Source organism: Modestobacter lacusdianchii (assembly GCF_054177765.1).
In genome coordinates this window covers 1-92123 of the sequence record NZ_JBJJTJ010000015.1, presented here as the reverse complement: position 1 = coordinate 92123, position 92123 = coordinate 1, and the positions used below count along the sequence as shown (strand labels likewise).

94 protein-coding genes, 1 tRNA gene and 1 pseudogene are annotated in these 92123 nt (G+C 74.0%); 37 read left to right on the top strand and 59 right to left on the bottom strand.

From position 1 onward, the window contains the following. Positions 1-90 precede the first annotated feature (90 nt). The 3 genes from ACJTNH_RS12825 (at position 91) to ACJTNH_RS12815 (ending at position 2239) form a co-directional block, all read left to right on the top strand. The gene (locus ACJTNH_RS12825; protein ID WP_458176221.1) at positions 91-639 is read left to right on the top strand and encodes a septum formation initiator family protein; all 549 of its coding nucleotides are present in this window, start codon (positions 91-93) and stop codon (positions 637-639) included. 89 nt (positions 640-728) lie between these two features. Continuing rightward, a complete protein-coding gene (locus tag ACJTNH_RS12820) occupies positions 729-1292 on the top strand; it encodes a DUF501 domain-containing protein (protein ID WP_458176219.1) in 564 nt (187 codons plus the stop codon). Continuing rightward, on the top strand, positions 1289-2239 hold the full coding sequence (locus tag ACJTNH_RS12815) for a Ppx/GppA phosphatase family protein (protein WP_458176218.1): 951 nt from the start codon (positions 1289-1291) through the stop codon (positions 2237-2239). The genes ACJTNH_RS12820 and ACJTNH_RS12815 overlap by 4 nt, the downstream gene beginning before the upstream one ends. Positions 2240-2326: 87 nt before the next feature. Here ACJTNH_RS12815 and ACJTNH_RS12810 read toward each other — a convergent pair whose 3' ends face one another. Continuing rightward, on the bottom strand, positions 2327-2632 hold the full coding sequence (locus ACJTNH_RS12810; RefSeq protein WP_458176216.1) for a DUF4235 domain-containing protein: 306 nt from the start codon (positions 2630-2632) through the stop codon (positions 2327-2329). A gap of 59 nt (positions 2633-2691) precedes the next feature. On the opposite strand from ACJTNH_RS12810, the gene ACJTNH_RS12805 reads away from it, so the two are divergent. The 3 genes from ACJTNH_RS12805 to ACJTNH_RS12795 all read left to right on the top strand — a co-directional run bounded on the left by ACJTNH_RS12805 (position 2692) and on the right by ACJTNH_RS12795 (position 4475). After that, a complete protein-coding gene (locus tag ACJTNH_RS12805) occupies positions 2692-3453 on the top strand; it encodes a uracil-DNA glycosylase (RefSeq protein WP_458176214.1) in 762 nt (253 codons plus the stop codon). A 9-nt stretch (positions 3454-3462) separates the two neighbouring features. After that, a tRNA-Leu gene (locus ACJTNH_RS12800) sits at positions 3463-3536 on the top strand. Between the two features lie 117 nt (positions 3537-3653). Then, entirely contained in the window at positions 3654-4475 is an 822-nt protein-coding gene (locus tag ACJTNH_RS12795) for a Bax inhibitor-1/YccA family protein (RefSeq protein ID WP_458176212.1), read from the top strand. 150 nt (positions 4476-4625) lie between these two features. Here ACJTNH_RS12795 and ACJTNH_RS12790 read toward each other — a convergent pair whose 3' ends face one another. Together ACJTNH_RS12790 and ACJTNH_RS12785 are read right to left on the bottom strand one after the other, a co-directional pair. Continuing rightward, the gene (locus ACJTNH_RS12790) at positions 4626-5846 is read right to left on the bottom strand and encodes an acetyl-CoA C-acetyltransferase (RefSeq protein ID WP_458176210.1); all 1221 of its coding nucleotides are present in this window, start codon (positions 5844-5846) and stop codon (positions 4626-4628) included. A gap of 93 nt (positions 5847-5939) precedes the next feature. Next, the gene (locus tag ACJTNH_RS12785; protein ID WP_458176208.1) at positions 5940-6959 is read right to left on the bottom strand and encodes an SGNH/GDSL hydrolase family protein; all 1020 of its coding nucleotides are present in this window, start codon (positions 6957-6959) and stop codon (positions 5940-5942) included. A gap of 87 nt (positions 6960-7046) precedes the next feature. Between ACJTNH_RS12785 and ACJTNH_RS12780 the strand changes: the two genes are divergently transcribed. After that, on the top strand, positions 7047-8399 hold the full coding sequence (locus ACJTNH_RS12780) for a DUF2252 domain-containing protein (RefSeq protein WP_458176206.1): 1353 nt from the start codon (positions 7047-7049) through the stop codon (positions 8397-8399). 7 nt (positions 8400-8406) lie between these two features. On the opposite strand, the gene ACJTNH_RS12775 is transcribed toward ACJTNH_RS12780, so the two are convergent. The 3 genes from ACJTNH_RS12775 to ACJTNH_RS12765 form a co-directional block, all read right to left on the bottom strand. Further along, positions 8407-8877 carry a GNAT family N-acetyltransferase gene (locus tag ACJTNH_RS12775; RefSeq protein WP_458176204.1) on the bottom strand — a complete coding sequence of 157 codons (471 nt, stop codon included), beginning with the start codon at positions 8875-8877 and terminating at the stop codon, positions 8407-8409. Between the two features lie 68 nt (positions 8878-8945). Further along, complete coding sequence (locus ACJTNH_RS12770; protein WP_458176202.1) at positions 8946-10940, bottom strand: vWA domain-containing protein; 1995 nt, start codon at positions 10938-10940, stop codon at positions 8946-8948. Position 10941: 1 nt separating this feature from the next. Further along, positions 10942-12429: a sigma 54-interacting transcriptional regulator gene (locus ACJTNH_RS12765; RefSeq protein ID WP_458176200.1), complete on the bottom strand. Its 1488-nt coding sequence runs from the start codon at positions 12427-12429 to the stop codon at positions 10942-10944. A 78-nt stretch (positions 12430-12507) separates the two neighbouring features. Between ACJTNH_RS12765 and ilvA the strand changes: the two genes are divergently transcribed. The 4 genes from ilvA (at position 12508) to ACJTNH_RS12745 (ending at position 18038) form a co-directional block, all read left to right on the top strand. Then, a complete protein-coding gene (gene ilvA / locus ACJTNH_RS12760; RefSeq protein ID WP_458176198.1) occupies positions 12508-13734 on the top strand; it encodes a threonine ammonia-lyase in 1227 nt (408 codons plus the stop codon). 316 nt (positions 13735-14050) lie between these two features. Further along, a complete protein-coding gene (locus ACJTNH_RS12755) occupies positions 14051-15055 on the top strand; it encodes an ATP-binding cassette domain-containing protein (protein WP_458176196.1) in 1005 nt (334 codons plus the stop codon). Next, positions 15052-15861 carry an ABC transporter permease gene (locus tag ACJTNH_RS12750; RefSeq protein ID WP_458176194.1) on the top strand — a complete coding sequence of 270 codons (810 nt, stop codon included), beginning with the start codon at positions 15052-15054 and terminating at the stop codon, positions 15859-15861. The genes ACJTNH_RS12755 and ACJTNH_RS12750 overlap by 4 nt, the downstream gene beginning before the upstream one ends. A 95-nt stretch (positions 15862-15956) precedes the next feature. Further along, positions 15957-18038 carry a M3 family metallopeptidase gene (locus ACJTNH_RS12745; RefSeq protein ID WP_458176192.1) on the top strand — a complete coding sequence of 694 codons (2082 nt, stop codon included), beginning with the start codon at positions 15957-15959 and terminating at the stop codon, positions 18036-18038. Between the two features lie 81 nt (positions 18039-18119). Here the strand turns inward: ACJTNH_RS12745 and ACJTNH_RS12740 are convergent, their stop codons facing one another. Then, a complete protein-coding gene (locus ACJTNH_RS12740) occupies positions 18120-18464 on the bottom strand; it encodes an RNHCP domain-containing protein (protein WP_458176190.1) in 345 nt (114 codons plus the stop codon). A gap of 8 nt (positions 18465-18472) precedes the next feature. Continuing rightward, entirely contained in the window at positions 18473-18979 is a 507-nt protein-coding gene (gene greA / locus ACJTNH_RS12735) for a transcription elongation factor GreA (RefSeq protein WP_458176188.1), read from the bottom strand. 282 nt (positions 18980-19261) lie between these two features. Here greA and mca point away from each other — a divergent pair, with 282 nt between their 5' ends. From mca to ACJTNH_RS12720, 3 genes are read left to right on the top strand one after another with little or no spacing between them, the layout of a single operon-like run. Next, entirely contained in the window at positions 19262-20149 is an 888-nt protein-coding gene (gene mca / locus ACJTNH_RS12730; RefSeq protein ID WP_458176186.1) for a mycothiol conjugate amidase Mca, read from the top strand. Then, positions 20146-20466 carry a hypothetical protein gene (locus tag ACJTNH_RS12725; protein WP_458176184.1) on the top strand — a complete coding sequence of 107 codons (321 nt, stop codon included), beginning with the start codon at positions 20146-20148 and terminating at the stop codon, positions 20464-20466. The genes mca and ACJTNH_RS12725 overlap by 4 nt, the downstream gene beginning before the upstream one ends. A 34-nt stretch (positions 20467-20500) precedes the next feature. Then, the gene (locus tag ACJTNH_RS12720; RefSeq protein ID WP_458176182.1) at positions 20501-21016 is read left to right on the top strand and encodes a phosphate-starvation-inducible PsiE family protein; all 516 of its coding nucleotides are present in this window, start codon (positions 20501-20503) and stop codon (positions 21014-21016) included. 15 nt (positions 21017-21031) lie between these two features. Here ACJTNH_RS12720 and ACJTNH_RS12715 read toward each other — a convergent pair. Beyond that, positions 21032-21211: pseudogene (locus ACJTNH_RS12715) on the bottom strand (AMIN-like domain-containing (lipo)protein); the annotation flags it as partial. A gap of 94 nt (positions 21212-21305) precedes the next feature. After that, positions 21306-22223: a transglycosylase domain-containing protein gene (locus ACJTNH_RS12710; protein ID WP_458176180.1), complete on the bottom strand. Its 918-nt coding sequence runs from the start codon at positions 22221-22223 to the stop codon at positions 21306-21308. A 494-nt stretch (positions 22224-22717) separates the two neighbouring features. Between ACJTNH_RS12710 and ACJTNH_RS12705 the strand changes: the two genes are divergently transcribed. After that, positions 22718-23218, top strand: coding sequence for a hypothetical protein (locus ACJTNH_RS12705; protein ID WP_458176178.1), 501 nt, complete (start codon positions 22718-22720; stop codon positions 23216-23218). A 23-nt stretch (positions 23219-23241) separates the two neighbouring features. Next, on the top strand, positions 23242-24492 hold the full coding sequence (locus ACJTNH_RS12700) for a geranylgeranyl reductase family protein (RefSeq protein ID WP_458176176.1): 1251 nt from the start codon (positions 23242-23244) through the stop codon (positions 24490-24492). Positions 24493-24695: 203 nt separating this feature from the next. Here the strand turns inward: ACJTNH_RS12700 and trhA are convergent, their stop codons facing one another. Further along, positions 24696-25526 (bottom strand): PAQR family membrane homeostasis protein TrhA, encoded by an 831-nt coding sequence (trhA, locus tag ACJTNH_RS12695; protein WP_458176174.1) that lies wholly within the window; start codon positions 25524-25526, stop codon positions 24696-24698. A 125-nt stretch (positions 25527-25651) separates the two neighbouring features. Between trhA and ACJTNH_RS12690 the strand changes: the two genes are divergently transcribed. The 4 genes from ACJTNH_RS12690 (at position 25652) to ACJTNH_RS12675 (ending at position 29597) form a co-directional block, all read left to right on the top strand. Continuing rightward, on the top strand, positions 25652-26431 hold the full coding sequence (locus ACJTNH_RS12690) for an isoprenyl transferase (protein ID WP_458176172.1): 780 nt from the start codon (positions 25652-25654) through the stop codon (positions 26429-26431). An 89-nt stretch (positions 26432-26520) separates the two neighbouring features. Continuing rightward, positions 26521-27738: a DUF885 domain-containing protein gene (locus ACJTNH_RS12685; protein ID WP_458176170.1), complete on the top strand. Its 1218-nt coding sequence runs from the start codon at positions 26521-26523 to the stop codon at positions 27736-27738. A gap of 3 nt (positions 27739-27741) precedes the next feature. After that, positions 27742-27939, top strand: coding sequence for a hypothetical protein (locus tag ACJTNH_RS12680; protein WP_458176169.1), 198 nt, complete (start codon positions 27742-27744; stop codon positions 27937-27939). Between the two features lie 362 nt (positions 27940-28301). Then, on the top strand, positions 28302-29597 hold the full coding sequence (locus ACJTNH_RS12675) for a PhoH family protein (RefSeq protein ID WP_458176167.1): 1296 nt from the start codon (positions 28302-28304) through the stop codon (positions 29595-29597). 86 nt (positions 29598-29683) lie between these two features. Here the strand turns inward: ACJTNH_RS12675 and ACJTNH_RS12670 are convergent, their stop codons facing one another. The 31 genes from ACJTNH_RS12670 to ACJTNH_RS12520 all read right to left on the bottom strand — a co-directional run bounded on the left by ACJTNH_RS12670 (position 29684) and on the right by ACJTNH_RS12520 (position 58537). After that, positions 29684-29938 carry a hypothetical protein gene (locus tag ACJTNH_RS12670; RefSeq protein ID WP_458176165.1) on the bottom strand — a complete coding sequence of 85 codons (255 nt, stop codon included), beginning with the start codon at positions 29936-29938 and terminating at the stop codon, positions 29684-29686. Beyond that, on the bottom strand, positions 29935-33054 hold the full coding sequence (locus ACJTNH_RS12665; protein WP_458176163.1) for a hypothetical protein: 3120 nt from the start codon (positions 33052-33054) through the stop codon (positions 29935-29937). Before ACJTNH_RS12665 ends, ACJTNH_RS12670 begins: the two co-directional genes overlap by 4 nt. Further along, the gene (gene flhA, locus ACJTNH_RS12660; RefSeq protein WP_458176161.1) at positions 33035-35080 is read right to left on the bottom strand and encodes a flagellar biosynthesis protein FlhA; all 2046 of its coding nucleotides are present in this window, start codon (positions 35078-35080) and stop codon (positions 33035-33037) included. Before flhA ends, ACJTNH_RS12665 begins: the two co-directional genes overlap by 20 nt. A 198-nt stretch (positions 35081-35278) precedes the next feature. Beyond that, positions 35279-36412 (bottom strand): EscU/YscU/HrcU family type III secretion system export apparatus switch protein, encoded by a 1134-nt coding sequence (locus tag ACJTNH_RS12655; protein ID WP_458176159.1) that lies wholly within the window; start codon positions 36410-36412, stop codon positions 35279-35281. Positions 36413-36436: 24 nt separating this feature from the next. Further along, positions 36437-37201, bottom strand: coding sequence for a flagellar biosynthetic protein FliR (fliR, locus tag ACJTNH_RS12650; RefSeq protein WP_458176157.1), 765 nt, complete (start codon positions 37199-37201; stop codon positions 36437-36439). A gap of 6 nt (positions 37202-37207) precedes the next feature. Further along, the gene (gene fliQ / locus ACJTNH_RS12645; RefSeq protein WP_299953731.1) at positions 37208-37483 is read right to left on the bottom strand and encodes a flagellar biosynthesis protein FliQ; all 276 of its coding nucleotides are present in this window, start codon (positions 37481-37483) and stop codon (positions 37208-37210) included. 76 nt (positions 37484-37559) lie between these two features. After that, positions 37560-38393 (bottom strand): flagellar type III secretion system pore protein FliP, encoded by an 834-nt coding sequence (gene fliP, locus ACJTNH_RS12640; RefSeq protein ID WP_458176155.1) that lies wholly within the window; start codon positions 38391-38393, stop codon positions 37560-37562. Beyond that, positions 38390-38824, bottom strand: coding sequence for a FliO/MopB family protein (locus ACJTNH_RS12635; protein WP_458176153.1), 435 nt, complete (start codon positions 38822-38824; stop codon positions 38390-38392). Before ACJTNH_RS12635 ends, fliP begins: the two co-directional genes overlap by 4 nt. Next, on the bottom strand, positions 38821-39558 hold the full coding sequence (gene fliN / locus ACJTNH_RS12630) for a flagellar motor switch protein FliN (protein WP_458176151.1): 738 nt from the start codon (positions 39556-39558) through the stop codon (positions 38821-38823). The genes ACJTNH_RS12635 and fliN overlap by 4 nt, the downstream gene beginning before the upstream one ends. Beyond that, complete coding sequence (locus tag ACJTNH_RS12625) at positions 39555-40532, bottom strand: flagellar motor switch protein FliM (RefSeq protein ID WP_458176149.1); 978 nt, start codon at positions 40530-40532, stop codon at positions 39555-39557. Before ACJTNH_RS12625 ends, fliN begins: the two co-directional genes overlap by 4 nt. Positions 40533-40724: 192 nt before the next feature. Further along, complete coding sequence (locus tag ACJTNH_RS12620; protein ID WP_458176147.1) at positions 40725-41207, bottom strand: flagellar basal body-associated FliL family protein; 483 nt, start codon at positions 41205-41207, stop codon at positions 40725-40727. An 83-nt stretch (positions 41208-41290) separates the two neighbouring features. Further along, the gene (locus ACJTNH_RS12615) at positions 41291-42205 is read right to left on the bottom strand and encodes a flagellar motor protein MotB (RefSeq protein ID WP_458176145.1); all 915 of its coding nucleotides are present in this window, start codon (positions 42203-42205) and stop codon (positions 41291-41293) included. Then, complete coding sequence (locus ACJTNH_RS12610) at positions 42202-42972, bottom strand: motility protein A (protein WP_458176143.1); 771 nt, start codon at positions 42970-42972, stop codon at positions 42202-42204. The genes ACJTNH_RS12615 and ACJTNH_RS12610 overlap by 4 nt, the downstream gene beginning before the upstream one ends. Positions 42973-42975: 3 nt before the next feature. Further along, entirely contained in the window at positions 42976-43263 is a 288-nt protein-coding gene (locus ACJTNH_RS12605) for a flagellar FlbD family protein (RefSeq protein ID WP_458176141.1), read from the bottom strand. A gap of 185 nt (positions 43264-43448) precedes the next feature. Further along, entirely contained in the window at positions 43449-44750 is a 1302-nt protein-coding gene (locus ACJTNH_RS12600) for a flagellar hook protein FlgE (protein WP_458176140.1), read from the bottom strand. A gap of 50 nt (positions 44751-44800) precedes the next feature. Beyond that, a complete protein-coding gene (locus tag ACJTNH_RS12595; protein WP_458176138.1) occupies positions 44801-45265 on the bottom strand; it encodes a flagellar hook assembly protein FlgD in 465 nt (154 codons plus the stop codon). A 15-nt stretch (positions 45266-45280) separates the two neighbouring features. After that, positions 45281-46540, bottom strand: a complete 1260-nt coding sequence (locus tag ACJTNH_RS12590; RefSeq protein WP_458176136.1) for a flagellar hook-length control protein FliK — start codon at positions 46538-46540, stop codon at positions 45281-45283. Then, the gene (locus tag ACJTNH_RS12585) at positions 46537-47484 is read right to left on the bottom strand and encodes a transglycosylase SLT domain-containing protein (RefSeq protein WP_458176134.1); all 948 of its coding nucleotides are present in this window, start codon (positions 47482-47484) and stop codon (positions 46537-46539) included. The genes ACJTNH_RS12590 and ACJTNH_RS12585 overlap by 4 nt, the downstream gene beginning before the upstream one ends. After that, positions 47472-47921 (bottom strand): flagellar export protein FliJ, encoded by a 450-nt coding sequence (locus tag ACJTNH_RS12580; RefSeq protein WP_458176132.1) that lies wholly within the window; start codon positions 47919-47921, stop codon positions 47472-47474. The genes ACJTNH_RS12585 and ACJTNH_RS12580 overlap by 13 nt, the downstream gene beginning before the upstream one ends. Positions 47922-47961: 40 nt before the next feature. After that, the gene (locus ACJTNH_RS12575; protein WP_458176130.1) at positions 47962-49284 is read right to left on the bottom strand and encodes a FliI/YscN family ATPase; all 1323 of its coding nucleotides are present in this window, start codon (positions 49282-49284) and stop codon (positions 47962-47964) included. Further along, positions 49281-50024 (bottom strand): FliH/SctL family protein, encoded by a 744-nt coding sequence (locus ACJTNH_RS12570; protein ID WP_458176128.1) that lies wholly within the window; start codon positions 50022-50024, stop codon positions 49281-49283. The genes ACJTNH_RS12575 and ACJTNH_RS12570 overlap by 4 nt, the downstream gene beginning before the upstream one ends. 205 nt (positions 50025-50229) lie before the next feature. Next, positions 50230-51306: a flagellar motor switch protein FliG gene (gene fliG / locus ACJTNH_RS12565; protein WP_458176126.1), complete on the bottom strand. Its 1077-nt coding sequence runs from the start codon at positions 51304-51306 to the stop codon at positions 50230-50232. Between the two features lie 160 nt (positions 51307-51466). Continuing rightward, positions 51467-53020, bottom strand: coding sequence for a flagellar basal-body MS-ring/collar protein FliF (fliF, locus tag ACJTNH_RS12560; RefSeq protein WP_458176124.1), 1554 nt, complete (start codon positions 53018-53020; stop codon positions 51467-51469). Next, a complete protein-coding gene (fliE, locus tag ACJTNH_RS12555; protein ID WP_458176122.1) occupies positions 53020-53346 on the bottom strand; it encodes a flagellar hook-basal body complex protein FliE in 327 nt (108 codons plus the stop codon). Before fliE ends, fliF begins: the two co-directional genes overlap by 1 nt. A gap of 2 nt (positions 53347-53348) precedes the next feature. Then, positions 53349-53753, bottom strand: coding sequence for a flagellar basal body rod protein FlgC (locus tag ACJTNH_RS12550; protein WP_458176120.1), 405 nt, complete (start codon positions 53751-53753; stop codon positions 53349-53351). Then, positions 53753-54082, bottom strand: a complete 330-nt coding sequence (flgB, locus tag ACJTNH_RS12545) for a flagellar basal body rod protein FlgB (protein ID WP_458176118.1) — start codon at positions 54080-54082, stop codon at positions 53753-53755. The genes ACJTNH_RS12550 and flgB overlap by 1 nt, the downstream gene beginning before the upstream one ends. Positions 54083-54366: 284 nt before the next feature. Further along, positions 54367-54753: a hypothetical protein gene (locus ACJTNH_RS12540; protein WP_222192272.1), complete on the bottom strand. Its 387-nt coding sequence runs from the start codon at positions 54751-54753 to the stop codon at positions 54367-54369. Continuing rightward, a complete protein-coding gene (fliS, locus tag ACJTNH_RS12535; RefSeq protein WP_458176116.1) occupies positions 54750-55136 on the bottom strand; it encodes a flagellar export chaperone FliS in 387 nt (128 codons plus the stop codon). Before fliS ends, ACJTNH_RS12540 begins: the two co-directional genes overlap by 4 nt. Before the next feature lie 28 nt (positions 55137-55164). Further along, positions 55165-56577: a flagellar filament capping protein FliD gene (gene fliD / locus ACJTNH_RS12530; protein ID WP_458176114.1), complete on the bottom strand. Its 1413-nt coding sequence runs from the start codon at positions 56575-56577 to the stop codon at positions 55165-55167. Positions 56578-56687: 110 nt separating this feature from the next. Next, on the bottom strand, positions 56688-57506 hold the full coding sequence (locus ACJTNH_RS12525) for a flagellin N-terminal helical domain-containing protein (protein ID WP_458176112.1): 819 nt from the start codon (positions 57504-57506) through the stop codon (positions 56688-56690). Between the two features lie 128 nt (positions 57507-57634). Beyond that, positions 57635-58537 (bottom strand): sigma-70 family RNA polymerase sigma factor, encoded by a 903-nt coding sequence (locus ACJTNH_RS12520; protein WP_458176110.1) that lies wholly within the window; start codon positions 58535-58537, stop codon positions 57635-57637. A 205-nt stretch (positions 58538-58742) separates the two neighbouring features. Here ACJTNH_RS12520 and ACJTNH_RS12515 point away from each other — a divergent pair, with 205 nt between their 5' ends. From ACJTNH_RS12515 to ACJTNH_RS12480, 8 genes are all read left to right on the top strand, one after another. After that, the gene (locus ACJTNH_RS12515; RefSeq protein WP_458176108.1) at positions 58743-59234 is read left to right on the top strand and encodes a flagellar protein FlgN; all 492 of its coding nucleotides are present in this window, start codon (positions 58743-58745) and stop codon (positions 59232-59234) included. After that, positions 59231-60649: a flagellar hook-associated protein FlgK gene (flgK, locus tag ACJTNH_RS12510; protein WP_458176106.1), complete on the top strand. Its 1419-nt coding sequence runs from the start codon at positions 59231-59233 to the stop codon at positions 60647-60649. The genes ACJTNH_RS12515 and flgK overlap by 4 nt, the downstream gene beginning before the upstream one ends. 4 nt (positions 60650-60653) lie before the next feature. Next, the gene (gene flgL / locus ACJTNH_RS12505) at positions 60654-61565 is read left to right on the top strand and encodes a flagellar hook-associated protein FlgL (RefSeq protein WP_458176104.1); all 912 of its coding nucleotides are present in this window, start codon (positions 60654-60656) and stop codon (positions 61563-61565) included. A gap of 144 nt (positions 61566-61709) precedes the next feature. Next, on the top strand, positions 61710-61961 hold the full coding sequence (gene csrA / locus ACJTNH_RS12500) for a carbon storage regulator CsrA (RefSeq protein ID WP_458176102.1): 252 nt from the start codon (positions 61710-61712) through the stop codon (positions 61959-61961). A gap of 139 nt (positions 61962-62100) precedes the next feature. After that, entirely contained in the window at positions 62101-62670 is a 570-nt protein-coding gene (locus ACJTNH_RS12495) for a hypothetical protein (RefSeq protein ID WP_458176100.1), read from the top strand. 119 nt (positions 62671-62789) lie between these two features. Further along, positions 62790-63935 (top strand): flagellar biosynthesis protein FliA, encoded by a 1146-nt coding sequence (locus ACJTNH_RS12490; RefSeq protein ID WP_458176098.1) that lies wholly within the window; start codon positions 62790-62792, stop codon positions 63933-63935. A 182-nt stretch (positions 63936-64117) separates the two neighbouring features. Next, on the top strand, positions 64118-64465 hold the full coding sequence (locus ACJTNH_RS12485; RefSeq protein ID WP_458176097.1) for a hypothetical protein: 348 nt from the start codon (positions 64118-64120) through the stop codon (positions 64463-64465). Next, entirely contained in the window at positions 64462-65223 is a 762-nt protein-coding gene (locus tag ACJTNH_RS12480; protein ID WP_458176095.1) for a hypothetical protein, read from the top strand. Before ACJTNH_RS12485 ends, ACJTNH_RS12480 begins: the two co-directional genes overlap by 4 nt. An 18-nt stretch (positions 65224-65241) precedes the next feature. On the opposite strand, the gene ACJTNH_RS12475 is transcribed toward ACJTNH_RS12480, so the two are convergent. The 3 genes from ACJTNH_RS12475 to ACJTNH_RS12465 all read right to left on the bottom strand — a co-directional run bounded on the left by ACJTNH_RS12475 (position 65242) and on the right by ACJTNH_RS12465 (position 70243). Next, complete coding sequence (locus tag ACJTNH_RS12475) at positions 65242-66861, bottom strand: NlpC/P60 family protein (RefSeq protein WP_458176093.1); 1620 nt, start codon at positions 66859-66861, stop codon at positions 65242-65244. Between the two features lie 604 nt (positions 66862-67465). Next, on the bottom strand, positions 67466-68767 hold the full coding sequence (locus ACJTNH_RS12470) for a citrate synthase (protein ID WP_458176091.1): 1302 nt from the start codon (positions 68765-68767) through the stop codon (positions 67466-67468). Positions 68768-68848: 81 nt separating this feature from the next. Then, entirely contained in the window at positions 68849-70243 is a 1395-nt protein-coding gene (locus ACJTNH_RS12465; RefSeq protein WP_458176089.1) for a class II fumarate hydratase, read from the bottom strand. 155 nt (positions 70244-70398) lie between these two features. On the opposite strand from ACJTNH_RS12465, the gene ACJTNH_RS12460 reads away from it, so the two are divergent. Both ACJTNH_RS12460 and ACJTNH_RS12455 read left to right on the top strand, forming a co-directional pair. Continuing rightward, positions 70399-71019, top strand: coding sequence for a hypothetical protein (locus ACJTNH_RS12460; RefSeq protein WP_458176087.1), 621 nt, complete (start codon positions 70399-70401; stop codon positions 71017-71019). A gap of 22 nt (positions 71020-71041) precedes the next feature. Next, positions 71042-71686: a DUF1707 domain-containing protein gene (locus tag ACJTNH_RS12455; protein ID WP_458176085.1), complete on the top strand. Its 645-nt coding sequence runs from the start codon at positions 71042-71044 to the stop codon at positions 71684-71686. Between the two features lie 48 nt (positions 71687-71734). Here ACJTNH_RS12455 and glpX read toward each other — a convergent pair whose 3' ends face one another. Further along, positions 71735-72784, bottom strand: a complete 1050-nt coding sequence (glpX, locus tag ACJTNH_RS12450) for a class II fructose-bisphosphatase (RefSeq protein ID WP_458176084.1) — start codon at positions 72782-72784, stop codon at positions 71735-71737. Positions 72785-72890: 106 nt separating this feature from the next. Between glpX and ACJTNH_RS12445 the strand changes: the two genes are divergently transcribed. Continuing rightward, positions 72891-73571 (top strand): DUF4245 domain-containing protein, encoded by a 681-nt coding sequence (locus tag ACJTNH_RS12445; RefSeq protein ID WP_458176083.1) that lies wholly within the window; start codon positions 72891-72893, stop codon positions 73569-73571. A 19-nt stretch (positions 73572-73590) separates the two neighbouring features. Here the strand turns inward: ACJTNH_RS12445 and ACJTNH_RS12440 are convergent, their stop codons facing one another. The 4 genes from ACJTNH_RS12440 to ACJTNH_RS12425 form a co-directional block, all read right to left on the bottom strand. Beyond that, a complete protein-coding gene (locus ACJTNH_RS12440) occupies positions 73591-73803 on the bottom strand; it encodes an exodeoxyribonuclease VII small subunit (RefSeq protein ID WP_458176081.1) in 213 nt (70 codons plus the stop codon). After that, positions 73800-75140, bottom strand: coding sequence for an exodeoxyribonuclease VII large subunit (gene xseA, locus ACJTNH_RS12435; RefSeq protein ID WP_458176079.1), 1341 nt, complete (start codon positions 75138-75140; stop codon positions 73800-73802). Before xseA ends, ACJTNH_RS12440 begins: the two co-directional genes overlap by 4 nt. A 27-nt stretch (positions 75141-75167) precedes the next feature. Continuing rightward, complete coding sequence (locus tag ACJTNH_RS12430; protein ID WP_458176077.1) at positions 75168-75929, bottom strand: M15 family metallopeptidase; 762 nt, start codon at positions 75927-75929, stop codon at positions 75168-75170. Between the two features lie 115 nt (positions 75930-76044). After that, the gene (locus ACJTNH_RS12425; RefSeq protein ID WP_458176075.1) at positions 76045-77331 is read right to left on the bottom strand and encodes a hypothetical protein; all 1287 of its coding nucleotides are present in this window, start codon (positions 77329-77331) and stop codon (positions 76045-76047) included. A gap of 155 nt (positions 77332-77486) precedes the next feature. Here ACJTNH_RS12425 and ACJTNH_RS12420 point away from each other — a divergent pair, with 155 nt between their 5' ends. Continuing rightward, positions 77487-78458, top strand: a complete 972-nt coding sequence (locus ACJTNH_RS12420; RefSeq protein WP_458176073.1) for a 4-hydroxy-3-methylbut-2-enyl diphosphate reductase — start codon at positions 77487-77489, stop codon at positions 78456-78458. A gap of 109 nt (positions 78459-78567) precedes the next feature. Here ACJTNH_RS12420 and ACJTNH_RS12415 read toward each other — a convergent pair whose 3' ends face one another. From ACJTNH_RS12415 to ACJTNH_RS12400, 4 genes are all read right to left on the bottom strand, one after another. Then, a complete protein-coding gene (locus tag ACJTNH_RS12415) occupies positions 78568-79197 on the bottom strand; it encodes a DUF6542 domain-containing protein (protein ID WP_458176071.1) in 630 nt (209 codons plus the stop codon). 304 nt (positions 79198-79501) lie between these two features. Then, positions 79502-80743, bottom strand: a complete 1242-nt coding sequence (locus ACJTNH_RS12410; protein WP_458176069.1) for a DNA recombination protein RmuC — start codon at positions 80741-80743, stop codon at positions 79502-79504. 51 nt (positions 80744-80794) lie between these two features. Next, entirely contained in the window at positions 80795-81331 is a 537-nt protein-coding gene (locus tag ACJTNH_RS12405; protein ID WP_458176067.1) for a methylated-DNA--[protein]-cysteine S-methyltransferase, read from the bottom strand. After that, the gene (locus ACJTNH_RS12400) at positions 81328-82830 is read right to left on the bottom strand and encodes an AlkA N-terminal domain-containing protein (protein WP_458176065.1); all 1503 of its coding nucleotides are present in this window, start codon (positions 82828-82830) and stop codon (positions 81328-81330) included. Before ACJTNH_RS12400 ends, ACJTNH_RS12405 begins: the two co-directional genes overlap by 4 nt. A gap of 142 nt (positions 82831-82972) precedes the next feature. Here ACJTNH_RS12400 and ACJTNH_RS12395 point away from each other — a divergent pair, with 142 nt between their 5' ends. The 5 genes from ACJTNH_RS12395 (at position 82973) to ychF (ending at position 87812) form a co-directional block, all read left to right on the top strand. After that, positions 82973-83866 (top strand): ABC transporter ATP-binding protein, encoded by an 894-nt coding sequence (locus ACJTNH_RS12395; protein WP_458176063.1) that lies wholly within the window; start codon positions 82973-82975, stop codon positions 83864-83866. Beyond that, positions 83863-84693: an ABC transporter permease gene (locus ACJTNH_RS12390; RefSeq protein ID WP_458176061.1), complete on the top strand. Its 831-nt coding sequence runs from the start codon at positions 83863-83865 to the stop codon at positions 84691-84693. The genes ACJTNH_RS12395 and ACJTNH_RS12390 overlap by 4 nt, the downstream gene beginning before the upstream one ends. 47 nt (positions 84694-84740) lie before the next feature. Next, the gene (locus ACJTNH_RS12385) at positions 84741-85985 is read left to right on the top strand and encodes a sensor histidine kinase (RefSeq protein ID WP_458176059.1); all 1245 of its coding nucleotides are present in this window, start codon (positions 84741-84743) and stop codon (positions 85983-85985) included. Further along, positions 85982-86623 carry a response regulator gene (locus ACJTNH_RS12380; protein ID WP_458176057.1) on the top strand — a complete coding sequence of 214 codons (642 nt, stop codon included), beginning with the start codon at positions 85982-85984 and terminating at the stop codon, positions 86621-86623. The genes ACJTNH_RS12385 and ACJTNH_RS12380 overlap by 4 nt, the downstream gene beginning before the upstream one ends. Before the next feature lie 115 nt (positions 86624-86738). Then, complete coding sequence (gene ychF, locus ACJTNH_RS12375) at positions 86739-87812, top strand: redox-regulated ATPase YchF (protein ID WP_458176055.1); 1074 nt, start codon at positions 86739-86741, stop codon at positions 87810-87812. Between the two features lie 30 nt (positions 87813-87842). Here ychF and ACJTNH_RS12370 read toward each other — a convergent pair whose 3' ends face one another. The 5 genes from ACJTNH_RS12370 to ACJTNH_RS12350 form a co-directional block, all read right to left on the bottom strand. After that, complete coding sequence (locus tag ACJTNH_RS12370; protein ID WP_458176053.1) at positions 87843-88952, bottom strand: tyrosine-type recombinase/integrase; 1110 nt, start codon at positions 88950-88952, stop codon at positions 87843-87845. 90 nt (positions 88953-89042) lie between these two features. Then, positions 89043-89240 carry a helix-turn-helix transcriptional regulator gene (locus ACJTNH_RS12365; RefSeq protein ID WP_458176051.1) on the bottom strand — a complete coding sequence of 66 codons (198 nt, stop codon included), beginning with the start codon at positions 89238-89240 and terminating at the stop codon, positions 89043-89045. A 145-nt stretch (positions 89241-89385) separates the two neighbouring features. Next, positions 89386-89508 carry a hypothetical protein gene (locus ACJTNH_RS12360; protein WP_458176049.1) on the bottom strand — a complete coding sequence of 41 codons (123 nt, stop codon included), beginning with the start codon at positions 89506-89508 and terminating at the stop codon, positions 89386-89388. Between the two features lie 794 nt (positions 89509-90302). Then, entirely contained in the window at positions 90303-90875 is a 573-nt protein-coding gene (locus tag ACJTNH_RS12355; protein ID WP_458176047.1) for a DinB family protein, read from the bottom strand. A 52-nt stretch (positions 90876-90927) separates the two neighbouring features. Then, the gene (locus ACJTNH_RS12350) at positions 90928-91752 is read right to left on the bottom strand and encodes a recombinase family protein (RefSeq protein WP_458176045.1); all 825 of its coding nucleotides are present in this window, start codon (positions 91750-91752) and stop codon (positions 90928-90930) included. Positions 91753-92123 lie beyond the last annotated feature (371 nt).

The window sequence follows — 92123 nt, the reverse complement described above, 5'->3', positions numbered from 1 at the left end:
CCCCCCCCCCCCCCCCCCCCCCCCCCCCCCCCCCCCCCCCCCCCCCCCCCCCCGCCCCCCCCGTTCGTGCAGGAACAGCGAGGAGAACCAGTGAGCACCGGTCCCACCCGCCGTGGCCGCTCCGGGGGCGCCCGCCGCCGGACCCCGTCGCGGCCCGTGCGGGCCGGTGCCCGCGGCGCGGCGGACAGCCGGCCGGGTCGCCGCACCACCCGCCGGCCGACCCGGGGGACCGCGCCGCGGCGCGGCCCGCGGTTCACCGGCCGCGCGGTGCTGCTCACCGCCCTCGTGCTGCTGCTGGCGCTCACCCTCGCTGGGCCGGTGCGCCAGTACGTCGCCGGCCGGCAGCAGCTCGCCCAGCTGGCGGCCGAGGAGGCCGCCCTCTCCCAGCGGGCCGCCGAGCTGCAGGCCAGGCTGGACCAGCAGGCCGACCCGGCCTACGTCGAGCAGCAGGCCCGCGAGCGGCTGATCTTGGTCCCGCCGGGCAGCCGGCTGGTCATCGTGGGCGACGCCGGCGACCCCGGAGACACCGCCGACGCGCCGGCCGGGGCGACCGACCCCCGCGCGCCGCTGCCCTGGTACGAGGGGCTGCTCAGCTCGATCGCCGACGCCGACGGCGACCCCGCCACGGACGGCGACTGAGGCCCACCCCGACCCCCGCCGCGAGCTCAGCGCGGTGCCCGGGAGGGGGCCGTGACGGCGCAGCGGAGGCGCTGCCGCAGACTTCTGGGGTGTCCAGTCCCGACCCCACCCAGGTCTCGCCGCCGGTCACGCCGGACGAGCGCGCCGTCATCGCCCGCCAGCTCGGCCGCCCACCCCGTGCGCTGGTCGGTGTCGCGCACCGGTGCCCGTGCGGGCAGCCCGACGTCGTCGAGACCTCGCCGCGGCTGGAGGACGGGACCCCGTTCCCGACGCTGTACTACCTGACCTGCCCGCGGGCGACGGCGGCGGCGAGCCGACTGGAGTCGGCCGGCCGGATGCGGGAGTGGCAGGACGAGCTGGCCACCGACCCCGAGCTGGCCGCGGCCTACCTCGAGGCGCACGAGGCCTTCCTGGCCACCCGCGACGCCCGGGACGTGCTGCCGACCCGGGCCACCGCCGGCGGCATGCCCGACCGGGTGAAGTGCCTGCACGCCCTGGCCGCGCACGCCCTGGCCGCCGGCCCCGGTGTGAACCCGATCGGCGGCCGGGCGGTGGCCGAGATGGGGGAGTGGTGGGCAGCCGGGCCGTGCGCCCAGCCGTCTCCCCAGGACCCGGCGGACGTGCGCTCCCCGGACGCGGAGGGACGGGCGTGACCCGGGTCGCCGCCATCGACTGCGGCACCAACTCGATCCGGCTGCTGGTGGCCGACGTCCCGGCGGTGGGGGCGCACACCGACCTGCTGCGCCGGATGGAGGTCGTCCGGCTGGGCCAGGGGGTGGACGCCACGGGCCGGCTGGCCCCCGAGGCGATCGAGCGCACCCGCGTGGTGCTGGCCGAGTACGCCGCCCAGGCCCGCGAGCTGGGCGCCGAGCGGGTGCGGATGGTCGCGACCAGCGCCAGCCGGGACGCCGCCAACCGGGACGACTTCGAGGCGATGGTGGTCGCCACCCTCGGTCAGCTGCCCGACGTGGTGCCGGGCGTGGAGGAGGCCGAGCTCTCCTTCCTCGGGGCGACGGCGTCCCTGGCCGCGGCGGCGCAGGCGCACGGGTCCCCGGCGCCCCGCCCGCCGTACCTGGTCGTCGACATCGGCGGCGGCTCGACGGAGTTCGTGCTCGGCGACGCGGGCGGGGTGCGCGCGGCCCGGTCGGTGGACGTCGGGTGCGTGCGGCTCACCGAGCGGCACCTGCGCAGCGACCCCCCGCCGCCGGACGAGGTGCAGGCCGCCGAGGCCGACGTGCGTGCCGCGCTCGAGCTGGTCGCCGCCGAGGTGCCGGTGGGGGAGGCCGCCACGCTGGTGGGGCTGGCCGGCTCGGTGACGACGGTGGCCGCCCTGGCGCTGGGCCTCACCGCCTACGACCCGGCCGCCATCCACGGCTCCCGCATCCCGGTCGGCGCCGTCCGCTCGGTCACCGCCGGCCTGCTCACCGCCACCCGGGCCCGGCGGGCGGCCTCACCGGTCATGCACCCGGGCCGGGTCGACGTCATCGGCGCGGGCGCCCTCGTGCTCCGGGTGATCATGGACGCCTTCGAACTCGAGGACGTCGTGGTCAGCGAGCACGACATCCTCGACGGCATCGCCCTCCGCCTCGCGCGCCCGTGACGCCGCGACCCTGACGCCGCCCGCGGCCCGAAGGACCCCCTCCTCCCCACCCCTCGCAAGCTCGGGGCGGTGCCCTGGAGGGGGCCGTCAGGCGGCGCTGTCGGCGTTGACGCCGGGCGGCAGGTTGCCGGTGATCTTCCGGTAGACGGTCGCGGCCGCGTTGGCCGCGACCAGCCGGCCGGCGGCGTACAGAGTGCCGGAGACCGCCGCCCAGGCCAGCGCGTCGGGCCAGGTGACCCCGGGGGCGATGGGGTTCTTCGGCGGCGGGTAGCCGCGCACCTTCTCCCAGGTCGTGTCCGCGACCTTCTTGACCACGATCCCGGCCGGGATCGCCATGGCCGGGCCGAGCAGCTTGTACAGCAACGGGGTCTTCACCTTCTGCTTCTTCGCCACCCCCCGATCATGCCGGGGGTGGCTGCGGTGCGCTCCCGGAGCAGTGCTGTGCTGTCGGCATGGCACGTGACGCCGACGGCTTCCCCGTCACCCGCAGCGCCGCCGGCGTCCGGCGCGGCGCGGCCGCCAGCCGGGACCTGGTGGTGCTGGACGAGCGGGTCTCCGGCTGCCGGGCCTGCCCTCGGCTGGTGGCCTGGCGCGAGGAGGTCGCCCGGGTGAAGCGGGCGTCGTTCCGGGACGAGGACTACTGGGGCCGGCCGGTGCCCGGTCTCGGGCCGGCGGACGCGCGGATCGCCGTGGTCGGGCTGGCCCCGGCGGCCCACGGGGGCAACCGCACCGGCCGGGTGTTCACCGGCGATCGCAGCGGTGACTGGATCTTCGCCGCGCTCTGGCGCGCCGGGCTGGCGAACCAGCCGACCTCGGTGCACGCCGACGACGGCCTCGAGCTCACCGACGTCCGGGTGTGCGCCGCGGTCCGCTGCGCCCCGCCGGCGAACGCCCCGACGCCCGAGGAGCGGGACACCTGCTCGCCGTGGCTGGCCCGCGAGCTCGAGCTGCTGCCGCGGCTGCGGGTGGTCGTCGTCCTGGGCGGGTTCGGCTGGACGGCGCTGTGGCCGGTGCTCGCCGGTGCCGGCGTGACGCTGCCCCGCCCTCGGCCGGCCTTCGGGCACGGGGTCGAGGTCACCCTGGCCGGGCCACACGGCCCGCTGACCCTGCTGGGCAGCTACCACGTCAGCCAGCAGAACACCTTCACCGGCAAGCTCACCGAACCGATGCTGGACGCCGTGCTCGCCCGTGCGACGGAGCTGGCAAGCTCCTGAGCGCTGAACGCCCTCGTAGCCCAATCGGCAGAGGCAGGCCCCTTAAAAGGGTCCCAGTGTCGGTTCGAACCCGACCGGGGGCACCCGTCGGCAGTGGGCCGGCAGAGTGGGAACTCGCCGGGCTGACCTGGCGTTGGAACAGGCAGCGTGGGGTGCACCGACTGCCTCACGGTCCGACCAGTCACCTCGAGGAGATGACGATGCCCAGCAGCAACCCGGCCTTCAGCCGGGGGTTCCCCGCGGCCGGCAACGGCCAGTACGCCGGCTGGGGCACGACCCCGCAGCAGACCTACGGCGGGGTGCCCACCCAGCAGGACCCGTACGCCGCACCGTCGCCGTACGCGGCCACCGGCCGCGCCTACCTGACGATGGACGACGTCGTCACCAAGACCGGCATCACCTTCCTGGTGACCGTCCTGGCCGCCGCCGCCACCTGGGCGCTGCCCGGCACCACCGCCGCCGCCTTCGCGCTGCCGGCGGTGCTGATCGCCTTCGTGATCGCGATGGTGATCTCGTTCAAGCAGATCGCCAACCCCGGTGCCACGCTGGCCTTCGCGGCCCTCGAGGGCATCGCGCTGGGTGCGATCAGCGAGCTCTACGCCACCCAGTTCGGCGGCAACATCATCATGCAGGCGGTGATCGGCACCTTCGGTGTCTTCGTCGGCATGCTGGTGGTCTACAAGACCGGTGCCATCCGGGTCACCCCGAAGCTGACCCGCTGGATCGTCGGCGCGATGTTCGGTGTGCTGGCCCTGGTGCTGGTCAACCTGGTCGCCAGCTTCTTCACCCCCGGCGGCCTCGGCCTGCGTGACGGTGGCCCGCTGGCCATCGTGTTCAGCCTGGTCGTCATCGGTGTCGCGGCGTTCTCGCTGCTGCTCGACTTCGACATGGCTGACGAGGCGATCCGCCGCGGTGCCGAGCCGAAGTTCGCCTGGTACATCGCCTTCGGCCTCCTGGTGACGGTCGTCTGGCTGTACCTGGAGATCCTGCGGCTGCTCAGCTACCTGCAGTCCAGCGACTGATGAAGGGCCCCCTTCTCCTCACCCCTCGCACGCTCGGGGCGAGCCTCTGAAGGGGGCCTGACAACGACGAAGGCCCGGTCCCCCTGGGGGCCGGGCCTTCGTCGTGTGACCGGGGCGGCCGTGTTGGCGAACACGGCCGCCCCCTGGGGGTCAGCTGAGGCGCTCGAGCACCATCGCCATGCCCTGGCCGCCACCGACGCACATGGTCTCCAGGCCGAACTGTCCGTCCCGGGCGCGCAGGCCGTTGAGCAGGGTGCCGGTGATCCGGGCACCGGTCATGCCGAACGGGTGCCCGACGGCGATGGCGCCGCCGTGCACGTTCAGCTTGTCGATGTCGATGCCCAGGTCGCGGTAGCTGGGGATGACCTGCGCGGCGAACGCCTCGTTGATCTCCACCAGGTCCATGTCCGAGATGGACATCCCGGCGCGGGCCAGCGCCTGCTGGGAGGCGGCGACCGGGCCGTAGCCCATGATCTCCGGGGAGAGCCCGGTGACGCCGGTGGAGACGATCCGGGCCAGCGGGGTGATGCCCAGCTCTGCGGCCTTGGTGTCGCTCATGACCACCAGTGCTGCGGCGCCGTCGTTGAGCGGGCAGGCGTTGCCGGCGGTGACCCGGCCCTCGGGACGGAAGACCGGCTTCAGGCCGGAGATGCCCTCGATCGTGGTGCCGGCGCGCGGGCCGTCGTCCTTGGTCACCACGGTGCCGTCAGGGGTGGTGACCGGGGTGATCTCCCGCTCCCAGAAGCCGTCGGCGATCGCCTGCTCGGCCAGGTTCTGGCTGCGCACGGCGAACTCGTCCATCTCCTGGCGGGAGACGTCCTTGAGCAGCGCCAGGTTCTCCGCCGTCTGGCCCATGGCGATGTAGGCGTCGGGCAGGTCGCCGTCCTCGCGCGGGTCGTGCCAGGAGTCGGCGCCGCTCTCGGCGGCCTTGGCGACCTTGGCCTGGGCGGCCTCGAACCGCGGGTTCTGGGTGTCCGGGATGGCGTCGGAGTTGCCCTTGACGAAGCGGGACACCATCTCCACGCCCGCCGAGATGAACACGTCGCCCTCGCCGGCCTTGATCGCGTGCAGCGCCATCCGGGTGGTCTGCAGCGAGGAGGAGCAGTAGCGGGTGATCGTCGTCCCGGGCAGGTGGTCCATGCCCATCAGGACGGCGACGACGCGGCCCATGTTGAAGCCCTGCTCACCGCCGGGCAGGCCGCAGCCCAGCATCAGGTCGTCGATGTCGGTGGGGTCGAGCTGCGGCACCTGGTCGAGTGCGGCCCGGGTGATCGTGGCGGCCAGGTCGTCGGGCCGGAGGTCCTTGAGCGACCCCTTGAACGCGCGGCCGATGGGGGAGCGGGCGGCGGCGACGATGACGGCTTCGGGCATGGGTCCTCCACGATGAGGCGCGCCGCCTCGGTGGGCGGCGACGGACGTCGGTCGCCTGCGAACCTACTCCCGGGTACGGAGCGGTACGCGACCTCAGGACGACGCGGTGGCGGAGACGGCCTCGTCGGCCCGCTCGGCGGTGGGGATGTCCGGCGGGCGCCGGCGGCGCAACCGGGCCCAGGGGCCCCGTGGCCCGGTCTCCTGGCCGCGGACGGCGGTCGGCTGGACCTCGGTGCCGGGGCGCCCGGCAGCGCGGGCCGCGGCCTGGGCGACCGGCCGCACGGTGTCCCGGCGCAGCCGCAGGCCGCGGTCGGCGGCGGCCGGCCAGACGCCGAGTGCGTCGGCGACCGAGGGCAGCAGCGACGCCGCGGCCGCCGCGTAACCGGCGGCCGAGGGGTGGAACTCGTCGTTGCTGAACAGCCCGCGGTCGGTGGCGAAGGACGGGCCCAGCACGGAGCCCAGCGAGACGGTGCGCCCGCCCTCGGCGACCACCGCGATCGTCTGCGCCGCGGCGAGCTGGCGGCTCCAGCGCCGGGCGAGCAGGCGCAGCGGCTGGCTGATCGGCCGGATCGTGCCGAGGTCGGGGCAGGTGCCGACGACCACCTGGCAGTCGGCGGCGATCAGCCGGCGGACCGCCTCGGCCAGCGCCCGCACCGAGTCGGCGGGCCGGGCCCGGCTGGTCACGTCGTTGGCGCCGATCATGATCACGGCGACGTCCGGGTGCTCGTCGAGCGCCAGGTCGACCTGGGCGGCGAGGTCCTTGGACACGGCGCCGGACCGGGCGAACTTGGCCAGCCGGACCGGCCGCTCGGCGAGCTCGGTGAGGGCGGCGGCGATGAGCACGCCCGGGGTCTCGCCGGGCTCCTCCACGCCGAGCCCGACGGCGCTGGAGTCACCCAGCACGGTGAGGACCAGCGGCTTGCCGCGGCCCCGGCCGTAGACGCCGTTGCCGGTCGGTGGGTCGGCCTTGGCGGTGCGGGCGACGACCTTGCGGCGGGCCGCGCGGGCCTCCTCGCGGAGCAGCGTCACCAGGGCAGCGCCGGCCAGGCCGACCCCGCCACCGCCGTACACGGCGCCGGTCGCCAGTCGCCGCGCCCTGCTCGCTCGCGTCACCCGGCCCGTCCTCTCTCCCGGCCCCCACGCCGCGTCCTGCGGTCGGGAGCGCTGATCACCAGGCTATCCACCACCTACGGTGGGGCCGTGGCCGACCACGCTCACCTCACCCCTCCGGACGACGACCGTCAGCAGCAGATCGTCGACGTCCTCGTCGATGCCTTCGCCGACCTGATGGCCGCCGACGCGGACGCCTTCCGGACCAAGTTCCGCAAGATGGCCGCCGACCCGTTCGCCTTCTACCGCGGCTCGGCGTGCCTGTTCTACGCCGACATGGCGACGATCTCCGATCGCTGGTGCGACGAGCGGACGTCGCGGGTGTGGATCCACGGTGACCTGCACGCGGAGAAATTCGGCACCTACATGGACGGCCAGGGGCGGATCGTCTTCGACGTCAACGACTTCGACGAGGCCTACCTCGGCCACGTCAGCTGGGACCTGCGCCGGTTCGCCGCCAGCTTCGCGCTGCTGGCCTGGCGCAAGGCACTCGGCGACGACGCGATCGACGCCGTGCTGCGCCGCTACCTGGAGGCCTACCTGGACCAGGTGCACGCCTTCGTGGCCGCCGACGACGACCGCTCCTTCGCCCTCCGCCGGGAGAACACCGAGGGCGCCGTGCACGAGCTGGTGCTCGCCACCACCGAGCGCACCCGGATCGGCCTGCTGCAGCGGATGACGGTGATCGAGGCCCACCAGCGGCGCTTCGCCGAGGGCCCCCGCACCCGCCGGCTGGACGACGCGGAGCACGCGGTGGTGCTCGCCGCCGTCCAGCGGTACCGGGAGACGCTGCCGGCGGGCACGCGCCGCCGCGAGGTCACCTACGACGTGAAGGACGTCGTGGCCACCGGCGGCTTCGGCATCGGCAGCGCCGGGCTGCCGGCCTACAACGTGCTCATCGAGGGCTACGACCAGGCGCTGGAGAACGACGTCGTCCTGTCGATCAAGCAGGGCGGGGTGCCCGCGGTCAGCCGGATCGTGACCGACCCGGCGATCCGCCGGCACTTCGAGCACGAGGGCCACCGGACGGCGATGAGCCAGCGGGCGCTGCAGTCCCACGCCTCCCCGTTCCTGGGGCACACCGAGATCGACGGGGTCGGGTTCGTGGTCGCGGAGCTGTCGCCCTACGAGCTGGACCTGGACTGGGACGAGCTGACCGAGCCCGAGGAGATCCTCCCGGTGGTCGCCCAGCTGGGCCGGGCCACGGCGAAGATGCACTGCGTCGGGGACGCCGACAGCGACCACGAGCTCGTCGACTTCCAGACCGAGGACGCGATCACCGAGATGGTGGGCGACCGGCGCGAGGAGCTGATCGCCGACCTGACCGCCTTCGCCCACTCCTACGCCCAGCGCACCCGGGACGACCACCGGCTGTTCGTGGACGCCTTCCGTGCCGGGCAGGTCCCGGGGATCAGCTCGAGCGGGGAGCACCCGCTGCGCTGACGCCGGGTCAGCGGATCGGCAGCTCGATCAGCATGCCGCGGTGCGGGCCGACCGGGCGCAGGTCGTACTCGTCGGTGACGATCGTGAAGCCGATCCGCCGGTAGAAGCCGACGGCCGTCGCCCGGGCGTCGCACCAGACCAGCTGCCCGCCGCGCGCCGCGACCCGGGTGAGCCCGGCGGCGACCAGCGCCCGCCCCGCGCCGAGGCCCCGTACCCGGGGGTCGGTGGCCATGCCGCGCAGCTGCCAGGAGCCCTCGCCCTCCCGCCACGGGCAGTCCCGCGGGTGGAACCGGACCACGCCGACCACCTCGCCGCCGTCGATCCGGGCGGCCAGGTGGAGGGTGTAGGGGGCGTCGTCCTCGTCGATCTCCAGCGGCCGGCCCTGGCGGAGCTCCTGGGCCCGCAGCGGGTAGGTGGTCGCGGCGTCGACCTGCTCGATGGTGATCGTGCCGGTTCCGACGTCGGACTCGCTGCTCACCCGTTCAGTGTCCCCGACCCCACGACGTGCCGTTGCGGCCCCGCCGCAGGGGACGGCGGGGCCGCTCGTCAGCGGCGGCCGCGCCCCCGGCGGGCCCGGAGGTAGTCGGCGACGACGTACTCGCCGAGCCGCTCGCTGTCGGGCTGGAAGACCCGGCCGCCGGCCCGCGCGGTGATGTCGTGCACGAACTCCACCAGCCCGGGCTCCGGGTCGAGGGCGAACACGTTGAGGGTCGCCCCCGAGCGGGCCACCCGCTCGACCTCGGCGACCGTGCGGGCGATCGTCTCGGGCATCGGCGGCCAGCAGAAGTACGGCGTCCCGTCGTCCTCCAGGTGCGCGGTCGGCTCGCCGTCGGTGACCACCAGGACCACGGGCTCGGCGTCCCGGTGCCGGGCCAGGAAGCGGCGGGCCAGCATGAGGCCGTGCTGCAGGTTGGTGCCCTGCAGGGTGTCCACGCTCAGCTCGGCCAGCGTCTCCGGGCGCAGCACCTGCGCCGTGGACGAGAAGCCGATGATCTCGATGGCGTCCTGCGGGAACTGGGTGGTGACCAGCGAGTGCAGGGCCATCGCCGTCGACTTGGCCGCGCCCCAGGTGCCGCGCAGCGCCATCGAGTAGGAGAGGTCGACCAGCAGCGCCACGGCGGCGCCGGTGCGCCGCTCGGTCTCGACCACCTCGAAGTCCTCGACGGCGATCTGCACCCGGCGCTCGCCCTCGCCCCGGGGGCTGCCGGCACTGCGCAGCACCGCGTTGCGCACGGTGCGGACGACGTCCAGCGGCTGCTCGTCGCCGAACCGCCACTCCCGTGACGCCCCGGTCAGCTCGCCGGCGGCCCCGGCGTCGGCGACGTCGTGCTCGCCGCGGCCGGTCGCCGACAGCTGGGCGAACACCCGGCGCAGCGCGGTGGCGCCCAGCCGGCGCACCGCCTTGGGAGACAGCTGCAGCGCCCCCTCGGAGCGGTTCAGCCAGCCCTGCCGCTCGAGCTCCCGTTCCAGCCGGCGCAGCGCCGCCAGGTCGTCGACGGCCGAGCGGCCCAGCGCCTGCTCCAGCAGCTCCTCGTCGACGTCGGCCAGCGAGGCGCCGGCGTACCCCTGGGACAGCTGCTGGGACAGCGACTCCAGGTCGGCCAGCTCGGCGACCGCGGTCGTCGCGTCGCCCAGGCCGAGGCCCTGCTCGCCGTCCGGGACCGGCCCGCGCTGCCCCCACGGCAGGTCGGGGCGGGCCTGGCGCAGCGCGTCGGACAGGTGGGCCATCTCGCTCTGCAGGCCGAGGTCGCCCATGGCCTGGCCCATCAGGTCCTGCAGCTCGGCCCGCTGCTCGGGGGAGAGCCCGGCCAGCATCCGCTCCTGGGCGGCGGCCCGGCGGGCGAGGGAGTCGATCAGCTCCTCCACCGACTGCGGGTCGTCGGGGAAGAACTGCCCGTGCCGCGCCATGAAGTCGGCGAACCGGGAGTCGGTGTCCTCGCCGCGGTTGTGCGCGTCGACCAGGGCGGAGAGGTCGGCGACCATGTCCTTGACCGCCTGCATCGCCGTGCCGTCGCCGTCGGCCATCTGCTGCAGGGCCTGCTTCATCCCCTGGAACGAGCTGTCCAGCACCTCCTGCCGGAGCAGGTCCTCGATCTCCCGGTAGGCCTGCGCGGCCTCCGGTGAGCGCCAGGCGCGGTCCTTGAGCGCCCGGACGGCGCCGGCGGTGTCCTGCGGCAGCGCGTCCAGCTCGGCCTCGGCCAGCCGGGCGGCGTCGTCCGGGTCGGGGAACAGCGCCGTCCGCTCGGCCTCCACGGCGCGGTCCAGGAGCTCGCGGACCTGCTCCAGCGTGCCGTCGAGACGCCCGGCCTGCCGGGCCTTGCGGAGCCGGTCGCGGACGTCGCGGCGCAGCTGGTCGAGCCCGCGCCGGCCGTCGATGCCGCGGCGCAGCAGGTCGCGCATCGCCTCGCGGACGCCGCTGCCCGCCAGCACCTGGTCGCCGATCTCGTCGACCGCCGCGGCGACGTCGTAGGGCGGCGCGAGCGGGTCGGGCCCGCCGCGCCACTTGCCGTACCGGTACCCGCCGTGCCGTCGCTGGGGCACGTCAGGCCCCGTAGACCGTGCGGGAGCCGTCGGTGTCCTTGGCCAGCCGGCGGGTGAGCCAGAGCCCCTCGAGCGCGAACTCCACCGCGGCGGCGGCCTGCTCGGCCGACTGCTCGCCCTCGGGCACCCCGAGCCGGCCCAGCAGCTGGGCCAGGTGCGGGATGGTGCCCAGCTGCCCGAGCAGGGCCGCGGCCGGCACGAGGTCACCGGACTCCACGGTGTCGCCGCTGGTGAAGTGCTCCTGCAGACCGGTGAGGTCCAGGCCGCCGCAGCGGGCCCGGAAGGTCTGCGCGGTGGCCTGCCGGAGCAGGTGCTCCAGCACCTCCAGGTCGCGATCGTCGTCGGAGTCGCTGCCGGCGTCGGCGAACTCGACCTTGCCGCGGCTGGCCGGGACGATGCTGGGCAGGTCGACGACCCGGGCGACCGGCCGCGACTCCCCGGCCACGGCGGCCCGGCGGACGGCGGAGGCGGCGACGGTCTCCAGCCCGGCGATGGCGAACCGGGCGCTGACCCCGGAGCGCTGGTCGACGTGGCTGGACTCGCGCACCAGGCGGGTGAACCGGGCGACGATCTCCACCAGGTGCTCGGGCACCAGCGGGGCGTCCAGCGCAGTCGCCCGTTCCCCGCCCGGCCCGCCCATGAGCCAGCCGGTCTGCGCCTCCTGGTGCAGCAGCCGGATCTCGTCGGCGAGCTCGATCGGGTAGTGGGTGCGCACCTCCGCGCCGAACCGGTCCTTGAGCGGGGTGATGATCCGGCCGCGGTTGGTGTAGTCCTCGGGGTTGGCGCTGGCCACCAGCAGCAGGTCCAGCGGCAGCCGCACCCGGTAGCCGCGGATCTGGATGTCCCGCTCCTCCAGCACGTTGAGCAGCGCGACCTGGATGCGCTCGGCCAGGTCGGGCAGCTCGTTGACGCTGAAGATGCCGCGGTTGGTACGCGGCACCAGCCCGTAGTGCACCGTCTCCGGGTCGCCCAGCGTGCGGCCCTCGGCGACCTTGATCGGGTCGACGTCGCCGATCAGGTCGCCGACGCTGGTGTCGGGGGTGGCCAGCTTCTCGCCGAAGCGCTCGCTGCGGTGCAGCCAGCCGACCGGGGTGGCGTCGCCGTGCTCGGCGATCTGCCGGTGCGCCCAGACGCTGATCGGCTCCAGCGGGTGCTCGTTCAGCTCGCTGCCGACCAGCACCGGCGTCCACTCGTCGAGCAGGCCGACCAGGGTGCGGATCAGCCGGGTCTTGCCCTGGCCGCGCTCGCCGAGCAGCACGAGGTCGTGGCCGGCGATGAGGGCGCGCTCGACCTCGGGGACGACGGTCTCCTCGAAGCCGACGATGCCGGGCAGGGAGGGCTCGCCGGCGGCCAGCCGGGCGAGCAGGTTGTCGCGGATCTCGGCCTTGACCGGCCGGGGGGTGGCGCCGCTGGCGCGGAGTTCGCCCAGGGTCGTGGGAGCAGGTGGGGTGGGGGACTGCGAGGTCCCCAGCGGTGCGGCGTCCGTCACCTCGACCACGGTACGACGCACCGGTGACACCCGGGTGTCCGTCGCTCCGCCGACCTGCGGGCTGGGAGGATCGGTGGCGTGTCCGTCCCCGGTGCAGTCCCCATGGTCAGCGGCGCCGACGTCGAGGCGGCTGCCCGGCTGCTGGAGGGCGTCGTGCGGCGTACGCCGCTGGAGCACTCCCGCGCCCTGGCCGGGCGGGTCGGCGGACCGGTCTGGCTCAAGTGCGAGAACCTGCAGCGCACCGGCTCGTTCAAGATCCGCGGCGCGTACACCCGGATCGCCCGGCTGACCGACGAGGAGCGGGCCCGCGGTGTGGTCGCGGCCAGCGCCGGCAACCACGCGCAGGGTGTCGCGCTGGCCGCGCGCGAGCTCGGCGCGGCCGCCACCGTCTTCATGCCGGAGAGCGCTCCGCTGCCCAAGGTCGCGGCCACCCGCGGCTACGGCGCCGACGCCCGGCTCGGCGGGGCCACCCTCACCGAGGCGCTGGTGTCGGCCGTGGAGTTCGCGGCCGAGACCGGGTCGGTGTTCATCCACCCCTTCGACCACCCGGACGTGATCGCCGGTCAGGGCACGGTCGGGCTCGAGGTGCTCGAGCAGTGCCCCGACGTGGCCACCGTCGTGGTCTGCACCGGCGGCGGGGGCCTGGTCTCCGGCATCGCCGCGGCGGTGAAGGCCCGCCGCCCCGACGTCCGGGTGGTCGCCGTGCAGGCGGCCGCGGCCGCGGCGTTCCCGGCCTCGCTGGCCGCCGGCCGGCCGGTGCCGCTGACCGCGATGAGCACGATGGCCGACGGGATCGCGGTGGCCGCGCCGGGCGACCTGACCCTGGCGCACGTGGCCGGGCTGGTCGACGAGGTGGTCACCGTGACCGAGGGCGACCTCTCCCGGGCGCTGCTGTTCTGCGTGGAGCGGGCGAAGCTGGTCGTCGAGCCGGCCGGGGTCGCCGCGGTCGCCGCGCTGCTGGCCGACCCGGCCGCCTTCGCACCGCCCGTGGTGGCGGTGGTCTCCGGCGGCAACATCGACCCGGTGCTGATGATGAAGGTCGTGCAGCACGGCATGGCCGCAGCCGGGCGGTACCTGTCGCTGCGGGTGACCGCCCCCGACCGGCCCGGCTCGCTGGCCCGGCTGCTGCACGAGCTGGCCGGGCTGTCGGCCAACGTGCTCTCGGTCGAGCACGAGCGGACGACGCCGCGGCTGGACCTCGGTGAGGTCGAGATCGGCGTGCACCTGGAGACCCGCGGCCCCGACCACGCCCGTGACGTGGTGGCGGCGCTGGCCGCCGCCGGTTACGCCCCGCAGGTCGACTGAGCCCGGCCCCGCAGGTCGACTGGGCCCGGCCCGGCAGGTCGGCTGAGCCGGCCCGGCAGGTCGGCTGAGCCGGCCCGGCAGGTCGGCTGAGCCGGCCCGGCAGGTCGGCTGAGCCGGCCCGGCAGGTCGACCGGGCGTCGCCCGACGGCCTCGGCACCGATGAGTTCCCCGGCGGACGCCGGTCTGCACCCGTGAGCCGCTGGGTCCCGGCGGCCGGGAGACCACGCGTCGTCGGAGGAGTGCTCATGGAACGGACCCGCCGGGTGCCCGGGGAAGTCGTTCGGAACTGTCGGCGGTCGGGCCTAGCGTGCGCGGCATGACCGATGCCGTCGTCGTCGAGGGGCTCGTGAAGCGCTTCGGGGAGAACACCGCGCTCGGTGGGGTCGACCTCACCGTGTCCGAGGGCACCGTCCTCGGGCTGCTCGGCCCGAACGGGGCCGGCAAGACCACCGTCGTCCGGATCCTCAGCACGCTGCTGCAGCCCGACGCCGGGCGCGCCGAGGTCGCCGGGCTCGACGTCGCCACCCAGGCCGACCAGGTGCGCGCCGCGATCGGGCTGACCGGCCAGTACGCCGCGGTCGACGAGTACCTGACCGGCACGGAGAACCTGGAGATGGTCGGCCGGCTGTACCGGCTGGGCAAGAGGGAGGCCCGGTCGCGTGCCGGGCAGCTGCTCGAGCGGTTCGACCTCACCGACGCGGCCAACCGGCCGGCGAAGACCTACTCCGGCGGCATGCGCCGGCGCCTCGACATCGCCGCCTCGCTGATCGCCCGGCCGCGGGTGCTCTTCCTCGACGAGCCGACGACCGGGCTCGACCCGCGCAGCCGGCTGGGCATGTGGGAGTTCATCGCCGACCTGGTCAGCGACGGCACGACCATCCTGCTCACCACCCAGTACCTGGAGGAGGCCGACCGCCTCGCCGACCGGATGGTGGTCATCGACCGCGGCAGGGTGATCGCCCGCGGCACCGCCGACGAGCTCAAGGCCCAGGTCGGCGGTGAGCGGCTCGAGCTGACCGTGGGCACGGCCGAGCAGCTGGCCGTGGTCACCGACGCACTGCGGCCGCTGGCGCACGGTGAGCTGCACGCCGACCAGCAGACGAGGCGCCTCTCCCTGCCGGTCACCGGCGGCACCGACACGCTGGCCGAGGCGCTGCGCCGGCTGTCCGGCGTGCGCGCCGACGTGCTCGACATCGGGTTGCGCCGCCCCGACCTGGACGACGTCTTCCTCACCCTCACCGGGCGTTCGGCCGAGGACGCCGACGCCGACTCCGCCGCCGACGAGCCGGCCACCACCGTCAGTGCAGGAGCGCAGTCATGAGCACCCTGGCCGAGACCGTCTCCGACAGCGTCGTCATCACCCGGCGCAACCTGATCAAGGTCAAGCGGGTGCCCGACCTGATCGTCTTCGCCACGCTCTCGCCGATCATGTTCGTGGTGCTGTTCCGCTACGTGTTCGGCGGAGCCATCCAGGGGCTCCCCCCAGGGGTCACCTACGCGGAGTTCCTGCTGCCGGGGATCTTCGCCCAGACGGTGGTCTTCGGGTCCACCGTCACCGGGGCGAGCATCGCCGAGGACCTGCAGAAGGGCCTGATCGACCGGTTCCGGTCGCTGCCGATGTCCCGTTCGGCGGTGCTGATCGGCCGCACGGTCGCCGACCTCGGGCTGAACGTCATCTCCATCGTGGTGATGGCGCTGACCGGCCTCGTGGTCGGCTGGCGGATCAACAGCTCCATCGCCGAGGCGATCGCCGGGTTCCTGGTCCTGCTGGTGTTCGCGTTCGCCATCTCCTGGCTGATGGCGATGGTCGGGCTGCTGGTCCGCACGCCCGAGGTGGTCAACAACGCGAGCTTCATCGTGATCTTCCCGCTGACGTTCATCGCCGACACCTTCGTGCCGCTGGAGACCTTCCCGACGGTGCTGCGGCACTTCGCCGAGTGGAACCCGGTCTCGGCGGTCGTGCGAGCGGCGCGCGAGCTGTTCGGCAACATGCCGGCCGGGCTGCCGGAGCCGGACGCCTGGTCGCTGCAGAACCCGGTGCTCTACACCCTGCTGTGGGCGGTGGCGATCCTCGCGGTGTTCGTGCCGCTGTCGGTGCGGGCCTACCTGCGCACCTCCAGCCGCTGATCGAGTCGGCCGGCGGCGACTGACCGCAGCACGACCACGACCCGGCCGGTCGTCCAGGTGACGGCCGGCCGGGCCGCGGGGTGAAGATGGGGGCGATGAGCACCGCTGAACCGGCCGCGACGCCGGCACCTGAGCCCCTGTCCCCGGCCAACCCGTTCGCGGCCGCCTCGACGCTGCCCTACGAGCTGCCGCCGTTCGCCGACATCTCGCTGGAGCACTGCCGGGAGGCGCTGCTGGCCGGCATGGCCGAGCAGCGGGCGGAGGTCGCCGCGCTGCTGGCCGACCCGGCCGAGCCGACCTTCGACAACACCGTCGTCGCACTGGAGCGGTCGGGCCAGCTGCTGGGCCGGGCCGAGGCGGTGTTCTGGAACCTGGCCTCCTCGATGGCCAGCGACCGGCTGCGGGAGATCGAGCGGGAGGTGGCCCCGCTGTCGGCGGCCCACTCCGACGCCCTGCGGCTCGACCCGGCGCTGTTCGCCCGGATCGACGCCGTGCACGCCGGCCGGCACGAGGCCGGCCTGGACGCCGAGTCGCTGCGGCTCGTGGAGCGCTACCACCTGGACTTCGTGCTCGCCGGCGCCGGTCTGGACGACGCCGGCCGCGAGCAGCTCCGCGACCTCAACCAGCGGCTGTCGGAGCTGTCGACGACCTTCGGGCAGAACCTGGTCGTGGCCACCGAGGCCGCGGCCGTGCTGGTCACCGACGAGGCCGAGCTCGACGGGCTGAGCGCCGCCGAGGTGCAGGCCGCTGCCGGCGCCGCCGCCGAGCGTGGGCACGAGGGCGGGTACCTGCTCACCCTGGTGCTGCCCAGCGGTCAGCCGGCGATGGCGAAGCTGCGCAACCGCGGGCTGCGCCGTCGGCTGCACGAGGCGTCGCTGACCCGCGCGTCGGCCGGGGAGCACGACAACGGCCCGATCGCCGCGGAGATGGCCCACCTGCGCGCGGTGCGCGCCCGGCTGCTCGGCTTCGACACCCACGCCGACCTGATCGCCGCCGACCAGACCGCGCAGACCTCCGCCGCCGTCGACGAGCTGCTCGGTGCCCTCGTGCCGCCGGCGATGGCCAACGCCCGGGCCGAGGCGGCGGTGCTCGCCGAGGTGGCCGCCGCCGACGGGGTGGAGCTGGCCGCCTGGGACTGGGCGTACTACTCCGAGCGGGTGCGCGCCGAGCGCTACGCCGTCGACAGCGCGGCGCTGCGCCCGTGGTTCGAGCTCGACCGGGTGCTCGTCGACGGCGTCTTCCGCGCCGCCGAGCTGCTCTACGGCCTCACCTTCACCCCGCGCCCGGACCTGCAGGGCTACCACCCCGACGTCCGGGTGTGGGAGGTCTTCGCCGACGAGCAGCCGGTCGGGCTCTACCTGGGTGACTTCTTCGCCCGCGAGGGCAAGCGCGGTGGGGCGTGGATGAGCTCCTTCGTGCACCAGTCGGGCCTGCTCGGCACCCGGCCGGTCGTGTTCAACTGCCTCAACGTCACCCGGGCGGCGGCCGGCCAGCCGACCCTGCTGACCCTGGACGAGGTCACCACGCTGTTCCACGAGTTCGGGCACGCGCTGCACGGGCTGTCCTCGGCGGTCACCTACCCGCGCTTCTCCGGCACCAGCGTCCCGCGGGACTTCGTCGAGTTCCCCAGTCAGGTCAACGAGATGTGGGCGCTGTGGCCGGAGGTGCTGGCCCACTACGCCAGGCACGTCGAGACCGGTGAACCGCTGGCCCAGGAGACCGTCGACGCGATCGAGGCCGCTGCCCTGTGGGGCGAGGGGTTCGCCACCGTCGAGTACCTGGGCGCCACGCTGCTCGACCAGGCCTGGCACCGGATCGGGCCGGACACGCGGGTGACCGACCCGCAGGCCTTCGAGGTGAAGGCCCTCGCCGACGCCGGCGTCGCGTTCGACCTGGTGCCGCCGCGGTACCGGACGACGTACTTCCAGCACGTCTTCGCCGGGGGCTACTCGGCCGGTTACTACTCCTACATCTGGTCGGAGGTCCTCGACGCCGACACCGTGGAGTGGTTCAAGGAGAACGGCGGGCTGCGCCGGGCCAACGGCGACGTGTTCCGCGAGCGGCTGCTCTCCCGCGGGGGCTCGGTCGACCCGCTGGGCGCCTTCGCCGCCGTCCGCGGCCGCGCCGCCGACACCGGCCCGCTGCTCCGCCGCCGCGGGCTCGCTCCCGCCGCCTGACCCCGCGACGCGGAACGGCCCCACGGACAGTGTCCGTGGGGCCGTTCGGTCTCCGCCCGTCGCCGCGGTGGGCGGATCAGGTCAGAGCCAGGGGAGCTGCAGCACCAGGTCCAGGTCGTCGGGAGCCGCGCCGTCGCGCACCAGCCGGTTGGGCTGCCGGTGGCCACAGGTGGTGCACCGGTGCACCACCTGCCAGCCCTTCCCCGACTTCTCCACCAGGCCGATGGGCTCCATCAGCGCCCGGCACTCGCTCGCCCGGTCGCCGGGCAGCTCGTCGACGTGCAGCGACCACAGGCACCACGGGCAGTGGTTGCGGTAGTGCCCGTCGGTGTTGGCCGGCACGAGGGTCTCGCAGTGCCCGCAGACGAAGGTGGTGTTCTCCGCCCGCCGGCCCCGGGTGTGCCCGCCGTCCACCGCGCTGGTCATCCGGTCGATCAGGGGACGAACGGCTCGACGGCGAGGACCTTCACGGAGATGTCCTTGCCGTTGGGTGCCTGGTAGGTGACCGTCGACCCCGGCTCGGCGCCGACGATCGCCGAACCCAGCGCCGACTCGGGGGAGTAGACGGTGAGCTCGGTCGTGCCGGCGATCTCGCGGGAGCCGAGGAGGAACTTCTCGGTGTCGTCCTCGTCGCCGTCGAAGGCGATGGTGATGACCGTGCCGAGGGCCGCGTGGGTGGCCGTGGTGGGGGCGTCGCCGACCCGGGCCTTGCGCAGCAGGTCGGTCAGCTGGCGGATCCGGCCCTCCTGCTTGCCCTGCTCCTCGCGAGCAGCGTGGTAGCCGCCGTTCTCCTTGAGGTCACCCTCCTCGCGGCGGTCGTTGATCTCCTTGGCCATGGCCGGACGGTTCGCCACCAGCTGGTCGAGCTCGGCGCGCAGCCGGTCGTGGGCCTCCTGCGTCAGCCAGACGCCCTGGTCCTGCTCGTCAGTGGGGGTGGACACGTAGTGCTCCCGGTGCTCGATTGGTGACCCTCCGCTCCGAGGGCCACCGGTGGTCAATCCGAGCAACCTAACACCGCGACCTCCCCTCGTGCAGGGCTCGACGGAACTGGTCCGGCCGCCGGCCGAGGTCGGGGAGGAGTGGTGCGGCGCACACCCGGTGCTCTCCGGGGGGCGTGCCAGGACCGCGCCCCGAGTGGGACCATGGCCGGTGGGGCCGAGTGGGCCAGGCCATGCAGGCAGCACCGTCGGGCACGGGTTCGACGAGCGGAGCGAGGAGAGACCGTGACCGAACCGGACCAGCTGCGGCTGCTCGCGGTGCACGCGCACCCGGACGACGAGTCGAGCAAGGGCGCAGCGACGATGGCGAAGTACGTCGCCGAGGGCGCCCGCGTGCTGGTGGCGACCTGCACCGGGGGCGAGCGCGGCTCGGTGCTGAACCCGGCCATGGACCGCCCCGACGTCTGGGAGCGGATGGCGGAGATCCGCACCGAGGAGATGGACCGCGCCCGCGAGATCCTGGGCGTGGAGCAGGAGTTCCTCGGCTTCGTGGACTCCGGGCTGCCCGAGGGCGACCCGCTGCCGCCGCTGCCGGAGGGCTGCTTCGCGCTGGTCCCGGTCGAGGAGGCCGCAGCACCGCTGGTCGCGCTGATCCGGCGGTTCAAGCCGCAGGTGATGACCACCTACGACGAGCGTGGTGGCTACCCGCACCCCGACCACATCAAGACCCACGACATCTCCGTGCACGCGTTCGAGGCGGCCGGCGACCCGGACCGGTACCCCGAGCTCGGTGAGCCCTGGCAGGTGAGCAAGCTCTACTACCACATGGGCTTCACGCTGCCGCGGACGAAGGCGCTGCACGAGGCGATGCTGGCCACTGGCGCCGAGTCGCCCTACACGGAGTGGCTGGCGAACTGGGACCCGGCCAACGACATCTCCCACCGGGTGACCACCCGGGTGCCCTGCGCCGAGTACTTCCCGGTGCGTGACGCGGCGCTGATCGCCCACGCCACCCAGATCGACCCGACCGGCCGCTGGTTCTCCGTCCCGCTGGACCTGCAGACCCGCACCTGGCCGACCGAGGACTACGAGCTGGCCCGCTCGCTGGTCGACTCGACCACCCCGGAGGACGACCTGTTCGCCGGCATCCGGACCTCCGCGGACGTCGCGTGAACGCCGCCCTGACGCTGCTGGCCGTCGAGCAGCAGCAGCTCCCCGAGGACGTCGGCAAGGCCGGCCCGGTCGGGCTGTTCCTGATCGTGGTCCTGCTGGTCGCGGTGATCCTGCTCGGCCGGTCGATGGGCCGGCACCTGAAGCGGGTGCCGCGCAGCTTCGACCCGGCCGACCGGGTGCCCGACAGCCCCGCCGAGCTGGTCGACGAGCCGGCCCCGGGGCAGGAGCTGCTGGACACCCTGCGCCGGGCGCCGCTGGCGATCGAGCCGCCGCGCCGCAGCGCTGACCCGCAGGAGGGACGCCCGCCGGCGTCCTGACCCGTGCGAGGCCCGGGTCGGCCATGATCGCCGGATGGCGACCCAGCGGACCCGGCGCGACCCCGAGCAGCAGGACGACGAACGACCCGGTCTGGGCCGTTTCGGCACCCGTGCGCTGGAGGTCGGCGAGAACCTCGTCTACGCCGGCATCGCGCTGTTCCTGGTGGTCAGCGCCTTCCTGCTGCTCATCGTGGCAGGGAAGACCACCTGGGGGATGGTCGGGGACTTCTCCCAGACCCCGGTCCTGGAGCTGCTCGACGTCCTGCTGCTGGTCTTCATCGTCGTGGAGCTGCTGTTCGCGGTCCGCACCACGGTCGAGCGCCGCGAACTGATCGCCGAGCCGTTCCTGCTGGTCGGGATCATCGCCTCGATCAAGGAGATCGTCGTGCTCTCGGTCGAGGCGGCGAGCGCCCTGGGCAAGGGTGCGGCGTTCGACGACCGGATCACCGAGATCGCCGTCCTCGGGGTGCTCGTCGTGCTGCTCGGGGCGACGGCCTGGATGCTGCGCCGCAAGGAGCGCGAGCCCGACGAGGGCAACGTCCCGGACTGACCGACCCGCCGGCCGTCACCAGCGGTGGGCGACGTCCAGCACGACCCGCGTGCCGTCGGAGGTGCCGGGGGCGCCGTCGAGCACGAACACCCGGAACGGCAGCCGGGCACGGGTGCCGACCGCGAGGGACGTCCGCCCTTCGGAGGAACCGGCCCAGGCGACCTGCCGGAGGGTGCGCGCGCCGGTGACGTCGACGACCTCGGTCGGGCGACCTCCTCGGTCTCGTCAAGGGGGTGCCCGGGGCAGGCCGGGTGAACGTGACGATCGGGTGACGGGCGGGTCGCCGTCCTCAGGCGGTGCCCTCCGCGGCGATCAGGTCGGCGACCTCCGCCGGTCGCTCGCTGCAGTCGTCGCTGCTGTCCGGCTCGTCGGCGGCCAGCCCGGTGACGCCGAGGTCCTCGATCGGCTGGAAGCCCAGCCGATCGAGGTGGGCGGGCAGTCGCTGCTGCGCGTTGAGCACGTGCGACCGGGACAGCCAGCCGAGGCCGTCCTCGACCTGGAAGTCCAGCCCGCCGCCGGGGGCGCGGCGGACGTGCCCGGGCGAGGGCAGCAGGCCGGCGAGCTGGATGGCCTGGTCCTGGTACAGCGTGTCGGGCGGGGTGTCGAAGTAGTACCAGCTGGCGGCGCAGACGCCGTAGACCGTGGGGCCGAACTGGGCGTGGTTGACGTACAGCTCGATCATCCGCCGGTCGTCCAGGGCGATCGCCAGTTCCGCGGCGAGGCCGGCCTCGACCGCCTTGCGCCAGGCGCTCAGCTCCTGGTTGAGGAAGAGGTTCTTGGCCACCTGCTGCGGGATGGTCGAGCCCGATGGGTCGTCCTCACCGCGGAGGTGGGCCTGGGCGCGCGCGACGAGCTCGTCCCAGTCGAAGGCCCCGGAGCGGTAGGGCAGTGGGGCGTCCTCGTGCGCGACCACCGCGGCGAGGAGGTTGCGGGAGACGTGCTCGACCGGCACGAACTGCTGCACCGCGCCGTCGGGGTTGGCGGCCATGAAGGCCGTCGTCGGCGGGTCCACCCACCGCAGCGACGCCAGCACCAGCGCCTGCAGCAGGAACGCCGCCACCAGCAGCCGGCCGAGGGCGCGCAGGACGCCGCGGCGCCGGGTGCGGCACTCCCGCCGCCACGGGCGTCGTGCTGCGCGCCCGGGCTCGGCGGGTGGGTGCCGGTCGGCGCGACCGCGGGGCCGCCACGGCCACCGGCGACCGGCCACCGGCTCCTCGGCCGCCGGTGGCGGGGCCCAGCCGGCCGGGTCGTACGAAGGCCCGGGGTGGTCGGCGTGGGCGGGGGGAGTCCGGCCGTGCGGAGGGCCGGGTGGGCTGCCCGGCTGCGGGGGTGGGCCGGACCGGCGGGGGAACCGGGCGGTGGGCCGGCGGTCCGGCGGTACGTGGGCCACGCGGCGTGCCTCCCCTGGGTGGACGCGGACCGTCATCGTACGGACGGCGGTCGGCCCGGCCCGGGCACGACGACCGGCGCCGGGGTCGGGGGTGCGCCCCGGCACGGCGGCTGTCCGCCGTCCTCCTGGTGCCGTGGACGTCCGCTCTCGGCGCAACGATCGGTCGTCCCGCACATAGATTACACGATTACAGTGCTGGGCGTCCGTCTGATCGAGGAGGCCCCGTGTTCACCCACCACCACCGATTCCCGCCCGACGGCCCCTCCGGCCGAGGTCGTGCCCGCGGCCGCGCAGCCGAGGCCAGCCCACCCGTGGAGCGTGCCGAGGTCGCCGGCTGGTTCGCCGGGCGGTTGCCCGACGAGTGGTTCACCGGCCCGGTCGAGCTGGTCATCGACCGCGACGAGATCACCGTCGTCGGCACCGTTCCCGAGCCCGACGCGGGGGAGGGGGACCCGGCGGCTGCCCGGGCCGGGCGGATCGCCCGCTTCCGGGAGCAGACCCGGGGACAGCGGATGGCGATCGCCGACGCCGCACAGGAGCGCTACGGCCGCTCGGTCGCCTGGGGTGCGGCCTGCGGCGACGTCCGGGAGCTGTTCACCACGCTCTCCGTGCCGGTGATGACGCGGCTGCGGCAGCCCGAGCGCCTGGTGCTCGACACCCTGGTCGACGCCGGGGTGGCCCGGTCCCGGTCGGAGGCGCTGGTCTGGGCGGTGCGGCTGGTCGGGCAGCACACCGACGACTGGCTGGCCGAGCTGCGCGCGGCGATGGCCGGGGTGGAGGAGGTCCGCTCCCGGGGCCCGAACGTCGGCTGAGCCGCGGCGAGGACACTGGTGCGGTGACCACGAGCGTCGAGCCGACCGAGACCGACGTCCTGGTGGTCGGGGCCGGCCCTGCGGGGTCGGCCGCCGCGGCCTGGGCAGCCCGGGGCGGCGCCGACGTCGTCCTCGCCGACGCCGCCGTCTTCCCCCGCGACAAGACCTGTGGCGACGGGCTCACCCCCCGCGCGATCGCCGAGCTCGAGCACCTCGGGTTGGGCGACTGGGTGCGGTCGCACGGGCGCAACCGTGGGCTGCGGGCCGCCGGGTTCGGGCAGGAGCTGCTGCTGCCGTGGCCCGGTGGCTCGCTGCCCGACCACGGTGGTGCCGTCCCGCGCACGGAGCTGGACGCCCGGATCCGGCAGGTCGCCCTCGACGCCGGGGCCACCCCCGTCGAGGGTGCACGTGCCGTGGACGTGGAACGGGACGGCGACCGGGTGGCCGCGGTGGTGTTCCGCCGTCCCGACGACTCGACGACGACGGTGCTGTGCCGCCGGCTGGTGGTCGCCGACGGCGTCCGGTCATCGCTGGGGCGGGTGCTGGGCCGGGAGTGGCACAAGGACACCGCCTACGGCGTGGCCGCGCGGGGCTACGTGCGCTCCGGCCGCAGCGACGACGAGTGGATCTCCTCGCACCTGGAGCTCCGGGGCGCCGACGGTGACCTGCTGTCGGGCTACGGCTGGGTCTTCCCGCTGGGTGCCGCGGCCGGCGAGGTCAACATCGGGGTCGGGACGCTGGCCACCGAGCGCCGTCCGGCCGACGTCCGGCTGCGCAGCCTGCTGGAGCTCTACACCGACCAGCGGCGGGAGGAGTGGCAGATCGAGGGCGCCGTCCGGGCACCGGCGAGCGCGTTGCTGCCGATGGGCGGGGCGGTGTCGGGGGTCGCGGGCCGCAACTGGGCTCTGGTCGGCGACGCCGCCGGCTGCGTGAACCCGTTGAACGGCGAGGGCATCGACTACGGCCTGGAGACCGGCCGCAGCGTGGTGGAGCTGTTCGCCGACGACGACTGGTCGCAGGCCTGGCCGGCCATGCTGCGCCGGCACTACGGCGAGGCGTTCTCCATCGCCCGCCGGCTGGCCGGCCTGCTCACCGTGCCCCGCCTGCTCCCCGCCGCCGGCCCGGTCGGCATGCGCTCCCGCGCCCTGATGACCGTCGCCCTCCGCGTCATGGGCAACCTGGTCACCGACGCCGACCGTGACGTCACAGCCCGCGCCTGGCGCCTGGCCGGCCGAGCCTCCCTCAAGCTCGACCACCGCACACCCTTCAGCTGAGCCGCACCGGCCGCAGGCCGTCCGCCCGAGCGGGGGCCCGCAGGGCCCCCCGAGGGCGGACTCGACCGCCACCCGACATGAACGGACCGCGGCCGTAGGCCGCAGTGGGATGCCGGCGCGGGGCCGGAGGCTCCCGCCGTCAGCCCACGAAACGGCTCAACGCCCCCGGGGCACGGCACCTGGCCGCGGTGTGATCCGGAGGATCACGATGTGAACGGCGAGTTGTACAGCGCGAAGTACACCCCGATGTAGTGGCAGGTGGCGGCCACGATGGTCATCGCGTGGAACACCTCGTGGTAGCCGAAGGTGCCGGGCCACGGGTTGGGGCGCTTGCTGGCGTAGGCGATGGCGCCGACGCTGTAGAGCACCCCGCCGGCGGCCATGAGCACCAGCACGGTGACCCCGACCAGTTGCAGGATGTCGACCAGCACGAACACCGCGGCCCAGCCGAGCGCCAGGTAGATCGGCACGCCGAGCCAACGCGGCGCGGTGGGCCAGACCATCTTCAGGGCGACGCCGAGGGCGGCGCCCAGCCAGACCGTGCCCAGCAGCCACCAGCCGGTCGGCTCCGGCACGGCCAGCAGGGCGAACGGCGTGTAGGTGCCGGCGATGAAGACGAAGATCATCGAGTGGTCGGCGCGCTTCATCAGCTTCCAGCCGCGCGGTGACCACCGGCGGCGGTGGTAGGCCGCGCTGATCCCGAACAGGCCGAGGATGGTCAGGCAGTAGACGGTGACCGACCAGCCGGCCCGCGGGCTCTCGACGAAGGCCAGCGGGATGAGCACGGCGGCGGCCGCGATCGAGCCGAAGAAGGCGAACAGGTGCAGCCAGCCGCGCATCCGCGGCCGGGTGTCGGGGTGGGTGAAGTCGGAGTCGCCGTAGTCGGCGACGGTCCAGCGCCCGTCGCGTTCCACCGCCTGGACGCGCTCGCCCTCGGCGTGGACGGTGTCGATCCCCGGGCCGGCCGGCGCCTCCAGTTCGGCGCCGTCGGCGGTGATCCGGACGTGGTCCTCGCGGTCTGAGGAGACGCTCATGGACCGAGGTTACGGAGGCGTAGGTACCGCCGTCACCCGGAACGGGCTGTGAGGTTGCCGCCGGGCGCGTGACGCGGTCGGCACCGCAGCCAGCCGGTCAGCCGCTCGGCACCTAGGGTGACGGCGTGGGGGTGCGCGCACGGGTCCGGGACGCACTGACCGTCGTCTACGAGCGCCGGCTGGCCCGGGGCCTGGTGGGCGCCGACACCCCGCGCCACGTGGGCGTGATCATCGACGGCAACCGGCGCTGGGCGAAGGCGATCGGCCTGGAGGACGTCAGCGAGGGGCACCGGCGCGGAGCCGACAAGATCGCCGACCTGCTGTCCTGGTGCGACGAGGCCGGGGTGGAGGTGGTCACGCTCTTCCTGCTGTCCACCGACAACCTGACCCGGCCCGAGCCGGAGCTGACCCCGCTGCTGCGGATCATCGAGGGCGTGGCCTGTGACCTGGCCGGCCCGGACCGTCGCTGGCACCTGCGGGCGGTGGGCGCGCTGGAGCTACTGCCCGAGGAGACGGTCGCCGTGCTGACCCGCGCCGAGCGCGACACCCGGGACCGTCCCGGCGCGACGGTGAACCTGGCGGTCGGTTACGGCGGGCGGCGGGAGATCGCCGACGCCGTGCGGTCGCTGCTGGCCGAGCACGCCGAGCGGGGGACGACGCTGCCCGAGTTGATCGAGGTGCTGGACGTCGAGCACATCGCCGAGCACCTGTACACCCGCGGGCAGCCCGATCCCGACCTGGTGATCCGCACCAGCGGCGAGCAGCGGCTGTCGGGGTTCCTGACCTGGCAGACGGCGCACTCGGAGTTCTACTTCACCGACGTGTACTGGCCGGAGTTCCGCCGGGTCGACTTCCTGCGGGCGCTGCGTGCCTACGCCGCCCGGCACCGCCGCTTCGGCAGCTGACCGCCGACCGGGGGGCCAGCGGGACGGCGGCCAAGTCGGCGGACATGGCCGCTGGGGGGCGCCGGGACGGCGGCTGGGAGACTGCGGGCATGGCAGCCGGCGCGGTCGACGTCCCCCTGGAGTACGTGCGGCTGGGGCTGCGCTTCGACCGGCTGGAGCCCGGTTTCGTCGATGCCTACACCGGTGACCCGCGGCTGCGGGCCCAGGTCGCCGACGAGCCCGCGCCCAGCCCGCAGCAGCTGCGTGACCAGGCGCGGGGCCTGCTGGCCGAGCTCGACTCCGCCGCGCTGCCGGACGATCGGACGGCGTACCTGCGCGGGCAGCTGACCGGCCTGGAGTGCAGCGCCCGCAAGCTGGGCGGGGAGCCGGTCGGGTTCATCGCCGAGGTGGAGGCCTACTTCCAGGTCTCGGTCACCCTGGGCGACCCGGCCGAGTACGCCGCCGCGCACGCGGAGCTGGAGCGGCTGCTGCCCGGCAGCGGCACGCTGTCCGAGCGCTACGCGGTGCACCGGCGGCGGGAGGAGTGCCCGCCGCAGCGGCTCGAGGCGGCGGTGCACGCGCTGTCCTCGGCGCTGCGCGACCGGGTGCGCGGGCAGTACGGCCTGCCGGAGGTCGAGACGGTGCGCTACGAGGTGGTCACCGACAAGCCGTGGTCGGGGTTCAACTACTACGAGGGCGACTACCGGTCGCGGGTGGCGATCAACGCCGACCTGCCGCACCGGCTCGGTCAGCTACCGCACCTGGTGGCGCACGAGTCCTACCCGGGGCACCACACCGAGCACTGCCGCAAGGAGCGCGGCCTGGTCGAGCGCGACCAGCACCTGGAGCACACCGTCTTCCTGGTGAACACCCCGGAGTGCCTGATGGCCGAGGGGCTGGCCGACCTCGGCGTGGAGGCGTCCATCGGCGCCGGGTGGGGGCCGTGGGCCGCCGACGTCCTCGGTGACCTCGGGCTGCGCTTCGACGGGCACCTGGCCGAGCGGATCGCCGCGGCCGCGGCACCGCTGAACCGGGTGCGCCAGGACGCCGCGATCCTGCTGCACGACCGCGGTGCCGATCCCGACGTGGTGATCGCCCACCTGCAGCGCTGGGGGCTGGTCAGCCACGACCGGGCGGTGCAGCAGCTGCGCTTCCTCACCGACCCGCTGTGGCGGGCCTACATCTCCACCTACGTCGAGGGCTTCGACCTGCTGTCGGCGTGGCTCGCCGCCCGGCCGGCCGGGCAGCCGGTGGCCGACCGCTTCCTCCGCCTGCTCGACGAGCCGCTGACCCCGGCGGTGGTCACCGCCGAGCTCGCCGGCGCCTGAGCCGTGCCGGACGACGGGACGCCGGGGGAGCGGCGGCTGCTGGGCCTGTGGACGGCGGGCTGGCTGGCGGCGCTGCTGCTGGTCGGGCTGCTGTGGCTGGGTGACCTGTCGCTGCAGTGGCCCGTGCTCCTCGTGCCGGTCGTCTGGGCGCTGGCCGCGGTCCGCCGCCACCCGGACGACCGGTCGTCTGCCCGGAGCTGATCCCGCGACCCGTTCCCCGCCGACCCGTTGCCCGGCGACCCGTTGCCCGGCGACCCGTTGCCCGGCGATTGGGCCCCGGCGGCCGCTGGGAACCGGGCGCGCGACGTTTCCGGCAGGAGTCCAGCGGACGAACGGAGTCCCACACGTCACCCGTTGGCGTGTCAGGAGAGTGCTCCTGTCGGTGGGAGGGCCTAGCGTCCGGGGTGGAGGACGAGCTCACCTCGCCCTCCACGGGAGGCCCGGTTGGTGCGACGGAGATCGTTCACCAAGGGGGCCGTGTCCCGGCCCCAGCGCCGGGGCCCGGCCACCTTCGAGCCGGGGTGCGCCCTGCCAGCAGGGTGTCGCCCCTTGGGAGCCGACTCGTGAGCACTCGCCGCACCTACGTCCTCGACACCTCCGTGCTCCTCTCCGACCCGGGCGCGCTGCTGCGCTTCGACGAGCACGACGTGGTCGTCCCGCTCGTCGTCATCGGCGAGCTCGAGGACAAGCGCGACCACCCGGAACTGGGCTGGTTCGCCCGGCAGACCCTGCGCAAGCTCGACGACCTGCGGGTCGAGCACGGCCGGCTGGACGCCCCGGTGCCGGTCGGCGACCAGGGCGGCACGCTGCACGTCGAGCTGAACCACAGCGACCCGTCGGTGCTCCCGGCCGGCTTCCGCAACGACAGCAACGACAGCCGGATCATGGTGGTCGCGCTGAACCTGCGCTCGGAGGGGCGCGACGTCTGCCTGGTCACCAAGGACGTGCCGCTGCGGGTGAAGGCGGCGGCGATCGGCCTGGCGACCGAGGAGTACCGGGGCCTGGGCGTGGTCGACGCCGGCTGGACCGGGATGACCGAGCTGTCGCTGGAGGACGAGGAGATCCGCGAGCTCTACGAGAGCGGCACGGCGTTCCTGCCCTCGGCCGCCGAGCTGCCCACGCACACCGGGCTGGTGCTGCTGTCCTCCCGAGGGTCGGCGCTGGGCCGGGTGACGCCGGACAAGCAGGTGCGGCTGGTCCGCGGCGACCGGGACGCCTTCGGCCTGCACGGCCGCTCCGCCGAGCAGCGCATCGCCCTGGACCTGCTGCTCGACCCCGAGATCGGCATCGTCTCGATGGGCGGCCGGGCCGGCACCGGCAAGTCGGCGCTGGCACTGTGCGCCGGGCTGGAGTCGGTGATGGAGCGCCGCGCGCACAAGAAGGTCGTGATCTTCCGGCCGCTGTACGCCGTCGGCGGTCAGGAGCTCGGCTACCTGCCCGGCAGCGAGGGCGAGAAGATGGCGCCCTGGGCGCAGGCGGTCTTCGACACCCTCGGCGCCCTGGTCTCCTCCGACGTGCTGGAGGAGGTCATCGCCCGCGGGCTCATCGAGGTGCTGCCACTGACCCACATCCGCGGGCGCTCGCTGCACGACTCGTTCGTCATCGTCGACGAGGCGCAGTCGTTGGAGCGGGGCGTCCTGCTCACCGTGCTCTCGCGGCTGGGCACCAACTCCCGCGTCGTCCTGACCCACGACGTCGCGCAGCGCGACAACCTGCGGGTGGGCCGGCACGACGGGGTGACCGCGGTGATCGAGGCGCTCAAGGGCCACCCGCTGTTCGCCCACGTCACGCTCACCCGCTCCGAGCGCTCCCCGATCGCGGCGCTGGTCACCGAGATGCTGGAGGACCTGCCCCTCTGAGCCGCTGCGCGGGGCGCACGCACCGGGACGACCAGGGCCCCGCCGTCCGGCTGGACGGCGGGGCCCTGTCGGTCCGGCGTGGTCGGTCAGGAGCTGCTGGTCTGGCCCGCGGGCTCCGCCGGGTCCGTCGTCGCCGCGGCGGTCGCCGCGGTCTTCTGCGGCTTCGGGGGCGTGCTCGCCCAGCGGATCAGCGCGACCGCCGCCCAGCCGGCGGCCAGGCACCACGGCAGCCGGGTGACGACCTCGTCGACGGTGAGGTCACCGCGCAGTGCCAGCAGGAGCAGCGGCACCGCCAGCACGAAGGCGGTCAGCACGACGTCCCGGCGGAACGGACTGGTCACGCGTCCATCTCCTCCAGGCGCTCACAGAGCAGCGACGCCCAGCGGTGCGCGGTGGCCCGGGCGCCGTCGACCAGCGCGACGGGCACCGACACGTGACCGAGCACGGCGGCCGGGTCGGCGGTGGCATCGGTGTCCTGCACGACGACCGCGTCCAGCCGGGGGAGCGCGTCCAGCCACGGGACCAGGTCCTCGGGCTTGCGGGTGGAGTCCATGACCGCCCACACGGCCGCCGGCGTCCAGACCGAGAGCATGTGCTCCAGCCACGGCCCACCGGCGGTCCGCAGGGGTGCGTCGACGGCGACGATCGTGGTCGTGCCGCGCGAGCCGCTGGCGCGGCGACGCTCGATCGCGGTCTCCAGCGAGGTGATCCGGCTGCTCTCCGGGGCCATCCCGGCCAGTGCGCCGGAGGCGGCCCACTGCACGTCCTCGGGCTCCAGCCGGAGCGAGAACGCCAGCGACCGGGCGGCGGCCAGGGTCTCGGCACCGGGGCCGACGACCATGAGCACCTCGCCGCTCCCGGCGGGCACCTCCGGCGCCGCCGGCAGACGCTCGGCCAGCGTCCGGGTCAGGGCTGCGTAGACCCCCCGGGTGGCGGCGTCCACGGCGAAGTCGGCGTCCAGCAGGGAGTGCGGGAGACCCAGGGTGAGCAGCTGGCCGACGAGCTCCTCGGGACCGGGCACCGTGTAGGGCGCGAGCTCGGTGGACGGCGCCGGGACCAGCCGGGTGACCGTGGCCAGCCGGGTGCCGGTCTCGGCGCCGGACGGCAGCGCACTGGGCGTGGGGGCAGCGGCCACCGGCAGCGGGGCGACCCGCGGGCGGCCGGTCACCGAGGGACGGCTGGCCGGCACCGGCGGGCGCGACCGCCGGACCGGCGGCACACCCGGGCGCGAGGCCAGCAGCGGCGGCAGGCCGTTCGAGGTGCCGAACCGCTGCGGCGGCATCAGCGACAGCGGCGGCAGGATGGTCGTGGCGTCCATCGGCAGCGGCGCGGGGTCGCTGGCGGTGCGGGCCAGGGCGGGCGCCACCGGCATGGGCAGCACGAAGCGCTCGGAGGGTGCCTCCACCGGGCGGGGGGCCACCCGCCGGACCTCCTCGGCGGGAGCCTCGTCCACGACGACGGCGTCCACCACGAGGTCCTGTGCGGCAGCGACCTGCGCCGCGCGCTGGGCCACCCGCGCGTCGTCGCCCAGGGCGTCGATGCGGTGGGCGCCGGTGTCGTACGCGCTCGGCTGCGCCCCGGTGGCCGCGTAGGCCCAGGGGCGGGGGACGTCGCGGACCTGGGGGGCGACGGAGGGGATGGTGGGTGCCGCGGGCCCGGCGGCAGCTGCACCGACGACCGCACCGGCGTCCACCGCGGCGACGACGTCCTGGTCGTCCTGCGCGGCGACCTCGGGGAAGCGGTGCCGGCCACGCCCGGTGCCGTTGGCCGCCAGCACCTCCTCCAGCAGCTCGGCGAGCTCCTCGTCGGCGGACCGGACCGACTCGACCATCGACAGCGCGGGCACCTCGTCGCCCGGCACCTCGTCGCCCGGCTGCGCGGCGACCGCCGCGGCGGCTGCCGCTTCGGCGGTGATCCGCTCGGCCTCGGCGGTGATCCGCTGGGCCTCCCGGCGCTCGGCCTCGGCGCGCGCCGCCGCGACCCGGGCGGCCTCGGCGGCCGCGGCCTCGGCGGCGAGCCGCTCGGCGGCTGCAGCGATGCGCTCAGCCTCCAGCCGCTCGGCCTCCAGCCGCTCAGCCTCCAGCCGCTCAGCCTGGATCCGCGCAGCCTCGGCGGCGACGCGCGCAGCCTCGGCGGCAGCGGCCTCGGCGGCGATGCGCTCGGCCTCGATCCGGGCGGCCTCGGCGGCGATGCGCTCGGCCTCGATCCGGGCGGCCTCGGCGGCGATGCGCTCGGCCTCGATCCGGGCGGCCTCGGCGGCGACCCGCTCGGCCTCAAGGCGCTTGGCCTCACGGCGCTCGGCCTCAAGGCGCTCAGCCTCGATGCGGGCGGCCTCGATGCGGGCGGCCTCGGCGGCAGCGGCCTCGGCGGCGATGCGCTCGGCCTCGATCCGGGCGGCCTCGGCGGCGATGCGCTCGGCCTCAAGGCGCTCGGCCTCAAGGCGCTCAGCCTCGATGCGCTCAGCCTCGATGCGGGCGGCCTCGGCAGCAGCGGCCTCGGCGGCGATGCGCTCGGCCTCGATCCGGGCGGCTTCCGCGGCAGCGGCGGCCTCGGCGGCGGCCTGGATCCGGGCGGCCTGCGTGCGCGCCGCCTCCGCGGCGGCGGCGTCGATCCGCGCCGCGGCGAGCCGGGCGGCGTCGGCAGCGGCGGCCTCCACCGCAGCAGCCTGGGCGGCAGCGACGTCCGCGGCGGCCGCCTCGGCAGCAGCGGCGGCGGCGGCAGCGTCCTCGGCCGCGGCGTCGGCGGCGGCCTGGACCGGGCTGGAGCTGACCATGCGGGTGAGCGCAGCGGCGAACGGCGACGGGGTGGCCGGTTCGTCGACGGCCGGCTCGTCCGCGGTGGTGCGGGTGGCGCGCAGCTCCTCCGCCGACAGCATCAGCGTGTGCCGGGCCGGGGTGAACGGCTTGGCCGCGGCGGTCCGCTGACCGGCCGGGGCGGCCGCCACCCGCGAGGCCGGACGTGGGGTCCGGGGGGCGGCGGCGATCCGCGCGGCCGCGGCGGCGGCGGAGTGGGTGGGCATCGAGTCGCGGCCCACGGCGCCCGAGCGCGCCGGCGCAGCGGCCGAGCGCGCGGGGGCCGAGCCGCGCCCGGGCGCCTCGTCGTCGGCGCGGAGGGACCGGCCGGGCACGGCCCGGCTGTACGTCTCCACGTCCGGGGTCTGCTGGCCGGCGGCGCCGAGCAGGTCGGCGAGCTCCTGCATGCGGTCGTCGAGCGACAGGGCGGCGGGCGCGGCAGCCGCGGCGCCCTCCAGCACGGCACCGCCGGTGCTGCCGGCCGGGCTCGCGCCGCCGGCCGGCACCTCGACCTCGGCGATGAACCGCTCGTTGGTGAAGAACCCGAACATCCCACCCGACCGGATGCGGCGGACCCCGACGACCCGGGCGGTCGGGCCGAACTGCTCGCGTGCGGCGGCGATGGCCTCGTCACGCGTGGCGGCCTCAACGGATTGCGACGGCACCGCTCACCACTCCCAGGGACTCGATCTGTGCCGTACGGGACACCTCGTTGTAGGAGATGACCGGCAGGCGGGGCAGGACCTGGCGGACCAGGCGGGACAGGGCGGCTCGCACCTGGGGCGAGCAGACGAGCACGGGGGAGAGGTTCAGCCGCTCGGCGTCCTCGAGGATGTCGGTGCAGCCACGGACCAGGAGGTCGACGGTGTGCCCGTCGAGGGCCAGCACCTGGCCGCCCTCGGTCTGCCGGACGGACTCCAGCAGCCGCTGCTCGAACGAGGGCTCGAGGGTGATGACGTGCAGGCGCTCGTCCTCGGTGACGTGCGGGTGGCTGATCGCGGCACCGAGGGCGGCACGGGCGGCCTCCACCAGGCCGTCGAGGTCGGTGGAGACCTTGGCGCGCAGCGAGAGGGCCTCGAAGATGCGCACCAGGTCGCGGATCGAGACGCCCTCGTCCAGCAGGGCCTGCAGCACCTGCTGCACCTGGCCGAGGCTGAGCAGGGTCGGGGTGAGCTCCTCGACCACGGCCGGGTGCGAGCGCCGGACCATCTCGACCAGCACCTTGACGTCCTCCCGGCCCAGCAGGGCGGAGGCGTTCTGCCGGACGACCTCGGCCAGGTGCGTGGTGATCACCGAGGAGCGGTCGACCACGGTCGCGCCGGCCATCTCGGCCTGCCGCTGCAGCTCGGCGGGCACCCACTTGGCGGCCAGGCCGAACACCGGCTCGCGGGTGGCCTTGCCCGGCAGCCCGTCGAGGTGGTCGCCGATCGCCAGCACGGTCCCGGCCGGCGAGGTGCCCCTGGCGGCGGGGACGCCGTTGAGCCAGATGACGTACTGGGATGCCGGCAGGTCGAGGTTGTCGCGGGTGCGGACCAGCGGGATGACCAGTCCGGTCTCCATGGCGACCTTGCGGCGCAGGGCCTTCACCCGGTCCAGCAGGTCACCGCCGCGGGCGGTGTCGACCAGCTCGACCAGGTCGAAGGCGACCTCGAGCTCCAGCGGGTCGACCCGCATGCGGTCGGCGATCGCCTCCGGGGAGTCCGGCTGCGGCTCGGCGGCGGCGAGCTGCGCGGCGGGGCTGTCGTCGTCGTCCTCCTCGACCCGGTCGGTGAGCTTGGTGGAGAGGAACAGGAAGACGCCGCCCATCACCAGGAACGGCAGCTTGGGCAGGCCGGGGATCAGGCAGAGCGCCAGCGCGGCGATGCCGGCGATCCGCACCGGCTGCTTGTTGCGGGACAGCTGGCTGATCAGGTCCGAGCCCATGTCGCCCTGAGAGGCGGAGCGGGTCACGATGAGGCCGGTGGCGGTGGAGATCAGCAGCGCCGGGATCTGCGAGACCAGGCCGTCGCCGACCGACAGCAGCGAGTAGGTGGAGACCGCCTCGCCCGGGGCCATGCCGCGCTGCATGACCCCGATCGCCATGCCACCGATCAGGTTGATCAGCGTGACGATGATCGCGGCGATGGCGTCGCCCTTGACGAACTTGCTGGCGCCGTCCATCGAGCCGTAGAAGTCGGCCTCGGCAGTGACCTCGCTGCGCCGCTTGCGGGCCTGCTTCTCGTTGATCAGGCCGGCGTTCAGGTCGGCGTCGATCGCCATCTGCTTGCCCGGCATGGCGTCGAGGGTGAAGCGGGCGCCGACCTCGGCGACGCGGCCGGCACCGTTGGTGATGACGACGAACTGGATGATCGTGAGGATCACGAAGATCACCAGGCCGACGATCAGCGAACCGCCGATGACGAAGTGCCCGAAGGCCTCGATGACCTTGCCCGCGTAGCCGTCGGTGAGCACCAGCCGGGTCGAGGAGACGTTGAGCGCGAGCCGCATCAGGGTCGCGATGAGCACCAGCGACGGGAAGATGGCGAAGTCCAGCGGCCGCTTGATGTTCATCGCCACCAGCAGGATGAGCAGCGAGCCGACGATGTTGAGGGCCAGCAGCAGGTCCAGCACGGGCGCCGGCAGCGGCACGACGAGCATCAGGACGATCGAGACGACCCCGATGGGGACGGCGGCCTTCGTCAGCTTTCCCACGGGCCCTCGTTCCTGTGCGGTCGTCCTCCGGCGGTGCGCCGGGGCGCTCCCTCAGGGACCTTCTCGGCAGCCCGGGGAACGGTCCGTACCGCGGCGGGGACGACGGCAGCCCGCCAGCCCCGTCCGTCACAACAGCTCCGCACCGCCCCGTTCAGCGGGGGGTCGGAGTGGACGGCGGGGTCGGTGGGGGAGCAGGGGTCAGCGGCGCCGACCCGCCTTGGGCAGCCCGTCGAGGGCGGGGGCCTCGAAGCCCGGCCGGTGCATGCCGCCGCGGACCCCGCGGGCGGACAGGTGCATGACGAAGGCCAGCACCCGGGCGACGGCGGTGAACAGCTGGGCGGGCACCTCCTGGCCGATCTCGCAGGAGCCGTGCAGGGCTCGGGCCAGCGGGATGTCCTGGACCATCGGGACCCGGCACTCCTCGGCCCGGGAGCGCAGCTTCGCCGCCACCTCGCCGGCGCCCTTGGCGACCACCCGGGGAGCGCCCTTCATCGGGTCGTACTTGAGCGCCACGGCGACGTGGGTGGGGTTGACCAGCAGGACGTCGGCGTCGGCGATCTCGGACATCATCCGGTTGCGCGACATCGCCATCTGGGTGGCCCGTCGCTGGGCCTTCACGTGCGGGTCGCCCTCGGACTGCTTGTGCTCCTGCTTGATCTCGTACTGGCTCATCTTGAGCTGCTTCATCATCTTGTGCCGGACCACCAGGTAGTCGGCGATCGCGATGACCAGTCCGGTGATGCCGACGACCCGGAACATCAGCACCGCGGAGTCGGCGAAGGCGCGGGTCACCTCGCCCAAGGGCATGGCGCCGGACGCGGCGACCAGTTCCTGGGCCTTGGAGGAGGTGGCGATGATGACCGCGGCGAGCGCGACGGTCTTGATGATCGCCTTGGTCGCCTCCCACATGCCCTGGGTGCCGAACATCCGCTTGACCCCGGGGAAGGGGTTCAGCTTCTTCAGCGTCGGCTTCATCGCCTTCGTGGCGAGGGTGACCCCGCCCTGGCCGGCCGAGGCGAGCGTGCCGATCAGCATCATCGCCAGGGCCATGGGCAGCAGCGAGGTCATGAACAGGGTCAGCGCCTGACCGAGCAGCAGCGACAGCGCGGCCGGTTCGGGCTGCCGCGCCACGCTGCCGATCTGGACGAAGAGCTCCTGGGCGGAGTCGAAGGCGTTGCCGACCAGCATCGGCAGCAGCACGCTGGCCGCAGCCGCGCCCAGCCAGGTGCCCAGCTCCTGCGTCCGCGGGATCTGGCCTTCCTTGCGGGCCTTCTTGAGCCTCTGCGGTGTCGGCTTCTCGGTCTTCTCCCCGCCGGGACCGTCCTTCGCCATCAGTCACCTCCTCCCCGGGGCACGTCAGCCGCTCCGCAACGAGGTGATCGCGTCGAGCGCGGTGTCCATCAGCGAGTCCACCGCCGCCGGCAGCAGCGGGAAGGTCAGGCCCAGCAGGGTGAGCGTGATCATGATCTTGACCGGGAAGCCGATCGCGAAGATGTTCAGCGCCGGCGCGGCCTTCGACAGCAGGGCCAGGGCCACGTCGGCCAGCAGCAGCACGGCCACCATCGGCCCGGCGATCTGGATCGCGGCCAGGAACATCATCGAGAAGGCCGTCATGAGGGTCGCCGCCAGCTGGTCGGTCGGCAGCGCGCCGCCGACCGGGAGCCCCTGGTAGGAGGTGACGAACCCCCGCACCAGCAGCAGGTGCCCGCCGCTGGTGAACAGCAGGGTGGTGGCCAGCAGGTAGTGCAGCTTGCCGATCACGCCGCTGGTGGTCAGCGACATCGGGTCGTAGGCCGGCTGCAGCGAGAAGCCGCCGGCCAGGTCGATGACGTCGCCGGCCAGCTGGACGGCGGCGAACAGCACCTGGACGATGAACCCCAGCGCGGCGCCGATGACCGCCTCGGTGACCGCCCCGACGATCAGGAACCCCGCGGTGATCTCCGGCATCAGACCGGTGATGTGCGGGAAGGCGACCAGTGCGAGGGCGAGCGCCAGCGCGCCCTTGACCGCCCGCGGGATGCCGTTGGAGTTGAACGGCGGCGCGAGGACGATGAACCCGGTGGCCCGCGTGCTGGCCAGCAGCAGGGCCGCCAGCGTCGCCGAGGGGACCTCGAGGTCCATGCCGGCTCAGGCCTTGCCGAGCAATCGCGGCAGCGACGCGAACAACTGGTCGGTGAAGGAGACGAGCTCCGAGAGCACCCAGTTGCCGGTCACGAGCAGCGCGATCGCCACCGCGATCATCTTCGGCACGAAGGACAGGGTGGGTTCCTGGATCTGGGTGGCGGCCTGGAACAGCGAGATCATGAAGCCGACCAGCAGGGCGGTCAGCAGGATCGGGGCGGCCACCTTGGCGCCCACGATCATCGTCTGGGTCGCGATGTCGGTGACGTCTGCGTCGCTCATTGCGCGCCTCCGAGCTCGTTCCGCTCCTCGGTCGCTGGCGCTCCCTGCGATGCTCGCTCGCCCGTCGTCACGCGGCTCATCCGTACGACCCCACCAGCGCCGTGGTGATCAGCGCCCAGCCGTCGACGATCACGAAGAGCAGCAGCTTGAAGGGCAGCGACACGACGGTCGGCGGCACCATCATCATGCCCATCGCCATCAGCGCCGCGCTGACCAGCATGTCCAGCACCAGGAACGGGATGAACACGACCAGCCCGATGATGAAGGCGCTCTTGAGCTCCGAGAGCACGAACGCCGGCACCAGGGTCAGCATGCTCACCGACTGCGCGTCGGCCGGGCGCTCCTCTCCCGACAGCCCGATCATCAGCTTCAGCTCGTCGTCCCGGGTGTTGTCCAGCAGGAACGTCTTGAGCGGCTCGACGCCGGAGTCGTAGGCCGCCGAGGCGGTGATCGCGCCGTCCAGGTAGGGCTGGACGGCGACCTCGTTGATGTCACCGAACACCGGCCCCATCACGAAGATGGTCAGGAACAGCGCGATGCCGGTGAGCACCTGGTTCGGCGGTGAGGTGGGCAGGCCCAGCGCGTTCCGGGTCAGCGCCAGGACCACCAGGATCTTGGTGAACGAGGTCACCAGCAGCAGCGCGGACGGCGCGATCGAGAGCACGGTGATCGCCAGGATCAGCGTGACCGCGGTGCTCGGGCTGTCCCCGCCGATGGAGATGTCCAGCCCGCCGTCGTCCACGACCGGGGAGGTCGGGGCGGTCGGCGCGGTGGGGGCGGTCGGCGCGGCCGAGGCCGGCCCGGCCAGCAGCACCATCGCGACGACGGCGCCGAGCAGCACGAGCAGCAGCAGGGCCGACCGCTGCGCGATCGACCGGCCGCGGGGGGCCGGCGCGGGCAGCGTGGTCACGACCGCCGCACCGTCCGCTCGCGCAGCTCCTGAACGACCGACGTCCAGGTGCCGCGGTCGAGCACGGACCCGGCCAGGGCAGGGGAGCCGACGCGGGCCGGCAGGCGGGGGGTGGGCACCCCGTCCAGGTCACCGGCGGCGCCGGTGGCGGACGGGCGCACCTGGGCCGCGGCCAGCGCGGTCTGCAGCTCGTCGTCCTCCACCTCGGCGAGCAGGGTGACCTGCTCCTCGGTGGAGCCGACGACCAGCACGCGCCCGGCGACCCGCAGCACCGAGACGCTGCTCGCCCGGCCCATGCGCTGGCGGGCGACGACCTCGATCACCCCGGTCGTGCCGCCGAGCCCGCGCTTGGCGGCCAGCCGGCTGGCGAACAGCAGCACCGCCGCGATGAAGCCCAGGCAGAGCACCAGGCGGATGATCATCCAGGTCATGCGCCGGCCACCCCGGTGTCGGCGTCCGTCACGATCTCGCTGATCCGCAGGCCGAAGTCCTCGTCGACGACGACGATCTCGCCGCGGGCGATCAGGGTGCCGTTGACCAGCAGGTCCGCCGGCGCGCCGGCGGCCCGGTCGAGCTCGACGACCTCACCGGGGTGCAGGGAGAGCAGCTCGGAGACCGTCATCCGGGTCCGGCCGATCTCGACGGTGACCTCCATGGCCACGTTGCGCAGCAGGTCCAGGCTGCCGCGGCGCTCACGCCGCTGCGGCAGGGTGACCTGCAGGGCGAGGGTCGCGGCGATCTCGCTGCCGTTGACCAGCGGGACGGCGAGGAAGACGCCCTTGTCGCGCAGGCCGTCCAGCGCGGGGACGACCTCCTCGACGCGCTCGGCGGCCACCCGGACCCGGCCCAGGGCCGAGGCGGCAGCCTCCAGCGCGGGGCGCAGCGCGGTGGCGACGTCCATCGGGCCGACCGGGGAGTTGGTCAGCGCGCTGACGATCTCCTCGGAGAGGACCAGCACGATGTCGCCGCTGACCTCGCCGCCGAGGGCGGCGGTGACGGCCGCCCCGGGGGTGGCGGGGAGCGGGACCGACTCGGGGTCGGCCACCGTCTCCCCGGCGCGCAGGTCCAGCTCGGCCGGCAGCGCGGCCGCGGCGGCCTGGGCGGCGGACGCGACGGCGGTGGCGATGGTCTCGGAGTCCGACGAGGTGCCGAAGGCGGTGGTCATGGGTGGTCCTTTGCGGCGGTCGCGACGATGTCGGGGACGATCTCGGCGGCCAGGCGGCGCCGGTGGTTGCTCGGCAGGGCGTGGGCGAAGGTCACGTCGTTGGTGGTGACCTCGAGCGGGCTGTCCTGGGTGTGCCGCAGCAGCAGCACGTCACCGACGGCCAGGGACAGCAGGTCGCCGGAGGGCACCTCGATCGGGTTGAACCGCACGCTGACGTCCACCGGCACGTCGTTGAGCCGCTCGGTCAGCGCCTCGTAGGCCCGCTGCCGCTTGATCCGCGCGGACTCCGACAGCTGCGGGGAGGCGGCGTTGTTGAGCGGCCCGGCGAAGGCGGAGAACGGCAGCACCAGCGTGGCCTCGGGCTCGCGGGCGCCGATCCGCATGCTGTAGGTGGAGACCATCACCGTCTCCGAGCCCGACGCGGCCTGGGCCAGCTGCGGGTTGTACTCGACGCCGTCCAGGGCCGGCTGCAGCGCGGTGATGTGCGCGAACGCGTCGGCGAACTGCTCGAGCAGCTGCTCCAGCAGGTGGCCGGTGATGCTGCTCTCCATGCCGGTCATCGGCCGGTTGGGCTGCTCGCCGGCGCCGGCGCCGCCCAGCATGTGGTCGACCATCGCCATCGCGGTGTCCAGCGGGTAGGCCAGCAGGCCCTTGCCCGGCAGTGGCTCGAGCGTGAAGACCGCCAGGAAGTAGGACGGCGGCAGGGTGGCGATGTAGTCGTCGTAGGAGAACTGCTCGATGCCGACCAGCTCCATCCGCGCCCCGGTGCGCAGTGCGGAGGTCAGCGTCGTCGTCGCCTGGCGGGCGAAGGCCTCCTGGGCGATCTGCAGGATGCGGACGTGCTCACGGGAGAGCTTCGTGGGGCGACGGAAGTCGTAGGTGCGTGGTTCCCGTCGCCGGGCACGCCCCTGCCCGTCGGGGTTCCGGGGGGCGGGGACGCTGGGCGCCTCGGCCACGGTGTCGGACAGGCTCACGCATGTCCTCATCGGCGGTGGGGTGGTCGACCCTGACCGCCGGAGACCAGCCGGTACCGGTTCTCCGGTACCGGCTGGTGCCGGTGCGTTCCCTTGGGGACGGTGGGGGAGGAGCGTCTGGTGTGGTGCTGGTCGGCCCCCTCGTAGGGCCCCGGCACGAGCGTGCGAGTGCTGGGGGGCGAGGGGGTCCTTCTACTGGGTGACGTACTCCGTGTACCAGAGCTCGTAGACGTCGCCGTGGTAGGCCTCGACGACCGCCGCCTCGAAGGCGGCCTTCATCGCCTCACGGTTGGTCTGCACGTCCGACAGCGCGGCGCCGGAGAAGTGCGAGATCGCGATGTCCAGCGCCTTGGAGCCGTCGGGCGCAGCGGCGGCGCCGTGCCCACCGCCACCGGCGTTCAGGTCGTAGGCGGCCGACATCTGCAGGGTGAAGCCCAGCTTGAGGTAGCTGCCGCCGGCGAGGTTGATCGCCACCGGCTCGACCGCCAGGACGACGGTGCCTGCCTCGGGTGCGGGCTCGGCCTCGGCCTCGCCGCTGCCGCTGAACAGGAAGAAGTACGCCGCGGCACCGAGCGCCAGGACGACGACCAGCCCGATGACCAGCAACTTCTTCTTGCCGCCGCCGCCCGCGGCGTCCTCGTCCTCGGGCGTCTCCTTCTTGGTCTTCTTGCTCATCCGTGGCCTCCCTCGGAGTCGGTGCCCGCGTGGCTGTGGGTGCGCGCGGTGCGTCGGTGGTGCTGCTCGGTGGGGCTGATCGGCTACTGGGCCGCGGCCTCGAGTCCGGGCAGCAGGGCGTTCGCGGTGGCCGAGGCGTCGGACAGGACGACGACGTCGACCCGCCGGTTGACGGTGACGTAGCTGGGGTCGCTGTCGGGCACGAGCGGCCGGGTGCTGCCGTAGCCCGCCGCGGACATCCGGGTGTCGGGGATGCCGTCGGACTCGGCGAGGTGCCGCAGCACGGTGGTGGCGCGGATCGCCGAGAGCTCCCAGTTGGAGGGCCACGGGCCACCGCGGGTCACCGGCAGGGAGTTGGCGTGCCCCTCGACCTCGATCTGGTTGGGCAGACCGATCAGCGTCGGCGCCAACGCGTCGAGCACGACCGTGCCCTGGGGCTGCAGGGTCGCCGACTCGGGGGCGAAGAGCACCGGGTCGGAGACCACGTGGATGACCAGGCCGCGCTCGTCGATGACGAACTCGGCCGCCCCGGACTGGCCGGCCGCGGCGAGCGCCTCCTGGAGTGCGGCGCGGGCGGCGGCGAGCTGGTCGTACGCGGCCTGCGCCTCGGCGGCGTTCTGCCGGGCCGCGGCCGCGGCGGCCGCCTCGGCCGCCGCCTGCTCTGCCGCGGTCTGCGCGGTGCCGTCGATGGCGGCCTCCTGGGCCACCTGCACGGGCTTGAGCGGGCTGTCGTTCTCCGTCGGGGCGTCGATGGCGGCACCGTCGTTGAGGATGGTGACCGGGGCGCCGCCGCCCTCGCGGGCGCCCTCGGCGAAGGCGGTGAACTTGGCCAGGTCGATCGAGCTCATCGCGTAGAGCACCACGAACAGCACGAACAGCAGCGTCATCATGTCGAAGCCGGACACCAGCCACCGTTCGTGGTTCTCGTGCTCCTCGTGCTCCTCGTGCTTCTTGCGGCGGCCACCACCGTGGCCGCCGTGCCCGCCGCTCTTGCTCATGCCGCCTCGCGCTCCTGCTCACTGGGCGGCACCAGCGAGGTGAGCTTGGCCCGGACGGTGCGCGGGCTGGTGCCGGCCTGGATCTCGGCGATGCCCTCGACGAGCAGCTCCATCTGCGCGGCCTGCAGCTCGCTGACCCGGGCGATCTTGGCGCCCATCGGCAGGAACCAGAAGTTGGCGGCCATGACGCCCCAGAGGGTGGCGATGAACGCCGCGGAGACCATCGGGCCCAGCAGCTCGGGGTTGCTGAGGTTCCCCATCACGTTCATCAGGCCGACGATGCAGCCGAGGATGCCGATGGTCGGCGCGTAGCCGCCCATGGTGGTGAAGAACTTGCTCGCCACCTTGTCCTCGGCCTTCTTGGCGGCGATCTCGCCCTCCAGGATCGACCGCAGGTCCTCCGGGTCGGTGCCGTCGATGCTCATCTGCAGGCCGCGCTTCAGGAACGGGTCGTCGATGTCCTTGACCTGGGCCTCCAGCGCGAGCAGGCCCTCCTTGCGGGCCTTCTCGGCGAGGCTGACCAGGGTCTGGATCCGCTCGGTCGCCGGGGCGACCTTCGCCGGCAGCACGGCCATCTTGAACCAGACGGGGATCTTCTTCAGGTCGGCCATCGTCTGGCTGGCCAGCGCAGCGCCGAAGGTCGCGATGATGACCAGCACGATCGCCGGGAGGAAGATCAGCGACGTCGGGTCGGCGCCCTCGAGGATCATGAAGACGAAGAAGGCGATCAGGGAGATCGCGAACCCGATCAGGGTGGCGGGGTCCATGGCTCAGCGCTCGTCTCGGCTCGGGAAGGGCACGACCGAGGCGTCCTCGGGGCCCTGCAGGTCGGTGGTCGTCGGCGGGCGGTAGACACCGCGGTCCATCTGGAAGGCGACCGCCTGGATGCCGGCCCGGTAGTCACGGACCTCGCGGACCACCTCGTCCACGGTCTCGGTGACGACGTACTTCGTGTCGTCCCGCAGCGTGACCACGGTGTCGGGGTGGCCCTCCACGCGCTGGATCAGCTCGGCGTTGAGCACGAAGTGCTCGCCGTTGAGGCGCGTCAGACGGATCACGGACTGCTCCAGGGGTTCGGGATGGCGGGATGCCACGTCGGGCCTCGTCGCGCCGCACTGCTGTCATCGGCGGTCCGGGGGTGGTGCTTGAGCCGGACGGCCCGGCCACCCCGTCCGGGTGACCGGGCCGTCCGGCCCCTCCTCACCGGCACGAGCGTGCGAGCGGCGAGGAGGAGGGGCCTGCGTCAGCGCTTGAGCTGGACCAGGTCCTGGAGGATCTCGTCGGAGGTGGTGATCACGCGGCTGTTGGCCTGGAAGCCGCGCTGGGCGACGATCAGGCCGGTGAACTCCTCGGCCAGGTCGACGTTGGACATCTCCAGCGCGCCGGCCGACAGGCTGCCGCGGCCGCCGGTGCCGGCCTGCCCGACCAGCGGGTTGCCGGAGTTGTCGCCGGCCCGGAACGAGCTGTTGCCGGCCTTCTCCAGGCCACCGGGGTTGGTGAACGTGGCCAGCGCCAGCTGCCCGATGTTCTGCCGCAGCCCGTTGGAGTAGATGCCGACGATGGTGCCGTCGTTGGCCAGCGAGTAGCCCTCCAGCACGCCCATCGCCGAGCCGCTGTCGGCGGTGGTCTTCGCCGCGGCGTCGCTCTTGCCGCCGAACTGGGTCATGGCGGACAGGTCGATGTCCACGTTCTGCGTCCAGGCGGGGACGCCGGCCGCGGAGGTGAGCAGCTCGAACGTGGCGGGGTTCGGGGTGGCGAGGGTCCCGGCCGGGCGGGGCTGGCCGTTGGCGTCGAGGAAGGTGTTCGTGCCGTCGGCGAACTGCAGCGTGACGCTGCCCAGCGCGGTGCCCGTCGAGGTGGACGTCGCGGTCGAGGTGTCGGTGAAGGTGACGTTCCAGCTGTTGGCCGGGGTGGCGTTGCGGGTCATCGTGACGCTGACCGGGTGGGCGTTGCCCAGGTCGTCGTACATGGTGATCTGCGAGGTGACCGGGGTCTCGGTGGCGACCGGGGTGGCCGAGAGGTTGCCGGCCAGCGCCGCGCCGGTGGTGGCGACCGGGGCGAGCACCTGGCCGGTGGGGATGCGCAGGTCGACCAGCGGGCCGTTGGGGTCGACGACCCCGAGGGCGTTGGCCATCCAGCCCTGCAGCTTCGCGCCGTCGGGGGTGACCAGGTTGCCCACGCCGTCGGTGTCGAACGAGCCGGCCCGGGTGTAGAGCTGCTCGTTGCCCACCTTGGTGACGAAGAAGCCGTCACCGCTGATCATGAAGTCGCTGGCCCGGCCGGTGTTCTGGGTCGAGCCCTGGCCGAAGTTCGTGGTGATGCCGGCGACCTTGACGCCGAGGCCGACCTGCGCCGGGTTGGTGCCGGCGACGCCGCCGTTGGGCGCCGAGCCGTTGCGCAGCACCTGGCTGAGCGTGTCCTCGAAGACGGTCTGGCTGGCCTTGAAGCCGACGGTGTTGACGTTGGCGATGTTGTTGCCGGTGACGTCGAGCTTGGTCTGGTGGGCGCGCAGGCCGGAGATGGCCGAGAACATGGAACGCAGCATGGGGAGGACTCCTCGCGATCGGTGTCGGTGCAGGGGGCGGGACGCCGGGGTCAGCTGGCGGAGGTGCCCGGGGTGGTCGGGGTGGGGGCCGGGGTGGCGACCTCGGGGATGGTGATCTCGGTGACCCGGCCCAGCGGCACGGCCTTGTCGCCGACGATCGCCCGCGGCTCGGTGCCGGCGGTGACGATCACGGAGGAGACCGCGCCGGTGACGGTGGTGCCGTCGTCGGCGGTGTAGGCGACGTGCTTGCCGACCAGGGCGCCGGCGCTCAGCGACCGCTGCAGGGTGAGCAGCTCGGCGTTCTGCTTGGCGATCTCCTCGAGCTTCTCCACCTGGGTGAAGGTCGCGGTCTGGGCCATGAACTCGCTGCTGCTGGTCGGGTTGCTCGGGTCCTGGTAGCGCATCTGGGCGACCAGCAGCTTCAGGAAGGTGTCCTTGCCCATCTGGTCGGAGCGGTCGACCGCGCTGCTGGCGGTGGTCGTCGAGGTGCCGACGCTGCCTACGGGGGTGGTCATCGAGGCGACTCCAGGTCAGACGCGGACGTCCACGCCGGACGACGTGGACTGGTCGGTGGTCAGGGGGGTGCCGTCGGCGGCGAGGGCATCAGAGGTGAGGGCGTCGGGCACCGAGGCCCAGGTGCGGGGCGACTGCTGGCCGGAGGTGCCCTGCTGGCCGGCGCGGGCGTCGAGCAGCTGCTGCTGGGCAGAGCGGGAGCCCGGGTCGGTGCTGGTGCCGACGTCGAGCTTGTTCAGCGACAGCCCGGCGCCCTCCAGGTCGCGGCGCAGGTCCGGCAGCGCGTCGAGCAGGGCGTGCCGGCCGAGCTCGGAGGAGCCGTGCAGGGTCAGGTCGAGGGTGCCGGCGGTCGCCGTCACCGAGACCGTCACCGGGCCGAGGTCCTCGGGGGTGATGACGAGGGTCATCGTCTGGCTGCCGTCCGGGGCGTTGCGCAGCACGGCGATCTGACGGCCGAGCTGCGTGGCGACGGGTGCGTCGTCCGGCAGCGGGGCCGGCGTGACCTCGGCGGCAGCGCTGACGGTGGCGTTCGCCGTCGCACCGCCCAGGGTGAACACCGCGTCGGCGTCCTGGGGCAGGTCGGCTGCGGACGCCGGCACGGCGGCGGCCGCACCGCCGGTGGCTCCGTCGGCCCCGGCGTCCGACGACCCGGCAGCCCCGGCGGCGGCCGGCAGCACGCCGCCCGCGACGAGGGCCGGGCCGGCCGCGAGGGTGTCGGCAGCAGGGGTGCGGTCCCGGACGACGGTGAGGCCGGCCGCATCGGCCAGCGCATCGGCGGCGGACGGGCCGGCCGCGGTGGCGGGCTCGGCGGCGGTCACGACCACCGGTGCCGTGCCGTCCGGCGTCGGGGTGCCCGGCACGGTGGCGCCCGGCACCGCCGGGTCGGCGGTCGCGGTGCCGGTGGCCGCGGTACCGGGCGTGGTGGGCAGCGCGAGGCCGGTGACAGCCCCGATCAGGCCGGCGGCGGAGGCGGTGGCCGCCGTCCCGGTGGCGGCAGCGGTCAGCGGGGTCACCGCGGTCATCAGCGCCCAGAGCCCGGGCACCAGCACGACCGGCGCGGTGGCGTCCTCCGCGGCGGGCTGCTCGGTGTCGGTGGCCGGCGAGCTGCCCGCGGCGTTGCCGCCGCCGGAGAGCGCGTCGTCCAGGGCGGTGTCCAGGGCGTCGGCGAAGGCGGGGGAGCCGTCGCCGGCCGAGGACGGGGAGCTGGCCGAGGCGCCGGCCGGGCCGCTGCTGCGGGCCACGGCCGGCATCACCGGCATCGAGGTGGGAGCGGTCATGCGTACGCCTCCGCGGCTCTGGTGACCTTCTGGACGTAGGACTGCGTCTCGGCGTACGGCGGGATGCCGCCGTGGCGCTGCACCGTGCCCGGGCCGGCGTTGTACGCGGCCAGCGCGAGCTCGGTCGAGCCGAACTGCTTGGTGAGGCTGCTCAGGTAGCGGGCGGCCCCGTCGATCGAGGACGCCGGGTCGGTGGCGTTGACGCCCAGCCCCTTCGCGGTGGCGGGCATGAACTGCATCAGCCCGGTCGCGCCCGCGGAGGAGACCGCGGAGCTGTTGAAGCCGGACTCGGTCTTGGCGACCGCGGCCAGCAGGGCGGGGGAGACGCCGTGCTTCGCGCCGGCCTGGGTGAAGAGGTCGGCGTAGGGCACCCCGGCCAGCCCGCCCCTGGTGGCGGCGGAGACGGCGGCGGTGCCGCTGCCCTCGGGCAGCACCCGGCGGATGAGCGTGGGGTTGCCGACGTCCTGGACCTTGACGACGTCGCCCTCCTGCGGGGCGGCGATCATCTTGCCGCCGCCGATGTACAGGCCCACGTGGTCGATGCCGGCCCGCGACGAGGAGTTGTCGAAGAACACCAGGTCACCGGGCTGGGCCTCGGCGAGGGAGGCGACCGGCCGGCCGGCGGTGGCCTGCTGCGAGGAGGTGCGCGGGATGCTGATCCCGAGGTCGGCGTAGACCCGCTGGGTGAAGCCGGAGCAGTCCAGCCCGGTCGCCGGGTCGGTGCCGCCCCACCGGTAGGGGACGCCGAGGTACTTGGTCGCCGCGCCGACGACCTCCGCGCCGGTGCCGGTGGCCGACAGGGCGGAGGTGCTGGTCGCCGAGCTGCTCCCGGTCAGGCCGGCGGCGGAGGCCGCGCTGGCCCAGGAGGCGTTGGTCGCCGCGGGGGGCGTGAAGCGTGCCTGGATCTGGCCGATCCGGGCCTGTACCGCGATCAGTCCGTCCACGTCTCCTCCTCCCTGTCGGTGGTGCTGTGCCGGCCGGTGACCAGGTCGTCGATCGCCCGGACCTCGGCGGCGTCGGCCGCCGCCTGCAGTGCGGCCACGTGCCGTTCCCGCAGGCGCTCCAGGCCCTTGGTGCGCTGCGCGGCGGCGGTCCACCGCGCACGCACCAGCTCGGCCTGCTCGGCCCGGGCGAGCGCGAGTGCCCGTGCAGCAGACACATCGGCAGCCGCGGCGGTCGATGCGACCATCGCGGCCACGAACGCCCCACCGGTCGCAGCCGCGGGCAGGCCGCGCATGCTCAGCGCGGCGGCGTCCCGCTCGGCCCGCTCGGCCGCCTCGGTCGCCTCCCGGGCGGCCTCGGCCGCCGCGAGGGCGGCGGCCCGCTCCTCGTTCCGGCGCAGCCTCAGCACCGGTTCCAGGCGGAAGGCCGGCTGCTTCACGGCGCGGGGCGGCCGGGGGCGGCGGGCACGCGACCGGCGCTCACGCGGTGGTGGCGATCGCGTGCAGCCGGGCGAAGGCCTCGGCGGTGGAGGTCGCGTCGTCCACCGTCTGCCGCAGGAAGGCGTCGATCGCCGGGACGAGCTGGCGGGCGCGGTCGACCAGGGGGTCGCTGCCGGTCTGGTACGCGCCGATCTCGATGAGCTCGCGGACGTCGCGCAGCGCGGCCATCATCCGGCGGACCTCCCGGGCGTCGGTCATCTGCGGCGCCGGCACGATGGTGGTCGCCACCCGGGAGATCGACTCGAGCACGTCGATGGCGGGGAAGTGCCCGGCGGTGGCCAGCTTGCGGGTGAGCACCACGTGGCCGTCCAGGATGGACCGGGCGGTGTCGGCGATCGGCTCGTTGTGGTCGTCGCCCTCCACCAGCACGGTGTAGAGGCCGGTGATCGAGCCGGTGGTCGACGTGCCGGCCTTCTCCAGCAGCTTGGGCATCATGGCGAAGACGCTCGGCGGGTAGCCGCGGGTGGCCGGCGGCTCCCCGGCGGAGAGCCCGACCTCGCGCTGGGCCATGGCGGTGCGGGTGATCGAGTCCATCATCAGCAGCACGTCGCGGCCCTGGTCACGGAAGCCCTCGGCGATCCGGGTGGCCACGAACGCGGCCTTCAGCCGCACCAGCGGCGGCTCGTCGGAGGTCGCGACGACGACGACGGTGCGCGCCATCCCCTCCGGGCCGAGGTCCTCCTCGAGGAACTCCCGGACCTCGCGGCCACGCTCACCGATCAGCCCGATGACCCGGACGTCGGCGTCGGTGCCGCGGGTGATCTGGCTCATCAGCGTGGACTTGCCGACGCCGGAGCCGGCGAAGATGCCCAGTCGCTGGCCCTTGCCGACCGGGACGAGGGTGTCCAGGGCGCGGACGCCGGTGGTCAGCTGCCGGCTCACCCGCGCCCGGGTCAGCGCGTTCGGGGTCTCGCTGGTCAGGTCGACGTACCGGACGCCGGCGCCCAGCGGCGGGCCGCCGTCCATCGGCCGGCCGAGGCCGTCGAGCACCCGGCCGAGCAGCGCCTCACCGACCGGCACCTGCAGCGGCAGGCCGGTCGGGCGCACCCGCGCACCGGAGTGCACGCCGGACAGGTCGCCCAGCGGCATGCAGGTCAGCCGGTCGCGCTGCACGGCGACGACCTCGGCCAGCAACGGCCGCGGGCCGGTGGTGACCTCGACGAGGTCGCCGACCGCGGCGGAGACGCCCTCGACGGAGAGGGTGAGGCCCATCGCGCCGGTGACGATCCCCGTGACCTGGGGGCGGGCGGCCGCGCGGGCCCGCTCCAGCACGTCGGCGGTGCCCAGTCCGAGGGCGGTCACGAGCGGAGCACCTCGCGGACCCGCTCGAGCGCGGCGGACAGCTGGGCGTCCACCCGCTGGGTGCCGGCCTCGGCCAGCGCGCCGGCCCGCTCCACGGCGTCGTCGGCGACCACGGTCACCGACGCGGGCAGCCCCGCCAGCGCCTCGGCCGGGACCTCGGCGAGGTCGTCGGGGTGCAGCCGGACGACGACCGGCACGTCACGCGGGCAGAGGGTGAGCGCACGGCGCAGCGCATCGAGCCCCGGGGAGGCGGCCATCGCCAGCTCCCGGCCGAGCAGGTCGCCGACCAGCACGAGGACGGTGTCCAGGATGCTGTCGCGCAGCTCGTCGACCACGGGGGCGGCGGTGGCGTCCAGCCGCTCCACCGCGGCGCCCATCGCGGCCGTGGCGGTGGCCAGCCGGCGCTCCCAGCGCACCTGCACCGCGGCGAGCCGCTCCTCGGCGGCCCGCTCGGCGGCCTGCACCACCTGCTCGGCGGCGACCAGGCCCTCGGCGTGACCGGCGGCCCAGCCTGCCCGGCGCGCCTCCTCGCGCAGCCTGGCCAGCTGTTCGGCGTAGACCTCGCCCAGCCGCATCCCGACGCGGGCGGCCGACGCGGAGTCGGCGTCCCGGGCGGTGCCCGAGGCGGTGGACGGCGGGGTCGGCACGGTGGCGGCGTCGACCGGGCCGGCCAGCACCGTCGGCGGCGGGCCGGACCGGGCCGGCGCCGACGGGGGCACGGGCGGGGTGGTGGAGCGCATCACCACCGGCTCGTCGGACGGCGCCGTCGTCCCGCGCCGCCCCCAGACCGGGGCGCCGGGGGCGCTGCGCTGGTAGGGGATCGCGTCGGCGGCCGAGGACCCCCGCAGCAGCAGCGTCTCCCGGGACCTCGGTGCAACGCTCGTGGTGGCCCCGTCCAGGGGCCCGCCCCGAGCCTGCGAGGGGCGGGGGGGACGGGGTCCTTCATCAGGCGACGAAGTCATCCTCACCGCCCCGCGAGATGGTCAGGGTGCCCTGCTCCTCGAGGGTGCGGATGACCGCGACCACCTTGGCCTGGGCCTCCTCGACCGTGCGGGTGCGCACCGGGCCGAGCAGCTCGATCTCCTCGAGCAGGTTCTCCCCGGCACGCTCGGAGAGGTTGCGGACCACCTTGTCCCGGACGTCCTGCTTGACGCCCTTGAGCGCGGTGGCCAGGTCGTTGGCCTCCACGTCGCGCAGCACCAGCTGCAGCGACCGGTCGTCGATGGTGACGATGTCCTCGAAGACGAACATCTGCGAGCGGATCCGCTCGGCGAGCTCGGGGTCGCTGTTCTCCAGCCACTCGAGGATGGAGCGCTCGGTGGGCCGGGAGGACCGGTTGATGATCTCGACCAGCGTCTCGACGCCGCCGACGGTCGCCATGTCCTGGTAGGCCAGCAGCGAGCCCATCCGGCGGCCGAGCTCCTCCTCGACCATCCGGACCATCTCCGGGGCGGTGCGGTCCATCATCGCGATCCGGTAGGCGACGTCGGCCTGCTGGTCCGGCGGGAAGCCCGACAGCACCTCGGCCGACTGCGAGGCCGGCAGGTGGGCCAGCACCAGGGCCACGACCTGCGGGTGCTCGTCCTTGAGGAACGTGACCAGCTGCCGGACGTCGCTGTTGCGCAGCGAGGCGAAGGGCAGCTCGGTGTAGACGACGTTGAGCCGGGAGAGGATGCCGTCGGCCTTCTCCTCGCCGAGGCCGGCGGCGAGCACCTCGCGGGCGAACTCGACACCGCCGGTGCCCACGAAACGGCGGGCCTGCATCAGGGAGTGGAACTCACCCAGCACGTCGTCGACGTCGGCGCCGTCCACGCGCTGGAGGCCCATCAGCTCACCGGTCAGCTTCTCGACCTCGGAGGGGCGCATCTGCGCGAGCACCGCGCCGGCCTCCTCCTTGGTCAGCTGGGCGAGGAACACCGCTGCCTTGCGCAGGCCGGGCAGCTCGGGACGGGAGGGGGCGGCGAGCTGACCACCGGTCCGGGCCGGCACCCCGGTGAGCTGTTCGATGCTGGCGATGCTCACTGCTGTCGTTCCCCCCTCGTCTCGGACACCGGCGGCGTCCACGTACTCCATCGGCAGTCCGGGGCCCCACCCGGCAGGGCGTCGGCCCTGCCGGGTGGGGCCCCGGACGTCGTGCTGCTCACTCGGTCGTGCTCACCGGCCGGCGTCCACCGGCCGTCGCTCACTTGGCGTCGGCGAACCAGCCGCGGAGCATGGTGGCGACCTCGTCGGGCCGGTCGCTGACCATCTCGGAGATCTCGCCGCGCACCCGCTCGCGCTGGGCCGCGGCCAGCTGGGCGGCCCGGTCGTCGAGCTCGGGGTCGCGGACGCTCTCGACCTGGATGCGCTCGTACTCCGGCTCCTCCTCCTCGAGCTCCTCGTACTCCTCGCGGTTGCGCCGGGAGCGCAGCCAGACGATGAGCACCAGCAGGGCGATGCCGAGCGCGATGCCGCCGGTCTTGATCATCGACCACATCTGGGCGGTCTTCTCCGCCTTCCGCGCGGCGGCGAGGTCGGCGGCGGCCTGCTCGGCGGCGGTGGTGTCGAAGGCCATGGCGGCGACCGTGATGGCGTCGCCCCGGGCGACGTCCAGCCCGACCGCGTTGCCGACCAGGTCCTGGATGGTGGCCTGGTCCAGGGCGCCGGCGGTGGCGTCGTCCATGACCACGGAGACGGTCAGCCGCTCGACCGCGCCGGGGGCGCCGGCGATGGTCTCCACCGTCTTGTCGACCGCGTTGTTCGAGGTGGTCGACTCCTTGTCGTAGGTCGAGTCACCGCCGCCCGCGGCCACGTCCTCGGCGCCCAGCACGCCGCCGACGGCGGTCCCGGTGCCGGTGTAGCTCTCGGTGGTGGTGGTCTCCGACAGCGCCGGGGTGCCCTCGTTGTACTGGTAGCTCTCGGTGGTGGTGTCGCGCTGGGAGAAGTCCAGGTCGGCGCGGACGGAGACCACGGCGTTGCCGGGGCCGGCCACTCGGTCGAGGATCTGCTGGGCGTTGGCCGCGAGCCGCCCCTCGTAGGCCTGCTCCTGCTCCGACTGCGCGTCGCCGGCGGCACCGGTGGCGCCCGCGCCGGCGGCGGACAGCACCGCACCGGTGGAGTCGGCCACGGTCACCGAGTCCGGCGACATCCCCTCGATGCTCGAGGAGACCAGGTGGGTGACGGCCTGGATCTGCTCGCCGGCCAGCTTCGTGCCCGGTGCCAGGTCCAGCAGCACCGAGGCGGTCGGCTCGGCCTGGTCGGTGGCGAAGACGTCCTCCTTGGGCAGCGCGACGTGCACCACCGCCGAGCGGACGCCGTCCAGGGCCTTGAGGGTGTTGGAGAGCTCGCCCTCCAGGGCCCGCTGGTAGGACACCTGCTGCTGGAACTCGCTGGTGGTGATGCCCTGCTCGTCGAGGAGGGAGTAGCCGGTCTCGTTGCCGGCCGGCAGCCCCTTGCCGCTCATCGCCAGACGCATGTCGTAGACCTTGTCCTGGGCGACCATGACGGTCTGGCCGCCGTCGGCCAGCTCGTAGGGCACGCCCTGGGCGTTCAGCTCCTCCACGATCGCCGAGGCGTCGGTGGAGGCGAGGTTGCTGAACAGCGGCGACAGGGTCGGCGCGGTGATCCACCGGGTGAAGAAGACCCCGCCCAGCAGCAGACCGGCCAGCAGCAGACCGATCACGATCTTCTGACCGAGGCTGATGGTGGCCAGGGTGGTCCGGATGCGCTCGAGCGGTCCGGCGAGAGCGGCGGGCATCAGATCTGCATCCTCATGATCTCGGTGAAGGCCGCCACCGCCGAGTTCTTCAGGGTCACCACGGTGTCAGTGGCCAACCGTGCCTCGGTGCTGGCGATCATGTAGTCGTGCGCGTCCTGCAGGTCGCCGGTGGCGGCCTGCAGGGCCAGGGTGTCGGCCGTGCCCTGCACCGCGTTGAGCGAGTCGATCGAGCCGGTGAGGACGGCGGCGAACCCGCCGTCGCCGGAGACCGACGCGGGGGCGGCGGCCGAGGCCGCCCCGGAGACGCCGGCGACGTCGGTGATGGAGGGCATGCCGAAGGAGATGCCGCTGATCGGCGAGGTCATGGTCAGCCCTTCCCGAGCTGCAGGGCCTGCTGGTAGGCCTCGGTGGCGCTGCGGATGGTGGCCAGGTTGGCCTGGTAGCCGCGCTGGGCCATGAGCAGCTGGGTCATCTGGTCCCCGAGGTCGATGTCGGGGTACCGGACGTAGCCCTCGTCGTCGGCGAGCGGGTTGCCCGGCTCGTAGACCATCCGGCCCTCGGCGCTGCCCAGCTCGGTGCCGGCGACGCGGACACCACCCTGGCCGGAGCCGTACTGCACGGCCTCGGCGACGACCATGCGCTCCTGGAAGGCGGCCTCGCCCGGGGCGTTGACCGTGTTGATGTTCGCCATGTTGTCGGCCACTGCGTCCATCCACTTGCGGTGGACGAACAGCGACGAGCCGCCGATGCGCAGCGTGTCGAAGACCGTCATCACTGCGTCCGCAGGGCCGAGCGCAGGAGGGCGTACTTGCCGTCCAGGGCGCTGATCGACAGCTGGTAGCGCAGGCCGGTCTCGGTGGCGATGACCGTCTCGGTGTCCAGGTTGACGTTGTTGCCGTCGGTGCGGGTCGGGTCCATCGAGCGGGTGACCGCGCGCTGGCCACCGGTGGCGACCTCACCGTTGGCGATCTCGCTCTGCAGGGTCGACTCGAAGTCGACCCGGCCGGCCAGGAAGCCCGGCGTCTGGACGTTGGCGATGTTGTCGGCGGTCACCCGCTGGCGCTGCTGCAGTCCGGTGAGGGACGCGTGCAGGGCCGTCATGGTCGAGTCGGTGATCACCGGACGCTCAGCAGGGAGCGACGGAGCACGAGGTACCTCCGGGTACGGCGGGACGCGCTCACAGGGGGTGCCTGCGAGCGAGGGGGGCCGCCGATCCGTGGCGAGAGTGGTGCATTCCGTGCAGCTCAGTCATCGGCAGCTGCCGGGCCGACCATGACCACATGCACCTGATCGAGCACGTCCAGTCACAGAACGCACACGCCCCTCGGGGCCGAAGTCGCGTCTTCGGCCCCGAGGGGCGGGGGAGTGCAGAGAGGCTGGTGGGGCTAGAGGGCGCGGTCGATGAAGGAGGCGACCGGGCGGGTGGGGGCGTAGGACATCCGGGCGGCCAGGTCGCGCTGCTTCTGCGACTGGGTGATCCGCTCGACCAGCGCCTCGGCGACCGCGAGCTGGTGCTGCAGCAGCCGGGCGGCGCGCTCGCGCAGGTCGTCGGGGAGGGGCCCGAGGTTGCTCGGCGGGATCCAGTCGGTGGACCGGCGACCCCAGGCCGCGATCTCGTCCGCCCGCCCGCGGGCCAGGGTCTCCTCGGCCTCGTGCACGTCGCCCTCCAGGGCGTCGAGCACGACCGGCCAGGAGCGCGCCTCGCCCAGCGAGCCGGGGACGTCCCCGACCCGGTTGCGGCCGGGGCTGCCCGAGGCCGGACCGCCGGTCATGCCGGGGCCGAGACGAGGGAGGCCGCAGCCTCCCGCCACGCGTCGCGCAGCGGCTCGACGATCTTGCGGCAATCGGCGACGACGCGGACGTTCTGCTTCACGTTGGCGCGCACGAGCTCGCTGTGCAGCCAGCCGTAGAGGGCGGCCAGCCGCGGGCCGCCCTCCCATGAGTCCACCCGAAGGCTGGACTGCAGTTCCAGCACGATCTCCTGGGCGTGCTGCAGCTGCTCGTTGGCCTGGCTGCGGTCGCCCTCGGTCAGGGCCGTCTCCGCGCGCTCGAGGTCCAGGGCGAGACGGTCGTAGAGCATCACGAGCAGGCGCTGGGGGGAGGCGGTGGTGACCGCGTCGCCGAGGTAGCGGTTCCGCAGGGCTGCGGCACTCATCGAGGGTTCCTCCGGGGGAGCGGGTGGGTCAGGAGCGTGCGGACGAGGACCACGTGGGCAGCGAGGAGAGCTGCGAGGAGAGCCAGGACGACTGGCTCTGCAGGGTGCCCAGGGCGGTCTCCATCGCGCTGAACTGGGCCGAGAGGGTGGCCCGGCGCAGCTCGAGCCGCCGGTCCCAGTCCTCGATCTGGCCGGTCAGGCTGGCGCCCTCCTCGTCCTCGCCCTTGGCCCGCAACACCAGGATGCCGGTCGTGGTGTCAGTGGCGCGCTTCGCCAGGGCCACCAGCTTCTGGGCCACTCCCTGAACAGCGGCCGTGTCGTCGCTGTCACCGGCGACCTGGTTGGGCCCGCTGGTGGCGTCGGCGCCGTTGACCAGGCGCTGCACCAGGGCAGGGTCGGTGGCGAGCTTGGCGGTGAACACCTCGGCGTCGAAGGTGAACTGGCCGTCCCGGGTCAGCTTCAGGCCGACGGTGGAGGCGGAGGCGGTGCCGCCGATGGCGCTGGAGATCGTGTCCAGCACCGCAGTGGTGAGCGAGCGCAGCGTGCTGTCGCCCTTGAGGACGGCGCCGCTGCCGGCGCTGCTGTTCGAGTAGCCGGCCATGGTGGTGAGCACGGCGTTGGCGGCGGCGACCATCGTCGTGACCGCGCCGGCGATGGCAGTGGGGTCGCTGTCCACCGTCACGGTGGTGCTGGCGGCCGGGTCGGCCTTGGCCACGGTGATGGTGACGCCGGGGACGAGGTCGGTGAAGGTGTTGGTCGCCGAGCTGGCGATGATGCCCTCGCCCAGCTTGAGGGTGGCGTTCTTCCCCTGGGCGGCGACCTCGAAGCCGGTGTCCGTGGCCCCGTCGGTTCGCGGCGTGCTCGTCACGTCGAACTCGCCGTCGGCGCCGGGGATCGAGGAGGTCAGCTGCAGCCGGAAGCGGTCGGGGGCCAACTGCACGACGGTGGCCCTGACGCCCACACCGGCAGAGTTGATCGCGGCGGCGGCGTCTGTGATGGTGCCGCCGTCGGGCAGGGCGACCGTGGCGCTCTTGCCCAAGCCGTCGGTGATGGTGATCGGCCAGCCGGGGCCCTTGTCGGCTGCGGACGCGGTCTTGGAGGTCCACTCGGCCTGGCTCAGCACGCTGTGGCTGGCGGCCAGGGAGGTGACGGAGAAGGTGACGCTGCCGCCGCCGGTGGCGCCGGTCGTGGCGGTGGCCACCACGTCGGGGTTGGTGCTGGAGGCCTTGGCCGCAGCCCAGGTGGCGGTCTTGGTCAGTGCCTCGGCGGCGCTGCGCAGCGCGTCGAACTTCGTGTTGACGGCGCGGTAGGCGGCGGCGTCGGTCTTGGTCTCGAGCAGCTTGTTCTTCAGCAGCGTCTGCGGGTTCGCCTCGACCTGCATCAGCTGGGTGATCATCGTGTCGTAGTCGATGCCCGAGATCAGACCCGTGCTCACGCTCATGCCCGCCATGTCGGTCTCCTGCGGTCTCGGTGCGGGGGTTATGACGCAGTGAGGGGGGAGGCCGCGGGGCCTCCCCCCTCACCGGGTGGTGCTCAGGTGGTGCGGTGCGATCAGCCCAGCAGCTTCAGGATGCCCTGCGACGACTGGTTGGCCTGGGCCAGCATGGCGGTGCCGGCCTGGCTCAGGATCTGGGTCCGGGAGAAGTTGGTCATCTCCTGGGCCATGTCGGTGTCGCGGATCCGGCTCTCGGACGCCGACAGGTTCTCAACGGTGGCGTTGAGGTTGTTGATCTTGTGCTCGAGCCGGTTCTGGGTGGCACCCAGCCCGGCGCGAGCGTCGGAGACCGTGCCGATGGCGGTGTTGATCGCGGTGATGGCCGCGGTGGCGTCGGCGGCGGTGTTCAGGTTGCCGGTGGCACCCAGGGCCGTGGCGTCCATGGCGGCGATGCTGACCGAGAGGGTCTCGGTCGCGTTGGCACCCACCTGGAAGTTCTTGGCGGTGTAGGTGCCGTCGAGCAGCGCAGTGCCGTTGAACGTCGTCTTGGTGGCGATGTCGGTGAGCTCCAGCGCCAGTGCCTGGAACTCCTTGTCCGCCTTGGCCTTGTCGGTGTTGCTCAGGGCACCGTCGTTGGAGGCCTGCACCGCGAGGTCGCGCATGCGCTGCAGGATGGAGTGCGTCTCGGTCAGGGCGCCTTCTGCGGTCTGCACGACCGAGATGCCGTCCTGGGCGTTGCGGGCGGCGACCTTCAGGCCACCGATCTGCGAACGGAGCCCCTCCGAGATGGCCAGGCCGGCCGCGTCGTCGGCGGCGCGGTTGATCCGGAAGCCGGAGGAGAGCTTCTCCAGCGACTTGTTCATCTGACCATCGGTGACCGACAGGTTGCGGTACGAGTTCATCGCCGCGATGTTGGTGTTGACGCTGAGACCCATGGTGTTTCCTCCGTGAAGTGGGATTTCGTTGGTCCCGCTGCATCCGTGCTGCGGGGCGTTGCCTAACTGATAACGGCCCGATCGGGACTGTCCTTGAGCCGAATCCGGAAGTTTTTCTCCGGAGACCGTCAGGCCGACTGCGCAGTCGTGCTGCGGGCGGTGACCGTCCAGTCGCGCCGGGGTCGGGACCGGGGCGGGGAGAGCGGGAAGCCGGTGCCGGGCGCCGGCGACCGGCCGTCGACCTGTCGGGCGGTGACCCGGTCGACGTAGGCGCGCTGCTGGTTGCGGGCACGCACCCCGCCGTCGGCCGGGACGACAGTGCCGTCCCACACCTCGCTCATCGCTGCGTGCAGGAGGGTGAGTGCGCGGGCGCGCATCTGTGACACCCGGGACAGCGTCACGCCGAGGGAGTCGGCGATGTCGGTGAGCGACTCGTCGCCGAAGAAGTTGCGCTCGACGACCTCGTCGAGCCGGTCGGGCAGGGCGCGGATGGCCTCGTGCAGGTGTCGGGCCCGCTCGCCGCGGAGCAGGGCGCGCTCCGGGGAGTCGCCGGTGTCGGGCAAGTCCAGCGACCCGCCCTCGGTGCCCGTCTCGGCGTCGATGCTGACCATCACGGCGCGGTGGACGTCCAGGTGCAGCGAGTCCAGCTCGGAGCGCGCGACGCCGAGGCTCGCGGCCAGCTCCTCCTTCGTCGGGGGCCGGCCGAGGCTGATGGTGAGCGCGTCGGCCGCGGCGTCGGTGCGCCGGGCAGCTGCCCGCACCGAGCGGCTGGCCCAGTCGCCGGAGCGCAGCTCGTCCAGGACGGCGCCCTGCAGTCGGGGGAGCGCGTAGGTGGCGAAGGTGGCGCCGGCGGTCGGGTCGAACCGGCGGGCCACCTCGACCAGCGCCACGCTCGCGCAGGAGAGCAGGTCGTCGCGGCTCACGTGGCTGGGCAGAGAGATCCGGGAGGCCACCGCGTTCACCGCGAACTGGGCCAGTGGCAGATGGGTGGTCACCAGCGCGTCGACGTCGGGCTGTCGGCGCTCACTCACGACGGGGCGGGCTGCGGTCACACCTTTCTTCTCGGCTGACCGGAGCCCGCGTGGCACCGCCATCGGCAGGAATCTGTGCGTCCTTGAGCCATCTCGGCTTGACCGGGCCGGACGGCGTGCCGAAGGAAGATCGACAGTTCCCGCCGCCCTCGGCGGGACGAGGCCTGCACGACGGGCTGCACACGACGACGGAAAGGCGGCCGGCATGGACCACCAGCACCTGTCGACGTTGCTCTGGCGAGAGCAGGAACTGCTGGACCTCCTGCTGTTCAAGGCCGAGGAGAAGCAGTACCTGATCCTGACCGGCAAGAGCCGGTGGCTGGCCCGCATCGCGCACGAGATCGAGGTCGTGCTGGAGCAGCTACGCACGCTCGAGCTCGAGCGCGCCGCCGCCACCGAGCAGATCGCCGGCCGGCTCGGCCTGGAGGCCAACCCCTCGCTGCGCCAGCTCGCCGAGGCGGCGCCGGCGCCGTGGGACGACCTCTACACCAAGCACCACGAAGCCCTGTTGGTGCTCGTGACGGAACTCCGCGGTCTCTCCGACGCCAACAGGGAGCTCATCGAGAGCGGCCTGTCGGTCATCAACGACGCCCTCAGCTCCTCAGGCCCGGCCCCCACGGCCGCCGGCACCTACACCCAGGCGGGCCGGGCCTCCGGCAACGCCTACCGATCAGTCACCCTGGACGGCGCCCTGTGAGTACCTTCAGCGGTCTGAACACCGCCACCACCGCCCTGTGGGCCCAGCAGCGCGGGCTGGACGTGACCGGCCAGAACATCGCCAACGTCAACACCGCCGGTTACTCCCGTCAGCGCGCGGAGCTCCAGTCGGTGGGCGGCAACGCCGTCCCGGCGGTCTACGCGGTCAGCAACCAGGTGGGCCAGGGTGTCGACGCCGACAAGGTCATCCGCATCCGTGACGCCTTCCTCGAGGCGCGCGGGCAGGTCGAGAGCGCGTCCGCGGCGCGGATGACCGCGCAGGACGCCGCGCTCGGCCAGATCGAGCAGGCCTTTCGTGAGCCGGGCACCACCGGCATCGCGCAGAAGCTCACCGAGGTCTTCACGGCCTGGAACGACGTCGCCAACCACCCGACCGAGGACGGTGCCCGCGCCGCGGTGCTCAACAAGACGGCGACCCTCGTCGCCGAGGTGCGCACGACCAACGCCACGCTGGACACCCAGTGGGTCCAGACGCGCGAGAGCCTGGATGCCCTGGCCGAGGAGGTGAACGCCACCGCCAAGTCGATCGCCGAGCTCAACGTGGCCATCAAGCGGGGTGCGCAAGCTGGTCTGCCGGTCAACGAGCTGGCGGACAAGCGCGACGGTCTGGTGCTGGAACTCGCGGCGGCGATCGGCGCGACATCCACCCCGGGTGACTACGGGCAGGTGAACGTCGTGGTCGGCGGGTCGTCGCTGGTCACCGGCGGTTCTTCGCTCGGCGTGAAGGTGGTCGGCACCACCGACCCGCGCGCCGCCGCCGTGGGTGACCCGCGCTTCGTGGTCGACCCGGGTGGCACCACACTCGGTGTCGGGGGCACCGCCGGCGGGAAGCTGTCAGCGCTCACCCAGACCATCCCCAAGTACCAGGCGGCCCTGGACGGCGTGGCCCGGCAGTTGGCGGCCGAGCTGAACACCGCGCACACGGCCGGGTACGACAAGAACGGTGTACGAGGTGAGGCGCTGCTTGGCAGTGGGATGCCGCCGGTGGCGGTCGACCTGACCGCCGTCACGGCCGCGAATCTCACGCTGCGGATCACCGACACCGCCCAGCTGGCGGCGTCGTCGATCGGACCCGGGCCGAACTCGGACGGCGGCAACGCCTCGGCCCTGAGCAAGCTGAAGGAGCGGGCCGACGGCACCGCGGTCACGTACCGCAAGCTGATCGTCTCTCTCGGCGTGGAAGCTTCGGTGGCGACGAGCAACCTGCAGACCCAGACGGTCATCAAGAGCCAGGTCGACGCGTCCCGCGAGTCGGTCAGTGGCGTGAACCTCGACGAGGAGATGGCGAACATGCTCCAGTTCCAGCACGCCTACTCGGCGGCCGCCCGCATGATCACCACGATCGACGAGACGCTCGACGTGCTGATCAACCGCACCGGCCGAGTGGGGCTGTGACCTGATGCGGATCACCCAGCGCGCCGTCGTCGCCACCAGCCTCCAGGGGCTCAACCGCAACCTCGAGGCGATCGGCAAGCTGCAGGAGCAGCTGACCTCGGGCAGGACGATCAACAAGCCCTCCGACGACCCCACGGGCACGAACTCCGCCATGCAGACGCGGCAGCAGCTCGCGGGGGCGCAGCAGTACGCGCGCAACATCTCCGACGGGATGGGTGTCCTGGACGCCAGCGACTCAGCCCTGCAGAACATGGTCAAGCAGGTCCAGAAGGTCCGGGAGCTGACCGTTCAGGCGCTCAACGACGGCTCGATGTCGACTGCGGCGCGGGTCGCCGTGAAGACCGAGGTCGCCGGCATCCGGGAGAGCCTGCTCGGCGTGGCCAACAGCACGGTGAACGGTCAGCCGATCTTCGGCGGCGTCACCAGCGGTACGACGGCCTACGACGTGGCGACGGGTGCGTACACCGGTTTCGGCGGCACCTCGGTGCCGCCGGTGGCGATCGTGCCGGTCTCCCGGCAGGTCTCCGAGGCCGATGCCATCCGGATCGACATCACCGGTCCGGAGGCCTTCGGTGACCCGGCCACCGGCGACCTCTTCGCCCTCGTCGGCAAGATAGCGAACGACGTGGTGGCGAACCCCGCAGAGCTGACCGGCCACCTGGCCGACCTCGACGCGGCGCTGGACCGGATCCTGAAGGCGACCGCGGACATCGGCACGCGGACCGCACGGATGGAGACGGCCAAGCAGGTCAACTCCGACCTACAGCTCAGCCTGACCAGCCGGTCGGCCGACATCGAGAACGTCGACCTGGCGAAGACCATCATGACCCTGGAGATGCAGAAGACCGGTTACCAGGCGGCCCTGTCCGCCACTGCGAAGGCGATCCAGCCCACGCTGTTGGACTTCCTGCGCTGATGATCAGGCAGGACGCCCGGTTCCGGGCGGCACCTGCCGAGAAGTACGAGCAGGGACGCGCACACCCGGGTGTGCGCGCCCCGGCCCCGCCGGACGGCGGGGTGATGCCACGGACGGCCCACACGAACCCATGGAGGGGTACCAGTGCTCACACTCACCCGCAGCGTCGGCGAGAGCATCCGGATCGGGGAGGACATCGAGGTCTACGTCGTCGAGGTGCGTGGCGGCACCGTGCGGCTGGGCTTCAAGGCCCCCCGTGAGGTGACCATCCACCGCGAAGAGGTCTACAAGCAGATCGCCGAGGCGCGCAGCCTCGCTGCCGAGGTGGCAGCTGACGCACTGGGTGCTTTGGCAGCATTCGCGCCAGCGTCGGATGCTTCACCTAGCAAGAAGTGACAGCAAGGTGGACGAATCGGGCAAATAGCCGCCGACCTCGTCCGCCACAGTAGTCACAGGGCGGCGAGTCTCGCCGTCGACCCGAACGATCCTGCGCAAGTCTCTCCCCACAGCAACACGGTTACAGGGGGAGACGAACATGGAACTCAGCGCACTCGCACCGGTGTCGACGGCGACCGTCGACCTGACCGACGACCTCGAGCTGTTCGAGGCCGCCGACGTCGCGGTCGACTCGCTCGACCAGGTCTCCGCCGAGCCGGCGTGGAGCGAGACCGTCGTCGTCCACGTGCAGCTGCGCCCGCGTCGTCCCGCCACCCGTCGCTGCCTGGCCGCGCTCGCCGCGCTGGCCGCCCGGCACCCCGAGGTGCCCTTCGCCCTGACCGGCCTCAGCGGCGACGACCGCGTCGTCCGGGTCACCGTCGGCGTCGAGCTCGGCCCGCGTGAGCTGATCGCCAAGTTCTCCGACGAGGCCCAGGCGGCCTACGCCTTCGTCGACGGGCTCTTCACCGACCTCTACGACTTCATGCCGGTCTACGTCGGCGAGCCCGGTGAGACCGAGCGCGCCGCCGCCGCCGGCGTGCTGCGGGCCGCCGACGCGCCGCGTCCGCGCACCCCCGCGCCGCGCTCGCCGATGCCGCGCATCCCCAGCCCGCGCGCGCCGATGGACACCGCGGCCGCGACCCGGCGCGCGGTCCCCGTCCCCGCCTGACGTAGGCCCCCGCCCCGCAGCCCTCGCACGCCCGGGCCGGGGCCCTGGACGCGGGCCGCGTCCGAAGCACCACTCCAGCCACCCCGCCCGCCCGCCTGCACTTCCCCTCAGGAGGACCGGTGTCCGAGAACATCCTCGCCGCCCAGCCCATCGCCGCCCAGCCGATCGCCCCCACGACCTCCCAGCCCGCGGAAGCCGGCGACGACCGCGCCCGTACCCGCGACCCGCTGGTGTTCGGCGGGCTCACCGAGGCCGAGGGCTGGGCGATCGCCCCGATCACCCCCCGCGACCGGGTGCACTTCCGCACCGACCGGGAGCTGTCGCTGGCCGACTTCCGCGCTGCGCTGCCGGCCTCGGTCACCGTCACCTACGACGAGGGCGACGGTCTCTACCGGGTGGACGGCGAGATCGGCACGGCCGAGGCCCTCGCCGGGCTGATCCGCGCCTGGTGCGCCGAGCACGGCTACGCCACGGTCGGGCTGCGGCCGGAGAACGGCGTCCGCCGCCGGGCACCGCGCGACCTGCCCCCGGCCTTCCTGGACGGCCTGTGCCGGCACTACTGCCGGGTCAGTCTCAAGCGCCTGCAGCGGAACATGAGCACCATCCGGCTGCACCTGCCCGACAACGACGACATCGACCAGCAGGTCGCCGAGTGGGTGCTCAAGGCGGTCAGCCAGTACGACGAGACCAAGTCGGTGCCCTTCGGCGCCTTCCTGGCCACCCAGTTGTCCAAGTGGGTGCACGACCTGGGCCGCAACGCCTACGGCCGCACCGCCGCCGACACCGAGAACAAGCAGCAGAAGGCGGTCGCCGCCTTCACCGCCGAGCACCAGCGCCGGCCGAGCGAGAAGGAGCTCGCGGAGTACATGGGCCAGAGCGTGGCCACCCTCCGCCGCAACTCCCAGACCGTCGCCACGCTGAACGGCCTGCGCAACCTCCAGTCCCTGGACGGCGGCACGGACACGGTGGAGTTCGTCGTCCCCGACAGCGCCGAGGTGCCCGACGAGATCATGGGCGAGGCGGAGCAGACCCTGCTCTCGCACGCGCTCACCGCCGCCTGCGCGCCCGACCCGACCGCCCGGCGCGACCAGCGGGCCGCCCAGCCGAACGTGCTGGGCTGGGCCACCTGGTACCTCACCACCTGGGGTGGCCAGACGAAGACGCAGCTGTCGGCCGACCTCGGCACCTCGGTGCGCAACATGAACGTGCACGCCGACCGCGCCGAGCAGGCGCTCAAGGCCCGCCTCGACGAGCTGGCCGGCTGACCCCGCCACAGCCGACAGCCGAGCCGGTACGACGCCGTGCCCCAGAGCTGGGAATGTGGTTGTCACATGGGTCCATCACGCCCTCAACCTGCCGATATCCAGTTCGTGACCGCCCCGGACCCCACTCGCCGCCCGTCCGGGCGCAGTGGCCGCCCGGGCACCCGCTGTCCGGCGGTGAGGGCATGAGCGTGCCGCCGGCGGAGGACCCGGCCACCGCGGTGCTCGTGCCGCACTGGCTGAGCAGCCCGGACCGGCTGGAGCTCGAGCGGGCCGTCCGCAGCGCTCTGGACTCCGGGCCGGTCCACCCGGTGGCCGCGATCCACCTGGGTGACGTGCTCACCGAGCTGCACGTGGCGGCCGCCCGCGAGGTGGTCTGGCCGGCGCCGGTGTCCCGCGTCCGGCAGGCCACCGGCTGGGGCGAGGACGTCGTCCCCGTCCGGCTGTCCGCGGTCGAGCTGGCCAGCGTCCTGTCCCTCCCCGGGCTGGCCACCGTCGCCCGGGACGCACTGACCGGAGGACGCAGCGCGTGACCGAGGCCCTCTTCGGCCCCCCGTCCGGGTTCCTGCAGCGGCTCAACCGCGCCGAGGTGCGGGTGCCCGACCTGCGCGAGGCTGCCGCACGGCTGGCGGAGGACCAGGTCGCTCCCGGACTGGAGATCGCCGTGCAGGGCGGTACCGGCCGCGGGCCGATGCTGGTGCTGGAGGAGGCCGGCCGGCGCACCCGGGTGCTGCTGGCCGAGCTGGCCGTGGAGATGACCCGGGCCCACGTGCCGGCGACCCCCGACGGGGTGGCCACCGCGCTCGCCGCCTGGCTGGCCCGCCGGCCGGTGCCCGACGGCATCGCCGCCACCGAGGGCGTCGCGGTGCTCGACTGGACCGACAGCACCCAGACGACGCTCGGCTGGCGGGTCGTGATCGCCCGGGACGCACTCGTCGTCCCCTGGCGCCCCTCGGGCACCGCCACCCTGCCGCTGGTGCACCAGACCCGCTCGGCCGCGCTCGGCCGGTCGGCGTGCCTGCCCGGGCAGCTGCAGGTGCGCGGCCCGGTGGCGCTGTGGACCTCCACCGAGCCGGCCGGCCTCGACACCGCCGTGCTCGCCCGCCCCGAGGAGCTGCTCGCGGAGATGGCCGCGGCCGGTCTCCCGCTCCGGGACGGGCACGTGGTGGTGACCCCGCGCCGGCCGGTCGCCTGCGCCGAGGCAGGGGTCGCCCGGCGGCTGGTGGCCGAGACCACCGACGCCTGGCTCAGCCTGCCGTGGCGCCGGTTGGCCGACCTGGGCTGGGCCTGACCGCGGGCGGCCGGGCCGTCAGGCCAGGCTGCCGTACTCCCAGTGCCACGGCTCCGGGTTCTGCCCGCCGGGCTGCGCCCAGTCCGGCTGCAGCCAGCCGTAGTAGCCGGCGTTGAGCTGCATCCACGCCGTCTGCGCGGTGCCGAAGACGTTGATCCCGCCGCAGAGGTCGACGGCCAGGCCCCAGCCGTGGTTGGAGGTGCCCGGGATCGCGGTGATCCCCGGCTTGCGGTGGTGCGCGTCGACCTGTGCCCCCAGCGAGCGGTAGGAGTCGGTGATGCACAGCGGGGTGCCGAACGCCGTGCGGTAGGCCGCCGACATCGCCGTGTACGCCGCCGCCGCGTCGCAGCGCAGCCGGTGACCGCCGCCGATGGTGCACAGCTGGTCGGCCGGGATCCGGCCGTTGGACCAGCCACCCCAGGCCCCGGACACCGTGCCCGGAGCCGGCGTCGGTGCGCTGCAGGTCGCCGGGAAGGCGCCGGAGACCGGCAGGGGGGCCGACGTCGCGGGTGGCACGGTCACCCGGACGGCGGTGCTCAGGTCGGCCAGCTCGCGGACGGCGACCTGTCGGCGGTCGGCCGAGGCGGACAGCACGCTGGTGCCGCCCAGGTAGATCCCGACGTCGTCCAGGCCGCTGCGCGGGTGGGTGCTGAAGACCAGGTCGCCGACCTGCAGCTGCCCGGCCGGCACCGGGGTGCCCTGTGCCCACTGGCCGGGGAGGTCCCCGGGCAGGCCGACACCGCCCTGGGTCCACGCGGCGGCGACGAGCCCGGCGCAGCCGTACCCGTCCGGCCCGGTCCGGTCGGCCAGGTAGGGCTTGCCGAGCTGGGCGAACGCGGCGCTGACCGCGGCGACCGTCTCGGCGGGGAGCACGGTCAGCGTCCGGCCGGCGGCGTAGGTGGTGGCCACCCCGGGCACCGGGTCGCCCGCGGCGTCGCGCAGCGCGGCCAGCCCGACGGGCAGGTCGTCGGGGTCGGCGAGGTCGGCGGCCGGCGGCGGGGTGATCCCGGCCAGCGCCAGCTGGGCCAGGTGGTCCTGCCACCCGGCGAGCGCGGCGGCGTTGGCGGCGTCCTGGCCGGCGGAGCTCAGGCTGGTGCCCGACGCGGCCCACTGGGCGCTGACCGCCGGGTCGAGGTCGGCGACCACGGCACGGATCTCGGTCAGCACGTCCTCGGCCCGGCGGTGTGCGTCGGCGGCGAGGGCGTCGGCTGCGTCGGCGGCGTCGATCTGCTCGGCCGCCCGCACGGCGGCCACGGCGGCGCGGGCCACCTCGGCGTCCCGGTCGGCGGTGAGCTGGTCGGCGAGGCCCTGCGCGTGCAGCACGTCGACGGTCGCCTCGGGGGCGTGCAGCGACAGCTGGGCCAGCGGCCAGCGCTCAGCGGGGTTGCGCTGGTAGGCGGTGGCCGCGTGCTCACCCACCCGGGCGCGCTCGGCGGTCGCGGCGGCGAGCGCGGTGGTGCCGGCCTCCCGCGCCTGGCGGGCCTGGGTCTCGAAGCCGGTCGCCTCGGTGAGGGCCGCACGGTAGCGGGCGGCGGCATCCGCGAGGACGGCCGACGTCTGCTGCGCCTGGCCGACGGCGCCGGCCGGCTGCGGCACCTGGCCGGCCTCGGTGGGCGGCTGGGCGAAGGAGGCGAGCACGGCGACCAGGGCGAGGGTCGCGCCCCCGACGACGGCGAGCCGGGACCACCAGAGCCGGGCAGCACCCGGGGTGCGGGTGCTCCGGGCGGCGGGACGGCGGCCGGCCGGCGGACGGCGGCGGGCGGGCGCACCACGCCGCGGGGCGGGGCGCTGTCCGGTGCGCGGAGCGCCGGTACGGGGAGCACCGGCCCGTGGTGCGCCGGTGCGCGCGGTCCCGGCGCGGGGAGCACCGGTACGCGGTGTCCCGGTGCGGGGGGCGCCGGTGCGGGCGGCCGGGGTCCGGGCCGTGCCGGTGCGGGGCTGAGCGGCCGGTCGTCGGGCCGGGGTCGGGGCGGTGGACCCGCTGCGCGGCCGCGGGGTCGCGGCCGGCGTGCGTGGTGCGGGCACCGTCGTCCCCCCTGCTGCGTCGGGTCGGCCCGGACGCCTGGTGGCGTCCGGTGTCCAGATCCCATCGACGCAGCCCCGGTGGGGGTGGAGCGCCCTCACCGCTTCGGGGGAGGCGGATCACCCCTTCGGGGGGGGGGGGGGAGAGAGAGAGAGAGAGAGAACGACGAGGCCCCGTCGTCCGCAGGGGACGACGGGGCCTCGGCTGGTGCGGGGTGGGTCAGCGGTCGCCGAGCTCCACGAAGGCGCGCTCGGTCTCGCCGGTGTAGACCTGGCGCGGGCGGCCGATCTTGGTGGCCGGGTCCTCGATCATCTCCCGCCACTGGGCGATCCACCCGGGCAGCCGGCCCAGGGCGAAGAGCACGGTGAACATCTTCACCGGGAAGCCCATCGCCCGGTAGATGAGCCCGGTGTAGAAGTCGACGTTCGGGTAGAGCTTGCGCTCGATGAAGTAGTCGTCGTTGAGCGCGATCTCCTCCAGCTGGCGGGCCAGGTCGAGCAGCTCGTTGTTGCCGCCGAGCTTGTTCAGCACGGTGTCGGCGGTCTGCTTGACCAGGGTCGCGCGCGGGTCGTAGTTCTTGTAGACCCGGTGGCCGAAGCCCATGAGCTTGACGCCGGGCTCCTTGTTCTTGACCCGGTCGACGAAGCGGTTGATGTCGCCGCCGTCGCGCTTGATGGCCTCGAGCATCTCCAGCACCGACTGGTTGGCCCCGCCGTGCAGCGGGCCGAACAGCGCGTTGATGCCGGCGGAGACCGAGGCGAACATGTTGGCGTGCGAGCTGCCCACCAGGCGCACCGTGGACGTCGAGCAGTTCTGCTCGTGGTCGGCGTGCAGCACGAAGAGCATGTCCAGCGCCTTGACCAGCTCCGGGTCGGCCTCGTAGGGCTCGGCCGGGAACCCGAAGGTCATCCGCAGGAAGTTCTCCACCAGGCCCAGGGAGTTGTCCGGGTACAGCATCGGCTGGCCGACCGACTTCTTGTAGGCGTAGGCCGCGATCGTCGGCAGCTTGGCCAACAGGCGCACGGTCGACAGTTCGACCTGCTGCTGGTTGAACGGGTCCAGCGAGTCCTGGTAGAAGGTCGACAGCGCGCTGACCGCCGAGGACAGCACCGGCATGGGGTGCGCGTCGCGCGGGAAGCCGGAGAAGAACTGCTTGAGGTCCTCGTGCAGCAGGGTGTGCCGGCGGATTCGCTGGTCGAAGGCCCCCAGCTCGTCGGCCGTGGGCAGCTCGCCGTAGATCAGCAGGTAGGAGACCTCGAGGAAGCTGGCCTTGCCGGCCAGCTGGTCGATCGGGTACCCGCGGTAGCGCAGGATGCCCTGGTCGCCGTCGATGTAGGTGATCGCCGAGGTGCAGGACGCCGTGTTCACGAACCCGATGTCCAGGGCCACCCGGCCGGTCGTGGCCAGCAGCTTGCTGGTGTCGATTCCCTCGGACCCCTCGGTCGCGGGGACGACCCGGAGCGGCAGTTCGCCGCCGGGCCAGCGCAGGGCTGTGTCTGGGGTGTTCGCTGTCTCGCTCATCAGCTCTGGACGCTACTCAGTTCTGGCCGGGATGCGACACGGCCCCGCCGCTGCGGGTGAGACGGGGCCGTGTCACCGTGCTCAGGGGTGGGTCATGGACAGCACGTCGAGCGCCTGGTCCAGCTGCTCCTCGGTGAGCTTCCCGGCCTCGACGTAGCCGCGCTCCACCACCACCTGGCGGATGGTCTTCTGCTCGGCCAGCGACTGCTTGGCGACCTTCGCGGCCTCCTCGTAGCCGATGTACTTGTTCAGCGGCGTGACGATGGAGGGCGAGGACTCGGCGTAGGTGCGGCACTGCTCCACGTTGGCGGTGATCCCGTCGACGCAGCGGTCGGCGAGCACCCGGCTGACGTTGGCCAGCAGCCGGATCGACTCCAGCACGTTGCGGGCCATCAGCGGCAGCGTCACGTTCAGCTCGAAGACGCCGGTGGTGCCGGCGTAGGTGACCGCCGCGTCGTTGCCGATCACCTGGGCGCCCACCTGGATGACCGCCTCGGGGATGACCGGGTTCACCTTGCCCGGCATGATCGAGCTGCCCGGCTGCAGGTCGGGGAGGGCGATCTCGCCCAGCCCGGTGCGCGGCCCCGACCCCATCCAGCGCAGGTCGTTGGCGATCTTGATCAGGCCGACGGCGATGGTCTTCAGCTGGCCGGAGCCCTCGACGAGGGCGTCGCGGGAGCTCTGCGCCTCGAAGTGGTCTCGCGCCTCGGACAGCGGCAGCCCCAGGTCGGCGGCGAGCGCCTCGATGATCGCGGCGGCGAAGCCGGGCGGCGTGTTGATCCCGGTGCCGACGGCGGTGCCGCCCAGCGGCAGCTCGCCGATGCGGGGGAGGGAGGCGTGCAGCCGCTCGATGCCGTAGCGCACGGCGGCGGCGTACCCGCCGAACTCCTGGCCGAGGGTGACCGGGGTGGCGTCCATCAGGTGGGTGCGGCCGCTCTTGACCACCTCGGCGTACTCGGTGGCCTTGCGCTCCAGCGAGGCGGCCAGGTGCTCCAGCGCCGGGACCAGGTCGCGCACGATGGCCCGGGTGGCGGCGACGTGGATCGCCGAGGGGAACACGTCGTTGGACGACTGCGAGGCGTTGACGTGGTCGTTGGGGTGCACCGGGGAGCCCAGCGCCTCGGTGGCGAGGGTGGCGATCACCTCGTTGGTGTTCATGTTGCTCGACGTCCCGGAGCCGGTCTGGAAGACGTCGATCGGGAAGTGCGCGTCCCACTTCCCGGCGGTCACCTCCGCGGCGGCGGCGACGATCGCGTCGGCGGTCGCCTGGGGCAGCACGCCGAGGGAGGCGTTGACGGTGGCGGCGGCGCCCTTGATCGACGCCAGTGCGGCGATCAGCTCGCGCTCGATCGGCGTGCCGGAGATGGGGAAGTTCTCGACGGCGCGCTGGGTCTGGGCCCGCCACTTCGCCCAGGACGGGACACGGACCTCCCCCATGGAGTCGTGCTCGACGCGGTAGTCCGTCTCGGTGGCCACGGTGCGCTCCCGGTGTGGTGTGGGTGGTGAGGGTGCTCCGGGAGCGACCCTAGACACCCCGTGGGACGACGCCCGTCAGGTGCTGGTGGCCCGGCGCCCCGCGGGGCGGCCACCGCGCCCCTACGCTCCGCCGGACCCGTGACCGAGGAGGACCCGTGTCCGAGCAGCACGACGCCACTGCCCACCGGCCCGACCTGGCCGGTCCCGGCTCGGCCGGTGGCCCGGGGCAGCCGTGGCCCGGCGCGGCGGGGCAGGACGGGGCCTGGTGGCCGGGCGCTCCCGGTGTCGCCGCCCCGGCGTGGGCCGGGGCACCGACGGCCACGCCCCTGGCTCCGGCCGCAGCCCCCGCCCGGGTCCCGGCCGCGGTCGCCATCGGGGTGGCCGGCGTGCTGGCGCTCGGCCTGGTGCTCGCCGTGCTCGTCGCCTCGCTGGTGCTGCGGGGCGGCGCCGAGGACCTGGGCCGCGGCCTGGGCGAGGCCCTCGCCGCGAGCCCGGACGGGCTGGCGGCCGAGGCCCTGGCCGGCATCGAGGACGGCGACTGGGACGCGTACCCGCCCGGCTCGACGATCGAGCAGTCCGAGCCGGTCGCCCCGGCCGGGCTCGGCTCGGACCCGGCGCTGGACGCCTACGCGCAGGAGTGCTTCACCGGCCTGCTGCAGTCCTGCGACGACCTCTACGCCGAGTCACCGCCGCTGTCGGCCTACGAGGAGTACGCCACCACCTGCGGCGGGCGGGTCAAGGCGATGACCGTGTACGCCTGCACCGAGCTGGACTGAGCGCGGCGCTAGGGTCCGGCCCATGAGCGAGCAGCCGGCTCCCGACAGCCCCGTGGTCCGCGCCTCCGACGCCGAGCGCGAGGCGGTGGTGAACCGGCTGCAGACGGCGGTCGGTGAGGGCCGGATCGACCTCGACGAGTTCGGGCAGCGGGTCGAGGCCGCCTACGGCGCGACGACCACCGCCGAGCTGGACCAGCTGCTCGCCGACCTGCCCGCGCCCGCGTCGGCGGTGCCGGCGGTCGGCGAGATCGTGGGTGAGCGGACGACGGGGTCGATCTCGACCGTCTTCGGGGACGTGAAGCTCACCGCGACGACCAGCGTGCCGCGGCAGGCGACCACCGTCTTCGGCGACGTCCGGATCGACCTGCGCGGGCTGCGCACCGCCGAGGAGACGGTGGCGCTGCAGCTGGGCACGGTCTTCGGCGACGTGGAGGTCATCGTCAGCGAGGGCGTGGCCGCCGAGATCGAGGGCTGGACGGTGTTCGGCGACCGGAAGACCGACCTGGCGCCCGTCCCGCGGCTGCCGGGCACCCCGCGGGTCGTCGTCCGTGGCTGGACCGTGTTCGGTGACCTCAAACTGCGCAGCCTGGCGCCCGGTGAGTCGCCCAGCCGCTGGCGCGCCGTGCTCGACCGCCTGGCCGAGCGCCGCACCCCGCCTCCTCCCTGACCCCCGGCCCCGCTGCATGGCCCCGCGGCGAGCCTGCAGCGGGGTCCTTCACTCGTCGCCGAAGGGGACGGCGGAGTACTGGTTCAGCTTCTCCAGCGAGTGCAGGCTGTCGATCGACCGGATCGTGCCCGAGCGCGAGCGCATGACCAGCGACTGCGTGGTCGCGCCACCGGCCCGGTACTGGACGCCGCGCAGCAGCTCCCCGTCGGTGATGCCGGTCGCGACGAAGAACACGTCCCCGCGCACCAGGTCGTCGATCGCCAGCACCCGGTCCAGGTCGTGGCCGGCGTCCAGCGCCTTCTGCCGCTCCGCGTCGTCCCGGGGCCACAGCCGGCCCTGCAGCGCCCCGCCCATGCACTTGAGCGCACAGGCGGTGATGATGCCCTCGGGCGTGCCGCCGATGCCCATCAGCAGGTCGACGCCGGTGCCCTCGCGGGCGGCGGCGATCGCGCCGGCCACGTCGCCGTCGGTGATGAACTTGATCCGGGCCCCGGCGTCGCGCACCTCGCTCACCAGCTGCTCGTGGCGTGGGCGGTCGAGGATGCACACGGTGACGTCGCCGACCGAGCTGCGCTTGGCCTTGGCCACCTTGCGGATGTTCTCCGCCACCGGTGCGGTGATGTCGATGACGTCGGCGGCGGCCGGCCCGGTGGCGATCTTGTCCATGTAGAACACGGCCGACGGGTCGTACATCGCGCCGCGGTCGGCCACGGCCATGACCGCGATGGCGTTGGGCATGCCCTTGGCCATCAGCGTGGTGCCGTCGATCGGGTCGACGGCCACGTCGTAGTCGTTGCCCCAGCCGTCGCCGACGTGCTCGCCGTTGTAGAGCATCGGGGCCTCGTCCTTCTCGCCCTCTCCGATGACCACGACGCCGCGCATGTGCACCGTGCCGATCAGCGCGCGCATGGCGTCGACGGCGGCCCCGTCGCCGCCGTTCTTGTCACCGCGGCCCACCCAGCGGCCGGCGGCCAGGGCGGCGGCCTCGGTGACCCGGACCAGCTCCAGGGCCAGGTTGCGGTCGGGTGCCGGACGGTCGGCGCGCAGCGTGGAGGCAGGCCGGGCGGGGGGCGGACCGTCGGGGAGCGGCAGGGACACGTGACCTCCTGGGCAAGGTCCCCCTCCTGGGTCCCTGCGGACGCCGTGGCGGGGGCCACGGACGTTGCTCGGCGGGGCGGGGGAGCGGTGCTGCGATCCTAGGGGCATGCCCGACACCGGTCCGCACCCCGACGAGCAGGCCACCGCCGTCCCCACCCCCGCCGCCGGTGCGGCGGGCCCCGCCGTCCCCGCCGCCGGGGCGACCGCGGCCGGCCCCGACGACGGGGGCACCACCCCGACCGCGTCCCCGGCGGTGGAGCGCATGCAGCGGTTCACCGCGGCCAACATGATCCGGTCGCTGCTGCCGCTGCTGGTCATCTGCCTGGTGCTGGTCGGCTGGTCGGCGCTGAAGTACAACGGCGGCGACCCGGTGCGCGAGGTGGACCCCACCAGTGCCGAGCGGGCGGCGGCCGAGGTGGCCGGCTACCCGGTGCTCGTGCCCCGTGGCCTGCCCGAGGGCTGGCGGCCGACGAGCGTGCGCACCGACGCGGGGGCCGCGTCGGCGGGTGACCCGGTGACCCTGCAGATCGGCTGGTACACCCCCGCCGAGGAGTACGCCGGCTACGTGATCAGCGACGACGCCGACGCCGAGGCGCTCACCGACGTCCTGGACGACGCGGCCGAGGACGGCACCGAGCAGGTGGCCGGCGAGACCTGGCAGCGGCGCACCGCGCCGAACGGGGAGCTCGCGCTGACCCGCACCGAGGGCGACGCCACCCTGCTGGTCACCGGCTCCGCCTCGGACGAGGAGCTGACGACCCTCGCCGCCTCGCTCCAGCCGTACTGAGGCTCGCGGTCCGGGAGCCTCAGTCCTGGGTGTCGGTAGGGGCGGCGGCGGCTAGCCGCTCGCGGGCCCGGTCGAGCCAGTGCTGGCACAGCTCGGCCAGCGCCTCGCCGCGCTCCCACAGCGTCAGCGACTCCTCGAGGGTGAGCCCACCGGCCTCCAGTCGGCGGACGACGTCGGCCAGCTCCTCGCGGGCCTGCTCGTAGGTCTGGGTCGGCTCCGGCGTCTCGCTCACGATCGCCCATCCTCCTCGGTCGCCCGGCCGCCGGTGCGCTGGTCCCCGCCGGCATCGTCCCTGCCGGCATCGGCCCTGTCGGTGTCGTCCCGGCCGGCGTCGTCCCTGTCGGCGTCGTCCCCGGTGTGCGGGCTGGCGACGCGGACGGAGAGCCGGCCACCGGCCACCCGCACCTGCAGCCGCTCGCCGTCGGACACCTCGGCCGGGTCGCGCACCAGCGCGCCGTCGGCCCGCTGCACCACGGCGTAGCCCCGCTGCAGGGTCGCCGCCGGGGAGAGCGCGGCGACCCGCGCCCGGGCGTGCTCGACGTCCCGCTCGGCGGCCTCGACCCGGTGGGTGAGGGTCCGGGTCGAGCGCGCGCGCAGCGCGCTCACGTCGTCGGAGCGGCCGGCCAGCAGCCGCTGCGGATCGGCCAGCACCGGCCGGCTGCGGACCGACTCCAGCCAGCGTTCCTGCTGGTCGAGCCGGCCGGCCAGCAGGTGCCGGGCCCGGGCGCGCAGCCCCTGCACCAGCTGGCGCTGCTCACCGATCTCCGGCACGACCCGGTGGGCGGCGTCGGTGGGGGTGGCCGCCCGCACGTCGGCGACGTGGTCGACCAGCGTGGTGTCGGTCTCGTGCCCGACGGCGGTGACCACCGGGGTGCGGCTGGCCGCGATGGCCCGCACCAGGCCCTCGTCGGAGAAGGGCAGCAGGTCCTCCACCGACCCGCCGCCGCGGGCGATGACGATGACCTCGACGGTCGGGTCGGCGTCCAGCCGCTGCAGCCCGGTGATCACCGACTCGGCGGCGGTGGGGCCCTGCACCGCGCAGTTGTGCACCGCGAACCGGACCGCGGGCCAGCGGCGCCGGGCGGTCACCAGCACGTCGCGCTCGGCGGCGGAGTCGCGACCGGTGATCACCCCGACGACGGCCGGCGCGAAGGGCAGTGGCCGCTTGCGGGCGACGTCGAAGAGCCCCTCGGCGGCCAGCAGCCGGCGGATCCGCTCGATCCGGGCCAGCAGCTCGCCGAGGCCGACCGCCCGGATCTCGGTGGCCCGCAGGGAGAAGGAGCCGCGGGCCACGTAGTAGTCGGGGCGGGCCCGGACCAGCACGCGGGCGCCCTCGGTCAGCTCCAGGCCGGGCCGGTCGGCGACGTCGCGGTGGCAGGTGACCGGGACCGACAGGTCGGCCGCGGGGTCGCGGAGGGTGAGGAAGACCGTCGCCGCGTTGCCCCGGCGGGAGAGCTGGGCGACCTGGCCCTCGACCCACACCTCACCGAGCCGGCCGATCCACTCGGCGACCTTGCGGGCCACGGTCCGCACCGGCCACGGCGACTCGGGGGACGACGGACTGGTCACGGCACCGAGCCTGCCAGAGGCCCGGGCTCAGCCCAGGTACCCGGGGGCGGCGGGGAGCCCGAAGAACTCCTCCATCGTCGGCACCCCGGTGCGCTGCATCTCGGTGGCCAGGGCGACACCGACGTACCGCACGTGCCACGGCTCGTACTTGAAGCCGGTGACGTCCTGCCGGCCGTCGGGGTAGCGCACCAGCCAGCCGAACTCCGGGCCGCGGGCGGCCACCCACTGCCCCTCGGCCGTGGTGGCGAAGCAGCTCTCGATGTCGCAGCCGCCACCGCCGACGTCGGCCGCCAGGCCGGTCTGGTGCTCGCTGTACCCGGGGCGGGCCACCTGCACCTCGGCTCGTGCCTCGCCGAACCGGCTGACCTGGGCGTCGAAGAGGCCCACCTGGTAGTCGTAGGCGCGGTAGGCGCTCTGCACGTCGATGCGGAGGCCCTCGGCCGCGGCGGCGGCGAGCATGGCGTCCATCGCCTGCGCCGCTTCGGCGCGCAGCTGGTAGCCGCCTCCGATCGCGACCAGGTCGGTGGGCGCGAAGTCGATCGGGCTCAGCGGCCGGGCCTTGTTGACCACCACCCACGGGCTGGCCGGGTCGGTGATCGACAGCTGGGCGCGGTCGAAGGTCGGGGTCGGCGTGGCGGTCGGCGTGGGCGTCGGCGCCGGTGCCGAGGACGTCGGAGCCGTCGAGACCGGGGCGGGCGCGGTCGTCACCGGGCCGGCGGACCGGGGCACCTCGCTCCCCGTCCCGCCGGCCCGCAGCCAGACGACCAGGCCGACAGCCACCGCGAGCACCGTCACCAGCGTCAGCAGGGGGACCAGTCGCCGGGACCTCCGCCGGGGCGTCCCGGGCCCGTCCGTGTGCTCGCTGCCCACCGTCTCCCCGGTCCGTGGTGCTCCCGCCGGCGGATCAGCCGCGGTCGATGCTCAGCTTCTCCAGCCGGTTCTGCAGCAGGGTGACATACGGGGCGCGGGCCCGGGTGGCGCGCTCGTAGTCGAGCAGGTCGGCGACCGTCTCGGCCGGGTACGCGCGCAGGTGACCGCGCAGCGCTGGGATGCTGAAGGAGTCGTAGCCCTCCACCGGGCTGGTGGCCGCCGGCGCCGCGTCCCCGGCCGGTGCGGTGTCGCCGGTCGTGTCGTCGGCGGCGCTGGTGGTGTCGGCCGGGACGAGCGGGTCGCTGGCCGCGCTGTCGGTGACCGGGCTGCCCGGGGTGACGCTCTCCGCGGCCTCCGGCCCACCCAGGTCGACGAGCTCCTCGCTGGCGTCGGCCAGGGCCCCGACGGCCGGGTCGGCGTCGTCGACCAGCTCGGTCTGCTCCGGTGCGGCCTGCGGCGTCACGTCGTCCAGCGTCGGCGGCCCGGTCGGCTCGTCGTCGGCCGGCGGGGTGCCCCCGACGGCGGCCTCGGCGATCAGCTCGTCGGCGACCGCCTCCTCGACGGCGGTCTCCTCCTCGGCGATGTCGGTGACCGTCTCGGCGGTGAGGTCGTCGAGCAGCTCGTCCGGGACGGCGTCGGGCACCTCCGCAGCGACCTCGTCGGCCACCTCGGCGGCCAGCTCGTCGACGACCGCGGTGACGGCGTCGGCGGGCGGGTCGGCCGGCAGTGCGGCGACCTCGGCGGGGGAGAGGTCGGCGTCGTCGCCGGCGGCGAGGCTGAGCACGGCGGCCGCCTCCTCGGCCAGATCCTCGGCCTCGGCCACCGAGAGGTCGCTGTCGGCGACCAGCGCGTCGTCATCGGCCTCCGGCAGGTCGGGGGAGACCACCGCCAGGTCGTCGTCGGCCGCCGGGAGGTCGGCGTCGGCCACGGGCAGGTCCGCGACGGCCAGGTCGTCGGCCAGGTCGTCGGCGAGCTCCTCGTCCACTGCGTCGTCGGGCAGGTCGGCGACCCGGTCGAAGGCCGAGCTGCGCAGACCCGCGGCGCCGGCCGGCCGGGCCGGCGGTGCGAGGTCGTCGTCCTCGTCGTCGTCGAAGGTGGCCATGCCCGGCTCGGCGTCCCCGCGCAGGCCGGTGAACACCTCGTCGCCGCGGGCGACCAGCCCGGAGTACTGCTGCTGCAGGCGCAGGGAGGTCTGCAGCGCCTGGCCGATCAGCCGCACCGGCAGGCCGGGCAGCGTCTCGGGCAGCTTGCGCGCCTCGTCCAGCACGGTGGCGGCCAGTCCGGCGGCAGCGCGGACCACCTCGGGGATCTCTCGAGCCATGTCCCCAGCGTGCCGCACCGGGCGACCACCGGCAGCCCGACCGGGCGCACGACCACCCCATCCGGTGGCCGCACGGCCGCCGTGGCGTGTGCAGCGCCACCCACCGGGTCGCGCCGGGACCGGTCCGTCGCGCGTGACGCACCTACGATGGGGTCATGGCTGAACCGCGCGGACGCGTCCTGCTGGCCGATCCCCGGGGCTACTGCGCCGGCGTGGACCGGGCGGTGGTCGCGGTCGAGCGGGCACTCGAGATCCACGGCGCCCCGGTGTACGTGCGCAAGCAGATCGTCCACAACAAGCACGTCGTCGCGACCCTGGAGCGCCGGGGTGCGGTGTTCGTGGAGGAGACCGACGAGGTGCCCGAGGGTGCGGTCGTGGTGTTCAGCGCGCACGGCGTCTCCCCGGCGGTGAAGGCCGAGGCGCAGGCCCGGTCGCTGCAGACGATCGACGCGACCTGCCCGCTGGTGAGCAAGGTGCACATGGAGGCCAAGCGCTTCGCCAAGGACGACTACGACATCCTGCTGATCGGCCACCGCGGGCACGAGGAGGTCGAGGGCACGATGGGTGAGGCCCCGGCCAACACCCAGCTCGTCGACGGCGCCGAGGACATCGCCAACGTGCAGGTGCGCGACCCGGAGAAGGTGGTCTGGCTGTCCCAGACGACCCTGTCGGTCGACGAGACGCTGGCGACGGTCGACTCGCTCAAGAGCCGCTTCCCGGGTCTGCAGAGCCCGCCCAGCGACGACATCTGCTACGCCACGCAGAACCGGCAGCAGGCCGTCAAGCAGATGGCCGCCGAGTGCGACCTGGTGCTGGTCGTCGGGTCGACGAACTCGTCGAACTCCGTGCGGCTGGTCGAGGTCGCGCTGGAGGCCGGTGCCCGCGACTCGCACCTGGTCGACTTCGCCTCCGAGATCGACGAGGCCTGGCTGGCCGGCGTCGGCACCGTGGGGGTGACCAGCGGCGCCTCGGTGCCGGAGATCCTGGTCAGTGAGGTGCTCGACTGGCTCGCGGCGCGTGGCTACGCCGACGTCGAGACGGTCAAGGCCGCCGAGGAGCGTCTGGTCTTCGCGCTGCCGCACGAGCTGAAGCCCCGCCGCGAGGCGCTGGCGGTCGAGACCGACTGAGGTAGGCCCCGTCCCCTGCGCGAGCCGAGGACGGGCCCCGACGGTCCGGACGACGCAGAACGGCCCGGCGCCCCCGAGGGGGTGCCGGGCCGTTCTGCGTGTGGGTGGCTCAGCGCCGGGTGGCGAGCCGGACGAGCGTGAGGGCCAGCGCGGCGCCGGTGGCGATCGCCATCGCCGGGAAGCCGCGGACCAGCAGGGTGACCAGGCTGGGCAGGTTCAGGGTGGCCGAGGGGGCCAGGCCGATGTTGGCCAGCGCGACGGCGCAGAAGACCAGGGGCGGGGCGACCACGACCGTCAGCAGGTCGCGGCGCCGGGTGACCAGTGCGGCCAGGACCGTGGACACGGTGAGCGCCACCAGGGTGATCATCCCCAGCCCGATCCCGACGTAGGAGTCGGCGGCAGCGGCGACCAGGGTGACCAGGAAGACGCCCATCAGGGCGACGACGCCCGGCACGCGCGGCCCGGACACCGGGACGCTGCGGGCAGCGGAGGAACCGGTGTGCCGGTCGCCGCGGACCTCGCGCGCCGGCTGCGGCACCGGCCGGCGGAACTCGCCGGAGTGGCGGCCGCCGCGGGCGGGCTCGCGCGGCACGGGCGGCCGGCGGTCGGGGGTGCGGCGGTCGCGGTCCTGCAGCAGGCGGTCGCGGTCCGCGCGGCTGCGGGACGGGACGCTCCCCGCACGCGGCGACGGGTAGGCCCGACCTGCGGCTCGGCCGGCGTCGCTGGGTTCTGCGCGCACAGCAGCCTCCCGCCTGGCATCGACAGTCACCGGAGCGATCTTGCACCTCCTCGTTCGCGGTGCGCGCCTGGACCCGCACCGACCGGGCCACGGTAACGGCCCTCCCTGAGTAGACGCTGGACGTCGACCGATGCGGCGGGTCAGAACTCGCTGGTGTCCGGCTGCTCACCTGGCGACATGTGCGGACCGCCGCCCCAGCAGCCCCACCGACCCCGGGGCTCCCTCCGCCGATGGCGTCCACCGCGCCGGTGGCCGGCGGAGGGGCGGGCCGCCGGGCCTGCCGTCGGTGGCGGCGAGGGGCCGGTCAGCCGTGCGTGCCGTCTCGCTCAGCGGTGTGCCGCCCGGTGTCGGGCCCGGGGTGCCGCCCGGTGTCGAACCCGGTGTGCCGCCCGGCGTCGAGCTCGGTCTGCCGTACGGCCTCCGGTCGGACCGGCGGCGCGAGGTCGGCCGGCGGGCGGACGGAGGAGTGCAGCCCCGGCAGCGGGAGCTCGCCGGCGGCCGGCACGGCGGTGTCGTCGTCGGGCACGGAACGGAGCACCCGGACGGTGCCCTCGACCGGCGCGGGCGTCGGCACCGGGGCGGCGGCCACCCCGAGGTCGTCGAAGCGGCGGGTGGCCACCAGCACCGACCGCTCGTAGGAGCCGACCGTCTCGTTGTAGCGGGTCAGCGCCGAGCCCAGCGCGGACCCCAGCCGGGTCAGGTGGCCGGAGAGGGTGCCCAGCCGGGCGTGCACGGTGCGGCCGACCTCGAGCACGGCGGCGGCGTCCTGTGCCAGGCGCTCCTGCCGCCAGGAGTAGGCGACGGTGCGCAGCAGGGCCAGGAGGGTGCTCGGGGTGGCCACGATGACGTCGCGGGCGAAGCCGTGCTCCAGCAGGTCCGGCTCGGCCTCGAGCGCGGTGGTGAGGAAGCCGTCGGAGGGGACGAACAGCACGGTGAACGGCGCGGCGGAACCGAAGGCCGTCGGGTAGCGGCGGGCGGCCAGGGCGTCGACGTGCACCCGCAGCTGCCGGGCGTGGTCGGCCACCCGCTGGGCCCGGACCGACTGGTCGGTGGCCTGCACCGCCTCGATGTAGCCGGTGAAGGGCACCTTCGCGTCGACGATCACCTGCCGGCCGTCGGCGAGGGTGACCACCAGGTCGGGCCGCACCCGTGCGCCGTCGTCGGTGGTGCCCGACGGTTGCTCGACGAAGTCGCAGTGCTCCAGCAGCCCGGCCACCTCGACCACCCGGCGCAGCTGCAGCTCGCCCCAGCGGCCCCGCACGTGCGGGGTGCGCAGCGCGGTGACCAGGGCGGCGGTCTCCTGGCGCAGCAGGGTGGAGGTCTGGCCGATGGTGCCCACCTGCTCGCGCAGCTCGCCGTGGGCGGTGGCCCGGTCGCGCTCGATGCCGGCCAGCAGGCGGTGCAGGTGGTCGAGGGACTCGTGCACCGGCTCCAGGGCGTCGGGCGCCGCGGTGGACCGGCCGCGCAGCGCCACCACGCCCAGGGTGATCGCGGTGGCCAGCAGGGCACCGAGCAGGAGCCCGAGCAGCAGGGAGGCGGCGTCCATGCCCGTCAGGTTGCCGGAGGGGTCCGACAGAACCGGTCAGGCGGGCCGGGCTCAGGCCGGGACGGGGGCGTGCGCGGCCTCGTGGTCGAGCAGCCAGCGCTTGACCGGGGTGCCCCAGCGGAAGCCGCCCAGCCCGCCGCCGGTGGCCAGTACCCGGTGGCAGGGCACGAACAGCGCGGCGGCGTTCTTCGCGCACGCCCCGGCAGCGGCGCGCACCGCGGTCGGCCGGCCGCAGCGCTGCGCGAAGGAGGCGTAGGTGTCCGGGGCGCCGGCCGGCACGGTGCGCAGCACGTCCCAGGCGTCGGTGAGGAACGGCCCCGACCGCTGCCGCACCGGCACCCCGTCGATCGCGGTCACGTCGCCGGCGCAGAACGCCTCGACCGCGGTCAGCACCGGCAGGTCGTCGTCGGCCCGCTCCACCCAGGTCGGCCGCAGCGAGCGGTGGACGACGGGCAGCAGCTCGGTCACGTCGTCGGTCCAGCCGCTGGCCAGCACGACGTCGGTGCCGTCGGTGCCAGCGGTGACGAGCACGGTGAACGGGCCGGGCGGGGTGTCGACCGTGGCGTACCGGGCGGGGGCGGTGGTCATGACGGGCTCCGTTCGGGAGAGGTGCCGCGGGTGAACAGGTCGGGCACGGCGAGCGCCCAGAGGTGCATCACGGCGTAGGAGCGCCACGGCCGCCAGCGGGTCGCGGCGTCGGCGTCGGAGCTGCCCAGCGCGGTCAGGCTGCGGCGCAGCGCCAGGTCGCCGGGCAGCCAGACGTCGGGGTCGGCCAGGCCGCGGAGGCCGACCAGCGCCGCCGTCCACGGGCCGATGCCGGGCAGGGCGAGCAGCTGGCGGGACGCCGTCTCGCGGTCCGCGCCGGGGTCGAGCGCGACGCTGCCGTCGGCGAGCGCGGCGGCCAGCGTGTGCACGGTGCGGCGACGTGCCCCGGTCAGGCCGACGGCGGAGAGGTCGGCGTCGGCCAGGTCGGCCGGGCGGGGGAAGGCGTGGGTGAGCGTGCCGACCGGCTCGGCGAGCGGCCGGCCGGCGGCGGTCACCACGCGCGCGGTCAGCGTGCGGGCGCCGGCCACCGACACCTGCTGGCCGAGCACGGCGCGCACCGCCAGCTCGTCGGCGTCCGGAGCGGCCGGCACCCGGCGGCCCGGTGCACCGGAGACCAGCGGGGCGAGCGCCGGGTCGGCGCCCAGCACCGTGTCGACGGCGGCCGGGTCGGCGTCGAGGTCCAGCAGCCGCCGGCAGCGGGCCACGGCGACCCCCAGGTCGCGCAGCTCGGTCAGCCGCAGCCGGGCGAGCACCGCCGGCCCACCGTCGGGCGCGGGGGAGAGCCGGACGACGGCCGGCCCGTGCGGCAGGTCGAGCACCCGGGAGAACGTCGTCCCGTCCCACTCCTCCAGGCCCGGGGTGGCGTGCGCGCCGAGGAAGAGCAGCACCTCGTCGGCGGCGAAGGGCGCCCGGGCGGCCAGCCGCAGGGTCAGCCAGCCGGGCGGGCCGCCGTCGCTGCGCGGGGTGGCCGGGCGCAGCGCCGAGGGCGTCGTCCCGAACACCGAGCGCACCGTGTCGTTGAACTGCCGGATGCTGGCGAAGCCGGCCGCGAACGCGACGTCGGCCATCGGCAGCCGGGTGGTCTCGATGAGCAGCCGGGCGGTCTGCGCGCGCTGCGCCCGGGCCAGCGCCAGCGGGCCGACGCCGAGCTCGCCGGTGAGCAGCCGGTGCAGCTGGCGCTCGGAGTACCCCAGCCGGGCGGCGAGCCCGCCGACGCCGGCCCGCTCGACCTCGCCGTCGGCGATCAGCCGCATCGCCCGGGCGACGACGTCGGCCCGCACGTCCCAGTCCGGCGACCCGGGGACGGCGTCGGGGCGGCAGCGCCGGCAGGCGCGGAAGCCGGCTGCCTGCGCCGCGGCGGCGGTGGTGTGGAAGGAGACGTTGCGCTCCAGCGGCGTGCGCGCCGGGCAGGAGGGGCGGCAGTAGATGCCGGTGCTGTGCACCGCGGTCACGAACCAGCCGTCGAAGCGCGGGTCCCGGCTGGAGACGGCGCGGTAGCAGCGGGTCGGGTCGAGCTGCCCGCGCGCCAGCGTCGTCGTCATGGCACGAGCATGGCACCGCCGGCGGTGCCTGACTGGCGGCTTTCGGACGGGACGGTGAGCGGCTCGACGTCCACCGGTCGGTGGACGTCCGGCCCACGCTCCGGTGGTCCCGGTGGCGTCCTCGCGTGGACAGGCTCAGCGCATGACGACGACCGAGTGGGCACCGCCCGCCCCGACCACCGCGGACGCCCCCGCCGTGGTCGTGCGCGGGCTGGCGAAGAGCTGCGGGGGCAGGGCCGTGCTCGACGGCCTCGACCTGGAGGTGGTCCGCGGGGAGTGCTTCGCCCTGCTCGGGCCCAACGGGGCGGGCAAGACCACCACCATCGAGGTGCTCGAGGGGGTGCGGTCCCGCGACGCCGGGGAGGTCCAGGTGCTCGGTGCCGACCCGGCGACCGCCGGCCGCGCCTGGCGGGCCCGGATCGGCGTGGTCAGCCAGGGGGAGGGGGCGGCGCAGGCGCTGACCGTGCGCGAGGCGCTGGACCACTTCGCCGCCTACCACTCCCGCCCGCGCCCGACGGTCGAGCTGCTGGCCGCGGTGGGGCTGGAGGAGAAGGCGGGCACCCGGGTGGGGCGGCTCTCCGGTGGCCAGCGCCGCCGGCTGGCCGTGGCGCTGGGCGTGCAGGGCCGGCCGGAGCTGGTGTTCCTGGACGAGCCGACCACCGGGATGGACCCGGTGGCCCGGCGGCAGTTCTGGCAGCTGGTCCGCGGCCTGCGCGCCGAGGGGACGACGGTGCTGCTCACCACCCACTACCTGGACGAGGCCGCCGAGCTCGCCGACCGCGTCGGGGTGATCGCCGGCGGCCGGCTGGTCGAGGTCGCGCCCCCGGCCGAGCTCGGCGCGCAGCTGCGCCGGGTGGCGACCGTCTCCTGGCTCGAGGGCGGAGCCCGCCGGTCGGTGCGCACCGGTGCGCCGGCCGCGGTGCTGCGCGACCTGCTGAACAGCACCCCGCACGAGGTCCCCGGCCTCACCGTCACCCGGCCCGGCCTGGAGGACGTCTACCTGCAGCTCGTCGGCACCCCTGGAGGAGAGCAGTGACCACCACCCTCGACGCCCCCGCCCGCCCGGCCCCGCCCCCGGCGGCGCGGATCGCCGTGGCCCGCACCCGGCTGGAGCTGCGGTTGTTCGCCCGGGAACGCCAGCAGGTGGTGTTCTCCTTCGCCTACCCGATCGTGATGATGGTCGTGTTCGGCTCGGTGCTCGGCGGCGACGTGCTGCCCGGCGGCGTCCCGTTCCCGCAGTACTTCCTGGCCGGCATCGCCGCCACCGGCATCATGCTGACCAGCTTCCAGTCGATCGCCACCTCGATCGCCGCGGAGCGCGAGGCAGGTCAGCTCGAGCGCCTGCAGGTGCTCGGCACCCCGCCGGTGGCCTACTTCGCCGGCAAGGCCGGGCTCGTGCTGGTCACGGCGGCGGTGCAGCTGGCCCTGCTGCTGCCGGTGGCGCACTGGGGCTACGACGTCCCGATGCCGGCGGACGCCGCTCACTGGGCGACGTTCGGCTGGGTCGCCGTCCTCGGGTCGCTGGCCGGCACGGTGCTGGGCATCGCCGTCGCCGGGCTGCCGGGCAGCGCCCAGTCGCTGACCACCGGGGTGACGGCGTTCGCCGTGGTCCTGCAGTTCTTCAGCGGGGTGTTCTTCGCCTTCCCGGAGCTGCCCGGCTGGATGCAGCAGGTGGCCGCGGTGTTCCCGCTGAAGTGGCTCACCCAGGGCATGCGGTCGGCGTTCCTGCCCGACGAGGCCGCCGCGTTCGAGGTGGCCGGGGGATGGGAGCACGGCAGGACTGCCCTCGTGCTGGTCGCATGGGTGATCATCGGCGTCGTGGTGTGCACCCGGACGTTCCGCTGGCGCCAGGCCGACCGTTGAGCAGGGCCGACCGTTGAGCAGGGCCGATCGTTGAGCAGGGCCGACCGTTGAGCGTCGCCGCCCGGCTGCAGGCCGCTGTCCTCCCCGCCCGGGGGGAGGACAGCGGCTCGCCGCTGTCCGGGCGCGGCTGGCGGGCCACCGTCGTCGGCTTCCACGTGGCGTTCGTGACGCTGCTGGCCCTCGCGGTGGTGGCCACGCAGGTCGGCCGGGTCGAGGGCTCGACCCGGTGGGCCCTGACGGCGCTCGCCGTCCTGGCGGTGGCCTACCTGTTCCTGGGCGCGCCCGCGCTCGCCGACGAGCGCCCCGCCCGCGCGGTCGGCTACCTGACCGTGCTCGTCGCCGTCTTCGGGGTGCTCGGCTGGCAGGCGCCCCAGCTGCTGTTCCTGCTCTTCCTGGCCTATCCGCAGATCTGGTTCCTGGTCGAGTCGCCCCGCCCGGGCACGGTGTGGACGGTGCTGCTCGCCGTGGCCAGCGCGGTGGGCCCGGCGACGGCGTGGCGGCGGGGGGCCGAGCCGCTGTCGGAGGTGCTCGACTCGGGCATCGGCCTGGTGTTCAGCGTGGCGCTGGGGGTGTGGGTCAGCCGCGTCCTGCAGCAGAGTCGGGAGCGGGCGCGGCTGATCGCCGAGCTGGAGGCCACCCGCGGGGAGCTCGCCGAGGCCCACCACCAGCAGGGGATCGCCGCGGAGCGGGAGCGGTGGGCCCGGGAGGTGCACGACACCCTGGCCCAGGGCTACACGAGCATCGTGGTGCTGGCCCAGACCGCGGCGGCCCAGCTGCCCACCGAGCCGGACGCCGCCGCCGAGCGGTTGGCGCTGATCGAGGAGGTGGCCCGGGACAACCTCGCCGAGGCCCGCGCGATGGTCGCGGCCTTCGCGCCGGCCGGGCTGGACAGCGCCACCCTGGTCGAGGCGCTGCAGCGGCTGGCCGAGCGGTTCGGCCGGGAGACCGGCATCGCCACCCGGGTCGACCTCGCGGCCCTCGACGAGGCCCGCGGCCTGACCCGCGCGGAGGAGATCGTGCTGTTGCGCGGTGCGCAGGAGGCGCTGGCCAACGTGCGCCGGCACGCAGCGGCGAGCTCGGTGGTGCTGCAGGTCAGCCGGGTGGGCACGGGGGAGTCGGCACTGGTGTCGGTGCACGTCGCGGACGACGGGGTGGGCTTCGACCCGGGGACGTCGTCCGGGGTGGGCCTCGCCGGGCTGCGTGACCGCGCCGCCGAGGTGGGCGGTGCGGTCGACGTCGACTCCGCACCGGGGGCGGGCACCCGCGTGACGGTCCGGGTGCCGGCGTCGTGACGGTGCGGGTGCTGGTGGTCGACGACCACCCGGTGGTGCGCGGCGGCGTGGTCGGCTGGCTCGCCGCGCAGCCGGACGTCGAGGTCGTGGGGGAGGCCGGTGACGGGCTGACGGCGCTGGCCGCGGTGGCCGAGCACGCGCCGGACGTCGTCCTGATGGACCTGCGGATGCCCCGGATGGACGGCGTGACCGCGACCGGCCGCATCGTCGCCGCGCACCCGGGGGTGCGGGTGCTGGTGCTGACCACCTACGACACCGACGCCGACATCGTGCGCGCGGTGGAGGCCGGCGCCACCGGCTACCTGCTCAAGGACACGCCCCTGCCGCAGCTGGCCGACGCGGTGCGCGCGGCCGCCCGCGGGGAGACGGTGCTGGCCCCGCCGGTCGCGGCCAGGCTGGTCTCCCGGATGCGGGCGCCGGCGGTCGAGGCGCCGACGGCCCGGGAGCTGCAGGTGCTGGGCGGGGTGGCGCGTGGGCTGACCAACGCCGAGATCGGCCGGGAGCTGTTCATCGGCGAGGCGACGGTGAAGACCCACCTGCTGCGGGTCTTCGCCAAGCTCGGGGTCGACGACCGCACCCGCGCGGTGCTGGTCGCCGTCGAGCGCGGCCTCCTGCCCGGCCCCGGCTCGGCCGGCTGACCTCGCCGGGCCCCGCGTCGAGAGACGTCCCGCCGTGGTGTCCTCGACGCGGGACCCGGCGACGGGACGACTCTCGACGCTGGGAGGGCGGCGATCGTCCGTAAGCTGGTCTCCCGTGAGTCTCACCATCGGGATCGTCGGCCTGCCCAACGTCGGCAAGTCGACCCTCTTCAACGCCCTGACCAAGAACGACGTGCTCGCCGCGAACTACCCGTTCGCGACGATCGAGCCGAACGTCGGCGTGGTGGGCGTGCCCGACCCGCGGCTGGACAGGCTGGCCGAGGTGTTCGGCTCGCAGAAGACCATCCCGGCGACGGTGTCGTTCGTGGACATCGCCGGCATCGTGCGTGGTGCCAGCGAGGGGCAGGGGCTGGGCAACAAGTTCCTGGCCAACATCCGTGAGAGCGACGCGATCTGCCAGGTGATCCGCGTGTTCACCGACCCCGACGTGGTGCACGTCGAGGGCAAAGTCGACCCGGCCGACGACATCGAGACGATCAACACCGAGCTCGTGCTGGCCGACATGCAGACCCTGGAGAAGGCGATCCCGCGGCTGGACAAGGAGTCGCGCAAGGACAAGGAGCGCAAGGCGCTGCACGACGCCGCCGTTGCCGCGCAGGAGGTGCTGAACACCGGGAAGACGCTGTTCGCCGCCGGGGTCGACCCCGAGCCGCTGCGCGAGCTGACGCTGCTGACCACCAAGCCGTTCCTGTACGTCTTCAACGTGGACGCCGACGAGCTGGCGAACACCGCGCAGCTGGACGAGCTGCGCGCGCTGGTCGCCCCGGCCGAGGCGATCTTCCTGGACGCGCAGACCGAGTCCGAGCTGATCGAGCTGCCCGCCGACGAGGCCGCCGAGCTGCTCGCCTCCATCGGCCAGGACGAGCCGGGCCTGGACCAGCTGGCCAAGGTCGGGTTCCGCACCCTGGGCCTGCAGACCTACCTGACCGCCGGCCCCAAGGAGTCGCGGGCCTGGACCATCCCGGTCGGCGCCACCGCGCCGGAGGCCGCCGGCGTCATCCACACCGACTTCCAGCGCGGCTTCATCAAGGCCGAGATCGTCGGCTTCGACCAGCTGATGGAGGCCGGCTCGATGGCCGAGGCCAAGTCCAGGGGCTGGGTGCGCATCGAGGGCAAGGACTACGTCATGGCCGACGGCGACGTCGTGGAGTTCCGCTTCAACGTCTGACGTGCATTGAATCCGCAGGTCAGCGGCCCGTCAGGCGGGTGCAGTCCGCACAGAGTCCGCAGGATCGTCGAGTGCTGCGGACATCAGACCGTCGGTTGCGGCCCTCGTGCGGTCGTCCGCGTCGGGCCACAGGTGTCCGTAGGTGTTCAGCGTCGTGGTCGCCGAGGCGTGCCCGAGGGCCCGCTGGACGGTGACCACGTCGCAGCCGGAGGCGATGAGGCCGGAGGCGAAGAAGTGCCGGAGGTCGTGCAACCGCAAGCCGGTCAGCCCGGCCGCGGAGAGCGCCTTCCGCCACTGGTGGCCGACGGTGTTCTGGTGCGGCGGCGTGCCGGTCGGGGTGGGGAAGAGCCAGCGGTCCGGGCCGCCGGCGGTCAGGTGCCGCTCGACGTGCCCGGCGATGAGGGTGAGCAGCCGGTCGGGGACGACCACCGTCCGTTCCGAGCCGTGCTTGGGTGCCCGCAGCTCGGCGGTGCCGTTGGGTCCGCGCTGCACCTGGCGGCTGACGACCACCCGGCGGCGGAGGAAGTCGACGTCGCCGACCTGCAGCGCGGCCGCCTCGCCGAGCCTGAGGCCGCCGAACGCGCAGACGGCGATGAAGGCGGCGAACCGCTCGTCGGCGGAAGCGAGCAGGACGCCGACCTGGCGCGGCGTGGGGATGCTCATGGCGTGCTCGCGGCGCCGACGGCGGGGGAGCGTCACCCCGTCGCTGGGATCGGTGGCGATCACCCGGTCCCGGACGGCGCCGCGCAGGACGGCGCGCACGTTCTGCACCCGGGTGTGGATGGTGCCCGGGGCCAGGCCAGCCGCGGTCATCTGCTTCACCCAGTACTCGACGTGCGAGCGGCGGAGCAGTCGCAGCTCGACATCGGTGAAGGTCGCGGACCGGACGGCGAGGCTCATCGCCAGCTCGGTGCCCGGCGCCCACACCTGGCGAGCGGCCCAGGTGGCGTAGAACGCCGAGAGGGTCACGCGGCCGGCCTTCGGGTCGACGTACGTGCCGGTGACGACGGAGGCGGTGACCTCGTCGAGCCAGCGCTGAGCATCCACCTTCCGCTTGAAGTGCCGGGCGTGCTCCTTGCCGTCGGCATCGCGGTACCGCGGGCGGTACGTGCCGTCGGGTCGCCGCGCGATGCTCGCCATGTCTCTCCTCGGCTGCTCAGGCCCTGCTCGGAGTTCAGCCTGCCGCGAGCGGCCGCCGCTGCGCGATGGCCGAGCCGCCGATCTGTGGACTCACCGGCTGCCCCCGTTGAGCTGCCCGGCGACCTTCGCCTGCCACCAGCGGTCGCACTCGGTCTCCTCGTAGAGGACGCGGCGGCCGACGCGGACGCCTTCCGGCCCGATCCCGATGTGCCGCCAGTAGCGGACCGTGGCGGGGCTGGTGCGGAACCGAGCCGCCACCTCCTCGGTGGTCAGCAGTCGAACGGTCATCGAGGTCTCCCGGTGGTGGACGGCGGCTGCTGGGGGCCGCAGCTGGCTACAAGGAGGAGGCGCCGACCAGCCTCGATCGCTGCCAGTCAGCACCGACCGGACATGTCACCCCGTTGTCACCCCAGACGCGCCGGCGGTGATGACCTCAGCTGCGGTAGGGGCGACGACGAAGTGCCGCGATGACCTCGTCGACTGCACGGGCGACCGCGGGCAGCTCCCGGTCGTACATGAGCCCGCGGTCGATCTGCCCGGCTAGTTCGCGCAGCACGTCGGCCCACTCACCGTGCCGTGGCGCTCTCGGCTGCGCTGGGGGAGTTGGGGTGACGACGATGCGCTCGACGACTTCCACCGCGGACCGGCCCGATCCCGCGGCTCGTGTCTGCTCCCAGGCGCGATGCCGGCAGGTGGCCGAGCACCACTTGGGGATTGGACCTCGGGACCGCGGGGTTATCGGGCCGTGGCACCAGCCACAGGTGGTCGCTGCCGCACGCCTCGCCCGGCCGTCCGTAGCGGGCTGCGCCGAGGGCTTGGCCGCCGGTGGATCTCGTCGCACGGCCGCTCGCTCCTGTGCCGCTCGGCGCCGACGCTCTCCCTCCCGAGGCCGAGCCCGGTACTCGGGGGATCCCTTGCTGCTCATGCCCCCAGCGTCTGGAGGAACGTGCATGGACACGTCACCACGAGTTCTCGGACCGACGGTGCAAGAGGTGTGTCGGACATGATCTTGCTTGTTCAGGGTGCCGCCTGATCGGGGTGACTGACCGATGGGTGTCCTTCGGGGTGAACACTTTCAAGGGCGCCTGCTCATGTTGAGGCCGACGCGCGTATCGGTTCGGTGCCGATCCGGGTCTCGTGCCCGGCAGCTGTTCTGGACCTGCGGTCGCCTGCGGGCTGCCTCGCGCCTATCGGGTTGGCGCCGCTACGGATTGCCGGCTTCACCCCCGGCGGCCGGTCACCGCCGGTCGTCTCCTTCAGCGGGGCCGGTCGGCCTGGTTCGTCGCCGGCGGCAAGCCTCGGGCATGCCGCCCCGCCTTGGCGACGGTCGAACAACATAACGTCCTCTATCTAACGGTCGCTGGCAGCCGTCCGTGCTGCGGCTTCGATGCGCAACCGGTGTGCCGCCCAGTCGTCGTTGGCCGTCTCCAGATTGCTGGCGGCCACCTCGTCCAGCTGTTCGCGCAGGATGTCGGCATGACCTGCATGCCGGGTCGTTTCCGTCAGGACGTGCACCATCACGTTGAACAGCCTGACGTCTGGCTGTGGCCACCAGGGCACGAAGCCGGTCGCGTTGATCGGTAGGGCTTCGATCGTGACGTCTGCATGAGCGCATGCCCGCCGGTAGCCGTCGAGGACGTCGCCGCGCGACTCCCGTTCGGTGACCCAGAGGGTGTCGCGGTTCGAGTAGTGCGGATCGTTGAAGTTCGGGATCGGCTCGGGGTACGGCCGCCCGAAGATGTCACCGAGGTAGCGCGCTTCAGACAGGGTCAAGTGCTTGATCAAGCCGAGCACGTTGGTGCCCGTCCTCGTAAGGGGACGTCGAACGTCGTACTCGGTGAGACCGTCGACCTTGCTGAGGATTGACTTGCGTACCGAACGCAGGTCGTCATGGAGGTACGTCTTCGCATCGTCGTCGTCCACAGGCCGAGCATGGCACCGACGGTTTCGTGGGGACCCGCTTGTCCTGGTCAACTCAAGTGTTCGGGGCAGCCAGCAAGGCTGTGACGTGCTCGTCGACGAGGCAACCGCAAGGTCGGGCGAGTGCGACGATGACCGGCTCACGCTGCCCGCGGACGCGGGCGTACTGCTCCTCCACGCCGGTGGTCGGGCAAGTGCAGTCAGGGCAGGCAGGTGAGTGGCCGGTCGGCCAGTCGAGTGCCTCCAGCTCTTCCCCGCCGCGGCGCCCCGTCCGCCCCAGCAACTGGATCGCCGGAAGCACTGTCAGGTCCGCGGACGAGACGGGCGCCGGCTCGGCCGCTTGGGCCGCTGGCTCTGGCAGCTCCAGGACGGTCTGCTCAGCATGGGTGCCGGCCCTCACCGGGTCGGCTGGGGTGGCAGGCGCTTGCGCCAGTGCGCGCACCAGGGAACTGCGGCCAACACCCAAAGTGGCCGCAATCTGGATCAGCGTCATGCCCCGGGCGCGCATCGCCCGCGCGGCGGTGAGCCGCTCGGAGGTCATGACGGTGGGGCGGCCGCCGGCGCGGCCGCGGGCCCGGGCGGCGACGAGGCCGGCTCGGGTGCGTTCGCTGATCAAGCGTCGTTCCATCTGCGCGACGGCCGCGAAGATGTGGAAGACCAGCTCGCCGCCGACGGTGGTGGTGTCGATGGCCTCGGTCAGGGACCGGAACTGGATGCCTCGGGCGCCCAGGTCGTTGACGATGGTGGTGAGGTCGGCGACGGATCGGCCGAGCCGGTCGATCCGCCACACCGCGAGGGTGTCCCCGGGTCGGAGGAAGTCCAGGCAGGCGATCAGCTGCGGTCGGGCGGTGGTGGCGCCGGAGGCGTAGTCGGTGAACACCCGCACCGCCCCGGCGGCGGTCAGCGCGTCGTGCTGCAGGCCGGGTCCTGCTCGAGGGTGGACACCCGCGCGTAGCCGACCATGTTCACGCGCGCAGGCTAGCGGGAGCGGCCCACAAACGTCAGGGGCCGCCAGATTCGGGCCGTTGATTCCCGGCACGGGATTCGGGCCGGTTGACCCGTTCGCTGACCTGCGCGAACGCCCGACGAGTCAAGGCGTGTGCGGAGCGGCCCAGAAACGGGTGGGGACTGCTGCGACTTCAGTTGACACTCGTTCTGCGGGATCTTGTCCCGCGGGAAGGATGTCGCTGTGCCCAAGAAGTTCCCCCCGGAGTTCAAGCGTGACGTCGTCCGGGTCGCTCGCCGCGGTGA

Coding starts and splice junctions, on each gene's coding strand:
- ACJTNH_RS12790 (WP_458176210.1), bottom strand. CDS start 5,846: ATGCCCGAAGCCGTCATCGTCGCCGCCGCCCGCTCCCCCATCGGCCGC.
- ACJTNH_RS12365 (WP_458176051.1), bottom strand. CDS start 89,240: ATGACCGTTCGACTGCTGACCACCGAGGAGGTGGCGGCTCGGTTCCGC.
- ACJTNH_RS12750 (WP_458176194.1), top strand. CDS start 15,052: ATGAGCACCCTGGCCGAGACCGTCTCCGACAGCGTCGTCATCACCCGG.
- ACJTNH_RS12395 (WP_458176063.1), top strand. CDS start 82,973: ATGACGACGACCGAGTGGGCACCGCCCGCCCCGACCACCGCGGACGCC.
- ACJTNH_RS12485 (WP_458176097.1), top strand. CDS start 64,118: ATGAGCGTGCCGCCGGCGGAGGACCCGGCCACCGCGGTGCTCGTGCCG.
- ACJTNH_RS12420 (WP_458176073.1), top strand. CDS start 77,487: ATGGCTGAACCGCGCGGACGCGTCCTGCTGGCCGATCCCCGGGGCTAC.
- ACJTNH_RS12755 (WP_458176196.1), top strand. CDS start 14,051: ATGACCGATGCCGTCGTCGTCGAGGGGCTCGTGAAGCGCTTCGGGGAG.
- flgB (WP_458176118.1), bottom strand. CDS start 54,082: ATGACGGCCCTGCACGCGTCCCTCACCGGACTGCAGCAGCGCCAGCGG.
- ACJTNH_RS12540 (WP_222192272.1), bottom strand. CDS start 54,753: ATGACCGGCGGTCCGGCCTCGGGCAGCCCCGGCCGCAACCGGGTCGGG.
- ACJTNH_RS12620 (WP_458176147.1), bottom strand. CDS start 41,207: ATGAGCAAGAAGACCAAGAAGGAGACGCCCGAGGACGAGGACGCCGCG.
- ACJTNH_RS12515 (WP_458176108.1), top strand. CDS start 58,743: ATGGACCACCAGCACCTGTCGACGTTGCTCTGGCGAGAGCAGGAACTG.
- ACJTNH_RS12405 (WP_458176067.1), bottom strand. CDS start 81,331: ATGACCACCGCCCCCGCCCGGTACGCCACGGTCGACACCCCGCCCGGC.
- ACJTNH_RS12410 (WP_458176069.1), bottom strand. CDS start 80,743: ATGGACGCCGCCTCCCTGCTGCTCGGGCTCCTGCTCGGTGCCCTGCTG.
- fliR (WP_458176157.1), bottom strand. CDS start 37,201: ATGGACCTCGAGGTCCCCTCGGCGACGCTGGCGGCCCTGCTGCTGGCC.
- ACJTNH_RS12445 (WP_458176083.1), top strand. CDS start 72,891: ATGCCCGACACCGGTCCGCACCCCGACGAGCAGGCCACCGCCGTCCCC.
- ACJTNH_RS12615 (WP_458176145.1), bottom strand. CDS start 42,205: ATGAGCAAGAGCGGCGGGCACGGCGGCCACGGTGGTGGCCGCCGCAAG.
- ACJTNH_RS12455 (WP_458176085.1), top strand. CDS start 71,042: ATGAGCGAGCAGCCGGCTCCCGACAGCCCCGTGGTCCGCGCCTCCGAC.
- flgL (WP_458176104.1), top strand. CDS start 60,654: ATGCGGATCACCCAGCGCGCCGTCGTCGCCACCAGCCTCCAGGGGCTC.
- ACJTNH_RS12635 (WP_458176153.1), bottom strand. CDS start 38,824: ATGACCTGGATGATCATCCGCCTGGTGCTCTGCCTGGGCTTCATCGCG.
- fliD (WP_458176114.1), bottom strand. CDS start 56,577: ATGAGCGTGAGCACGGGTCTGATCTCGGGCATCGACTACGACACGATG.
- ACJTNH_RS12655 (WP_458176159.1), bottom strand. CDS start 36,412: ATGGCGAAGGACGGTCCCGGCGGGGAGAAGACCGAGAAGCCGACACCG.
- ACJTNH_RS12720 (WP_458176182.1), top strand. CDS start 20,501: ATGGCGACCCAGCGGACCCGGCGCGACCCCGAGCAGCAGGACGACGAA.
- ACJTNH_RS12685 (WP_458176170.1), top strand. CDS start 26,521: ATGGCAGCCGGCGCGGTCGACGTCCCCCTGGAGTACGTGCGGCTGGGG.
- fliS (WP_458176116.1), bottom strand. CDS start 55,136: ATGAGTGCCGCAGCCCTGCGGAACCGCTACCTCGGCGACGCGGTCACC.
- ACJTNH_RS12745 (WP_458176192.1), top strand. CDS start 15,957: ATGAGCACCGCTGAACCGGCCGCGACGCCGGCACCTGAGCCCCTGTCC.
- ACJTNH_RS12525 (WP_458176112.1), bottom strand. CDS start 57,506: ATGGGTCTCAGCGTCAACACCAACATCGCGGCGATGAACTCGTACCGC.
- ACJTNH_RS12595 (WP_458176138.1), bottom strand. CDS start 45,265: ATGACCACCCCCGTAGGCAGCGTCGGCACCTCGACGACCACCGCCAGC.
- fliE (WP_458176122.1), bottom strand. CDS start 53,346: ATGACCTCGCCGATCAGCGGCATCTCCTTCGGCATGCCCTCCATCACC.
- ACJTNH_RS12425 (WP_458176075.1), bottom strand. CDS start 77,331: ATGGCTCGAGAGATCCCCGAGGTGGTCCGCGCTGCCGCCGGACTGGCC.
- ACJTNH_RS12600 (WP_458176140.1), bottom strand. CDS start 44,750: ATGCTGCGTTCCATGTTCTCGGCCATCTCCGGCCTGCGCGCCCACCAG.
- fliF (WP_458176124.1), bottom strand. CDS start 53,020: ATGCCCGCCGCTCTCGCCGGACCGCTCGAGCGCATCCGGACCACCCTG.
- ACJTNH_RS12550 (WP_458176120.1), bottom strand. CDS start 53,753: ATGACGGTCTTCGACACGCTGCGCATCGGCGGCTCGTCGCTGTTCGTC.
- ACJTNH_RS12495 (WP_458176100.1), top strand. CDS start 62,101: ATGGAACTCAGCGCACTCGCACCGGTGTCGACGGCGACCGTCGACCTG.
- ACJTNH_RS12400 (WP_458176065.1), bottom strand. CDS start 82,830: ATGACGACGACGCTGGCGCGCGGGCAGCTCGACCCGACCCGCTGCTAC.
- ACJTNH_RS12610 (WP_458176143.1), bottom strand. CDS start 42,972: ATGGACCCCGCCACCCTGATCGGGTTCGCGATCTCCCTGATCGCCTTC.
- ACJTNH_RS12795 (WP_458176212.1), top strand. CDS start 3,654: ATGCCCAGCAGCAACCCGGCCTTCAGCCGGGGGTTCCCCGCGGCCGGC.
- ACJTNH_RS12470 (WP_458176091.1), bottom strand. CDS start 68,767: ATGAGCGAGACAGCGAACACCCCAGACACAGCCCTGCGCTGGCCCGGC.
- ACJTNH_RS12370 (WP_458176053.1), bottom strand. CDS start 88,952: ATGGCGAGCATCGCGCGGCGACCCGACGGCACGTACCGCCCGCGGTAC.
- ACJTNH_RS12590 (WP_458176136.1), bottom strand. CDS start 46,540: ATGACCGCTCCCACCTCGATGCCGGTGATGCCGGCCGTGGCCCGCAGC.
- trhA (WP_458176174.1), bottom strand. CDS start 25,526: ATGAGCGTCTCCTCAGACCGCGAGGACCACGTCCGGATCACCGCCGAC.
- ACJTNH_RS12740 (WP_458176190.1), bottom strand. CDS start 18,464: ATGACCAGCGCGGTGGACGGCGGGCACACCCGGGGCCGGCGGGCGGAG.
- fliN (WP_458176151.1), bottom strand. CDS start 39,558: ATGACCACCGCCTTCGGCACCTCGTCGGACTCCGAGACCATCGCCACC.
- ACJTNH_RS12570 (WP_458176128.1), bottom strand. CDS start 50,024: ATGCGCTCCACCACCCCGCCCGTGCCCCCGTCGGCGCCGGCCCGGTCC.
- ACJTNH_RS12805 (WP_458176214.1), top strand. CDS start 2,692: ATGGCACGTGACGCCGACGGCTTCCCCGTCACCCGCAGCGCCGCCGGC.
- fliQ (WP_299953731.1), bottom strand. CDS start 37,483: ATGAGCGACGCAGACGTCACCGACATCGCGACCCAGACGATGATCGTG.